This is a genomic window from Wolbachia endosymbiont of Protocalliphora sialia (assembly GCF_053891855.1).
In genome coordinates this window covers 99,849-215,191 of record NZ_JAIUJX010000003.1, presented here as the reverse complement: position 1 = coordinate 215,191, position 115,343 = coordinate 99,849, and the positions used below count along the sequence as shown (strand labels likewise).

The following is a 115,343-nucleotide window of genomic DNA, read 5'->3' as shown; positions in this document are numbered from 1 at the left end:
CTGAATTTCCTAGCTTTATAGCTTTGATCAGAGAATCAAGATTTTTTTTATAATCCTCACTTTTAAATGGATCATGCATACTCATTGCAGCTTTTCATTAAAATATAAGGTATAAGTATTAAGATCTAGTAAATATTAGCTTTTTAGTTCATATATAGCTATAGTTATACAGCGATAATGCGTAGCAGAATAACGATTTCGTCATTCTAGTATCTGCTGTTACCCCTTATCTAGGTGTGTAAAAGTGAAATCTAGTTTCGCTATATTAAAGTGTAATGAAAGTGTAATAGTTTAGACTTGATCTGACAGGCATGAATTAACTGACAGAAGAATCGACGAAGTCAAAACCGATATCAGAATCTATTTTAATGTTATCAATATTTTTTTGGTAAGCAATATGCATACTATCAAAAAAGGTCTGCATAGCAGTACTTACCGGAATGAGGTCTAGTTCTGTTGTAAGAATGCAGCCAATCTAACTGAAGCTCCTCCAAAGTACTATAAATCTTTTTCCTGAAGATAATATTGTAACATTCATCTTGCATAGTTCTATGAAACCTTTCACATATACCATTAGTCTGTGGAGAATAAGCTTTGGTTCTAGAATGATCAATATTTTCTACTCCCAAATATGCATGATTCCCTGGTTTGCCACAATACTCTGTACCCCTATCAGTTAAAATGCGTAGCAATGGAACTTTCTGTTCATCAAAAAATGGTATATTGAGAAGATCTGCAGCTGTGATAGCAGTTTTCTCCGTATAAAGCTTAGCGAAAGCCACTCTAGAGTAGGTGTCAATAAAAGTTTGTTGATACAATACCTTTGATATTGCCTACATAATAGGTATCTTGACTACCTAAGTATCCAGGGTGTTGTGTCTCAATTTCGCCATTGGCTTCTTTTTGTTCCTTAGTTTTTTCTAAAGCAGCAACTTGCTCCTCTGTTAAAATTATACCGTCTTGGACCACCTTTGCTTCCAGGGCTTTCAATCTCTTTTTAAAATTTTCGAGTTTGCCATATTGACCTTATCCCACTAGCAGATATTAGAATTCCTTTTTTCTTTAATTCATTAGCTGCTCTTTCTTGTCCATATGCTGGAAACTCTACTAACTACTGCTTCTTCTGTATCCTTTGGTACTCTATTGGCAAGTAATGGTTTGCTTTTGTTTATCTCGTATAATCCCTCCTGTTTCATACAGCTCTTTGAAGCGGTAAAATGTATCCCTTCATTACTTTACACGCCTGTGATACATTTCCTAATTGCTTTGCAAGTTCTAGCAACCCCAACTTTGGTTTTAGTATTTTTTCTTGTGTTTTACTCATATCTGACACTCCTTTAAAATTTATTTATATTTTTATCTTACTTTGTTAATCTGTCAGATCAAGTCTAAACTATTACAAAAAATTAACACATCTCTTCCAAGGGCTCTATATTGAAAATAGAAAGTCCAGAAGCAATGACGTATGCTAAGGCTTGGACAAGAAATATTCTTGCAGCGGTGAGGTTTAAGTTATTCTCCAGTATAAACCGCATATTTAAATCACTTTTGCCATATCCCCATAAAACGTGAAACGCTTCTGCAACTTCAAGTAAGTAGAAAGTGATTCTGTGTGGCTCATAGAGCCTTGCCGCTATTTCTACCACATCTGGCCACTTTGCTAAGATTTTTATGAGGAAGAGCTCCCCATCGGTCTTTAAAAGTGAAGGATCTGCTGTTGGGAGCTCTTTTGGAGCATTACGCATTAACGAATGAGCACGGGCGTGCGCATATTGCACATAAAAAATAGGGTTGTCTTTTGATTGTTCTTTAACTTTAGCAAAATCAAAGTCCAAGACCATATCATTCTTGCGTGTCAGCATTATAAAACGAGTGATATCCCTGCCAACTTCCTCCACTACATCTCTTGCTGTTAGGAAGTTTCCTGATCTTTTGGACATCTTAACAGGTTTTTCATTCTCGAAAAAATTCACAATATTATGCAGTTTTACCTCTATTTTTGCTTGATCATCACTGAGCGCAGAGACGACTGCTTTTAGCCTTTTGACATAACCACCGTGGTCACTCCCAAGCTCTACGATCATATTGTTAAAACCACGCGATATCTTATCAAAATGGTAAGCGATATCTGAGGCAAAATAAGTCCAGCTACCATCCTCTTTTTTTAGTGCGCGGTCAACATCATCACCAAATGTTGTAGAGCGAAATAACATTTCTTTTCTAGAAGTCCAACTTTCACTTTCTTTGCCTTTTGGTTTCTCCAAGTATCCTTCATACACAAGACCCTTATCAGATAATATCTTTATACTCTCTTCGATTTTGCCACTTTTTTGTAGCTCATACTCTGAAGTAAAAACATCATGATTTACTCCTAGCAAGCTCATGTCTTCCTTTATGATTTCCAAGATAGAATTTAAAGTATATTCTCTAATTATTTGATTATCCTCCTCTTCTCTAAGCTCCTTGCCATATTTTTTAGCTAGCCCCTCCCCTATTGGTTTTAAATATTCACCTGGGTATAAACCTTTTTCGATGCTAATTTTTTCTCCCAGAGCTTCCTTATACCGCAAATATACTGACCGAATTAGCGTATCTATCTGCGCTCCAGCGTCATTGATATAGTACTCCTTAGTAACTTTATAACCAACTTTTTTCAATAAATTTGCCAGAACGTCACCAAATACTGCCCCTCTTGCATGACCAATATGTAGTGGCCCAGTTGGATTTGCAGATACAAATTCAACATTGACAGCTTGGTTATTTCCAATATTTAGAGTGCCAAACTCTGTTTTTAGCTCATTTATTTGTTTTAAAATTCCATGCCACACTTCTATTTTTAAGTGCATGTTGATGAAACCAGGGCCTGCTATTTCCACTTTTTCAACTTCATCAAAAAGTTCAAACTCTTTAGCTAAAACCTCTGCGATTTCAATGGGATTCTTCTTTTCATGTTTTGCAAGCACCATAGCAACATTTGTATAGATATCACCATGCGCTCTATTGCTTGGAGGCTCTACAATAAAATTTGCCGCACTTGTATTTATGACACCCCTTTGCTTCAACTTATTTAATTTGCTGGAAATTAGAGAGGAAACCTGCTTGAAAATGTTCATTCACCACACTGCTATAGAATCTATATCAGTATAACGGATAAGTTGGGGAAGTTGAAGGGCTATCTTAACTATTTCACCTTCCTGGATCAGAGTTTATATTAAGTCGTTGCCATAACCATGGTGAGAGAAAGCCATACCTTCGCTGTAACCAAGATCATTATTATCAGTCTCAGGTTTCCCTAGTTCATTCTCAGTCTCAGGTTTCCCTAGTTCATTCTCAGTCTCAGGTTTCCCTAGTTCATTCTCAGTCTCAGGTTTCTCTAGTTCATTCTCAGTCTCAGGTTTCTCTAGTTCATTCTCAGGATCAGGTTTCTCTAGTTCATTCTTAGTATCAGGTTTCTCTAGTTTATTCTTAGTATCAAGCTCTTTCCTCAGTTCATCCTTAATAGTTTGTTTTAGATCATCCTTAGTATCATCACTAATCTTAAACTTAAGACTTTTCTCTAGTTCATTCTTAATACTTTCTTTTATCTCATTCTTAGTCTTATCACTAATCTCAAACTTAAGACCTTTTTCTAGTTCATTCTTAATATTTTCTATCAGTTCATTTTTAGTCTTATCATTAATCTCAAACTTAAAACATTTTTTCAGTTCATTCATAGTCCTGTCATCAATCTTACACTTAAGATCTTTACCACATTTATCATGAATCAACTTACTCTTATTGACTTTACAATCATCCAACTTTGTAAACAAATTAACTCTTACCATATCATTTACAGAACATATATTAGTTGGCATTGGATGAGGATAGGCACTTTTAAACATAAAATAACTCCATCAGTAAATAAATTTATCAAACAATTAAAAATAGAATAATGTGCGTACTAACAATACACACATTGTATTACTTTTATAGAAAATAAATATTTCCTTCTGCTGGTGTATTGTAGGTAGAAAGAAAGGCTGCAGCACTTTGAGAATCTACTATAGAACCGTTTATTACTTCTACACATTTATCACATTCAGAATTGTCTTCACAGCTACCCGCAAGTTTACCATCTACAACCTTAAGATTATTTTTAGAATTCTGAATAATCTTTGCACACTCTTTAAACTTGTAGCCTGTTGGATCTTTGGTCTTAACATCAAGGATATCATCAGTTATTGGGTTAACCGTTATTGCAAGCTTTGAAAAATCAACGACTGTTTTAGATTCAGGTTCAGGTTTAACTTGTGGACAAGGTGGACAAGCAGGAGCAGGTGGACAAGATGGTATATTTATATCGGGAAGCTGTATATTTAACTCAAGTCCATTATCGTACGGGTTAAATCGATTATAGTCAGATGGATCAAAGTTATGACACCATGGATTGAATTTATGATGATGCCGTGGATCAATCATCAAGCTCTTACGTGCGGAAGTACAAGGGTCTATACATGAAGAAAAATTGTAAGTCATAAAAATCCTAAAAAAATAACTATCTTACTATTATAAGATACAAAAGTTAAAGATTTCATAACTTCAAGGTTAAAATTAGCATATACAAATACAATACATTTAAAATACGACTTTAACATAGGAGATATTGAAACTAAAAAGCTTTGCCACAGCAAATAATGCTAAGATTTCAAGAAAAAGCTGTCAGTAGTCAAATTAGTTGTGTTAATTTTGGTAGAACTGCTATAGCCACTGCAAATGACAAGCAAGCATCTGTTTATTATATTTTTAAGCAAAATGTGAAGCACATGGTTTCCCATGTGCTATTCGAAGTACGTGTAGCAAGAGTGGCAGCACATATATTTGTAAGTGATCCAAACTTAGCAAAAATAATCAAATGTTTCACAATAAGGGTTATGATATATGTCATAATGGCTATTATATGAGTTAAAATGATTATGGCACGAATTAGTAGCACAAGGTACAAATGTAGGTGGACAAGATTGTGCACAATTCGATACTGGTGCTTGTAAAGCTGTTGGTAAATTATAAGGCATATTTAATATCGGTGCTTGTAAGCCTGATACTGGCAAATTATAAGCTGTGTTCGATACTGGTACTGGCAAACTATTAACCATAGATTGTAGTTTTGGTAGACTATTGTAAAACATAACGATCCTTAAAAAATACTATGATATTATTATAAGCTAAAATAATTAATAAAATAATAATTTAGATACTAAATTCAGCATAACAACCAACAAGTATGACTCAAATTTTCCTTCAGTTTTTACTATATCTTCGCCAATTTTGCATACAGCCCATCTTTACTCATTAGAGAATCATGAGTACCGACTTCTTCCACTTTCCCGCAATTAATCACTATAATCTTGTCAGTTTTGAGTGCGGTTGATAGCCTGTGTGTAATTATAATTGTTGTTCTATTTTGCATTAATTTACTCAGTGCTTTTTGCACTAGGTTCTCACTTTTATAATCAAGAGCAGAAGTTGCTTCATCAAGTATTAAAACCTGAGGGTTTTTGAGTATGGCCCTTGCTATTATAATACGTTGTTTTTGTCCTTCAGAAAGTTTCAGTCCTCTTTTTCCTACAAATGTATCAAATTTATCCGGCAGCTTATCAATAAATTCCATTGCATACGCACTGATAGCTGCTTGCCTGACTTCCTCATATTCAGCACCCGGTTTGCCGTATAGTATATTTTCCATTATTGAGCAAGAAAATATCATGTGATCTTGTGGCACTAAGCCAAACAACGATCTGAGGTCATTTAGCGCAATTGATTTAATGTTGTGCCCATCAATAGTAATGCTACCTTTATTTGGATCATGAAAACGGAGCAGAAGTTTTAAAATGGTGCTCTTGCCGCTGCCAGATGGTCCAACAATTGATACTGATTGGCCTGCCTCTATAGAAAATGATACGTTATTTAATGCTGGCTTATCAGCATAAAAAAATGTTACATCGTTAAACGCAATTTCTTTTTGAATACTATTAATTCTTATAAGATTATCACTATCTAATATAGAGCTTTTCATATTTTTAAATTCAAATAAACGCTCTACTATTCCAAGACCTCGTTGTAAATCACTGATATTATCGCTCAAATTATTTATAGCTCCTGCCGCAAGCGCTGAATAAAACACAAATGAGGAGAGTTCTCCAATGGTCATATTATTACTTAAGACTTCTTTTATTCCAAAAAAAAGCAAAATAACTAGCGAACCTATCACACACGTGATAACTAGAGTTACTAAAATAGCACGCAAGAGTACTAATTTTACGTATGATTTTGATACTGAGTTTAGATGTTTCTGAAAACGAATTTTTTCACTTTCTTCTAGTACAAATGATTTAATGGTTACTATAGATCTAAAATTTTCCTCACTAAATGATGCAAGCTCACTTAATTTATCCTGAGCAAAGCGTGCATAATTGCGAACTTTTTTTCCAAGTGAAGTCATGATAATGAGCAGTATGGGTATTATTGCAGCTGCATATGCGGTTAAATGTAGATTTGTGTATAACAGCATTGCAACACTACCAGTCAGTACCACAAAATTCCTCAATATTGTCAATAAGCTGCTGTTTATTATCGATTGCAATGCAGAGGTATCAGTAATGAGTGCTGAGATAACATCTTGCACACCTGTATTCTCAAAGAAACTTGGTTGTAAATCAGTAATACTGCTATATAAGTCATATCTGATTCTTGCGACAACTTTTTCGCTGCCAATGCCAATGAAATATAGCCGAATAAATGCAGTGAAAGAAATGCCTAAAACTATCAGTATTGCAACTACAAGCTTGGTAGTAAAGTTATGCTCTGCGCCAGAATCAATTATGTTGCTTAAGCCCCTACCAAAAAGAAGAATCGTTAAAGCTGAAAATAGAACTGCAATAAAAGCTACGGTAAAATAATGTAGACTAGGTTTTATATAGTAAAATAGCTGCTTAATGTTAGATCGCATTTTATTTTAAAGTTAAGTATTTAGCTTCAGGAAAAAGTTACAATATTAGTCTACAGTGTACTTCGTTAGAACAATACGTTCAAGAAACTTTAGCTTGATTTCTACTCAAGGAAAAACGCTGCGAAATTACAGAAAGTTAGCAAAAAAACTACTGAATAGACCAGAGTTTATTTTGTTCCAATGTGTAACGCCACTATTCCATAGCTCATATTATAGAACTCAACATTCTTAAAGCCTACCTCTTCAATTTCCATTTTAAAATTAGTTTGAGTTGGAAATTCTCTTATGCTTCTTACTAGGTATTCATAAGAACCCTTATCTTTAGCAACTATGCTACCAATTTTAGGAATTACTTTAAATGAGTATAAGTCATAAAATTTGGTGAATATCTCATTTTGATAATGCATAGGGGCAAATTCCAAGCAGACAAATTGTCCATTTGGCTTTAGTACCCTATATGCTTCACTTAAAGCCCTCTTACGGTCGGAAAAGTTTCGAATACCAAAAGCTACTGTATAATAATCAAATTCGGAATCTTCAAATGGTAAACTCTCTGCATTTGCACATACCCAATTGAAATTTAGCTGATTTGAATTTATAGCTTTATCACGCCCTTTGTCCAGCATGTTTTGATTTATATCACATACTGTAACTTGAGCACTTGGCTCCCCTCTTGCTATTCTTATAGCTATATCTCCTGTTCCTCCAGCAATATCCAAAACCTTGGAGTGCTTTTTAAAATTCACACTACTTACCATCTTCTCTTTCCATAGCCTGTGCATTCCAAGGCTCATTATATCATTCATGATGTCGTAGCAATTTGCTACAGAATCGAAAACCTCTTTAACTAGTTGTGATTTATCCATATTTTATATAGAGATTGCTTACATAATTATTTTAAACTTTAGCAGTTAAATTAATATACTAATGAGAAAAATATACTACAATTAAACATATTTAATCCAGTAAATCATTAGTGTCGACAGCTTTTTCACAAAATATCATCTCCCTTATTATGATATTATCTGTAGCAGTTGTTGATATGGCAACAGACTTATACTCAGTTGCATTGCCAAGTATTGCCAACTATTTTAAGGTGAAAGGTAATATAGCGCAGCTTACGATCAGTTTAAATTTAGTAGGAATTGCAATATCTGGATTAATTTATGGCCCATTGTCAGACTATTATGGCAGGCGCCTAATAATGCTGATTGGTATGACAATTTTTACTTTAGCAAGTATTGTATGTTGTATAGCTGATAATATTATACTTTTAATATTAATCCGGTTTATACAAGGGGCTGGAGCTGGTGTTGCAGGCGTTGTCGGATATGCAGCAATCAGGGATATGTACTCAGGTAGTGAATACTCAAGAGTAATCTCAAAGTTAAATATGATAGTAGCACTTTCACCTGGAATAGCTCCAGTGGTAGGCAGTTATATAATTTCACATGGTTATAGTTGGAAGTTTTTGTTTTTTATCATATCACTTGCCGCAATTATTATGCTCATTTTTATTTACTTGAAGCTACAAGAAACGCTGACCGTAAATAAAAGTAAAGCCAGTATTAATATCTTCAAGCAGTATATATTAATATTTAAGAATTATCGTTTCCTTGGGTTTTCAGCCATTCATGGATTAACTTTCATGTGGCTTTGGGCATACATTGCTAACTACCCGTTCATATTTGAATCAATGGGCGTTGAAGTACAATATTTTGGCTATCTCATATCAATCATAGTTATATTTTACATAATTGGAACTTTAATTAATAGAAGGTACGTACCAAAAATAGGAGTGAGCAAGATGTTAATAATAGGTTTGGTATTACCGATGATATCGGATGGTTTATTGGTATATTTTTATCTCACAAACAAGTTAAGTGTACTTATTCTTCAAGTTCTTTGGATTCCGAGCAATATCGGGCTTGCACTCGTAATCAGCAATAACGTAACTTCTGCTTTAGAAACAATCAAGGGTATAGGGCTTGGTAGTGCAGTCCTCTCATTCTGCAATATGATGTTTGGAGCTATTGGAATATATATAGTAGGGAAATTTTTTCGTTATGGTATTTTACCGAATTTACTGTTAACAGTTGCATGTTCTATAATTGCAATTCTTATATATAGTTTACTTAAATATACTGAAAAACACAGAGAAGGCTGATTACAATAGATTTCTTATATAACCTTATGAAGGTGTAATTTCGGTATGTGGCGCTGGCATCCAGAGAACTTTATCTGCAGAGTTCATTGATTATTAGCAACTGTACCATGATAATACAATTTCTATAGAAAAGTGCAGATGAGTGGCAATTTTATTGATTACACACATTTTAACAGCTCCCTAAATCAGGGTGAGAAAGTTCGATTAGCTGAAAAGACTCACAAAGTTAGGGAAATCTTCTTAAAATATATCAGCAATGATGTTCATAATATGTCAGTTGAGGTTCTTAACACCTATGATTTTGGAAAAGAATATAATGATATATTCAAACAACCAAACAGTATTCATGTACAATTTGGAGATGTTGGAGATAAAGTATTAATTTACTCATGGCCTCGTTACAACGAGTTTGATGAAAGTAAATGGAAAAATTTTCTATCACAACTAACAAAGGATCATAATCTAAAATTTATTGGAACTGGGCCACTTGAGTTTAAATATGAAGGTTTTAATTACAGTGTGTATCCTCCAGCTTTCAACTTTTCACAAAAAGAAATATCTTCAAGACAAATCAATAAAGTTTATACCCTTTTCAAAGCGACAATTTCTGATGATTATAAAGATTATGAACCTTTAGCTTTCAGCTTTTCACAAGAAGAAGTAAATAAAATTATAGAAAATATTAAAAGATCTCATAAGTCAATAAAAAAGCAAGTCATTGACCATTACCAATCATCAGGAAAAGATTTTGTTAAAAATGATTTAGACTTCATAAAGATTGGTACCGATATAAATAATAAAACAAGATTTAGTTCTGTAATATATTTTAACAAACCCAATGGTGTTAATGAAATTAAATTAGAATTATATAAAGCGACTCCCTTACACTTATTTGCTAAGCTTGGGGACAGTTTTTTTCAGCAGCTAGAAAATGATCTAGATAAGGGGGCAGATGTTAATGCAATAGATGAAAGTGAAAAGACCCCTTTACATTATGCTGCTAAAAATGGTCATATAGAAATAGTAAAAATTCTATTAGCAGTAGACGGAATCGATATCAATGTAAAAGACAAGGATGAAAAAACTCCTTTTGATTTAGCTAAAACAGAAGAAATAAAAGCTCTATTATTACAAATCATAGAAAAAACTGATGACAGTTCAGCATCGACAGATAGTGAAGGAGATCAAGAGGAAGATACTGAGCAAGAAGGTAATGTGCAACCAGTGATACAAGTAGAGGAAAAATCACAGGAAATCATTGTAGAAGAAGTCAGTGATGTACAAATTGAAGATGCTGATAATGGACATTCTATTGACATAGCACTTACACAAAATGGTGTTAATCCACGAAGTGAATCATCAACAAATGAAGAACAGCCGAGCTCTTTTTTTGATAATTTGCTTAATATAATTATGAAGCCCTTTTCTTTAATTGCATCATTTTTTGGTGGTTTTTTTTCATGGTTGTTTGGATCTGATGAATCATCAACTGAATCTGATCAAATAATTGCACCGAGTAACTCAGGAGGAGAGGAGCTAAAAAACTATCAAGAGAGTGACAATAATATTATATAATAGATTTCTTGCATAACTGAAGTGCAAAGAAAAATCAGCTTCAAGTGAACCCCTTATTGTCATTCAAATAGCTGACACTGGAATGGCTTTATTGCATCACTCTTCGGATAATAGGTAACGTGGAATGAAGCTATCTCAAATTTAGCCATGCCTATATCAGTAATTTTGTTAAGCAAATAACACTTGAGCTCTCTCACGATTAACCTCAGATTTGTTTCTAAAACTAAACCAAAATGTTTGCTTCAGTCGCGAGAAAAAACTTTCTATATAAGATCTCTTCCCATAATTTATCTCTTTTTTCCACCTCTTCATACCATCTTCATCATATGACTTTATGAGCTTGATTGTAGAATTTCTCTCATCCATATAATCCAACTTTGGATGCTCTACTGCATTATTTTGCGGAGGAATCCTTGTCTTTATGTCAAGCTCATCGCACAGTTTGTATAACTTCTTTCGATCTGTCTGCATATAGTGTGCTTATATTATATTAACATCAATCCTTGCAATAAGATCACATGCTCCATAGTGGTCAGAATAAACTCCACCACTGTATTTTGCTGCTATAACTTTTTTGCTACCTATCTCTAGCATTACATCTTGTTTGCTCATAGCGGCGATACTTTCTATCTGTACCATTTGCCTTGCTATGACCTGGAATATTATTGTACTATCTATGGCAATCTCAATATCTTCTGTATTATTTTTATCATGTCTTCAATTTTGATGTTAAGTTTTTTAAGCCTTCTTGAGGCCTGTAATAACTTGCAAGTTTTGCTCAAGGTACCCTGCTATAAATCCCGCTGTTTGTCTCAGACCTATTCTAAATAAATAAGTTATTATGTGAACCAGAATCACGACCTTATCGCTATAAATATAGTTGCCAACAGCCATTTTTGGACCTTTTTCGTACCAATTTTCTATGGCATCATTGACGTAATAAAAAATATTTCCCCTCTCTTGGAGAAATTTGTTATATTCATGGCAGTTACTGACTCTCATTTTTTGTGGCATATTTTTCTTTAGTAGGTTAAATGCTTGTCTTATAGTGAATTTTGTCAGTAACTGCCAGCTCTTTTTATTTGACCTATGCAACCACTGGAATCTAGGAATTTTAGGTACAAAAGTAATCCTAAGTTGATGAGATTAACGAAAAGAGTGGATTACAGCGTCACACGCTGGAATGACACCTACTTTTTTCAGTGATCCATTTCTTATCATCCAAGTGGCCCTTGTCATTCAAGTAGCCGCGCTGTAGAATAAAATTTTTTATTTTAATGAAAAAATTGCTTCCGCATACTCAAGATGCCATTATAATGATAGTAGAGATATTTAGAGAGCTCAAAATCTATCTCGGTCTGCAGACCTTTTAACCAATTTTTCAATAAAAATTCAGCCACATCTGTTGTGTGTACATTCTGAATCTTTTTTATACAGGAGGATTTTATGTCCAGAATTCCAGATATTTGACCTTTACTTTAGCTAATAACAGGCGCCTGTAGTTTTTAGAATTAGTGTTAACACGGTTTTTCTACTTTTTTTTTTCTTAATGTTTTAACTCAATACACACCATCATCATTTACTGCTTCTAAATATATCATTGCTAAACACACGCCGCTGTGTATTTCTATAGATAACTCATTGCCTAAACTTCGATTAAAGCAAGAATTCTTTCCTGGAAAAGCAAGGTTACTAAGGTACAGTTCCCATTGTAATCCTTTAGTTGATATTTGAGCTTTCGGTATACCAAGTAAGGACATTTTAGTATTTTTTAGCAAAGAGGAAAAATAGGTAATACCCTTTTGTAAGGCGTACCCCACCATGGAAGGCGAAGGCATATAAAAGATACTATCTGTACTTGAAAAAAAGTTAATATTTTGTAGTATATGATCAATTGCTCCTCCAGTAATACCCGTTACTATTGATGGCAATAACTTTACTGTTTTTAAGTGAGCCATTGCTTTAGAAAAGTCGCAATAATCTTGATCAGGTAGATATACTGTATTTAAATTAGCACGTAAATTCGGATTTATACTATCCAAATCTCCTATTACAAGATCAGGTTTTACGCCAATTGATAGAAGCTTATTTGCCCCTCCATCTACAGCAATAACAGGTATATCTTGTTTAAAAAACGATGAATCAGGTATTTCTCCATTTAATATTACAATAGAACGATATTCTTGCTCCACGCTACAATGTAGCATATGGTTATAAAACGCTTCGTGCAGTTTTTGCATCGTAGTAACATTTTTGAACAATTGATATTATACTGATCACTAATCCAGCAATATTACTGAGTATCACAAAAGTTAAACCCTGACAAATACCGTAAATAAGCCAAGATGATGAACAAATAAGATAATTCACCAACATTAGCATCGATACGTCACGAGTAAGTTTTGTGATATATGCTCTATATACTTGAGGCAATAACCCAATAAGAGATGTAATGAACGCGATGAAGCCAAAGCATTCTTCAATATTTATATACATACATTTTCCTACGTTTGTTTTAACAAGATCAGGTTCAAAGGGTTGTACTTTATGTACTCTCAGCTTTTTTAGAGCACCCCTAATGCGTGTAATTTATAACATCATTTAGTCTATTAATCAAGAAATTAACAGTGACTTGCATTCATGAAACCCAATCGGCTTCTATGCTAATTATTATCCAAACTAATAGTCGGCTGTGCATCCTGCTCAGAGATCAGAGCAACTAGCAAATTGTTTATCAATTGAACCTTTTGTTTTCCATCCAATTGTAAGCTTTTATTTTTTTCAAAATGGGCTATTACTTCTTCGATAATTCCTATTGCATTTTGCACTATATGCTTTCTTGCAGAGGTGATGGCATGCGCTTGTTGACGCCTCAGCATTGCTTGTGCAATCTCAGATGAATAGGCCAAATGCGATATTCTTGCTTCTGCAATTTCAATTCCAGCAATATTCAATCTTTGTTGTAGCATTGATCTCAATTCATTTGAAATTTTATCAGAATTTTTACGCAAAGATTCCTCATCGTTTTCGCTATCATACGGATAATTACTTGCCAGTTCTCTAATTACCGAGTCACTTTGCACAAAAACAAAATCATGATAATTATTAACATTATAATATGCCTTCGCAGGACTGCTCACTCTCCAAACAATTACTACTGAAATCTCTATCGGACTTCCATTAGCATCATTAACTTTAATTTTTTCTGTGTTAATATTCTGAAATTTCAGAGACACTCTATATTTACTCGAAAACGGAAGCGTTACGCATATTCCAGACTTAAAATAAGTTCCAATATAATGACCAAAAAACTCTATCACTCTTGCTTCATTAGGGTCATTAACGAAAAGTGCCTGAAGAAAAGTCAAAATTGAAACAGCAGCAACTCCAAGTGCAATTGTGCTGTCATACACAAAAAGTACCAATAAAATTAACCCTAGCGCTATTAGTACAGGAAAAGCCTGAATTTTACTTAGATTTCTATCACTTATCGTATTTTTATCTGTGCTGTCTTTATCAGATTGCTTTTTCACTTGCACCCTCTCTGCTGATTATTTCATCTACCTTACTTACAAATAATTTAAACTCTCTTAATTCACGATCAGGCAACTTTATCTCATTGCCATGAGCTATCGTAAGCGGATCAATATGTTTACCATTATATATAACTTCATAATGTAAATGAGGTCCTGTTGCAACACCAGTGCTGCCGACATAAGCAATGATCTGCCCCTGCTTTACTTTAGAGCCTAACTTTATATCGCTACTAAATTTGCTTATATGTGCGTAACAAGTTGAATATTCATTTTTGTGTTTTATTTTGATGTAATTTCCATAGCCACCATTCTTTCCTATATATTCTACCACACCCTCTGCAGCAGCATATATGGGACTGCCAAGCTTAGCTGCATAATCTACTCCTTTGTGAAAAGCAATTTTACCGCGAACAGGATGCTTTCTATTACCAAATTTCGAAGATATACGAAAATCTCCGTTTAAAGGATTTACAAAAATTTCGCTACTCTTCAAGCTTACCCCCTCTTTATTAAAATACACTTCTTTTGCTTCTTGTGACTCATAATGATACAAGCTAATGACCTTTTTATCTGTTGTCAGTGAAGTATATAAAATTTTTTCTTCGGCCTTCTGATTACTGAGTGATTTTTCACACAGCACCTCCAATTTGCTTTTGGGCACAATGTCTTTTTTAAAATCTACACCATAACCTTTATATATGTCGATTAATCTCATTACTGTATTTGGCGCCAAACCTTCTGCGTCAAAAAAAGAGGATTTTATGTCACTGGATATGAATAACAACTTTCTATCACTTTCTGTCACCAAAGCAGCTTTTTTTTTCCTGATCCCGTGCTGAAGTAACGCTGGAAAGTGGTTTAGGTTGCTTTCTGTTATTCCAGTGCTTGAACAGTTTTTTAATCGAAAATGTTGTATAGCGTGCTGTTTACAATCAATTTCCAGTGTCTGGGCACTGGAATGACAATAGTCTTTCTGCGCAAATGTTTCAGTTGCATATGCTGGTAAAATACAAAGCAGTGGAAGTATTACCAGCCTCATAGTTTATCAGCAAAAATAAAATTACCTTCAACATACTGCACATCATCATTATCTTCTAGCTCTTCAACTAATATAGATAATTTATCAATTAATTCTTTGTCGCTAACTTCAATCAGGTCCTTTGGTTGCCATGAAAGACGAGCAAGTTCTGGTTCTCCAAATTTTGTATAGAAAGCATCACGCACTCTACCAAAATCTTTCACTTCACAAGTTATAACATATAATTCTTCCTTGTTATTTTCCTCAACATTCAATACTTCTAATTCAATTCCATAGTTAAATAAATCTTCAAAATTTATACCCTCTGCTTTATAGACAATTAAGCCTACATGATCGAAAAGGTAACTCACACATCCTGTTTCTCCCAAATTACCGCCTTTGCGAGAAAAGATATAACGTATCTCAGAAGCAGTTCGGTTGCGATTATTTGTCAGAGCATGGACAATAAGTGCAGCACCAGAAGGTCCGCAGCCTTCATATTGTATTTCTTCATAACTTTCTCCAACAACGTTACCAGCTGCATTTTTTATTGCTGTTTCTATTTTATCTTTTGGTAGATTTTCCTTTCGCGCAGCAAAGATAGCAGAGCGAAGACGTGGATTGAGTTCGGGATCAGGCAGCCCTTGTTTTGCAGCAACTGTTATTTCCCTAATGAGCTTCGTAAATTTTTGCGAGCGCTTTGCATCCTGAGCACCTTTTCGATGTTTTATATTTGAAAACTGTGAATGACCAGCCATAAGAAAACTAATTCACCCCTTCTGCTAACATATTTTCATACTGCTCAGCTTCTAAGTCAAGGCCAAGAGCTAAGTGAGCTGTTATTAAATAACTAATAACTCTAGAAGAATATTTATCGCTTATCATATTTTGAAAACGCTTAATTGCTGCTAAATATTCACCACGCTTTAGGTAAAATTCACCAATAGAATACTCTTTTTTTGATATATGTTCTGTGATTAATTTTTCTTTTTCTTTGATCTCTTCTATATATTCGCTATTCGGAAAAAGATTAATATACTCAGTAGCTAGCTCTAAAGTTTTATATGCAATTTGTTGCCCAAGCTGCACTTTATTAATTTGCATGTAATAAGATAATACTCTTAAGTAATATACATATGGCAAATCTTCACCATTTGGATAAACGTATATATAATCATCCATATCACTTGCAGCACTGCTGTAGTTACCCATATTATAGTAAGAAACTCCAGATAATAATTTTGCTTTCATTGCCCAATAAGATAAAGGATACAAATCCTCTATCTTTTGAAATGCTCTAATAGCTTGCTTATATTTTTTCTGATCATAAAGCTTAACTGCCTCCTCATATAGTTCAGTTTCAGTGTGTTCCAGATCATTCCCATACGACTGCACAAAGGAGCAAATAAGGAGAAAAAAGCATATGATTAAAGTCTTATACATAAGATTTTTTTTGATCAAAATAAAGTATAGACTAAATATTACCTAAATAAACAAATTTTTGGCATTATCATCGAGCAAAAACCTGCCCTTTCCCTATATTACCTATACCAGCACCTGTTGGAACACCTTTTCCACTCACTTCTACGTTCTCTAGCTTTCTAATATAAGAATGTATGATCAATCCACTTCCGACCATCAAAAGAGCAATACCTACCAGACCTAAAGCAGGCCCAACAGCAGATGATGCTAATGCTACTTCAGAAATCAACATTATCCTCCTAATTAGTAATAAAGAAGAACCAGCAAGCATTAACTTAGCTGTAGACATATTGCTTGTCTTTTTTTCAAATTTCTCATCAAAGCCTTGCTCTTTTTCTAATTCAGAATTTTTATTTTTCTTGTACTCACAATAGCAAAAAGTAGCACTCGCTACAAAGTAGAATATACTAGAAATTGAAAAAGCTACGTCTTCTATTATTCCTTGTGCCAATGCTTCGCTTACTATGCTAGCCACAATAACTAATGTAACTAAAGCAGCATCAGCATAGTTACAGTAATCATCAACTGTATAAGGAATGTCTCTCTTTTCTTTTTCTCCATCTTCAATATTCTCCAACTCTCGTTCTTTTTCTGCTATTTTTCTATTATTATAAATTAAATATAGCGTGCAAATAAGAGATAAGACTGTGAAAGGTAATATAGTATGGCCTAATGAGCTGCTTATAAGGCCAAGTAATACCTGATCGCTACATGTTTTTTCGAGCTCAATTGCCATCAATAATGCAAATGGAACCATTGTTACCAATGATACACATTTCCTATGTAGCTCTCTTTTTTTTAGTGTTAATAGTTCTTGTTCGAGCTTTTTGCTTTTTTCTTCCTCTCTTTCTTTTCTGACTTCTTCATCAACTGTTGGCCAAAAATCCCAGAAAAAATCTTCCATTTTAGCACCTTTTTTACCTTTGGATCTTTTTAAAAAAAACTTAGTGCCTGTAATACTAGTCATATGAACAGACCAACTTATGAACTAATACATTATATAGGATTTTAATTACTAAGTCAATGTTATGAAATTATTAACTTTCTTTGTATACTCTTAAGCAATTTAGTCAATCTGTTTGATGCCAGCTAGAACGTAATTATAGCCTGACCACATAGTCATAACAGCCGCAGCCCATAAGCAAACCACACCTATATATTTAGTTGCTTCATAATCACTCATTATTAATGCCACTATAGCAACCATCTGAAAAAATGTTTTAATTTTCCCAGCTTTGCTCACAGGTAGACTAACGTTTGTAGCTATCAAAAACTCTCGTAAACCCGAAACTAATATCTCCCTACAAACAATTATAACTGACGGTATAATTGTAACATCATCTATTTTTTGCTTATAAACTAGCATGATTATTGTTGAAACTACTACTAACTTATCAGCAATTGGGTCAAATAATTTGCCAAAATTCGATTGGACTTTCCATGCACGTGCTAAATAACCATCAAAAAAATCTGTAATGCACGCAAACATAAAGATCAATATTGTTATTAGACTTGCATATTTACTTTCTATATAAAAGCTTGATATTATTGCCGGTATCGCGAGCGCACGAGAAATTGTTAGCAAATTAGGCACGTTTTTCTTAAGCATGTAAGTCACACTATTGGTAGATAAACTTATACAGAAGTACAACAGAATTCACAAGCTAATAGTTGAACATTCATAAAAACCCCATATACTTAAAAAATTACTAACAATAAGCTCAAAGCATGAATAATGATTTAGATAACACCACAAAACAAGAAGCACTTAAGTACCATAATAAAAGTGGTAAACCTGGTAAGGTATCGGTTATACCAACAAAACCCTTATCCACACAGCATGACCTATCACTTGCTTATTCCCCTGGTGTTGCAGCCCCATGCCTTGCAATAGCTAAAAATCCTAAAGCTGTTTATGATTACACGGCAAAAAGCAATTATGTGGCTGTCATTTCAAATGGCACCGCAGTCCTGGGACTTGGCAATATCGGTCCTCTTGCTTCAAAACCCGTCATGGAAGGCAAAGCTGTTTTATTTAAGCGTTTTGCTGACATTGATGCAATTGATATAGAAGTTGACACAGAAAACATAGAAGATTTCATCAATGCAGTAAGGTATCTTGGTCCAAGTTGGGGGGGAATAAATCTAGAAGATATAAGATCTCCTGATTGTTTTATAATAGAGAAACGTCTAAATGAGTTGATGGATATTCCAGTGTTCCACGATGATCAACATGGCACTGCAGTAGTTGTTGCAGCTGGTATAGAAAATGCCCTCGATATTGTTGGAAAGAAATTAGGAAATGTAAAGATCATCATGAATGGTGCTGGAGCAGCTGGTATTGCGTGTTTGGAAATACTGAAGTCTATGGGTGCTAAGAACATAGTACTATGCGATAAACAAGGAGTAATACACAAAGACAGAAAAGAGGATATGAATGAGTGGAAAGAAAAATATGCAATTGACACTAAAGAACGTTCTCTACTCGATGCCATAAAAGATGCTGATGTATTCATCGGACTCTCTGCAAAGGATGTGCTTAGCGAAGAGATGTTAAAAAGCATGGGTAAAGACCCAATCATTTTTGCTCTTGCTAACCCTGATCCAGAAGTAAGGCCTGAATTTGCAAAATCTGTAAGGCCAGATGCAATAATTGCAACTGGTAGGTCAGATTATAACAACCAAGTCAATAATGTAATGGGATTTCCTTACATATTCAGAGGGGCACTTGATGTATATGCAACGACAATAAATGATGAAATGAAAATTGCCGCTGCAGATGCAATAGCAAAGCTTGCTCGCGAGCCAGTGCCGCACGAGATATCTGCAGCCTATGGTGGTCGTAAAATGAGCTATGGACGTGAATATATAATACCTACTCCATTTGACCCAAGATTAATTTCTATAGTATCTCCTGCTGTTGCAAAAGCTGCAGTTACCTCAGGTGTAGCAAGAAAGGAAATAAAGGACTGGAATGAGTATGCAAGTCAATTAAAATCTCGTCTTGCTAGTGCTCTCAGCACGCTGAATCTATTGTCTTCACAATAATCAATTGCATATTTTAGACTTATAATTAAAATAAACTGATGACTATTACAATTCACGAGTTAGAAAAAATTATCAAACAATCATTTCCTGATGCTGATATAAAGATCAAGGATCTTGCTGGAGATGATGATCATTACCATTTAAAAATAACTTCCAAGTCTTTTTCCGAAAAGACAAAAATAGAACAACACAGAATGGTATATAAGGCTCTTGAAGGTCAGTCTATACATGCATTGCAACTAGAAACTGGAGCTTAAAATTAAGGTAATATTTATGAACAACTTTGAACAAATAAAAAAAGACATAGCAGAAAACGATGTAGTGCTGTACATGAAAGGCACCTCTGACTTTCCTCAATGTGGATTCTCTGGACTCGTTGTATCAATTCTCAAAAAATTGAATGTAAAGTTTAAATGCATCAACGTACTTGAGAATGATGAAATACGTCAGTCCATAAAAAGTTTTTCTGATTGGCCAACAATTCCACAATTATATATAAAGGGAGAGTTTATTGGTGGCTGTGATATCGCTCGTGAGATGTATGAAAATGGTGAATTACAAAATTTACTGAAGGAAAAAAAGGTTACACAAATACATCAAGAGATGGGCTAATGTACACCCATCTCGGTTGCACTTATCTCCTTTACATCACATTTTCAACTTATTGTCTTTGTGCTTTTCTTGATTTAGCATAAGATTCTACTTTTGCCTCTTTTACAGTCGTACCTGGAGCAGTATCTCCGTCACTTTCTAAGCTATCATTAGAAGAAGCTCTCCTGTCGCTTTTTAAATTGTCATTGGAAATATCCATATCTTTAGCTTCTACATTAACATTAAGATTTTTAACTGCTTCGAGATTTCCTAATGCAGCTGCAGTCAGCTTTTGGTCTAATTTTGCTTGGATCAAATTTACTATTTCTGTGTGACCCTTTTCACGAGCTAAGTCTAAAGGTGTTATCATCCTTGTTTTTAGCTTCTACGTTAGCATGTTGACCCAAGAGAAATTCACAAAGCTCTAAGTGATTATAACGAGCAGCATAGTGTAAAGGTGTCCATTTATCATTATCAGCATCATCAACCCCTATTCCTTTATTAAGAAAAAATTCCACTATATCTTTATAACCTTTTTTAGCAACAGCATGTATAGGCTTTTTATTATCACCATTAACTTTAGCATTAATATTAGCTCCTTGATCAACAAGAAATTTAACAACCATTATATGGTTTCTCACAGCAGCAAGGTGTAAAGGTGTCCATCCATCATCGTTTTTAGCTTCTATGTTACCACCTTGCTCAATAAAATTTTTAACTGCTTGGAGATTTCCTTGATCTACCTCTTCAATTAATTCAGAACTTAAACTCATTTTACACTCCTAATATACTTAAATTGATATTTAGTCATATAAAAGTACTTAAGTCAATGTGTTTTTTGACATATGATAAAAAGTTTTTCATAAAATGTAAATTTGCTATGACAAACACGTTTCTCATCTTAATCTCTGTATATTCTCTTAAACTTCAACTCACGTAATTGACTTTCCTTTTTTATCAGCCAAGTTAGTGAATGTGGGACCCAGTCCTTTTGCACAAAAACATTGTAAAGCGCTTTCGTGTTTACCAATTTAGTGCCCAATCGAATCCTAGATTCCAGCGTCACGCATTAGAATGACAGATTAAACTAACTGAAACTGGAGTTATACCTTATCACCAGGCTTAACAAATAGATGGCCCAATGTTATTAACTTTATAGGCTTATCTTCGTTATTTGCCACTACCCAAACACCATCATCTTCATGATCAACAATTTCTATTGCTGTAAATACTACATAATTATTGTCATCAACAATCTTTATTCCAAGAACGCCATCATCACTTAAACTTAAGGCCGAAGAAGGAATTTTATATGCAAATCTTTCACCTGAAGGGAGGCTTACACTAGCAGTCAGTCCTTGCAAGGATATAATCTCATTATCAGTTACCTTTACCTCCACTCTATAAGATCCAGTTTTAGGCTCAGCAATTTTACTAATAAAACTCACTTCACCTACTAATTCCCTTCCGTCTAGCAAATTAATTTGCGCTGCACTACCCAGTTTTATTTTATTTACTTCATTTTCTGAAACATACAACACTACAAGAACTTGATCAAAATTAACTATGTCAGTTATCTTCTGTCCAGAATTAACAAAATCCCCTTCATTTACGTTGATCTTATCTACATAACCATCAATAGGGGATTTAATCGCAGTATTTTCCAAATCCAACTCTAGCCTTTTTAGGTCAGCTCTTGCACTCTGCAACGCAGTAAAAGCTGATTCCACTTTTATTTGCGCTCCATACCCTTTTGTATTCAATTTTCGAGAGGAATCATACTCAATTTCACGCTGATTTAATAAAGCTTTGGCTTTTTCAACTTGCTCAACTCTGTCATAATCTTCTATCTTTAAAATTACATCGCCTCTCTTTACCTTTTCACCATCAGACAAATAAACGGCAATAACTTGACCACTTGTTCTTGAGACAAGGCTTGCTCTATGCAAGGGATTTACTGTACCAGAAAAATTTAAATATACAGCGCGATTTTGTGGAGTATAATCCTGAGTTTTTACTGAAAAATTACTAATTGGATTATCACTATGAACCGCCTGATCTTTTTTTAAAAATGTACTGTTGATAAAAAACAGTAGAATAAGAGCAATACCGGAAACGATGATTACTTTGTTTCTCATCCTTAAACAGTAAAATTTATTGACCAATCTTGTTAGAAACAACTGCATAAAATTTCAAATCAGAATCTAAGTATAATACATCTATTGTCACTTTATAAATAGTTTTATATGAGCAAATTTTCCTATAATAAGTAAGTTTTTTATTGCTAAAATGGAATTTTTAATCAAGAAACCGTATCTGAAAAGTTATTATGCTAATATAAGTATTAACATTATATTAGCATATAAGTACTAACGTGGTATTAGTTCTATAATTAAGGAATATATTATGACAAATCTTATACTCAATCCTCCATTTGAATGGAAGGCACTTCATGATTGCTATAGAGAATGTGAAGAAAAATCACCAGGTAATAGTTGGCAGGTAACAGCAGAGCGAAATAACTGCAAGTGGTACTGTCGTCTGAAAGATACTCATGGCTTATTTAAATCTGATTCACAAGAAGAGTCGACACCTATTGATATAAGTAGTACATTCAGAGAGATTGGAAATAAATTCTATGATCTCGCAGATTCACTGTATGTTCTATAGTAAAATAAAGGTATCTATTCAGCAGAGTGGTAAAATAAGGTAGACAACAGGAACAAATGGTATCCGTTCAGTAGTTTAGCAAAAAAGTCCATTGATCTACTCGGATGACATCGAATCCTGTCATTCCAGAGCGTGACGCTGGAATCCATTATACTCCGTAAATTTAACTGGATGCCAGTGTCTGAGCACTGGCATGACAACAAAGGAGCTACTTTCATGACAACCATTTTGTTTCTATGGTTGTATTTCTCTCATCTACCTATTTTGCCACTCTGATGAGTAGATATATTAGCATATATTTAATAGAGTTTAGCTCTTCACTAAACGGATACCCAATTGTTCAACACTATCAATTTCAATTTGTAAAGTGCCCTTTATAAATTTATTAGCCTGGTCTGTACTCATAAAAACTGTATGTTTATTGGGCATTAATTTTTCCATATCTGCTCTATTTTTTTTATCTTGCAAATGAGGTTCGCAAATATAGCTATACTTTTTAAAATCTAGAAGTTTAGCAAGCCATCACGATCATTCTCATGGTGAAAAGCAACATTTATACCTACTATTTCGTCCGTTTCTTGCAGCTTTCCATCTTTATCTATTACCTGTGCCTTAGCAAGCGCAACTGTAGGCTTATGGCCATAATTTGCTCCAATAACCCTTCTTATTGAATGTTCTATTGCTATTTTTTGCACTTCAGGACTTTCATCAAACTCTTCTAACAAACTCCTAAGAACCTTTTTCATCTATCGGCTCCTCTTTCATTAGTATATAACCAAATTCCTTTGCTTTTTTAAGCAAATTTTTGACTACTCTCTCTTTGTAAAGTGTTTCATAATAGTTCATTCCTTTCTCTACATATTCTTGTCCATATTTCAACATTTGATAAAAGATACATGCTAATTTCCTTGCTGTCGCAGTTATTGCTTTTGGTGCTCCTAGCCTTTTTTTCAGCCTTCTACTATATGCACCTATTGCACTTTTGCTTCTCAACACACAATGGGCAGCCATTCGAAATGCATTCGCAGCGCGGTTAATAACTTTACGAGTTCCTGTTCCAACAATTTTTCCTCCTGTAATTTTATTAGCAGGGCTTAATCCAAGCCAGGAAGAAAAATGTTTTTCTGTTGGCCATTTATTATGATTTATACCTGTTTCCGAAATGATAGTTTGTACACTTAATACATCAAATCCCGGGACTTTAGTAAAATCTATCCCGGTTATTCGATTTAAATCCTCATCCGCAGCAAAATCTGGACCATTCTTCTGCTTCCGCTTTCGTATTTTATTCAACATCCTGTTCTCATTTGACTTTGCCTCAAATGTTTTATAGTAACTCTCTATACTTTTATCACATTCCGTTATTTGCTCTTGAAAAAAAGTATATGCTGCATATTCTTGTTTTAGTGCAAACAAGTGTTCTTCTCTATAGTCTTCTGTTAATGCTTTTGCTATAGTAGGCTTGTCATTCTTCATGTTTGAATTTCTAAATTCAGCTAGTTTTTGGGGGTCTTTCTCTCCTTCAATTATTGCTTTAATAATTTTCATGCCTGTTAAACCGTTGATATCACTAATAACCTTATGCAATTGAATATTCATTTGAATTAGCGCTTTTTGCATACGTTGAGTATGTTTAGCTGCATTTTCAATTAGATTAGCACGTTGTCTAACGTAACTACGCAATACACACATTTGATTATCCGGTCTAAATGATCCTTGAAGCAGTCCATAGCTGTGCAATTGTTGCAGCCATTGACAATCCTGAACATCAGACTTTCTACCAGGCACATTTTTGACATGTCGCGCATTTACTAGTTTTACCTCAAATTTATATGATTCTAATATTTGAAATAAGGGAATCCAATATACTCCAGTTGACTCCATGGCCACAGTTCTAACCTGACACTTTTTTAACCACTTTGCTAAGTTGTGTAGATCTACTGTAAAGCACCCAAATTTTTGGATACGTTGTTCATCTCTTCCTTCAGGTACACATACATAATGTACAGTCGAGCCAATATCAATCCCTGATGCGTCAGGGTTTATTATTTTTAATTTACTTTTTGCTTCTGCCATATAAAATTCCTCCTATACTATTATGATAAGAAGCACTTCAGCTTGGGACGGTTAGGTTATACAATCTTCTAAACGAGGTAGTCCAGAAAGAACTCCATCAATGGCTTTACCGTTTCCCCCAAAACCATGCTTTCAAACGGGCATTTATAGCACCATTGATTGTTTCGGTTATAGCTGCAGAAGCGCTTCTTCGTAAAACTATATCCAAAAAACATAAAGTAAAGAGAAAGAGTTTCTTTTTGGTTTTACAGATTTCGTCTGTTCAGGCTTTCAACAACACTTTTGAGAGACTTAACTTTATAATGCTCTAATCCCACTTAATATCTTCAAAATCGACTGTTTCTGCACCTTCAACATCACGCTCATCAGAAATTTTAGACACTAAAAAGTCTTCAATTTCAAGCTTGATTGCTTCTTTAAGTAGTTTTTCTGCTAATGCTTGAGCAGGTTGCTTAGTAAGTTCAGATAATTCAGCAAGATGCTGTAAAGTTTCTTTACTGAAAGCTAAATTAGCGTTTGCCATAAGTTTTACCAGGTTCTACTACTGCATAATTATACAATATTTTCCTAAAATTTTCAATAAAGAAAGCGAAATAGTTATACTATTATTAACATAATATTAATGCTAATATGTTAATATTATGTTAGTTTTTTAATTAAGGAGTATGTTATGCCAGATATTATGAGAGGAGTGCGTTGGGAGCATAGGGAAGTTGATAATTAATGCAAAGGTCTTTGTACAAAAACTTTTCTTGAAAGTAGGATAGGTCATTCAAAATTTGATCCATCTCTTGGAAAGTATCCAGAAGTAAGTCTATCGGAGCTAGAGGCACGATGCAAAGCAAGATGTGATAACCCCAATATTCAGTTTGATTCATCAAGCCCACTTCTCGAATCCGATATACTCGGATTTTAAGCTAATTGTGAGGCTTCTTTTGTCTTCCAAAATTTTCAATAAAGAATTATATCGACAGATTATGTCAGGATAAGTATATAGGAGCATTGGCTTTTGCTGGTGCTCGGGAGAAATGACACAGAAGTTAATACTAAGTATAGTATTGCAAGACATTATTAGGAATAGAGAGGGTATGCCAGCCGCTGGCTACTGGATGTATTTCTATGACAAGAAGAGTCCTACAACTCTTCGTCATGCCTATTACAAAAACCAAGATAGATTTCACCTCATCTTGATCATTAGAAGATAAAATCTTTCCATTTACAACTTCTTCAAGAAGACCCTGCTTTTGCGCTTCACTCAAAACTGCTTTAAATTTATCTACACCAACTACTTCGAAAGTGTTAAGCAGTATATAACCTTTATCATCAATTGTTGTAAGAACAGGCAGGAAATCATTTTCGCTAAATTTTGCAATAACAGTACTAATATCAACATCTTCGCTTACTGGATCTTTCAACTCATCATATAATCCTTTTTGTGTTTCATTTAACTCTTCATACTTTGGCATATCAAACTCTCCTATAAATAATATACTTTAATTACGATATATTTAAATAATAAAGTCAAGAACTTAACTAAAGATCACAAACACTCAAGCAAGAAAAAGGGGCTTTTGCTCGAGTATTTACAGCGCCCTTCTTTAAAACTGCATAATTATACATATCGTCAGGATAAGGTATTCCAAGACGATTTCTTTCAGGAAACCACATGATAAATTCACTGAGCACATCAGCTATATCACCGGTAAATTCAGTTTCAGTATGAATCTTTTCAAACTCATCAAATATCAAAGTGTCGACACCAATTTTGATCATTCTCTCTTTAAATCTGTTGAAAAGGAGTTTGAACCGCCGCTGTAGCTCTTTCATATAATTAACTTAAACAGCAATCATATAAAGGCACAAATGAGCTCTAGGAAGCAAATAAAAGCGCGAGAGAAGTCAGTTGAGCGCAAGCTTCCGTTGAAATGATAAAAAAGGTTGAAGTTACTGCTCTTCACTTTTTGTATCGTTTTTAGCAAAAGCTTCCTCCCAAGTGCCTTGAGTTGCTGCGCGGCTATACTCTGTTACTCTATTTTCAAAGAAATTTGTATGTTCTACGCCATTTAGTATTTCATCAAGCCACGGAATAGGGTTATCTTTAACATTATATATAGATTGAAGACCCAGTTGCGTTAACCGTCTGTTTGCTATGTAGCGTATATAATTGCGCACTTCTTCTGCAGATAGTCCTTCAACATCTCCGAAATCAAAAGCAAGCTTTATAAACTCATCCTCAAGCTCAACAATAGTGCGACATGCAGAACATAATTCCTCTTTAAATTCGTCGTCCCAGATTTCATTATTCTCTTTAATAAACGTATTAAATAACATGATAATTGAATTGGTGTGCAAAGTTTCATCACGAGCTGACCAAGCGATTATTTGTCCCATGCCTTTCATTTTTCCAAAGCGTTGAAAATTGAGCAAAATTGCAAATGATGCAAATAACTGCAACCCTTCAGTGAAGGCACCAAATACTGCTAAAGTTTTAGCAACATGTTTTTTATCGTGCTTTTTACTTTCCTCAAATTCTAACATGTATTCATACTTCTTTCTCATAGAATCATATTTTAAGAATGCTTGATATTCACTTTCTGGCATGCCAATCGTATCTAGAAGGTATGAATAGGCTGCAATGTGTATAGTCTCCATATTAGAAAAGCTTGCAAGCATCATACATATTTCTGTTGGTTTAAATATATTTGAATAATGTCTCATATAGCAGTTATTTACTTCAATATCTGCTTGAGTAAAAAACCTAAAAATCTGGGTCAATAAATTTTTCTCCACATTTGAAAGTTTAGTTTTCCAATCTTTTACATCATCAGCAAGCGGAACTTCTTCAGGTATCCAGTGTATCCTTTGTTGCTGCAACCATGCATCATATGCCCAAGGATAATTAAAAGGCTTGTATATTGGATCTGCTTCTAGCAATGACATAAGATACCTAATTATTTTGAAGTAAATACTATACTAAATAATATTGGGAATTAGTCAATTTAACTTTTTTAAAATTTGACGGCAGATAGTTTATTAGTTTATTATGATCTCAAATAATTAATTGATAAAAATGCGAGTATTAATATTTTTTGCTTTATTGTTTTTAGTGAGCTGCACTCACACTATTCACAATCACGGAGCTCCTGGCATTAGTGTTGAATTGTGGAGCAAGATAAAAGTAGGTGACGATAAAGAAAAAGTGGTTCACACTTTAGGATCACCAACATTAGTATCAAAGTTCGATGACAATGTTTGGTACTATATCTCATATAAAATTAAACAAGCTAACTTCTTGGGAAAAAGGAAGTACAGTAGTAAGTCTTTGCAAATTTCGTTTAATCAGAATGACGAAGTTACAGATATAAGAGAAATCAACTTTGCAGAAAGGTCTTTAGCTGTTGTTGATTGAAAATTTGCTGATCTATTTTTCATCACAAGTAACTAATTTAGGTAACGTAAATTCACCTATTTAGAATAAAATCTAACGTGACTTCGCGCCAAATGTGATGCTGCTCAGCAGGTAAGCCAATTAACGGGCTACATTTATACACTGCACGCATTGCATTATCTGCTGCTGATCTAAAAAGAGGATTATTTTGATAAGAACTACTATCTGCTACGTTGGCTACAACGATCTCGCCTTTACTGGATAATAATAAGTTAATTTTTATACTAAAATTTTCTTTATAAACTATGCCCTCAGGAATGCTCCAACACTCTGTCAATTTATCCCTTATAGAATTAATAATTTCTGTTACAGCCAATTCATCATCTTTGTTCTCAATATTTTTCTTATCTCTTATTTCATTTTTCACCTCTTTGATGTCTTCTTTTAGCTTTCTTTCTACAACCTTTTTTCTTTTTGGAATTGGAATATCCTCATCAATTTCCTGCATTTCAATAATTTGCCTCGGTTGTACTACTTCAACTAATTCTTTTTTTCTTTGTGGTATAGGAATAACTGACGAATCATCCGGTTGGGCTTTCATTGAAAAAAGCAAAAAACAACATAGAGATAAAAGAAGAATATAATTAAAATAGAGAGGGCGCATATGTTGAGCAGCTTGTTTTACTGGTTTAAAGCTAATATTGCACATAAAGTCAATATATTTCAGTTGACTTAAACCCAAATTTGCTACACTAATTTTATTATCTCTATAATATCATACGGTTAATATACTCTAAATGAGATGGAAAGATGAAGGTGTTATTATAGCTGCTAAAAAATACGGTGATAAAAATTTAATTCTTTCTCTATTTACAAAAAATCATGGAAAGTGCAGAGGATTAACTAGGTTAACAAATAATAGTAATTATAAGTTTCAAATAAGCAATCTATTACATGCAGAATGGAGTGCTAAATTACCTGAAAATCTAGGTTTTTTAAAGTGCGAATTGATTGAATCTCCACTTCATCATTTCTTTCAAGATAGGTTAAAAAGCATTGCTATTGTTTCTTTCTCGTCTATATTAGAAAAAGTGCTTCCAGAAAGTGAATCCTGTACCAAGTTGTATGATAATTTTAAACACTTCATCGATGTAATAAAACACAATAGCCAATTTTGGCAAAGTTATTACCTTAACTTAGAGCTTCTGCTTCTTACGCAACTTGGATTTAAGTTAGACCTATCAAAATGTGCTGTAACAGGTGTGAAAGAAAATCTACAGTTTATTTCTCCAAAAACTGGTAGAGCAGTGTCAAAAAAAGTAGGTGACTGTTATGCAGATAAATTACTACCTTTTCCACAGATGTTGCATGATGTATACAATAACAACCTACAAAATAGCTACTCATATCAAGAATTCAGACTAGGGCTAAAAATTACAGGGTATTTTTTAAATAAATATCTATTTCTGCAGTTAAATGCGAAATTTCCAGAGTTGAGAAATTTTATGCTATCATTTGAATCTTAGTTACTACCTATTTGAAAGAACTTCAACCAGTAACCACTCTATTTCTACCACTGTTTTTTGCTTTATATAAATATTTGTCAGCACGTACTATAAATTTTTTAACATCATCAAGGTCAGATCTTTGCATTGCTGAAATTCCAATGCTCACAGTTACATTATGGGTTGTATTTTTACCCACAAGTATAAAAGGTTCTTTGGCAATAATTTTTCTTATTCTCTCTGCAATAGTATACGCATCTGATACATTGGTATCTGGCATTACAACAACAAATTCCTCACCACCAAACCTAGCTAATAAATCTGTCACTCTGATATTTTCAGAAATTCTTTTCTGTATTTCCTTTAAAAGTTCATCTCCAGCATTATGCCCAAAGTTATCATTCACCATCTTAAAATAATCTATATCAAGTATCATAATAGATAAACTTCTATCTTTTTCCACAGAATCCTTAACAATATTTCTTAAGTGTGCATCAAAATATCTTCTATTATAACAGTTAGTTAATGGATCCTTTATAGACATTTCCATATTATTAAATAAATTCATTCTCAAGGCATCTTGATACCTTTTGCGTTTCACTTGCAAATTAACCCTAGCTATTAATTCACTCTCATCTAAAGGTACTGTTAAATAATCATTAGCACCTACATCAAGTGCCTTTACTAAATTGCTTTTATCATAATCTTCAGAAAGGATCAGAATTGGTGTATAACGTGTTTCTACTTTACTACGAAACTTAGAACACAACCGTAGGCCGTCAGTTTTTGAAAACTGCATGTCAGAAATAATCAGGTCGTAATTATCCTTAATACCAACCTTTAATGCTTCTTTTGGATCGTGCAGTATTTTAATTGATCTGAAGCGTTGCTTTAGAACATTGTGTATCTGCTCTGCTTGAAAGGTGTCCTCATCTACAACAAGTATGTTAGCATCAAAAATCTGATTAGAATAATCCATAATACTGCTTTCTGCTACCCCACCAATCTCAGCATTAGTTTCTCCTCTCAAGCACAACTCGTCTATTATCATCTTTAAGCGCACAAGAGACTTAATTCTTGCAGATAAAGCAGTTTCATCTATCGGCTTAGTTAGAAAGTCATCCGCACCAGCATTAATTCCTTGCACTCTATCATGAGTGTCATGCAGCGCAGTTACCATAATTATTGGAATATAAGTCGTTAAGGGATCATTCTTTAGCTGCTTACAAACCTCAAAACCACTCATTTTTGGCATCATGACATCAAGTAAGATAATATCTGGCTGCTGTTTCTTTACTAAATCTATCGCCTCCTCGCCATCATGAGCTACTATAACTGTATAGTACTCTGCTTTTAGCTGAGCTTCTAAAAGTTTAACATTAGAAGGTATATCATCTACTACTAGGATCTTTGCTGTCATCTTTTGTATTATCTACATTATAAGCAGGATAAAGCTTGCCATCTTCACCAATTATGTAATTGACTTTTTCAACGTTATGCTCTTCATATAATTCTTTAATTCCGGTATCCTTCAACAATTTCCTAACTCTTGATTTTACAACCCAGAAATACCTATATATATTTTTAATAAGATTAAGAAATACAGATACTTTACTTTTATCAAGAACAATTATACTCACTAAAGCTACAACTAAAACTTCTGACAGACCTATATTAAACATTTTTCCTATGAAGCAAGTATTTTAACTCTTCTGATTATGAGTATTAATTTACTTAAATCAAGTTTATAAGCGACCATCTCATCTAAAAAGCTATTGTAGCGCTCTATATAATCCTTATCATTAATAGCCCAAGTTTGAACCTTGTCTACATGATTATCAGTAGCTTTTATAACTTTAACAGCTAGCTTATGTTGATAATTGCTTAAATCATCTAATAAATCATTAATTAAGCTGCGATCCCAATAGGAAGAATGGCTTTTCATCTTGCCAGCAACTGTTCTAATCATATCAAATCTTAGCAGCGACTTTAATTCAAAGTATATTCTACCAGCCTCAAGGATGGACAAAGATGTCTGCTCAGCAACAGATATAACGTCCAGCGCATAAATAAGAATACGTAGATCAGCAACCCTTTTTGCTAGATCTTTATTTATGTTAAGCTCTAACAAAGAAGCTAATCCATGATTATAGACCTCTAATAGGTGCTCATCTAAAATATCATGGCCTAAAGTTTCAATTGCACCCCTAAATTTTGTAACACCATCTAGTTCTACAAGATTAAGCTTACCAAGATTTTTTACTAACCAAAATGATACCCTACCAATAAATTTTTGCACACTTCTCACTACTTGCAAATATGAATCAACATCAATTTTTCCATCCAATTCATCAATTTTCTGCCAAAGGCTACTTAAATTATATAGGTGATTAACAACGATATATATGTTAACTGCTTCATGTACTTTAATTCCAGTACTCTCAACCAAATTATTAATAAATATACAGCCCATCCTATTTACTACATCGTTTGTAATGCAAGTAGAAATAATTTCCCTACAAAGTTGGTGTTTCAATATGGAATCCTTGAACTCTGTTACCATCCTTTGTGGAAAGTAATTTAGTAAGTAATCACGGCACAAAAAATCTTTTTCAGGTAGCTCAGAGTGTATAACTTCATTTTTTATTGCTGTTCTTGCATAAGACATCAGAACAGAAAGCTGAGGAGAACAGAAACCTTCTCCATCAGTTAACATTCTTGCTACCTCTTCTTCAGCTGGAAGAAATTCTACATCTCGGTTTAGCAGCCCAAATTTCTCTAAACTGAGTAATAATTTATGGTGCTGCTCCAACTTTTCTTTAGCTTGCAAGCACTCAAGAAGCAATGCTTTTGTTTCAATCCTGTTATGGTTTTCAAGTACCTTAGATGCAACTTCATCTATCATGCTAGCCAGTATTTCATTCCTTTTTTCCAAGGAAATTCCCCCTTCTTTCATAATTGCAACAAAAGCAATCTTGATGTTAACTTCAAGATCAGAACATATTACTCCTGCTGAATTATCAATAAAATCTGCATTGATATACCCACCTATTTTAGCGTATTCTACCCTTCCAAGCTGCGTGCAACCAAGGTTGCCACCCTCTATAAACATAGAAGCTCTAATATCATGACCGTTTACTCTTAATTCATCATTTGCTTTATCGCCAACCATGCCATGGCTTTCACTTTTTGCCTTAACAAAGGTGCCAATTCCTCCATTCCATATGAAATCCACTTTTGCCTTGAGCAAATATCGAATCAAATCATTTGGAGATAATGTATCTTCCGTTATATCAAAGCACTTTTTCATTTCTTGAGAAATTTCTACTTGTTTGCTACTACGTTCAAATACCCCGCCACCATGAGAAATCAAATCTCTATTGTAATCCATCCAAGTGGAAAACGGTAATTCAAAGAGCCGTTTACGCTCCACGAAACTCTTTTCCGCATCAGGATTTGGATCAACAAAAATATGCATATGATTAAATGCTCCAATTAAACTCATATTTCTTGAAAGCAGCATGCCGTTCCCAAATAGATCGCCAGCCATATCTCCAATTCCAATAACAGTTGTATCCTGGTAAATATCCTTATTCATTCTCCAAAAATGGCGTTGTGCTGCAATCCATGCACCTCTTGCTGTAATACCCATCTTTTTGTGGTCATAACCTGCTGATCCACCAGATGCAAATGCATCTTCGAGCCAAAAGTTACATTCAGAGGATATTTCATTTGCATAATCAGAAAATGAAGCAGTGCCTTTATCTGCTGCAACTACCAAATATGGATCATCTTCGTCATACCTAATCACATTTTCTGGTGGAGTTATTTTGCCATCAACTACATTATCAGTAATATCAAGCATTCCTCTGATGAAATTCTTATAGCATTCAACACCTTTCTCCCTTAAAATGTTTTTGTCTTTATAAACTTGCTTTATTACAAACCCACCCTTTGCGCCAACAGGTACAATGACCGCATTTTTTGTCATCTGGGCTTTCATGAGTCCCAAAACTTCAGTGCGAAAATCTTCCGTTCTATCCGACCATCTCAAACCACCACGAGCCAACTTCCCTCCTCTTATATGTATTCCCTCAAAAAGGTTCGAATAGACATATAATTCACGATACGGGCGAGGATCAGGTAACCCATTTATTTTACTTGAATCAAATTTTATAGATAAGTATGGCTTGTCATCTTGATAATAACTGGTCCTCAAAATTGCCATTATCAAGTTAAATATCGAACGTAAAACGTAATCATGTGAAACATTACTGATTTCTTTTAGTAGTTCTTCAATTTTTTCTCTAAAAATATCAGTAGTTTCCGCTCTATCAACATCTATACTTGGATTAAATCTTGAATGAAACAGCTGTATTAGATGTTTCATTATTTTTGGATACTCTGATACTACTTTCTGGATATATTCTGGGTTATAGCTAAATGATGTCTGCTTTAGGTAGGCGCTTAGCGCTCTAATCAGAAGCACTTCCTTCCACTCGAGCCCAGCAATAATGATCAAGCTGTTAAAATAGTCATTTTTTATTTCCTTGCTGAACACTTTTACAAGTGTTACCTCAAACTGCTCTTTTAAAGTAATGTTGTCTATTAATTCATCAACTCTTGACAACACAAAATGATGTATCCATATTCCACCGTTGATTTCTATATAATAACCATTATGAGATAGAATCTTAGCCCCTAAATTCTTAGTAACCTTTAATATCTTTGACAATTCAAGACCACCGCTATTTGGAGTGTAAACCTTCAATTGATAGTTGAGATTGTCACGAGTAAGCCTCAAATCAACTTCACTGACTTTTTTCTTTCTCACTATCTCCAATTTTTTCATATCATAATACGCATCATGAGGTTCAAAATTCTCTTGATAACTTATCGGAAATGCCTTGCAATAGCGGATAAATATATCCTCAACAGTGCTAAAAGTATTATATAAATTGTCTATAAAACGATCTTCCCACTTTTCTGTAATGTTTCTTAACTTGTTTTCGATACGCAAAACTTCATCATCAAAAACGCTAGCGCTTTTGGTTCTTAGCACCACGTGTAATTTCATCAAATCATATTCATTGATAATGTGATTGTTATAAATATCTGAACTTTCTGCATTCGTTTCATCTTTCAATATATCGCGTATCTTAAACATTAGTCTTGCACTAGCATAACGCATCGGTATCAATACTATGCAACTAATAAAGTTCCCTACCTTTCTCAAAAATAATTTGACTCTTGGTCTAATCGCAAGAGACATGATCGAGGTGCAAATTTCAAATAACTCGTCTTCATTTGATTGGAATAATTCGTCACAAGAAAATGCCTGTAAAATGGAAATTAAAGCTTTATTGTTATGGCCACCAGGAACAAATCCTGCCTTTTTTTCTATTGTTGTAACCTTATCCTTTATTACCGGAATAGTTCGAATATCTTGCACTTCTGCTATAGAAGTAAATAGCCCAAAAAAATGCTGTTCCCTTATTACATCACCCTGATCATTAAATTCTTTCACTCCTATACAATTCATATAGGTACGCCGATGAACTATTGAGATTAGGTCTGATCTTAGTATGTATAAAGAATTCAAGCTTTCAGAAAAAATTGATGAATTTTGGTACTCTTCACTTGCTCTCATTAACCCGAGGCTCTCCTTACCACTTAGAGCAAGCTTTCCTTCTTTATTAGTAATGTATTCTTGATAACCTAAAAATACAAAATTGTTATTTTTCAACCAAGCTAAAAAATCTCTGCCTCCAGCATCCAATGCCGGATGCTCAAGAAGCTTTTTGAGCATCAATTGCCAGTCTTGTACAACGCAGTTAACTGCTTTTAGCGTCTTTCGTAGAGATTCTTCTAATGTATTAACAAAATTATCACTTATACCTTTAATAATTACATATATTACTGACTCTTTGATTCCATTACTTTCTTCCAAAAGATGAATTTTATCTATTAGGCTATTTTTTCTTTGAATATTAATTATGCTGTTACTATAATAGCATATAGTTAAACCGTGTGACTTAATAGTGGAAATGACAGAATCCACTAAAAAGGGCATGTCATCATTTGTGATTTTAATTATAGTGAAATTACCTTCTATTCCTGAAATATCATTTACATTACTTACTGCCAATTTACTTTCTTCTTTTTCTTTTTTAAGAATGAAGTTGTATGCATCTTCTGCAATGTATAAAAGAAATTTATCGTTGACTTTTAGGTCGCTATTATAAACAAAATTATAAAAGTATTTTATAAACTCTTTAATTTTTTCTTTCTCTTTTTTATTCCCTTGATCAACTAGCTTAAATAAAGACTCAACATTAACATTATGATTTATACACATTTTTCAAAACAAAAATACACAGCGAATCTAGATCTTTTTAACTAAGATTTCGTTACCAGAAGTATACACTATTAGCTCATCTCCTTCTACTACTTCCCCCGATAAAACTAACTTAGCTAGATTATTTTGAATGCATTCTTGTATTACCCTTTTCAGAGGCCTCGCTCCATATTCAGGGTCATAGCCAGTTTGTGCTATTAGCTCCTTAGCTTCTTGCGATAAACTAATACTCAGTTTACGCTTAGCAAGCATCTTTTGTAAATAAGAGAATTGAACATCTATAATTTTATAAATGTCATCTTTGGTTAAACCGTGGAATATAATAATTTCATCCAGTCTATTTAAAAATTCTGGACGAAACGCTAACTTAACTATTTTCATCACCTCATCTTTTACAGATTCAGCAGTTCCTCTGAGCATCATCTCAGCGCCAAGGTTAGAAGTTAAAATCAGTATGGTATTGCGAAAATCAATTAATTTGCCATGGCTATCGGTGAGTCTACCTTCATCCAAAATCTGCAGTAATATATTAAATATATCTGGATTTGCCTTTTCTATCTCATCAAACAAAATTACCTGATATGGTCTTCTCCTCACTGCCTCAGTTAATCTTCCACCTTGTTCATAGCCAACATACCCTGGAGGTGCACCAATCAGTTTTGAAACGGAGTGTTTTTCCATATACTCTGACATATCAAAGCGCAGAAGTGCTCCTTGGTCATCAAATAAAAATTCGGCAAGGGATTTTGCCAACTCCGTTTTCCCAACTCCAGTTGGACCTAAAAATAAGAATGAACCAAAAGGTCGATTAGTATCCTGAACACCAGAACGGGAGCGCCTTACTGCATTACTTATCGCTTCAATTGCATCTTTCTGTCCTATTACTCTTTTCCCTATTTCATTCTCCATGTTAAGAAGTTTTTCTTTTTCACTGTGCATCATGCTATCAACAGGAATGCCTGTCCATTTCGAAACAATATTTGCAATATCACTCTCAGTAACTTCTTTCTTTAGGAAACTATCAGTAACTTTTTCCTGATTTTTTAACTCATTTTCAAGTTGAGGAATCACACCATACATCAACTCCCCTGCCCTTCCTAAATTTCCATTGCGCTGAGCCAATTCTAGCTCTTTCCTCGCGTTATCCAATTTTTCAGCAGTTTCTTGTATTTTAGCTATTTTATTCTTTTCCATCTGCCATTTACTGCTTAAGTCAGCAAATTTACTGTTTAGACTCTCAATTTCCTCATTTATCTTTTTTAAACGTTGCCTAGAGTTTTCATCACTTTCTTTTTTCAAAGCCTCTGACTCAATTTTCAGCTGTATAATCTTTCTTTCAAGCTCATCAACAACCTCAGGCTTGCTGTCCATTTCAATTCTAACCCTACTTGCTGCTTCATCAATTAAATCGATCGCTTTATCAGGTAAAAATCTATCTGTTATATATCTATTAGAAAGCGTTGCAGCAGCGATTATTGCACTATCTGTAATCCTAATACCATGATGTACCTCATACCTTTCCTTCAAGCCCCTCAGTATTGAAATAGTATCAGTTTCAGTGGGTTGAGAAATAAACACAGGCTGGAAACGCCTCGCAAGCGCAGGGTCTTTCTCTATATGCTGACGATACTCATCTAAAGTTGTAGCTCCTATACAGCGAATTTCTCCGCGTGCAAGAGCAGGTTTCAGTAGATTTGAAGCATCCATTGCACCACTTGTTGCCCCTGCTCCAACTAAAGTATGAAGCTCATCTATAAATAAGATAACTTTCCCCTCTGCTTTTGAAATATCATTGATCACTGCTTTTAGCCTTTCTTCAAATTCTCCTCTGAATTTTGTTCCAGCAATTAACGCACCAAGATCCAAAGCTAAAACTTTTGCATCACGCAAACCAAGTGGTACATCATTTGCAACAATTCTGTTTGCTAAACCTTCAACTATTGCAGTTTTTCCAACACCAGGTTCACCTATCAGCACGGGATTATTTTTTGTTCGCCTAAGCGATACCTGCATAGCTCTTCTGATTTCTTCATCACGACCAATTACAGGATCAAGCTTACCTTGCATCGCAAGCTCTGTAATATCTTTTGTATATTTCTTCGCCGCATTTAATTTTTCTTCACTATTTGGCGAATCTGCACTGCTACCTTTTCTCATTTCTGCAATAACTGAATTTAATTTTTGCGGTGTTACACCACCTTCTGCTAAAATTTTACCATCTTTTTGTGCAGCAAGGCCCTGCAGTAACCGCTCAACTGTAACAAATGTATCTTTATTCCTCCTCGCAATACCGATTGAATCCTCAAAAACTTTTGCTACCTCTCTTGAAAGCTGAAGGCCGCCACTTCCTGGCCCTTCAATCACTGGAAATTTTTTAATTGCACTATCAACAGCATTAGAAATATTCTGCACATTTCCACCACAGGCACCTATCAAGTCCTGAACTAAACTCGATTCATCTTCAAGCATTACTTTAAGTAAATGTTCAGGCATAAAAATCTGATGCCCGGCTCCCAATGCTTTCATTTGAGCACTCTGAATTAAGCTTTTTGCTTTTTCTGTAAATTTATTCAAGTCCATAATATAAATTCAACTCATACTTGCTGATATATATAGCAACCACTTCCTCAATTTTAAACCTAAAGTCATTTATCAATAAAAATTTTCTAAGTTCATATAAAACAAGAAAAAGCAGATTCTCTACAAAAAATAAAATTTATATTAAAATATTAATTTACTTTAAAACTAAATTAATGTTAAGATATAAAGCATATAGCTTAATTTTTTTTATAAAAGAGCAATGAATATCAATGACTTTAACATAAAGAACTTAACAACAATTTCTATAGTACAAGAAATAAAGAATAGCGTTAGGCTTGTTCCAGACATAATCAAACCTGGAATACAGGGTATATTTTACACTGCAGGAGGAGCATTATTTACATACGCTTATGGGTTTTTTGCACAACAAAAAAGTTATGAAGATGGTTATATGGAGAGCTACAAAAAAGGCTACAGTGAAGGATTTAACCAAGGTTATAACAAAGACTTTAATCAAATTGCCTTAATTGCTGGAGCTGCTTGTGTTGGAGCTGCTATTGGAGCTGCATCTATTATGTATTGTACTAAATGTAAACAACAAGATACTCATATTGCTAACGCTCAAATAAACCAGGTAATTTCTAATAACTTAGCTTTAGTTGAGTAAAACCAAGCTAAAAAGCAATCTCATAATCATTATGCTGAGAAAAAATTCAGTGTGTAACCAGAAAAAATAGAGATAATGTTTTCTGATATGTTGTAGTGGATTAGGTTTAGGTCCCAGTAGGAGCAAGTTTAAATACTACATAGATTTGTAGCTTTTTTTTTGCTACCTTTACTGTAAAAAAGGGGTAGTACTTTAGCTATAGCAATTTTGTTAGCATCAGGAGTGTTTGCTGCAGCTCCTTATGTTAGTTTCTTAGCTCCAGTTGCAGCGTTAAGTGTTGGCCTTCCATTTATTATTGGTGGTGCTGTATTTTCTGCTCTAGTTTTTGCGCTTTCAGCTGCAGTGCAAAGAGCTAACAATTACTTCTTCTTGTCTAGATGCTCAAAATGCCAAAGAAAAAGCTAAAATGCAAAAACAACTAGATACAAAGGTAGAATACATTATTAATTCTGATGAAGATGCTAAGAAAATGCATCAAGAGCGTAAAAAAAGAAATCAAGAAGAAGTTTTAGATTCTGAAGCTCTTAGCAATTTATTTAAAGAAGAAGGTAATCAACCAAAATTGCATGCAGTAGCAAAAGAAACAGGTGATCAACCAAAACTAAAAGATAGAACAACTCAGATTGTAAAATTTAGTAGTATTGCAACGTACGCATCAGTTATAGTAGCAGCTTTAGCATCAAAGTTGTTTCCAACTCCCGTATGTACTTTAGATCCTGCTTCTGGATTATCTGAGCAGCAGGCACATCTAGGCCAAGCTGATGGTAATTCTACTGTAAATTTACCATCTGCTCACCATGTACCTACTCCACAGACTATGTTGAAAAGTAAAGTTGATGAGTCTCACGAAATGTTAAATTCTTCTTTTAAGAGTGCTAAAAATAATTTCGGTGCATCTCAATCATTTCTTCCAAAGTAGATAACGGTATAGATACATCAAAACGCCAAGGCACTTTTTTTGACTCTGTTGAATTAAAAAGGCTAACTACAGAACGGCCAACTCAGTCTAGTCTTGTAACGGCTTACTAAGGATTCTTTAAATATCGATCCTCAAAAAAATCGGCGTAGGTTTAGGCAGTGTAATGCCTAAGCTTACGCACGCATTGCACAGAGATTGTAAGTTGCGTTGTTCTTTTGGAATTTGCAATTGATCTAGCATCATTTCTGCTGATTTTGGAATAATTGGCTGCAATAAAATACCAATTATTCTGATGTATTCGAGTAGTTTGTAAATTACTAAATCCATGCGCTTTCTATCGGTTTTACTTAACGTCCAGGGTGCACTTTTATCTATGTAAGCATTGGCCTTGGAAGAGATATTGATAATCAGTAGTATAATCTGGTTAAATTCATACTTTGATAGATGATCCATCACTTGATCAATTATGGCTTTACAATTTGGTAAACTCTCATCATCTTTAAGCAAATTTCGATCAATTGTTGGTACGATTCCATCGCATTGCTTATGCAGAAATGAAATTGTTCTTTGCACTAAATTGCCTATATTGTTTGCCAGCTCTGAGTTTATGCGGCTGATCATGTTTTTCTTACTGAAATTACCATCTTGACCAAAATTTGCTTCCCGAAGGAGAAAGTAGCGTAGTTGATCAACACCAAACTCTTCTGCCAGACCAATTGGATCTATAACATTACCAAGGGATTTGGATATTTTTTCTCCCTCGTTTAGCCACCAACCATGAACTGCTATTTGCTTTGGCAGTGGTAAATCTGCTGCAAGAAGAATAGCTGGCCAGTATACAGCGTGAAAACGCAATATGTCTTTACCGATCACATGAACGTTGAAGGAGTTTGTCCAAAACTTCTTATATTCCTCATCTTCTATATTAGGAAAGCCTATTGATGTGAGATAGTTAGTAAGTGCATCTATCCAAACGTAAATTATGTGCTTGTTATTTCCTGGTACTTTTATTCCCCAATTGAAACTAGTACGAGAAATCGAAAGGTCAGTCAGTCCTGATTTTACAAACGACACCACTTCGTTTTTTCTGCTCTCAGGAAAGATGAAATTCGGCTGATTTTCATATAACTCTAGCAGTTTGTTTTGCCAATTCGACAAACGAAAAAAGTAGCTCTCTTCTTTTATCCACTGAACTTCAGCGCCTGTTGGCGCTTTGCCATCTATCAGCTCTGATTCCTGATAAAATGCTTCATCACGAACTGAATACCAACCTGAGTAAGAATCCAGATATATTTGTCCTCTCTCTTCAAGCCTATTCCATAGAGCTATAACTGCTTGTTCATGACGTTCTTCTGTGGTGCGGATAAAATCATCAGAATCAAAGTTCATTAGCTCAGCCAATTTTCTGAACGTAACACTTATTTCATCTGTAAATTCTTTTGGCTCTATTCCCTTTACCTTAGCTGCTTTTTCTATTTTTTGCCCATGCTCATCTGTACCAGTAGTAAATTTGACGTTCTTTCCAGCTAATTTCATAAATCTAGCTGTAACATCACAGATAAGGGAAGTATATGCGTGGCCGATGTGTGGCTTGTCGTTTACGTAATATATTGGCGTAGTGACGTAAAAGCTCTCAAATTGCTCCATTTTGTACTATTTAAAGCTTAATCGTATCTGCACTAGTAATAAAAATCAATATATATCCTATCATACAAGCAATCTGAAAATCCATTATACCGCTGCGTTTTGCAGCGGTATCCTGTAAGTAATTTATGCTCTAGGGTAAGCAGTTTGCTGTCCATAACCTCCAGAATGTTGTTCTGGATAAGAATTATCAAATGCATCTTGAGGAGGAACAGTTGGAAAATTGTGAGAAAAGTAAGAAGGTGGTGCATCATGAAAAGAATCTCCCAAACCATATCCAGGTCCTGATTTATGATAGTTAACTACCGCCTCTTTAGCTTTCTCAATATTTTCTGACTCTTTCTCATGCTTCATATGAAAAGCCACACCACCAGCAAGACACACAAGAGAATTAATGCCAAGAATGACTAAACCCCAAACTGGTAAGACTGGGTTAATAGCGCAACCTATCAAAGCTGCTAAAGAAATTGCACCAACTGCAAATTCTATATTTCTGAACATTTTAAGCTTATTATCCAGGTAATCTACCTTTTCTGATTTTCTAGCCGTTTTTTCGCTGCTGTTGTACCAAACACACATTAAAGCATGGAAAGCAACACACGCAACTACAGCTACTATCCCTAAAGCTAATAATTTCCTGTTGTCTTCTGCGTCTTTTTTCTTATCTTCTCTGCTTGGCTGGTTACTGCTACCGGAACCAAGGTTATTTATTACTGTAGTATGACCAGTATTACCACTAAACAGGCTACGAAGTAGAAAATAATCCCAAAAATCTAAACCTCTATTATTGTGTACATGTACGTGTGTAACCTGAGGGCTTGTAGGTTGTTGCCTACTATCACGTCGATCACTTCCTATATTGTGTTCATTAGTTGGGTTATAGCGCCTAAATTCCTTATACGCATTTTCAAAATTTTTATCACTCCAGTTCTCAATATTTTGCATACCACGAGAACGTAAAAATTCTTGAACATTCTTATCACTGCCATTTTCTTTTATATAGGCAAGTGCATACCTTCTTAAAACACCATTATTCATAAAAATTCCCCTAAAATTAAGATTAAATTAATAAACAGTTATTACTATAAATTATATAGAATAATGTCTTCTTGTCAAGTTAGTCATAAACCAACCAATATTCTATCTACCAATTCTTTTACTGTCGGTATGCAACCATTTTTATAAAATGGGTCTTGCTTAAATTTGTACACATTGTGCCCAGAAAACATGAGTTCATTTTCAACATTGCCGTCATGTACAATGTTTTGCAGTGTCTTTTGTATACAGAAACTCCGTGGATCTGGCTTTCGCCCTGTTGAATGGTCACCATGATCTTTCCAATTGCTAAACAGACAATGGCTCAAACATCCCATGCAATTAATTTGATCTTGTCTTATTTCCGCAAATTTGCCTGGCGTCACAAAAATAACAGTTGTATCTGGAGTTTTCATTACCTCTGTATACCCTGCTTTAATCCATGCATTTGCTAGCTCTTTGTCTTTTGCAGTGAGGTAAATCTTTCTACCTCTGCTACCCATTGCAAATTCATTATTAAACTCTCCACTCACACTTTCTGAAAATTTCATTTGACGTGAATTTCGTTCCTGTAGCTCATATATGAAGCTATTTCTTACTGCAGATGAGTAAAATCCTGTTGGACTAAATTTGTTTAAAAATACATCACCTTCTTCTAAAGTAAGTAACTTCTTTTTCCATTCTGTAGAAATCGGACTTTCTTTTGTTAAAAGTGGACGAGTGCCAAACTGAAAAGCTATTGGTCCGATTTGTAAATTGTCAAACCAATGTTCCCAATCCTTCAAATTCCACACTCCCCCCGCCATAACAATTGGCGTTTCAGAAAGACCGACCTCATTCATGAAAGATCTAAGCTCTGCAACTCTTTCAAATGGAGCCTGCGGTAATTCTGGGTCTTCACTATTACTGAGTCCATTGTGACCACCAGCAAGCCACGGATCCTCATATACTACTCCACCAAGTAAAAAAGAAGATATTTTTTGGTAAGCACGTTTCCACAACGCTTTAAAAGCGCGCGCCGATGAGATAATAGGGTAGTAATAAACTTGATATTTAGCTGCAATTTCTCCAAGCCTGTAAGGCATACCAGCACCGCAAGTGATGCCATGAACTAAGCCTTTTGCTTTTTCTAATATGCCATGAAGGACTTGTTCTGCTGCTCCCATTTCCCAAAGCACATTCATATGTATTCTTCCACGGCCCTTTGATATTTCATTCGCTATTTTTGCTTGACTAACTCCAGCCTCAATACTATACTTAATTAATTCCTCATGCTTTTCATTTCTTGTTTTACCTCTATAAATCAGCGGCACCAACTCACCATTGTCATCAATAAGTTTAGCATTTGCACCAGAAAACGTACCAACAGCATCTGCTGCAGCAAATGCCCCACTTGATCTTCCATCACTGATTGCAATGCCTTTACCGCCCTCGACGATTGGCCAGACTTTTTTCCCTGAAATCACTATCTTTTTTATCTTATCTTTCAAAATTTCCTCTTAATCTTTCACTCTATTTTACTGAATTACTAAAAAAATAATAGCTTTTCTTTTTTATACCTATGCATTCAGTTTTAAATAGGCATAGGAGATGCTATAAATATAGTTTTATAAGAAATTTGCTATATGATCATAGGTTTAACAGGTGGGATTGCAGTTGGAAAGAGCTTTGTAGCCAATTGCTTTAAAGAATTTGGTGCCGCTTTGTTTGATGCCGACTCTGTCGTGCACCAGCTTTATAAAGTAAACAAAAACATAATAAGTTACGCAGAAGAAAAATTTCCTGGGGTGATAGTAAATGGTGAAATAGACAGAGCAGTATTGTCTAAATATTTTTTGGCCTACGATGAAAATTGGAAGCAATTTCAATCTTTAGTGCATTCTGCTGTGCAGAGTGAATTAGCAATTTTTATTGCTCAGGAGAAAGAAAACGACAGAAAACTCCTAGTCCTAGACATTCCACTCCTACTGGAAACGAGATTCCGTTTATATTGCGATTTTATTGTTTTTATCCATGCAGATAGCACTGTACAAGCTCAAAGGCTTAGTGAGCGTAATATGGATAAAAAAAAGCTGGATCTAATGTCTAGTATTCAGCTACCTATTGAAGAAAAAAAGCAAATGAGCGACTTTATCATCGATACCAGTGCAAATGTTCTTTCTCAAGTGAAAGATATAATAAACTCGTTAGACCTTAACACGTGATACGGTTATTCTCCACAAGATTACTCCGAATCTTAGCTATACTATCAGCAGATTTTACCATTAAAATTTCAAACCTTGAGCCTGCATTCAAAAACGATTCTACTGATCTGCCGAAAAAATCATATCTCCATCCCTTGAATAGTTTATCTATCTGCCCAGATATTGAACCAGCTAACTCATCTTTTGATGAAACTAACTTTCTTGATATGTTATTTTCCTTACATTTGCTCTCTAAAATAATCGAGAGTATATCAAATACAGATTTATCATAATTATCTGACAGAGTATAATTTTGCTGCACAAACTCCTTCTCATTCTCATTGAAAATATTCATAAATTCTAATAAATCTTCCTCTTTTATATTTTTTGTGTTCCTCTCAAGATCATCTAAAACCTCGTCAATACGCTCCACATTTTTTTCAATAAGACCAATTATTACAGCATTATTAATTACTTTATTACGATTGATGTTATAGCGTTGTGCTAAAGTCTCTTGCCACTCACTCACTGCTTTAACAGCTAACATTAGCCTCGGATTTGCTTCATAGTTAAATTTAATCCTCCTCCATGCATCTTTTGGACTATGCAAATACTTATTTATATCAACCAATAATTCCATCTCTTCTTGAAACCAACTCATCCTATTACTTTCTTCAAGTTTATTGCACAATATTTGGTATAGATCATATAGATATACCACGTCGTTTATTGCATAGTCTAGTTGATCCTCAGACAATGGACGCCTTAACCAGTCTGAATTTTTAGCTTTAATTTTATCCAGTGCTATTCCTTGATATTGCTCTACTACTTTTGAATAACCAATAAAGTCATGATAATAATGGCAAAACATAGCAGCAACTTGGGTATCAAAAATAGGAGTGGGAACACATTTAAACATAGTGAGTAAGGATTCTATATCCTGCCGGCAGCTATGAAACACTTTGATTATTCCCTGATTTAGCATCATTTTCTTAATGAATGATAAATCAATTTCTGGCACTAATGCATCTACAATAAAACTCTTCTCTCCGTAAGAAATTTGAATTAACGATAATTTTGGGTAGTAGGTTAAATTATTTCTAATGAACTCCGTGTCAATTGCTATAAATTTTGGATCTTTTGCCATCAATTCTTCACATGCATTCTCCAGCTCCGATGTCGTACTAATTAGCATATATTTTTTATTCAGTGGCTATATTTTACCACTTATATTGAATATTTACAATTGAGAACGCAACTGTATGATAACTAATTCTTCTGTAAATATACAGTTTTGCCAGACACAACGGTACGTATTACGCGCCCTTTCACTTTGCGTCCATCGAAAGGGGAATTTTTTGATTTACTAGCAAAGTTGTCAACTTTAATTTTCCATTCATGATCCAAATCAACTAAAATTAAGTCCGCTGCAAGGTTTTTCTGTATGCGGCCACGTGGCACATGTATGATATCTGCAGGCTTATATGTCAATTTTGCAAGCACATCAAGTAGACCCATTTGTCCACTGTGATATAGTTCAAGTGAAATGGGCAGCATTGTTTCAAGGCCAACAATACCAAATGCAGCATTTTCAAGTGGCAAATCTTTAGAACTAAGATCATGCGGAGCATGATCGGTTGCAATACAATCAATCACACCTGTCTTTAAACCTTCAATCATAGCTAAACGATCTTCCTCTGTACGAAGTGGCGGATTCATTTTTGCGATTGCTCCATGTTGCTTTACTATATCTTCAGTTAAAGTAAAGTGATGAGGAGTTACTTCGCATGTAACATTTAACCCTAAATCTTTTGCACGCTTAATAGCATCAAGTGAATCTTTTGAAGAAACATGTAAAATATGATAGTGTACATTTTCTATGTCCTTCATTAGCAGTATATCACGAGTTACCATAACCGACTCTGACGCACTCAAGATTCCCTTTATTCCCAATTCTTCAGAAATTTTACCTGCATTGATTGCGCCACCAGCAGATAGATTTAAATCCTCTGCGTGTTGAGCAATAGGAACACCAAGCATACTTGAATAAAGCAGTGCCTGTCTCATAATCATTGGATTCATAACTGGCATACCATCATCGGTGAAACCAACTGCACCTGCTTCCTTTAAGAGTGCCATTTCAGTTAATTTTTCTTCCGAAGTGGTGATTTTAGCGTAAAATTCCACATTCACATGCGAAGTTTCAAATGCTCTATATTTCAAATACTGAGCCAAGACAACACTATCAATCGCTGGAATAGTGTTTGGCTGACAAACTACAGTTGTAACGCCTCCTGCAGCTGCAGATTTACTACCCGTATGTATATTTTCTTTATGCTCTTGACCTGGTTCACGAAAATGCACGTGAATATCAATAAGGCCTGGCATTAGAACAAGCCCTTTACAGTCTATTGTTTCATCAACCCCACTTGTTGAAAATAACGATTCGCCAAAATCAACAATTTTATCCCCTTCAGTTAACAATGAACCTTTTATATCAAGTTTAGTTTCCGGGTCAATAATACGAGCATTGGTATACGCAATTTTATAGCCTTCCTTTTGGCCTGTCTGCAATAAACTCCAAATCATATTTTAGTATCAATTATAAAGTATAATCTAAAGTTTTTTTAGTAAAACACAAACAAATTAAAGCGATGGCATAATAACTAGCAATAAAGAGTATTTAAATTACTAACTTAATATCTAAGCAGCTATTCTATAACTACAATTTTCGATTTCTACATTGTTAAATGTGGTATTTGCCTTATAAGAACAGTAACACCCTACTGTAAGAAAAGCTAATGCAGCTACAGCAAGCGAAATACACATTGCTAAATGAAGAATTGTTAGACTTGTACCAACAGCAAGTGCTCCAGATAATACAAAAGAAACAGAAGCATAATTACCTTGCCTTTTACTGTAAGTTCTTGCTTTCAAGAATTTTTCACTTAGCTCTTCATTCTTGCTTTCAAATTGCTTCTGTAGACTCTTCTCTAGTACTTCACTTTTGTTTTCAATTTCTTGCAGCTTTGTCTTTAAGTCGTTATTTTCATTTTCGCGTTGCATTATTTGATCAGCGAACGATTGTCTTGCATCATTCAGCTGCCCTTCCAACTGATCATTTTGTGTAGTCAATTGAGCTACCCGACCATTTAGCGTATCAGCAACCTGTGTTAATCGGGTTACTTCATCAGTTTTATCAATTAGACCTTGCTTTGCATCATCCAGCCGCCCTTCCAATTGATTGTTTTGTATAGTCATTTGATCTACTTGATCTTTTAGCCTTCCAATCTCTTTTTTCTTCTTTTCAAGCTGAGCTCTTGCTTCATTAGATTCTTTGCTAAGTTGCATGACTTTACTAGTTTCTTCAGCTAATTTTTGCTTTGATGCTACAAGTTGAACTTCTGTTTGCTCACATTTCCTTTCAAGCTCCCTTGCTTGACTAGACAAATTACTATTTTCCTGTTCAAGTTGAGCTTTTACTTCCCTTAGCCCTCCCTCACTCTCTCTGAATTGAGCTCTAGCATCCTTTAGCTCTTTTTCTGCACATTCTACCTTTTCTTCTAGCTTAGTTTTTGCTTTCTCAAGCTTCTTCAGTTGATTAGTCAGATTACTATTCTTTCTTTCTAATCCAGTATTTGTTTCTTCAAGTTTTTCTACAGTACCGTTAAGCCTAGTTACTTTGCTAATTTGCTCATCCAACTCTGCTTTGTTTTCTGCAAGCTGATCTTTTGTCCCTTTAAATTCTGCAGTAAGTTTATCTACTTGATCATTGAGTTGATTAGTCTTCTGTTGTTCTTGTGTTAATTTTCCTTTTTCATCATCTAACTCTTTAGTTTTTCCAACCAAACTTTGTTGTATACTATTTAACCTTCCCTCTAATTGAATTTTTTCATTAGTAAGCTGAGCTACTTTTTGTTTTCCTTGTCTAAATTCCTCTTCTAAATTTGGAGCACGTTGAATTGGTATCTCAGAAAGCTTAATGCCTTCATTTTCTTCTCTGACTTCTTCAAAGAATTCCTTATCATCCACATCAACATATGACAAAACTGCATGGTAAAATAGGCCACAAATATAAGCAATATGACGATACTTAGATGCTTCGCTATCCGATTTAAATTTTTCCTGCTCTATTTTCTCAATAAGGTTATAATAGGTATCGATTTTATGATAGTGTAGTTCTAAATACTCCAGAGTTTTACCTGTTTCTAATTTTAATGGTTTACCTACATGTTTATAGTGCATACCAGCATTACCATGTGGCAAACATGGTACCGGATCTGATTGACAAGCTACTCTAATAGTATTATGTCCAAGACACTCATTGTAAACTTCAGCAGCACCATTGTAGAACACTCTTGGAGAGCCAAAAGTTGCAACATGAACATCTTCAGCACCTTCTGTTTTATTAAGACATAAAGCAGTTATACTAGCAAGAGCACCTCCCATGCTATGGCCTGTAACATTGATTTTTAAATCTTTGATTGCTAATCCTTTATCATTAGCATGCCCTTGTAATATTTTATGTACGCTGGGCCAAGAACGTTTGAATAGAGAGTAAAAACCAGAGTGAACATAATTATCTCCAGACAAAAATGGCAACTTAGTTAAAGAAGCACGCAGATCTTCCTTCACATCATTTAAATCACGAGTGCCATGGTAAGCTATATCTACTTCGTTATCTTTAATAAAAATATAACCAGCATCTCGATTATATGAATTTTTACCAGTTAAAGCATAGCCAACATCGTGTTGCTCTAATTTATAATCAACATCTGAGCAATATTTATCTTCAATAAGTTCATTATCGTAAAATCTTATAATCTGATAACCTTCTTCTTCAAACTTCCTTTTAGTTTTGTATTTACCTTTCTCTAATTTTCTATCCACATCACCATAGGAAATTTTGCTAAAGGTACACATTTTCCATAATTTTTCTTCATCAAATTCTGCAATTTGCCCTTTTATCAGATCAGCAAGGTCAGAAGCATCCTTTAACTCAGCACCTTTAAAATCTTCTATCTTCTTCCATGCTTTAACTAGGTCAGAAGTTCCTAGCCCATTAAGGTCAAAACTTTGAGCTTCTAATTCGTTCTTAAATGGTTCTAGTGCCTCAATTACGCATTCTTTTATTTCATTATCATCAATATGTACAATACTATCGCTAATAGAATCCATACTTTGATCATGAGTAATACTTGGCATATTTTTTACCTACTATTTTAGTATATCATTAATTAAGCATTTGATCAAATTTATCAATAAAACTATTAAAATTTTCTTATTTTAAACGAATTTAGTTCATTTTATCACACTTAAGACTTTTGTTTGTGACAACTGCTGTATTTGCAATCTTATCGTGCCAAATTTGGCAGCGTTTATCGAAACTTGCCCATATGAAACCCAAGAATAATGGTGCAGTTGACAATATGAAGGAAAAAAACCTCTTTGTTGCTTGTTTCAGAGTCAATTTTTCAAAAGTTTGTGCATTCACAACTCTAAGTCCAAGTAAGAATTTTCCAGGTGTAGCGCCAAATCTTATCCACATATATGCTACATAACTAAAAAGCATAATAAATTGAACTATCTGATTTAGAACTAGTAACTTTATTAGTTTACTCTGCATTGCTGTTTCCTCTGCAGATAGTGGCACCTGCATTTGATATTTTGCAGCAATTTGGCCTAATATTTTACTGCTCTCCGAGCTCATAAAGAGTTGATTTAAGGCCTGACCGCAAAACTGTAAAAATAAAACGATGATGATTAAATCAAGCAGCACTGACAAATAGCGTCTAAGTCCCGTTACGTAACATATTCCATTTTCATCTTTCTTTATCCTTTGAATAGCATTTATAGAAGAAAGAATGGCAAATGAACGATTAAAAAACTTGTGTAACATAAAACACTTTCCAATGTTTGAGTGCCCCTGGCCGGACTTGAACCAGCATGCTCTTGCAAGCAACAGATTTTGAGTCTGCCGTGTCTACCATTCCACCACAGGGGCCTATTTTAATGCTATAAGCAACACAGGATTAGTCAAATTTTTTCTCTTTTAAGTCGAGATTGAATATTCTACAATAATCAATCATTACTCTAAAAACTTAAAATGAATGAATTAGTTAACCTTATTAATTCAAGAGAAGAAATATGTAAATTGCCACATAATTTAGAAGCAGAGCAAATGCTCATTGGTGCAATGATTCGTGATAATAGAATTTGTGATGCAGTTGAAGATATAATTGCAGCAGACAATTTCTACGATCCACTACATCAAAGCATTTTTACCCAGATATCTAAAACCAGAAAACACGGCATAGTTGCCAATGAACTAAGCCTTAAGATGTTTTTTGAAAATGATAAAGCATTTGCCGAATGTGGTGGAGTTGAGTACCTAGCAAAGCTTGCAGCGAAGGCAAGTATTGCTCTTGATATCTATAGCTTGACCAGAATAATCCGTGATACTTATTTAAGAAGATGCTTAATCAAGCTCGGACAAGAGACAATTGACGATAGTTATAACTATGACATCGAAAATCCTGCACAGGTACAAATTGAGCAAGCAATGACAAAATTGTTCAATTTAGCAGTAAAAAAGCAAGGTGAGAAAACATACATAAAGCTTGCAAGTTCAATTAAAGATGTGGTTGAGAAGATTAGCAAGCTAAAAAATAATCCAGAGGCTCTAGGTATTACAACCGGACTTCAAGATCTAAACCAGCTTCTTGGTGGTTTGCAGAAATCTGATCTGTTAATTATAGCTGCAAGGCCCTCAATGGGGAAGACAGCATTGGCACTGAACATCGCACTTAATGCTTGTAAGATTTTGCAAAAAAGAACAGACAAACAACACTACATAGCGTTTTTCTCACTTGAAATGTCAGCAGAGCAATTGACTGCAAGATTGATTACCATAGATTCAGGTATTGGTTATTATAAGGCAATGACTGGGAGAATTAGTGATTTTGAATTACATGAATTCATTAATGCTAGTACAGGACTATCTGAATTACCTTTCATTATAGATGACACTCCTGCTCTATCAATTAGTGCCCTTCGTACCAGAATACGACTGCTATATCAGCTATACAATGTAGAGGTGGTATTTATCGATTATCTGCAATTAATTCGAGGAACAACAAAAAGGAGTAGTGAAAATAGAGTGCAAGAAATTTCAGAAGTGACGCAGGGTTTGAAAGCAATTGCAAAGGAACTAAATATTCCCATTGTTGCACTATCGCAGCTCTCTCGTTCTGTTGAGCAGAGGGATGATAAAAAACCACAACTTTCTGATTTACGTGATTCAGGAAGCATAGAACAGGATGCGGATATAGTAATGTTCCTCTATAGAGAAGAATATTATGAATTAAGAAAGCAACCAAATGAAGGAAGTAATAAACATCGAGAGTGGCAAGAGAAAATGGAGAAAATTAGAAATATTGCAGAGCTGATCATTGCAAAACAAAGAAACGGGCCAATTGGCAGTGTGAAACTACATTTTGACTCCAATAGAGGTGCATTTAAAGACTATACAGAAAGATATAGTCTTTAGCGGTGAGTAATTCTGGAAGTGTTTAACAAACCATACGTGCCAAATTAATTAGCTATCGTAAAATATAGCAATATTTAAGATTGGCATTTTACTTGTTACATTTATTTTTTTAGAAAAATCTATAAATTACTAACTTAAAGGGAACGTTCAAAAAACTGCGTCAAAGCGAGAAGTAAAAATAAAATAGAAACAAAAAATGGAGATTTGACATGAGTCAAGTAAATGGAACTACTGGATTGGTAGACTATAAAGAATTAGAAACAAATATTCTATCATCTATACGGGACCATTGATGGGGAGAGATGGTAACAAGGCTACTGGAAGCGAGTCTGGAAGGTACCATTTACCCACTGAAAGAGAAGAGACGGAAAAAACTTTGAGGACAAATATTTGAACTTTTGACACCAAGAGATAGAGAGCGAACCACAGATAGTGAAAAAAAAGGTAAACAACTGAACTTGAGGCAAAAAATATCTGCAGCAGAGATATCTGGAATTACAGATAAATTACTACCTATAATCAATGAATGGTGTAGTCGTCCACTACAATCAATATATCCGATAGTATTCATGATTTTTTAAGGTGAAAGAAGACGGTTGTTGTGTAAGTAAGTGCATGTATAACATATTGGGTATAGATCAAGAAGGCAAAAAGGATGTATTGGGTTTTTATTTGGCTGAAAGAGAAGTTCTGGTTGGGGGTATTAAATGAGCTAAAAGAAAGAGGAGTAGAGGATATTCTAATAGCTTGTATTAAAAAGTTTTCCTGCTGCTATAAATAGCTAAAGCAGAAATGTATAGTACATCAGATAAGAAATTTACTGAAGCAGCAAAAACTTTCATAAGTGATCTGAAGAAAGTATATCAGGCTTCAAGCAGAGAAATTGCTGAAAATTATTTACTCGAGCTGATGGAGCGAAAAATATCCTTTGGTCATAAAATCGTGGCAAAACAATTGGGAAAATTTATTTTAAGTATTTCGGGCCAGTTAGGCGGCTCCACTAATCCTATCGAGGAGACATTTACTAAAACCAAAGGTTCATTTACCAGCTTGTACAAGTTGGTATATTGTGCTATAAGGAAGGTGGAGGAAAAGTGCTGTACATATTAACTATATCTCAGCTCAACATTTTCTTTCTCCACAGATTGAAAATTGAGTTGAACTAAAAATTCGCTTTGACGCAGTTTTTTGAACATTACCTAGCTATTTGAATCTGTCTTAAATCAAAACACTATACAAGATACCATACAACGAAATCATCCCAGTGTTAAACGCTGGGATGACAGAGAGCAGCTCAATTGCTCCACTCAATCAGTAAAAATCAGATATATGTAGACATTGGCTAAAACCATTCCAACAACATTTTAGTGAAACTTAACAAGCTTATCTATAGTTTTAGTGATGATTCTTGGAGTATTTGGAGAGACTTCTGAGCCCAGTTTATTTAACCGCTCTATAGCAAACCCGCTGTTCTCATTTATTATGAAATCACATAAAATATTTTCTATATCTTTAATAACACTTTCATGCTTTCTCAGAGGATGGTTATTCGGATATCTATGAATGGTTTTAATGCTAGAATACTCAACGAAAGCTTGATCTTTAAAAGCAAGTTGTCTCAATTTCTCTTTGAATTTTTCTTCTTCATCTCTTGCTAAAAGGCAAGACTTTATCAGTGATTTTATAATCGAGTTTATAGCCTGATGTATTTCAGAATGCACTATAACTTTGATGATATTTTCTTCCACTATGCAATCATAAGTGCTTTTTTCGCTCTTTAATGACTCTATAAGCATTTTGCTATTTTGCGAATTCAATTCCAGATTCTCTTCACTTATAGGAGTCATTATAAAGGTATTCTTATTTACCCTGATGTAAAATTGTGGCAACCCTTTAGAACAGGCAAATGCTACATCCTTAGACTCAAGTGCGTGATTGTATGAAGAAGAAAGGGTGCTTGCTATAACGCTACTTGGTACTTTCATTCCATGATTACTTAGGTGATTTAACACATTCTCAACATCATGATATGTAAAACCTGTATCTTTTATCAATTCAACAACTTCTATGCAATTGTGTTGTTTATACTCTATTGTCACTTCTTCTGTAAAAAGAGTTTTAGCTGCTATATGCTTATCAAGCACTGTGAAAATCTTGATGAAACTCTCTAAATCCTGTTTGTTAATTAATTCAATACTAATTAAGTTTTTGCTAACAATTATAATATTTTTTATCATTTTTCCCACTAAAAAAACTCACTAGATGAATTGTATTTTTAATTCATTAAAAATTGTTTAAAGTGGGTATGCCAGCAACAGTAAGACAAAAAAATCACATAAAATCTTCATTATGTATTATATTACATCCCTCGTGTTCATCACTGCCGCTTGTGTAAGCTGTTGCATTAATGCTATCTTCATTGTTATTTAACATATTATCCAACTTTCCTTCTTTTTCAAGATCCATCAATTTGTCACATCCAGCAATATGATGTACATAATCACCATTTTCATCAGTAATAAAAATTTGTGGAACTGTCCTGACGTTATATTTTGATTTTATACCATCAAACAAATCCGAGTTTCTAAGTACATCAATTTCTTCGTATTTCACACCTTTTTCATCCAATAACTCTTTTGCTTTCTTGCAGAATGGGCAGTACTTCTTCACATATATTACAACTTTTCCTTTAGTGTTTTTCACGATTTATCTCCATAGTTCATAAAATACAACTATTATATATAAAAAATATATATATAAAATATCAAATTGTATGAAAATTATTTACAACTGTGAGCAAGGGATAAAAGATAATGTGGCACTAACTTTCGGAAATTTTGATGGCGTTCATTTAGGACATAAGTTTGCAATTTCCAATCTAAAGGAGGTAGCACAAGAAAGAGGATTACCCTCTGCAGTTTTAACTTTTGAGCCTCACCCATCAACTGTTTTATTTAGTAGGAACAATTTTAGGTTAATAGACCAAGAACAAAAAAAGGAACTAATCAGCAGCTATGGTATAGATTACTTGTATATTATTAATTTTAGTAGAGGTTTTTCTGAGGTTAGCTGCGATGACTTTATTGGTAAGATTTTGGTAAAGAAGTATGGTGCTAAACATATCACTGTTGGAGAAAGTTGTACTTTTGGTCACAAACGATTGGGTAACATATTAACTCTAGAAAAATATTCTCAGATGTATGAATATTCTTTAACTAAATTAGAGCCATTGATAATCGATAGAAAAATTTGCTCTTCTTCCTCAATCAGGGAGTGTTTACAAAAAGGCGAAATAGAAATTGCTAATAAATTGCTTGGTAGGTCTTATCAAGTTTCTGGTATTGTAACAAAAGGTGCATGTAGAGGTAGAGAAATAGGGTTTCCAACCATAAACATTCCGATAGAAGATTACATGATAAAACCTAAGCTTGGTACATATTACGCCAAAGTTGCATTTTCTGAAAATAGTTCAAGTTGGCTATATGGAGTAGTCAACATTGGTATGAGACCTACATTTAAGGACTTAAAAAAACCTATAGTAGAAATGCATATATTTGACTTCAACGAAAATGTATACAATTTTAAGGTTGACATACAACTTTTAAAATTTATTAGGGCAGAAAAAAAATTCCATAGTATTAACGAGTTAACAAAACAGATAGACCGTGATATAATGAAGGCTTACCAGTTAAAGATAAACTTATGAAAAGGATATGTTTAGTTATTATATTGATTATAGTATCATTCGATCAAACAAGTAAATTGTATATAAACTCATTGATTGATGAGGGGGAGTCAATCGAGATTACTAGTTTTATGAAATTAGTTGAAGTTTGGAATTCAGGAATTAGCTTTGGAATGTGTAGTACTCTGCCGCATGGCAGCTTCTTTTTTTCGGCATGTTCAATATTAATAATTGGTATACTTGCATACTTGATATATAAATCTAATGATAAGTCAATTTACCTTAGTTTTTCTCTGATGATTGGTGGAGCGATCGGAAATGTAATTGATAGAATCTATTGGGGCGCTGTATATGATTTCATATATTTTCATATCAATGATTGGTATTGGCCAGCCTTTAATTTAGCTGATCTATCTATAGTTTGTGGAATGTGTACATTGTTATATAAGTGGTATATATATGATAGGTCTATCTCTAAGCAAAATGAGGAATGAAATAATGCTTCGCAAATTCTTTAGTTTTTTTATACTATCTGTGTTTTTTTTCATTTGTCCGATTTCTTTGGAAGCTGAAATCATAAAGCATGCTAAGCTCAGTAACGGATTGGATGTTTATGTAGTACCTAATCACCGAATTCCAGCTGTTTTTCATGCAATAATATATAAAGTTGGGGGAATGGATGACCCAATTGGCAAAGCAGGATTGGCTCACTACTTTGAACACTTAATGTTTGAAACTACAGGAAAATTTAAAGACATAGAATCCACTTTGGGCAGCATTGGGGCCCAATTTAATGCTTTTACCACTAAAGAATACACCTGCTACTACGAATTAGTTCTCAAAAAAGATTTACCACTAGCAATGGAAATTGAAGCAGACAGAATGGGCAATTTTGATGTTACTCAAGACAAAATAGATAGAGAAAAAAATATCGTATTAGAAGAAAGAAAGATGAGATTTGATAATAATCCTGAAGCTTTACTATGGGAGGAAATGAACAGTGCATTTTATCGTAATGGTTATGGTAGGTCTGTTATTGGTTGGGAGAGCGATATTAAAACTTACAATCAAGATGACATAACAAGGTTTCATGATAACTATTATCATCCAGGTAATGCTATACTGCTCGTTGTTGGTGATGTAGAATTTGAAGAAGTAGCGGAATTAGCAAAGGAAAAATATGGTGTAATTAAAGCTGAGCCTGTAGTTAAGCATTATCCGAACCAAGATTCAATACATAATGCAGATATATCGGTAATTTTAGAAAGCACTGAAGTGAAAGAGCCAGTTTTATACTTTCGCTATAGTGTTCCTTTATTTGAGCAAATAAGTGAAACTTTTCCTGTTGATTTGGCAGTTGATGTTTTGGGGAATGGCAAGTCTAGTAAGCTATATAAAGATTTAGTTCTAGATAAGAATGTAGCAGTAGAAGTGTTTGCTTATTATAATAGCTTAGCTTTTAGTAATGGTTACATTGAGATTCGGGTAACTCCAAAAAGCGGGGTGAATTTGGATGATGTTGCAAGAGAGTTAGATAATTCTATTAATCACTTTACCTCTGAAGGAATAACAAGTGAAGAGTTGCAAAGTACAAAGTCTAAATACAAAGCAGCACAGTTTGATAATCTATCTGATTTAACTAATATAGCAATGTTTTATATACCACGTCTAGCACTAGGTATTCCACTTGATGAAATAGACATTTCATATAGCAAAATTAATGATATCAATCTAGAGAACGTAAATAACAAAATTTATACTATCTTTTCTACTAATAAATTAGTCGGTCGTTTGCTACCAAAAGGAGGTAATAATGAAGATAAGTAAATATGTATTTCTATTTTTTTTCTGTCTAGGCTTTAATTTGCAAGCAAGCGGTCACCTAAATGTAGAGGAGGTTACTACTAATAAAGGACTTAAGTTTTTATTTGTTGAAAACCATGATCTACCAAAAGTTTCACTTAATATATCATTCAAAGATGCAGGTTGTGTGTATGAAAATATAAAAAAGCAGGGGCTTGCTTGGTTTACTTCTCTTGTAATTCAAGAAGGAGCAGGAAAAAATGATGCCAAAGATTTTGTAAAAAAGCTTGAGGATAAAGGAATTAGTTTAAATTTTATTGCTGGTTTAGAAGCATTTAGGATTTCATTAAATACTTTATCTGAAAATCTAGAGGATGCAATTTCACTACTGAGTGATGCTATAATGCGTCCTAAAGTTGATCCTGAAGGATTGAATAGAGTTTTTGAAAAAGCCAAAGTAAACTTTAATAATTTTGAAAAAGATCCTTATTTTATTGCTGCAAAAGAGTTGGATACGTTGTTGTTCAAAAAACATCCTTACTCAAGAAATCCATATGGAATTCTAGACACTATAATGAGCATTACTAGAGACGATGTTTTAACATACATAAAGCGTAGTTTTACTAAGGATAATATCGTTATTAGTGTTGTTGGTTGTGCAACAAAAGAAGAAGTTAGTACGCTGCTTGATAAATATTTATCTAAGTTACCATCAAAAAGATCGAAAGTTAGGAAGATATCTGTAAAAAATGAATTTGGGCCTGCAGAAAGTAAGAGCGTTTTTATGGATATACCACAGAGTGTAATACTTTTTGCTCAAAAAGGCATAGCATATGAAGACCCTAATTACTATAATGCTAGTGTTTTGATTAATGCGCTTGGTGGTATGGGGCTGAATTCAATATTAATGAAGGAATTGAGACAAAATCTAGGTATTACTTATGGTATTAGTGCAAGTAATATTACAAATAAACATGGGAATGTTATATCTGGATTTATAAGTACTGACAGTTCCACTGCTGATAAAGCTATATTAGCATTAAAAGATACCTTTAGCAGAATAAAAAATGAAGGAATGGACGAGCAATTGTTCAAGGATACAAAAATCAGTTTAGTAAATAACTTTACCTTCTCTTTTCTATCCAATAATGTAAGTATAGCAATGCTATTGGATAATATGCAGATAAATGATCGTGATGTTAACAATATAAATAATTATACGAATATCATTAATGATGTTCAATTGGAGGAAGTAAATAAGCTGGCAAATTCTTTGCTTGATCCCGAAAATTTATTTTTTGTTAAGGTTGGAAGAAAGTAAATCATTACTACAGCATAGTTGAAATTTTAACCATATTTCTTTATAATTTAGATATATGATTGACTTTTATGTTCAGGTGAAAAACGATACTGCAAGAGAAAGCAAAAAAACTCCAATTGCTTTGTTAAATCCTTTAATAACGATATTTTCTGTTATCAACACAGGTGTGTTGATAATCATCAAGTTGATACATATTACAAGTCAACAGATAGGTATGGCGGGCATAATGCTTGGTAATATTGGCACAGGTGTTTTTTTTAGCTCAATATCCCTAATTTCAAGCATGTACTCTTTTTTTGACTATTTTAGAGAAAAAAGCTTATATAAAAAATGTAATTACAAGAGAACATTAGAACAAAAAAGAAGGGATAAATATAGAATTCAAGGTATTTGTTGGGATATTCTGTGCGATATATTATTTTTAACAGGCGCTGCAGTTTCTATTGCTTTATTTAGTAGTCCTATAGTTCTTTTTGTTACTGCACCTCTTGTTACATTGGGCTGTATAGTAATGACTGGTAACATAACTAACTCTATTTATCATCAAGTTAAAAACTTTAAAATTCATCTTTCACAATTTTCAAAAGAGGAGCAGAAAGAGCTGTATATAGAGATGAAAAAAGAAATAAATTTATCACGCCTTCATAGAATTATAGCAAAAGTACTACCTGATGTATTAGTATTAGCAAAATTGCACGCTAATCATGAGAATAAAGAAAGGCGAAAAGAGGTTCAGCATTTAAAAGAAATGCTGAAAGAAGGCAATCGAAAACCAATCGACGATGATACATCTGATAAGGTTATTGAAATGAAAAAAGAAAAACATATCGAGCAAAAAAGCTCCAACCCTAAAGTTGGGAGTGTTAAATAAACTGTGTCAAACCGAAAAAAAAGTAATAAGTTGATATAAAAAAATGGAGGTTTGACAATGAGTCAGAAAGTAGTAAACAGAACTACCGGTTTGGTAGATTATAAAGAATTAGAAACAAATATCCTGTCGTCTATACGAGAAGGAAGACCGTTGACAGGAAGAGATGGAGCATTAACACCGTTTATAAAAAAGTTGCTGGAGGTAAGCTTGGAAGGTGAAATAGAAAACCACTTATCGGCTGAAAGCGAAGAGAATAATCGAAGAAATGGGAGGAATGCAAAGACTTTACGTACAAGCGCAGGGTCATTTGAGCTTTTGACGCCAAGAGATAGGGAAGGAAGTTTCGAACCACAAATAGTCAAAAAAAGGCAAACAAACTTACATCCAGAGCTTGAAACGAAGATTTTGAGCACATTTGCCAGTGGTATGGGCTATAGAGATATAGTGTCACATGTTGAGGAAATTTATGATCACAAAATATCGGCGGCAGAGATATCAAGTATTACTGACAAATTGCTACCAGTAATCAACGAATGGCGTAGTCGCCCGCTGCAGTCTGTATATCCGATAGTTTTCATGGATGGCATGTTTTTTAAAGTCAAAGAGGACGGGCATTGCGTAAGTAAATGCATGTATAACATATTAGGCATAGATCAAAATGGCAAAAAAGAAGTATTAGGTTTTTATTTGGCTGAAAGTGAAGGAGCTAACTTCTGGTTGGGAGTGCTAAATGACCTCAAAGAAAGAGGAGTAGAGATATCCTTATTGCCTGCGTTGATGGGCTAAAAAGCTTTTCTGCAGCTATAAACAGTGTCTTTCCTAATGCGGAAGTGCAGATGTGTATAGTGCATCAGATACGCAACTCACTGAAGTATGTGGCCGGTAAAGATGCGAAGAGTTTTTTGAGCGATTTAAAGAAGGTATATCAAGCTTCAAGCAAGGAAATTGCCGAGAATTATCTGTTAGAATTGGATGAAAAATGGGGCACAAAGTACCCTATGGTTATAAAATCTTGGCAGAATAATTGGGAAAACTTGTCTGGTTATTTTAAGTATTCTGGTCCAGTTAGGAGGATAATCTACACCACCAATCCCATAGAGGGGCTACATAGGCAAATTAGGAAATTCACTAAGACCAAAGGCTCATTTACCAGCATAAATGCCTTGTATAAGCAGGTATATTGTGCTATAAAGAAGGCAGAGGAAAAGTGCTGTACATGATTGGGCATTAACTATCTCTCAACTTGATGTTTTCTTTCCTGGCAGATTGAAAATTGAGTTGAACTAAAAATGCGGTTTGACACAGTTTATTTAACACTCCCAATTAATCTATGTAGAAATCGTCATCGCCAACATCTAAATGAAATTGTCTACCAACAAACGCAAAGCCTTCTCCTAGCTCAAGTAAAAACTTCTCTACATGGCCTACAAGTCCTTTTTCTACTTTTCTTTCATGAGCACCCTTTCCTATACTTAAAAAGTCAAAAATATATGGATCTTTTAATGTATAGTGTGCTAGATCTGATTGAGGTGAAGGTAACTTCTCTTTAAAATTAGTGATAGCCTTTCCCTGACGCTTATGCAGCCCAAGTTCAATCTGCATTACCATGATGTTTCTTGACCAGCCATGTTCAATTGCTTCTTTTATATAAAACAACCTTGTTTCTCGACTCTCTATCTTTTCTAAAAGAGTAACATTATGGTACCAAGTTAATTGTGCAAGAGGCTCCTGCACAAATTCAATATCAGAATACTCCTCAGCAAACTTACGCATATACTTCAAATTTCTAGGACTAAAACCTTTCATTTCTGGAAATGCGCTTCTTAAATCCTTACTTAGCTGATCTATAGACCTGCTGCGGATCAAGCGATAAAAAGAAGGAAAGGAGGGTGACTAAAATGAAGGTTAACTAAAAGGCGTGCTTAAGATTTACAATACCAGCAATAATATTGAACCTCAGGTTATATTTTTTCTGAAAATTGCGATAAACATTCGACATAATCTTAAATATCTTTATCTCTCGGATCTTGTTTTCTACTCTCATTCTAAATGATTTCTATTATGCTCTTTCTGCTCTGGAGTTAATGGCTTTTTACGATACTTTTTATATGACATTGCTTTGCAATTTTTGCTAACCTTGATATCCAGAATCGGTATGTTTTATGCTATCAAGTGGTAAATATTTTTCTTGTTTCCTTATGCGAAAATCACTAATTCTACCACGGTATGACTTTGACACTGATAAAATTCTTCCTCCTTCTTCGATAATAATCTCAGTTTTCATAGTGTTGGTTCTTTCTTTTCCTGAATATGATTTCTTCCGTTTTTTACTATCTTCTGGTCTCTGTATTTGCTGTTCTGTAACATCAGCCAAAATCTTCAGTATTTTTTCTGGCGTCATACTTCTATCTTTTGTTATAGTCACTTTTTTGGCGAGTAATGGCTCTATTCTCTTAAGTAACCTACATACATTTGCATTGTGTACATTGAATAGGCATCCTAAAAATCTATGCGTTATGTAAGTGCGATAGTACAAAATTATGCAAAACAACTTATCTTCCAGAGTTGGTAGTTTTGATCTTCTACCATGACACTTTTTCTGTTTTTCAAGTTTTTCCCATCCAGACCTCACTTTTTCCACTACTTTTTTGAACTCCTCTATAGTTAAACCTGTTATATTACGAAAGTTTCTTGGGTGTTTTTTCATATTATAGTAACTAAAGCTCATTTTTTTCCTTACTTGATCTGCTTATTCTTCTTCTACCTCTCTCACATCATTTTTTCAATCACCTTTTGCAGCAGGTCTTTTGATGCAATTTGTAACCCCTATATCACCCCAAATTATAGCTTTTATGAATCATCAATTACTCAATTTTCTCTTCCTTTTCTGTTTCAATTATTTGCCATTTCATTGAAAAATTTGTTGAGGTAATTTGATAAGCAAGTTATTTTATTCATCATTAGTTCTCTCACTAAAATATATCCGAGAGAATTTTATATCTTCTTATCCTATCTTCTTCATACCTTTATTTCCTTAACTTGACCCTTATGCTTTTTTGAACGTTCCCTTTTTAGATTTAGAAAAATATTAGAGCATTAAACTGTATTAAACAAGATTCTGATAGTTAGTTTTGACTACGTCGATTCTTCTGTAAGATTAAGTCTTGTCTTTTACAACTGTGGGGGTATAATTTTGACAGGATACAAAGCTTAATGGAGAAAGTTACGAATATCAGTGAAAAACATGGCAATTTTATTCTCATTTGCAGCTGCTATCACGTCTTGATCTTTCAATGAGCCACCTGGCTGAATTATAGCTGTAATTCCATGCTTTGCACTTTCTACTATACTATCTGGAAATGGAAAAAATGCATCTGAAGCAAGCGCTGCGCCTTTACATTTTTCACCTGCTTTTTTTACTGCAATATTCACACTATCTATTCTGCTTGTTTGTCCTGCACCGATGCCAATAGCACAACCGTCTTTTGCTATCACTATTGCATTGGATTTTACATGTTTACATATTTTCCAAGCAAAAATAAGATCTTCCTTCTCTTTTTTTGTCGTAGTGCATTCTGTCACTCGGTTTATTTCTTCTACTTTTACTGTATGGTTATTATTTTCTTGCACTAAGAACCCGCCAACAACATTTTTGATTTGATATTTTGCATTTTGCTGAAGAGATTGATGAATAATCACTCTTAAATTTTTCTTTTTTTGTAAAATTTTTAGTGCCTCATTGTTTACCGATGGTGCTATCACCACTTCCAAAAATATCTCGTTTAATTTCTCTGCTAGCTTTAAATCTATCTCCCGATTGAAAGCAACTATTCCACCAAAACTGCTTATTTCATCACATGATAGAGCTTTTTCATATGCTTTTAAAGCACTATCACTAACAGCAGCGCCACATGGATTATTGTGCTTTATTATCACTGCTGCAGGTTCTTGAAACTCAGAAATTATGTTAAGTGCAGACTCTATGTCGACTATATTATTATAGCTCAACTCTTTTCCATGTATTTTCTCCAGTGGATACTTGCTAAATTGATTGCTATAAAATGCAGCTTTTTGATGAGGATTTTCACCATATCTGAGTCCTTGTGCTTTACATCCATATAAAGTAAAAAACTCTGGTAACTCATTGCTTTTACCCTGTGATAAAAACCAATTGTAAATATTAGAATCATACTGTGCAGTCAGAGCAAATGCTTTAGTTGCTAGATGTTTTCTATATTCTAATGTTGTCTGATTGTTATTTTTGATCATCTCAGCTTTCAGTGTTTCGTAATCTTGAATGCTAGAAATCACTGAAGTGAAATGAAAGTTTTTTGCTGTAGCTCTAATTAATGCTACTCCACCTATATCTATTTGTTCTATGATTTGCTTCTCACTTGAGTTGCTATTAACCGTTTTCCAAAATGGATATAAGTTAGTTATAAGCAGATCTATCGGCTTAATTTCTAGATTCTGCATTTCCTTTTCGTGCCTTTTTCGATCACAGAGTATTCCTCCATGAATTTTAGGATGTAAAGTTTTCACTCTACCACCCAGTATTTCTGGAAATTGTGTGTAATCTGAAACTTCTTGCGTTTTTATTCCCGCACCTGATAGCACTTTATAAGTATTCCCTGTTGAGAGAATTTCTATTTGTTGCTGCATCAAAAACGATGCAAGTTCAATTATATTTGTCTTATCGTATACTGATATTAAAGCTCTTTTAATTTTCATATGGAAGGTTTCTTAAGATTATATCTAAGAAAAGAAAATTTGTCTATATATAGCTACTACGTCATACCACTGCGGTATCTCGTTGTAGATTCCGCTAACAAGCACATAGCTGTACGAACATTGTGATACAAGAGACCAAGAAAGATGTCATCCCAGTCCCCAGACACTGGGATCCAGAAAACTTCACTTTAAATGAGCACACCAGGTGGCTGTACAATAGAAACTGGATTCCAGTGTCAAGCACTGGAATGACACCATCTACTACTCAAATTACCTGCAAATTGCAATGTTCGTACACCAAAACGCGGTATCTTGTTGTAGATTCCGCTAACAAGCAGCGGAATACCAAATTGTAGAAGTTGCTTTAGCTCTCCTCACCCTCCTTTCAAAGTAGTCTATTCTATAAATTTTTTTGTTAAACTTGATTTTAAGCCACGAACAAAATCTTTAATATCGCAAGGATTTCTTCCTTCCATTTGTACAACTTTAGGAATTAAAGTACCACCTTTTAAACTTATATGCATATTATCATTAATGATCTCACCTTGTCCTGAAGTGAAGGCTTCAAATTCAGCATCAAGTATCTTGATACGTTTGTTCTCTACCTTAATGAATGCTTTTGGATAAAATGCTTTAACCTTTCTATAAGCAATTTCACAGGCGTCACTTGCGTAAATTTTATAGTCTTTTACTTTGTCAGCATAGCACGCATCGTTATCGCTCTGTTTTAAGGGAACTTGCTTTTCAATTTCGTTTAGTACTTTCAGCAGTAAATCACTACCTAATTCAGACAATTTATCATACAACGTCTTATAATTATCGCTTTTTTCAATAAGAAATTTTTTCTGTTTTAAAATAGGGCCAGAATCTAATCCTTCATCTAGCTGCATAATGCTAACTCCGGTTTCTTGATCTCCGGCTAAAATTGTGTGCTGTATCGGAGCTGCACCGCGCCACCTAGGCAGCAATGATGGATGAATATTAATACAACCATATTTGGGAATATTTAAAATTTCTTTTGGAAGTATCAATCCATACGCAGCAACAACTGCAACGTCTGGCTTAAAATTTCCAAACTTTTCTTGCTCTATCGAAGATTTTAAAGAGGCAGGAGTGCATACCTCTATGTCACTTTTTTCAGCAACGATGTGTACTGGGGATTTTGTTAACCTCTGCCCACGTCCAGAAGGTTTTGGAGCTTTGGTATATACTGCTACTATTTCACTCTGTAATTTCAATAGTAAGTTTAACGCACCAACAGCAAACTTCGGTGACCCCATGAAAATAATTCTCATGGTGTTTTTGCTTTAAGCTAACTTACTATTTACAATTTCTATTAATTTAGCAAAATCATCCTTATGATTAACAGCCATCTCAGCAAGAATTTTCCTATTTAAATCAATTTCAGCAAGTTTAAGACCATGCATAAATCTACCGTAAGTAAGTCCATGTTCTCTTACTGCTGCATTAATACGTATTATCCACAAACCACGAAAATCACGTTTACAGGTTCTTCTGTCTCTGTAAGCATATTGGAGTGCTTTTTCAACTCTTTGTAATGCAATTCTATAACAATTTTTTGCCCGTCCTCTATAACCCTTTGCTAGTTTCAATATTTTTTTATGACGAGCATGAGTAGTGACTCCACGTTTTACTCGAGCCATTTTTATTTTACCTCCATTTTGTTAAATACCATAAGGCATATAAAGCTTAACTATACGCGAGTCAGATTTATTAAGAATCGTCGTACCACGCTGATTACGAATATTAGATTTACTTCTCTTTACCATACCATGTCTTTTACCTGACTGAGTAGAGATGACTTTACCCTTAGCTGTAAGGCGAAAGCGCTTTTTAACAGGAGATTTGGTTTTTAATTTTATTCTCTTCATATTCCAAATAAATTTACAAACACTACTATTGAGTTCTTTAATAGTAATTAAGTATGAGTATAGATAATTTTATTAAAGAATCAAATTAAAATTGTATATTAAAGGAGTTTAAAAGTAATTACGCCCAATATGTGTGTTATACCTTCTTTATTCCCAAGTGGCAACAATACTTGCCTCATTTTAACACTTTCACTTTCTTCCTCTTCATTGATTGGGCATTTACTCTCTATTACAGTCTCAAGTTTATCAATAACTGCATCTATTTTATATAGCCGCAAAAATGGTGCATCAATTGCATACTTATCATCGATGTACATCTTTTTTTCAAAACCATAGAATTCAATAGCTTTTTCTCCTGCATTTTCACAAATATAACCTCGATCTTTAACTTCAATGATAAAACAATGCTGCCATGACTCCATGATTTCTGCAGTGTCTATTTCATGTCTTTCTGGCCATTCTCTATCTGATCCTTTTATATCACTCCAATGTTGAGTAACTATATTCACTATTCTTCTTTCTTTGCCTGCATAATTTTCCATTCGAAATTCCACATATAAAACACAGATATGAGGTAAATTTATCGTGAATGTATTGATTTTTTCTTACTAAAGGATGTAGATTATTGAAAATTCTCATCCTGTTTACACAACAGGTAATGATAAATTAAGTATAATAATTAGAGCATAAAAATTATTAAATGAGGAAACTGTAAAAAAATAATAAAAAAATTCTATTTTTGCAATATTTTGGCTAACGAATAGAATTAGTTCCACTTTCTAAAGTTATTGCACTTAATAAATAACTAGATGGAGTTTCTTCCTTAGCACTACTATGGCTTTTATTTTTTCTATTATAAAACCAACATTTAAATGGTACAGCTGCTGCGATAGCTGCTACCAAAGCTACTGTTACTGCTAACATACCTACTGTGAACACTATATTATTTTTCTCGTTTGAAGGTGTTTCCAATAATTTAAACTCTCTCAAGTTTGTATCATGAATCATAGGATTACCCAAAATATTCGTCGTATTTTGAACACTTTCTATATTTCGCATTGTAATTCCATTGCTAGCGTTTGATTTTTTCATTTCTTCCATTACTTGTTTTAAGTTTGGTAGTTCTGCTGTTGTATTTTCAATATCACCAGCTTCCAGCTTTTGCAAGTTCTCATTACTCAAAAACTCTTTGAGATACTTTTCATAAAACTCTTTGGCATTATATCTTTTATAACTTCGTATTTTTCCACTCTTGAAATCAGAAACAATATCATCAATCATCACTTTTGGATTTTCTGCATGCACTATTTCTCCTTCAGCAACAAGAATACGATAAGATGTATCGTCAAGCATACATACATACTTAAGTTTTAAATCACCTCCTCCCAATAGAAAATATATTGTTCTGTTTTGTTCTACATCTCGCAATTCTGATTCAATACTAATCCATCTATTCCTTTTTTCCTTATTGATTGATCTTTTTTTTCCTACAGTATTTTTAAATCTTCTTGACATATATGACCCCCAAGCTGACCAATATTTCCTTATGTATAAAAGATAAATTATTTAAGTCCACATCTTTTCACTAAGATTTTTATATTTTTATTATACTAAATAATACATATATTAATATCTGAATTTCTCATTGCAATTTATTATACCTTAGTAAAAACGATATAAAATTAGAGAAAGAGTTATAAAATTTTTTGTAAGACAGGAAAATTTCTTCTCCTTTGGTTCCAGAGCATATAAGTGCTGTAAGAGCTAAGTTGATGGCACTGTTGTGCCATCAAACTCTGGAATCTTACTCGACACTAATCTGAGAAGATAGATGTGCTACCGATGTAGCATTGCTGAGCAAAGATTCTATTTCTGATGTAGATCCGGAATGCTCAAATTGAGCTTGTTCAGGAAGGTTTTTCATCGCTTTTTCAACATCGTAGCTACCTTCCCTATTTTTTCTATGCCATACAAAGTATCCTAATCCTGCAAAAGCTACTGCTAGCACTCCACCCAATATACCACCAGCAATCCCTGCTATTCCTATATACTGTCCTCCATTTATTTCGGGTAATTTAGGCCCTTCCACATCTGTGCTATTAAATATAGAATGATCTAACACTTCTTGTGAATTACTATCAAAACGGGAAACACTACTTATATCTTCAGGAGTAATTCCATAACTAGCATTTGATTCTTCTATTTCATTTATTACGTCATTAATCTCTTTAGTAGTTACTTTGCTTGATGCAAAATCGAATTCTTGTTTTGTTAAAGAAGCTGATTCGATAGTTACATCTTCCTGCATCTGATAATCAATTTCTTCAGTAGTAGATTCTCTCAATTGGCTATTTTCATCAGTTCTTTCTTTTAGCTTTTTTGAACTATCCTTACCCAATTCATCTACAAGGTTTTTTAGATATATTTTCTTAAATTCTCTATAATTATATTCTTTACCTTTTTCTATTTCTCCACTCTTAAGACCTAAAATAATTCCATCTATTGTCGATTCACGAATTGCTTGAGGAATGTCTATTGAATTTACTATTCCTGTAACCAAGCCTATCTCAGCTGCTCTAGAAGATATAGAGAGGTCTTTTACTGTTAAATTCTCTCCTTTAATTAAAAATTCTACTCTTCTGTTTTGTTTTATACTTTCCAAGTCAGATACAATTCTAATTGTTGGACCATCCATCTCCTGCTTATTTGTTGTTTCTCTCTTTCGCATGCTATTCTTAGTGTTTTGGAATTTTTTTGGCATTTCACACTCCTTAAATTAATTAACAAAAATATTATTTGAATTAACAAATACTTCTCTATGTTAGTGGATAAAATATTTAAACCTATATCTTTTTATTAAAATTTTTATGTAAAAGTTACCTTTATTATACTAAGTAATGTATATATTAATATTTAGATTGATAAATTGATTTTACTTCTGTTACAACTTATTATGCATAGATAACCTCAGTAAAAACGATGAAGCTAAACGAAATTAGAGAAAGATTTATAAAATTTTTTGTAAATAATAATCATGAGCAAGTTCCTTCTTCTCCTTTGATTCCAGAGCATGATCCAACACTCATGTTTACAAATGCTGGTATGGTACAGTTCAAAAACATCTTTACCGGCACGCAAAAAACTGAAATGAAACGTGCCGTCTCAAGTCAAAAGTGTCTCAGAGCAGGTGGTAAACACAATGATCTTGAAAATGTTGGCTATACATCTCGGCATCACACATTTTTTGAAATGCTCGGAAATTTTAGCTTTGGTGATTACTTTAAAGAAACTGCGATAGAATTTGCGTGGAAATTTATTACTGAAGAATTGTCTCTTGATAAAAACAGACTATCCATAACTGTTTACCACACTGATGATGAAGCATATGAAATTTGGCGTAAGATAAGTGGCTTTTCAGATGATAAAATCATAAGAATTACAACAGATGATAACTTTTGGAGCATGGGCAATACTGGTCCATGTGGCCCATGTTCTGAAATCTTTTACGATCATGGAAATTCCGCTTTACATGAAGACGACAGAATTGTTGAAATTTGGAATCTGGTATTCATGGAATTTAATAAAGATGAAGAAGGTAATTTACAAAAATTACCAAAAAAATGCATCGATACCGGAATGGGTCTTGAAAGAATAGCAGCTGTTATGCAAAACGTCCATGATAACTATGATATCGACCTATTTTCTGCTCTGGTAAGTAAATCGCAAGAGTACTGTGGAAATACGGAAAACAAAGTAGCTCATAAGATTATCGCAGATCACCTTCGTGCAGCTGCATTTCTCATCGCAGAAGGAGTGCTTCCTGGAAACGAAGGCAGGAATTACGTATTACGCAGATTAATTAGGAGAGCAGCACGTTATATCCACCTACTTGGATATAATGATTCTTTATTGCATCTTGTTTTTCCTGCACTCATAGATGGCACAAATTTGGCTTATATGGGAGATGTTTATCCAGAGCTAATCAGAGCTAAAAGCTTAATAGAAACGACGTTAAAATCAGAGGAAGAAAACTTTAAAGACACTTTAATGAAAGTCATTAATCTCTTGGACAAATTTACTGCAGATTTAAAATCAGGTGACACTCTATCTGGAGAATCAGCATTCAAACTATATGACACTTATGGATTTCCTTTGGATATCACACTTGATATTTTGAAAGAAAGGAAAATAAATTTTGACCAAAAAGGTTTTGATAATGCAATGAAAGAGCAAAAAGAAAGAGCACGTGCTAATTGGACTGGATCTGGTGAAAAGTCTGTTGAACAAGTATGGTTTAATTTAATCGATCAGTTTGGCAAAACGGAATTTGTTGGTTATGAACGTGATGAAGTAAAGGATGCAACAGTACTCGCAATAATTTCCTCTAAAAATGAATTAATTGATTCTGCAAAAGAAGGAGAAAAGATAACTATTATACTTGATAAAACACCTTTTTATGGAGAGTCAGGTGGACAAGTGGGAGATATTGGAAAGTTCCTTCTTGTCATCCCAGTACTTGATACTGGGATCCAGATTCCAGCGTCACGCGCTGGAATGACACCAGATTTAGGCGTAATCATAGTGGAAAATACCAACAAGATTAATGACCTATATTTACACAGATGTATAGTGGAGTCTGGTTCAGTTCGTAAAGGTGATACAGTTACAGCTAGTATTAACAAAAAAAGAAGACAAGACTTAAGCAGAAATCATTCAGCTACACATCTTCTACACTTTGCACTCAGAAAAATCTTAGGTGATCACGTTACTCAAAAAGGTTCTCTAGTCGCACCAAATAGACTAAGATTTGACTTTAGTCACAATAAGCCAGTCACTCAGGATCAGCTGTCTTCAGTAGAAGATATAGTAAACTCTCTAATCAGAGAAAACCTTTCTAGGTCTACAAAAGTTCAAGGTATGGATCAGGCAATAGACGAAGGAGCGATGGCCTTATTTGGTGAAAAATATGGTGATAAGGTTAGGGTTATAAAAATTGGAGACTCAAAAGAATTATGTGGCGGTACACACGTGGAACGTACTGGAGAAATTGGTTTGTTTAAGATAGCAGCAGAATGTTCCGTTGCATCTGGAGTAAGAAGAATTGAAGCGTTAACCAGTCAAGAAGCAATTAATTATGTACGCAATAACGAAATTAGCTTAAAAAAAGTTGCAGAATTCGTAAAAGCACCAGTAAATGAAATAACAAGTCGACTCAGTATTTTAAGCCAAGAGCGCAAAGAATTTGAAGTCAAAATAAAAAATCTTTATAAAAAGCTTATCAGTGTAGAAAATATAAAAAGCACCGAAATAAATGGAATAAATTTCGTAAGCCACACTTTCAATAACGTTCCAGGAAGTATAATAAGGGAATTTGCTCTACAGCAACAAAAACCGAAAACTGTAATAGCCTTCACGGTAACAGAAAAGGATAAAACAGTTTTGATTGTCAAAGTAAGTAAAGATTTAACTAATAAGATCAATGCAAAAGAGCTAGTATCTACTGTAACCAGAAGGGATTGCGGTGGAAATGCCGAACTTGCCCAAACAGGCTGTGATAACAATAAAATAGATGATGCCATTACAGCAATCCATAGCAAAATAACAGCTTGCAAAAACTAATACACTCTACTGCCTCGGTATCTTTTAACCATGAGCGAAGGTGTTATGCAAATCGGGGTAGAGAAGACTTAACTGTCAAATGAGCATATCAGGTAATAAGAACTGGATTACAGCTCCATGCTCTGGAATGATATCTAGGTTTAAAGTCCACATAAAAACCATTTACAATCTACGTTCAATATGATAAGTTGAAAACAGTTTATTCCTCGGTAGCTCAGTGGTAGAGCAGTTGGCTGTTAACCAATTGGTCGCTGGTTCGAATCCGGCCCGGGGAGCACTATTTTATACAATCTGTACATTTCACTTTTAGCCCAAAATTCACTACCTTTTTTTTGTCTCTTAAACAGACAAAACGTGTGAAGTTATATAGTTTTAAAGCCTTTACTGTCAAAATGCAAAGATGTCTGCGCTTCACTTAGCTTGCTATCTGGCTCCTCTCCTATTTTTCTTTTATTACATTTCCTTTTTAATTGAGGAAGGACATTTTTTGGCAATGTTTCATCAATACTGCAATAATTGTAAATGAGCGAAGTAAGACGCACCAAATTTCCACTCGCCAAAGTCTGTGCACCTCTGTAATTAATGCTGTTATCATATACTTTAAGCGTAATAAGATTTGTAAGATTCCCACTCGCTAAAGCCTCTGCACCTTTGTCACTGATTTCATTCCATCCTAAACTCAGTAAAGTAAGCTTTTGAAGGTTTCCACTTGCTAAAGCTTTTGCCCCCCTATCGCCAATTTTATTATCATATAATTTAAGCTCAGTAAGACTTGTAAGATTTCCACTGGCTAAAGCCTCTACACCTTCATCACCAATTTCGTTTCCTCCTAAATCAAGCGAAGTAAGATTTATAAGATTCCCGCTTGCTAAAATCTTCGCACCTTCTGTACCAATACAACAGCAACTTAGATCAAGTGAAGTAAGATGAGAAAGCTGAGCTAATTCTTTTATAACTTCACAATCAATGCTTGAATATCGTAAAATAAGCTTTCTAATGTGTGTACTATTTTTAAAAAATTTACGAACTTGTTTGCATTAACCATAGCGCTTGATGTTACTAAAGTATTACCTTTTATATATTGGCTAGAGCTCATTTAACCTCACTATTAAAGCTATGCAAGTGTTTTAATAAACACTTCAGCAACTGTCAATCACTTTAATAAAATATTTTATGAAAAATCTCATACCTCTAAGGAGCTTTTTATATCTCTTATTTTAACACAAAAGTTGTGAGAAGAGTTTGTTTTTGGTACCATTGGGGGTTTCGATGTTAACTTTTATATGAACTTTAAATCAGTCGTTTTATGTATACTAGATGGCTGGGGCAATGGAATAGAAAATAGTAAATACAATGCTATTAGCAATTCAAATCCACCTTGTTGGCAACATATTAGCTCTAATTATCCAAAGTGCAGTTTATCTGCCTGTGGAACTGATGTTGGATTACCAGAAGGCCAAATAGGCAATTCAGAAGTTGGCCATATGAATATTGGCAGTGGTAGAGTGGTAATGCAAAGCCTTCAGCGTATTAATCAAGAAATCGAAACGATAGAAAATAATGCAAATCTACAGAATTTTATTAATGATCTAAAAAGTAAGAATGGCATATGCCATATAATGGGATTGATATCAGATGGCGGTGTTCATTCGCATCAAAAGCACATTTCATCTTTAGCAAACAAAATATCACAGCGCGGAATTAAAGTTGTAATACACGCATTTTTAGATGGCAGAGACACACTGCCAAATTCAGGGAAAAGATGCATTCAAGAATTTACAGAAAGCATAAAGGAAAATGATATAAGAATCTCCACTATCTCTGGGCGTTATTATGCTATGGACCGTGATAATAGGTGGGAAAGAACAATTGAAGCTTATGAAGCCATCGCATTTGCAAAGGCGCCTCGTTATGATGATGCAGTATCGCTTATTGATGAAAATTACCAAAATAATATAACCGATGAATTTATCAGGCCCGCAATAATAGGAGATTATCAAGGTATAAAACCAGAAGATGGATTGCTATTGGCTAACTTTCGTGCTGATCGAATGATACAATTGGCAAGTATTTTGCTAGGCAAAACAGATTACGCTAAGGTAGCAAAATTTTCTTCAATTCTAAGTATGATGCAATACAAAGCGGATTTAAAAATCCCTTATCTCTTTCCTCCTGAATCTTTTGCCAACACTTTGGGACAGATAATAGAAGACAATAAATTACGGCAACTGCGCATTGCTGAAACTGAGAAATACGCGCATGTGACTTTCTTTTTTAATTGCGGAAGAGAAGAACCTTTTTCCGGTGAAGAAAGAATACTAATTCCTTCACCAAAAGTTAAAACTTATGATTTGCAGCCTAAAATGTCAGCCTTTGAGCTCACAGAAGAGCTTGTAAAAAAAATTCATTCTCAAGAATTTGCGCTGATAGTTGTAAACTACGCTAACCCTGATATGGTGGGACACACAGGTAATATAAAAGCAGCCGAGCAAGCTGTGCTCGCTGTAGATGATTGCCTTGCAAAAGTACTCAGCGTTGTCAAAGAAGTGGGTAATACTGCACTCATTGTTACAGCAGACCATGGTAATGTGGAATGTATGTTCGATGAAGAAAATAACACACCTCACACAGCGCACACTCTAAATAAAGTTCCATTTATTATATCTTGTGAAAATTTAAAACTGAGAGATGGAAAATTATCTGATATTGCTCCTACTATTTTACAGCTACTTGGACTCAAAAAGCCAAACGAGATGACAGGTAGTTCGTTAGTGCGTTCCATGTTGCTATAACTCTATTGTTAAGGGTTGAGGAAATAAAACACTGTGTATAGAATATAGCATATCTATTTGCTGCTCTAAATGATCATGCTCAGCTTCCACATTAGAGTACCGAATATTATTCTTCCCTACATATACAGATAAAGAACCATCATCTTCAACTGCTTTGTTATTTTGCAATACTATATTAAAAATTTCTTTCTGTTTTAAAGCATCGAACCAATCTTCAACTGTCGTATAGAAAAACTCACCCGTTCCACTTTCCGGACACACTTCTGGAGAAATCTTTAGCACATCATGAGAAAGTGGTGGAGAAAAATAGCTCTTGAATGAGTAGCTGGGAGAATTGTAGTTATTGTGCAGAGCGATAACGTGATCTTGACCAGGAAGTAAAAAATCTAAAATTCTTTCTGCAAAGTTTCTAACAGCTCTCAAAGCATCTTCTGAAACACTGCCAAACTCTCTTAAGCTAGCTTCTGCACCTACATCATCAAACATGCGATTGGGATCGAATTCATACCGCTCACCATTTAAGTAAAATTCTACATTACGCGGAGTACCATCACCATGAGTAATGTATAGCATTCTTCCACCAAACTGCTGGAGTATATGCTCACCAGCCCCTTTTGAAGTTACTTCATTTTGATGCACATTAATAAAATTGATCCCACTTGTATCGCTACTTTTAATAAAAAGCTTAACCGTGGTATCACCCAACGCTAGATCATATTCTTTAGTGTCGATGTTTGACATTCCGCTGCTATCAATAATCAAAGCAAAAAATAGTACAAATTTTACTTTATGTTAGTTATAAGCTTTTATTTTTAAATTTTTTGCTGTCAACATTAATGATTCATTAAAGAAGTTATCAGCATCACTAATGCTACCTATGCTTTTTGTATTGATAGATTGGTCAATTCTTTTAACTAGATTAGATAAAACTTTGTTAGGGCCAACTTCAACAAACTTATTAGTGCCATGGCTTGTCATATATAAAACCATCTCTCTCCATCTTACTCTACTTACAACTTGCTTAGCGAGCAAAGCTCTTATGATCTCTGGATCACTTTCTTCCTTAGCTGTAACGTTTGATACAAAAGGAATCGAAGGGCGAGTTATGTTGATGCTTTTTAAAAATTCCAGAAGTTTTTCATCAGCAGGTTTCATAAAAGATGAATGAAAAGGCCCACTAACTTGTAATTTTATCATTTTCTTGACACTTGAGTTTTTGAATAAATCAGGTAAGACCTCAAGAGCCTCTGCAGTACCACTCACCACTACCTGCCCACCACCATTATCGTTTGCAATTTCACAATCAATTTGAGCTGATTTTAATATACCTTCTACTTCACTTATTTCTGCTCCAAGTAGCGCAACCATTCCACCTTTACATTTCAGTGAAGCTTCATGCATTGCTTCGCTACGAACTTTTAGCAATTTGACTGCAGACTCAAGCGTCAATGCCCCTGCAGCACACAGCGCTGTATACTCGCCAACTGAATGCCCACAAACATACTGAACATTGTGAAGAGATTTACCAAGCACATGCTCCATAACACGTAGCGTTGCAATTGACACTGCCATTATAGCTGGCTGAGCGTTTTCCGTGATAGTTAATTTCTCAATAGGGCCATTGAAAATCAAATGAGACAGCTTTCTACCCAATATGTCATCTACTTCATCAAATACGTTCCTTGCAACTGAAAATTCATCATATAAGCTCTTTCCCATTCCTACAAATTGGGAGCCCTGACCAGGAAAAGCAAAAATCATAAAAAGTTTTTCATTCTTCATTGAGAATACTACTTTATTTATTTTTTGTCAATATTTCACAATAATGATTGACCAAATGAACCAGATTCACTAAAATCTTAGCTGGTAAGAAATTTGTAAGAACAATGGCAGAAATCGATTATCACAAAGTTACTATAGTTATGACAGATGGTCAAGAGTTTGAAACTTATTCCACTTATGGAAAAGAAGGTCAAAGAATAAAGCTTGATAGAGATCCTCTTACTCATCCTGCATGGACTGGAAGTTTGACAAGCGGTTCAGGGGAGAAGGATAGTAAAATAGCTAAGTTTAATGATAAATACGGGAGTCTTTTTTAGTTCCTCCCCTCTTTATTTAACATGTATAAATATAAAAATGTAGGCTATATTGCTTCTTCGCTACCCAAGTCTCAGGAAGTATCTAAACTACTACAGAAACTCAATTTTATCAATATAGCAGAAGCAGGTAAGCATGAAGTTGATTTGCTGATAGTTGTTGGCGGTGATGGTTTTATGCTACGCACTCTGCACAACTACGTCATAGGAAATAAAGATATACATGTATATGGAATAAATACCGGTAACGTCGGATTTTTAATGAATAAATGTTTTAAAGATCTAATTGATCATATAGAACATGCAGTTCCTACTCAGCTAACTTTACTAAAAATGGAAGCCACAGACATAAGTGGCAAAAAACACCATTACATCGCAGTAAATGAAGTGTATGTCTTTAGAAATGCAAATCAAATAGTGGAGATGAATATTACCATTAATGATAAGCTAAAAGTAGAAAAATTCAGAGGAGATGGAATTATATTGTCTACCCCAACAGGCAGCACTGCATATAACTTCTCTGCCGGTGGGCCAATCTTACCACTTAATTCAAATTTACTTGCACTGACTTCCATCAATAGCTACTACCCAAGGCGTTGGAATGGAGCGCTAATCTCAAATGATACAATAGTGCAAATTGATATCAATGATTTGAAAAATCGTCCAGCACTTGTAGTATCAGATTACAAGGAATTTCACGACATATCGCAGGTAAAAATACAGAAAGATCACGAAAATACAGTCACTCTACTTTTTGACAAAGATTGCCCTTTGAATGAAAGGATCTTTGATCAGCAGTTCTTATACTAATATTTATTCTTAAATTAGTATTCACTATATCTTAATAACTATAGCGTAATTAAAAGAGCATTGTAATTAACTTTGGAGCAAATATGCCTGGATCAGCAAACGTAGGAAACGTCAGAACAACTGAAAGAGGTGGAATAGAACAAACAATTCCACCACAACCACAACCTCGCAAAACAACGAAACAAACAAATGGTGAAAATGAAATTTTACAACATACAAGTTCGGCTAGCGAATCAAGTTCTTATGAAGAAAGGCAAGAAGGATCGAATGTGAACAGTTCAGAACCTCTTTATGCATCAATAGATATAAGTAAAAAAACTTTGAAAAAGAGTTCAGATAGTGAAGTAGATAATACAAACCTAAGCAAATCATCTTCTCAAGAAACAGTATACAGCGAACCTTGGAATAGTCAAAAAACATCAGAAAATTTAAAAGAAAGAGTGAAGGAAAATCCAACTCCTCCACCATCATATCAAACAGATGGCTCTGAAAAATCTTTGCTTGGAGATAATAAAAAGACAAACAGATTTTTACAGAAAGTAAAATATACGATGCAAAAGAAGAAAGTTACAATGCCTTTTGTAGGCCTTGTTACGGCGTGTTGTATTACAGCAATCGTTTTAGCTGTGAAGCAAAGAGAATTCATTGGATTCATCGGCAGCGTAAATCCTGTTACTATATTCGGCGGGGTATTAGCGTCTTGTTTAGTCTTGGGAATTACGTGGGAACTTATGCAAGCAGTCCGTACTAAGGAGCACAAGATTACAGAAAGAGATACCAAAAAAGTTTTAGATGAAATATTAGATACACTTAAGCAAGATGAGAAATGCATCAAGTCTTTGGTATTAAAATATAGCAACGGTAATCGTGTTTACTTTACGTTTCACTCTCTTCCAGAAAAAGCAAAAAGTAATTCAAACATCGTAGAACTTACAGGCCAGCCAATCTATTACAAGAGTAAAGTAAATTCATTAATCAATGATAGAATATGGCTTCCTATCTTAGGAACAGTTCTTATTACTGGAAACATAACCTTCCCTTTAGCACTTTATTCAACAGGTGGTTTGAGCAATATAGTAAGTTCATACACAAATCCTACTATTTACTGGCCAATCGTTGCAATTTCAGGCACTCTACTGCTTTTCACTTTAGCTTGCACAATTAATCATTGGAGCAAAACTGATTTTAAAGATTATTTGTTATTACATAAACAAAATGCTAATAGTGAAAATCCTAATGAAACAGCTATTAAAACTGTAAAAAGCAGTCAAGAAAAGATTAGTTCAAAATTGTTACAAGTAGTTGCTGAACGATGTGGCCATCCAGATATTACTTATATTATTAATTAAATCTGGCTCGTACTTCTTTTTATCGCTATTCCAGTACTGTAACTGCAACGTTTTGAAGATTTACACTTGCTAAGACCTTGCTATTTTGATAGCTTGAGATGATGAAAAGGAAGGGATTTGTTTATGAAAAAAGGTTTAATATTTATATCTTTAGTAGCGGCTTTATTGATAGTCGTTAATTTTTTATATAAAAATAGCGGAATTGATGATTCACAAGTAGTAAACGTTTATTCATCTCGTAAAGAAGAATTAGTACATAGTTTGTTTGATGATTTTACAAAAACCACTGGTATCAAGGTACGTTATATCATTGACGATTATTCTCAATTGCTTTCACGCATGGAAAATGGTGGTGAAGCTGATTTGTTTTTAACTGCAGATGCGGTGAATTTGATTTTAGCCAAAAAAAGAGGGCTCTTATCTCGAGTGGATTCAGAGACTCTAAAAAATGCCATACCTGCAAAATTTAGAGATAATGAAGATTATTGGTTTGGTCTCACAAAAAGAGCTAGAATATTGGTTTATAATAAAGAATCAGTAGATCCTAAGGAATTAAGTACCTATGAAGATTTAGCGGATGAAAAATGGAAAGGGAAAATATTAGTACGCTCTTCCACAAGTCCATATAACCGATCATTGATCGCTTTTATGATTGCAAAAAATGGTTTTGAAAAAACAAAAGAATGGGTTAGTGGAATTGTAAGCAACATGGCAAGAAAACCAAGCGGTGGTGACACAGATCAAATTTATGCTGTAGCCGCTGGTGAAGGCAATGTTGCAATAGTAAACAGCTACTACTTTGCAAGAATCCTTTCATCAGAAAATAAAAAGAATATCACAGAAAAGTTAGGAGCTTTCTTCCCGAGTGATGGTGTAATGGTGAATCTTAGTGGTGCAGCAGTAACAAAAAACGCAAAACACAGAGAAAATGCTATAGCTTTATTGGAGTTTTTTGTAAGCAGGCAGGCTCAAGAATTATATGCTAAAAAAAATCAAGAATATCCCATTGTTGAAGGTATTGAAACTTCTGATACATTAAAATCTTGGGGAAATTATCCACAAAGTGATCTACCTATAAGTGAGCTTGAGAAGCACCTTTTTGAGGCTGTGATGATAGCAGATGAATGTAAGTGGAAATAAAATTTTATAGCTTCCTTCTACTTTACTTTACAGTTGTGTAATTGAAATTAAGAAAGTAGAATAAGCTCAAAAAAGGAGCTATGGACAAGAGAAGGAATTTATTAAATATCTCAGACCTCACAATCGGTGATGTAGAAAATATAACTAAATTAGCCAACCAATACCTTGAAGAAAAAGTTGAAAATAGTCATGTTCTGAAAAATAAAATAGTCATAAACCTATTCTTTGAAGATTCAACACGTACGCTCGCATCTTTTGAAATAGCAGCAAAAAGCCTTGGAGCAAATGTTATAACTTTACCAATAAAATCTTCTTCTATTAACAAAGGGGAAGATCTAAAAGATATGATAAAAACACTAAATGCAATGAATCCTGACTATATGATAATCAGGCATAAAAGTAGTGGTATTATTAATACATTGGCAAAGCATGTCAACTGCTCGCTAATCAACGCAGGCGATGGAAGCAGTGAACATCCAACTCAAGCTCTTGCAGATTATCTTGTAATTATCAATCATAAAAAGCAAATAAAAAACCTCAAAATTGTTATATGTGGAGATATTTTGCACAGTAGAGTTGCAAGATCAAATATAAGATTGCTAAAAATGTTTGGAGCAAAAATAAGCTTAGTTGCACCACCAGCTTTGATGTGTAAGCATTTTTCTGAAGTAGATTCACTTCATTATTCATTAATCGAAGGTATAAAGGATGCTGATGTAATTATGCTCTTGAGGTTGCAGAAAGAGCGTATGAATAATAATTCTTCAGAAAAAGAATATTTTCATTTGTATGGACTTGATGCACAAAAACTATCGCACGCAAAACCCGATGCAATTGTTATGCACCCAGGACCAATAAATAGAGGTATCGAAACTAGCAATGATATAGCAGATTGTGTTATTTTACAGCAAGTAAAGTTTGGATTAGCAACGCGTAAGGCAGTACTGCACTATTTAATTAATGTTTAACTTTAATTAATTTTAAGGAATTTTAGACATAATGATCCTCCTATAAAAAACGATTTAGAAAAATATAACACACCTCATGACAGAAATTAAGTATGCACTGAAGTAGATTGTGCTATATTTTCTTATTGAGAGATTAATTGAAAAGTCTGCAGACTTGAATAAGGTGAATTTCGAGCCCTAAAACACCCTCATTTTTACTGATAATAATCAACTTACCAAATGTGTCAAGTATTTTTTTGCATTTAATTTACAACTACGAACGTTTATTTGCAAAAAATACTATAAACATAAAATGATAGATGTCATAAAAGTAGCCAGCACTGGCATCCAGTTAAATTTGTGAGTTAAAAGTTATGCTAAAATATAACGTTTCTAATGATGATGGAAAATGGATCCCAGTGTCGGAGCACTGGGATGACATTGTTTAGTACGCAAATTACCACAATGTTCATACAGCTGTATACTGATTTCTTTAATGTCCGTACAGTTGTATGTCAGCTACTCGAATGACAATTTCAGATAAAACCTAGATAAAAGAGAAAAATAAATTTTTACATAATCATACTTGTACAATAACTAAAGCACTTTTTACTGTAGATTAATCATTTGATTATAGTATCATTTTAATTAAGCCTATATTTGCAATGTTTATGAAATATAAAGCATTCTTCATACTATTAATTGTTATATCTAACCTGCTTGCTGCAGAACAGCCTGAAGAAAATAAAAATGAAAGCAGTATAAATCAAGAAGACGTATCGAAAAGCAACACTGATGCTGAAAAAACTTCTCCGCTTCTGAGCGAACTCAAAGAAAGCACAGACCCAACAAATGTAATCAATGAAGAAGTACCTTCAAGTAATCAAACAAACCTACAGTCTGAAGAGGAGACTAATATAAAAGATACCAAAGCTCTAACAAGTCCTTTATCAGAAGAAAAAAAAGAAGAACCTGAAGAGAAGAAAATCAGTCACAATAATCAAACAAACCTACAGCCTGAAGAGGAGATTAGCAAAAAAGACACCGAACTTTCAACAAGCCAATTAACAGAGAAAAAGAAAGAAGAACAGCCTGACAATATAACACCTGTGAACAAAAAAAATGAAGAAAGCGAAAAATGGACAAAGCTAAACAAAGAAATAAAAAAACATAAAAGCAAGTCTATATATAAAAGACAATATGATAGCCTAAACGAGCACCTTCCTAAAACTATATTTACTGATGATTACAGTAAGCAATTTTTTTACTGCATCAAGAAGGGCAACTTAATTTGTCTAAGAGGAGTAATAAATAAGCTAGAAAAAATTGGATTAACAATTCAAGAAATACTAAGATTTAGAAATAAATTGGGTGATACTCCTCTAATTTATGCAGTGAAACAAGGTGAAATAGACACAGTTCGCTTTCTCTTATTACAAGGTGCTGATCCTAGAGTAGTTGATAATAATTTTAAGTCCCCTATTGAAATAGCAATCGAAAGGAATCAGATCAACATAATAAACGCAATTGCCGAAATGATGCCATACCTTTTAGAGGATAAAGAAATAAACAATGAAGAAGACTCAGAGATGTATAACTTTGCTATAAAAACAAAAGAAAGTACCTGCGATGCAAAAGATAATTAGACTTTTGATATTAATTTTAGTTGGTCATTTATGCTATGGAGATGATGCAATCAATGATTTTTTAAGTGCTCTGCACGATGTAAAATACGTATCTTACAATACAAAAGATTTTGCTAAATTTTTAGTACAGTGCAACAAAGCAGGCATACCACAAGATTTTAAGAAAGGTTTTGGTCCTAATTTAAATGGTGCTAATTTTAGTCAATTGTATTTAAGCAAATCTATTTTTGATGGAGTAAGTTTAATTGGTGCCGATTTTTCTAACACCGATTTATCAGATGTGTCTTTTATCGATGTTGATTTGCGTGGTGCTAATTTTTCCAATGCTAATTTACATGGCGTTAAAATAAAAGGCACAAATTTAAGTTTTTCAAAATTTGCTTCTACAAATTTAACAGATATCATATTTGATCAGTCTAATATCAGTTATGCTGATTTTATCAATTCTAATCTCAACAAAGTAAGTATGCGTAATATAATTGGTTTGCATACCAAGTTTTTGAATGTAAAAATGAATTTCTCCAATTTATCAAACTCAAGTGCCAGCTACATCAATTTTAGTGATAGTGAAATAAACGACACTGTTATGCAGAAAAATAATTTCGACAACGCAAGTTTCTTTGGAGTGGATGCACATAAGCTCAAGGTACAATTTTCTTCATTAAAAAATGCTAACATATATGGTGCAGAAATAAAAAAATCGGATTTTACAGGTAGCAATCTTTCAAACGCCTATTTTAATTCTTCCATTATAGTCAACAGTAATTTCGAAAAAGCCAATTTAAGCAATTCACAAATTTCCTATGTGAAAGGGGATAATTCAAACTTCATTAAATCTATACTAAATGGTTCCAAGATAAAACATGCATATGTTTTCGAATCAGACCTTCAGGATGCTGACTTATCTAATATTGATTTTAGTTTTAGTGAATTGTATAAAGTTAACGCCTATGATGCTAACATTTGTCACGGAAAGTTTCATAATACTAAAGTTGTGAATTCTGACATGAATGGTTCGTTCTTTGACCATTCATTGTTTACCTCTGCAAAAATAGAAGATTCAGATCTTTCCACAACTTCAATGTATAAGACAAAAATTAAAGACTCTCAAATTTATAATAGTACTCTTTCCCACCATAATATGGATTCGAGTGAGATAGAAAATTCAATATTCTTCAAATTATTAGCTGATAATTCGAGCTGGTCTAAGTCAAAAGTCACTAATTCAAACTTTATTGAAAGTGATTTCAAATCCTCCGTGTTTTATGATAATGCCTTTAGAAAGACTAGTTTTTTTCTTAGCAATTTGAGTAATTCAACAGTGAGTGATGTCTCTTTCCTCTCTTCAAGCATATATAAAAGTTCAATTGCTGATATTCATTTAACAGATTGCAAATTTGATAATTCAATTTTGATTGACAATCAGGGACAGAGCAAAATTACAGGTCTAGAGAGTGCTATAACTTCAATTAAAGATCTGCAAGAGAAAATATCGCAGGGTGAAAAATTTGATGTAAATTATTCTTACTTTGAGTTTAAAGACATGAATTTAGAAAATGCTAATTTTTCTAATTCAATATTAAGCAGAGCAAAGTTTGTAAACGTTAATTTGAATAAGGCAAATCTTGAAAGAGCTGATTTACGTTATACTATTTTTGATAATTCCTCTCTTGTTGATGCCAATTTATCAAATTCTAATTTAGAAGGCTCTAGTCTTTTAAACTTTGACTCAAAAAATACAAAGTCTTAAAAAACTCTATAATGTACTTGTTAAATAAAGAAAAATGACCGTAAAAAATGAGGGCATACTACTGATTCTATCCTCTCCTTCTGGAGCTGGAAAAACTACTATATCAGAAAAATTACTTGAGCAATCAACTGATTTAGTTATGTCTGTTTCTATGACTACACGCAAACCTCGTCCCGGTGAAGTAAATGGAAAAGACTATTTTTTCGTTACTGAAGAAAAGTTTCATGAACTATGTAAGGCTGGTCAAATGCTTGAATATGCTAAAGTTTTTGAGAATTTTTACGGTATACCAAAAGATTTTATAGAACAAAACCTGAGCAGTGGCATAAGTGTTTTACTGAATATAGATTGGCAAGGAGCATTTCACTTATTTGAAATCTTAAGAGAAAAAGTTGTAAGTGTTTTTATACTACCTCCCTCAATGGAAGAGCTTAGACTGCGTCTACAAAGGCGTAATAGTGATGATGAAATTGAAATAGAGCGGAGATTAGCCGAAGCGCAAAAAGAGATAAGTAAAAGTAATAAATATGATTACGTCATAGTTAATGATGATCTTGATAAAAGCGTAGAAGAGATAAAATCAATACTAAGTAAAGGAATGCTTAAAAAATTAGAAGAAAAATCAAGTTTGAAAGATCTATAAAAATATTTGTTTATCTCTTTTAGCAGCATTCACGCTTCACAGTTTAGCCACATTTATTATTTTTTAAGATAAAATAGTTAAAATAGTAGACAAGTGCTAAAGTGGGGATTTAATTATGACAACAGATTTTCTAATAGAAACTAGCTTTCCACCTATATTTCGATAACATCTAGCTCAATTTAAAAGTCCAATTCAATAGGCTGTTAGTTGAAGCGCTAACGCCAAATAGCTTTAATATTGAGGTTTTAATATGAGTATAGATTCAAGTGTATTAGTTAGTAATGCAAATAAACTAGACAAATGTATAAACAAAAATGAAAAACAAGATAAAAAAGACAAGCAATTATATAATATTATAGAGAGAAAGGTAAAAAAAGAAAAACATAAGCATGAAAAACCAAGAAGTCGAGATGGAACACTCAAGGAATGTAAAAGGTTATTTAAGGAAGGCGCTAGTCCTGAAGTATTAACTAAATTAGAAGAATCGCTTAGAGAACAGAAAAAATATCACAGATATTATGTCCAATGTTTCCTTCCAGTGCTAGGTGAAGTAATAGAACGATCGAAAAGAATATCAAATGAAACAAAAAAACAAGTAATTTCTGAAGTCACTAAAAGTTGTTTTAGTAGGTACAGCGAACAAGACAGTGGCTACGGTAGCGATTTTGAAGATGAAATGAACGGAATATCAGATTCTGATAGCGATTTTGAAGATAGAATAAACGGAATATCGGATTCTGATAATGACGTTCAATTACTAAATGCAATCCAAAATGGAAACAACAGGAAATTTAGAAAATACCTAAAAGATTGCACAAACGTCAGTGGCATAACAGATAAAAAAGGAAATAATATTTTACACCTTATTGCATCGCTCAAAAAGAAACAAAAGCTTAAGTTTCTAGATACCTTGATAAAAATAGCTAACGAGAAAAATTTAGTACAACTTGTTGATAGTGAAAATCAAGAAGGAAAGACTCCTTTTCAGGTAGCACTAATTAACAAGATAATAAAAGGGAAACATGATTCTCACACAATCCAAGATAACGATAACACACTTAAGTTTCTTGCAAAATTGTTAAAGTATGGAGCCAAGCTAAGCTTACCTACAGAGGATTTAGAAAAATTATCTAAAAAGCAAAATGAATACTATCTTAAATTTTTAGAAAAATTGGCTGAGCGAAAACCAGAAATAAAAACAAAAGTTGAAGAAGTTATAGCCCATACCATAAATACTCCAGATAGTAATGATAATTATCAACTACATTTAGCAATTAAAGATAATGATAAAGAACGTTTTGAAGAGTTATTGCAAAAAGGGGCAGATATTAGCCTGAAAGATACAGATGGTAATAATGCTTTACATCTAATAGTTTTAGAATTAAAGCAAAAACGAAAGTTTGAATTTTCAAATATAATATTAAATGTAAGTAAGGAGGAAGAAAAAGAGTATCTTAAAGCACAGTTTAAAAAAGCTATAAATGCTGAAAATACAGCAAAACAAACACCTCTACATCAGTTATTCCAGCATATAAAAGAAAAAAATGAGAATCGATCATGTACAGATAAAAAATTTGAAAAAACAAATAGATATAAAGCCTTAGAGTTATTTCTCCAAAATGGCGCTGATATCACTGCTCAAGATAAAGAGGGTAATAATATTCTGCATCACATTGCTTCGCTAAAAGGAGAACAAAAGGTTGCATGTTTGGAGTTGATTTCCAGTTTAGTAAAAGAAAGAAAAATATCTGAAGATAAATTAGATGAAGCTATAAAAGCAACTAACAGGCAAGGCAATACACCTCTAGAATTAGCACTAAAGAAAAAAGCAGAAAAAAAAAGTATCGAATACCTATCGCAAGAAACAATTTTTGATTTAGCAACTAATTATGATAATACAACAAAGTTTTGTGCAGCATTATTACAAAACGGTGCTAACCCTGATTCTTTATGGTTAGAAGATCCAGAATTCCATACTAAAAAGTACTATTTAACTTTACGCGATCTAAAAGATTGTTCAAATACTCCACAGAAAGCACAGGAGAAAGCTAAAGAACTAAAAGAGAAGCTTGAGGAAAAATACCACTGTGGAACTGCTTCGAAAAAATGTCAATCAGGCATTAAAAAGCTAGGTTCTGGTGTAAAAAAAGGAGCATCTGCTGCATGGAAATGCATTGATCCTGGCAGAAGAGCTAGTGTATTGTTAGCAATCACAGTAGCAACTACTATTATTACAATGGTAACACTTTCTTGCTTTCAAGGACAAATTGCAATTGGAGCAGCGTTACCCATCATAGCTATAACAGGAGTGGTCTGTCTGATATTCACTTTGGGACTTAGCGGCATTAGGAAGTCTGTTAAGGAATTAACCAACAATAAGCAAAGCCGTAAAGATGATCACCTAGCTGCAAAACAACCTGAAAATATTACTGAACAACAAAATTTAGCTAACAACTCAGCAGAGCAAGAAGTACAAAGATCGTCAAATCAATCGGAGCATAAAGAAAGCCCAGCTACTCAAATGAGCTATGTATCAATACTACGTCAATTTATAAATAAACCAGATGGGTTAACTAATAAATTCTCTTTTCCGGGGCGATGAAATCAATCTCATCGCTCAGAGTTTTTTCAGCAACTTTTTTATAGTCAATTTCTACACTAACTTGGCTTTTCTCTTCTTTAAGCCATGCTATAGTATGCTTCATCCAGTTTTTATCATCACGTTCAGGGAAATCTTCACGAGCATGAGCACCCCTGCTTTCCTCGCGATTAGCTGCGCATTCCATGGTAATAACTGCTTGTGGAATCATATTGGCAAGCTCCAGAGCTTCAACCAAATCACTATTCCATATCATACTACGATCTTCAACTGCAATGTTAGGCATCATTTTTGCTACTTCTTTTATAGCTTTTTTACCTTCCTCTAAAACTTCAGCAACACGGAATACCGATGCATATTTCTGCATAGTGTTCTGCATTTCACTTCGTATTTTTGCTACTTTGAACTCTCCGGAAGCAAATCTCATTTTATTAAATCTATCTACTATCAAGTCTGTGCAGTCTGAATGCAATTTTTTATGTGGTGTATCAGGTTTCAATTTTTCTTTTGCCCTAAGCGCGGCAGCTCTACCAAAAACCACAAGATCAAGAAGCGAGTTGGAACCTAGTCGATTTGCACCATGTACAGAAACACATGCTGCCTCTCCTATTGCAAATAATCCTTCTACCACTTCTTCTTTACCTTTTTGCAACGTGATCACTTCCCCATGATAGTTGGTTGGAATACCGCCCATGTTGTAGTGAACAGTTGGAATAACAGGTATCGGATCTTTAGTAACATCAACTCCTGCAAAGGTTTTTGCTGTTTCACTAATACCTGGCAATCTGAGTTTGATCACTTCCGGATCAAGATGCGATATATTCAAGTACATGTGATCTTTCTTTGGCCCAACTCCCCTTCCCTCTCTAATTTCAATTGTCATTGCTCGACTTACTACATCACGAGAAGCCAAATCTTTTGCCTTTGGCGCATAACGTTCCATAAACTTCTCACCCTGAGAATTAACGAGGTACCCACCTTCACCGCGGCATCCTTCCGTCATCAAGCACCCTGAGCCATATATTCCTGTTGGATGAAATTGCACAAATTCCATATCTTCAAGTGGCAACCCAGCTCTCACCACCATGCCATTACCATCACCTGTGCAGGTGTGTGCACTTGTTGCAGAGAAATAAACACGTCCATAACCACCTGTTGCTATTACCACAGAATGTGCACGAAATCTATGCAACGTACCATCACACAGCGACCAAGCTATCACCCCACAGCATGTCCCTTTGTCCATAATCAAATCGATTACAAAATATTCGACAAAAAATTCAGCGTTAAATTTAAGACATTGCTGATATAGAGTATGAAGAATTGCATGCCCAGTTTTATCTGCTGCTGCACAAGTACGCTGAGCCGATTTTCCCTTACCAAAGTGAGTTGTCATTCCACCAAAGGCACGCTGATATATTTTTCCATCTTCCGTACGAGAAAAGGGTACACCAAAATTTTCAAGTTCAATCACAGCTTTGGCAGCATTTTTACACATATACTCTATTGCATCTTGATCGCCAAGCCAGTCTGAACCTTTTATTGTGTCATACGCATGCCAGCGCCAATCATCTTCAGCAATGTTGCTCAAGGCTGCACTAATTCCGCCTTGTGCTGCAACTGTATGACTCCGTGTAGGGAAAATCTTAGAAATACAGGCAACTGAAAAATTAGTTGCAGCCATTCCAAGTGTTGCTCTAAGCCCTGCTCCACCTGCACCCACTATCACCACATCATACTCATGCTCTATGATTTCATACGCTGACTTATCCATATCCACTTATTTTATCATCACAGGCTTATAATATCACAGAAGTAGAAAAAATCTATACAAGTTTTCTGGATGTAAGCTTCTGAAACAAATCTATAGTAAACGATGTAATAACAATCATAGGGCGTCATGAAAGTAGCTGAAATTGGAATGACACTATCATAAAGGAATAAGTGTAGTTATTTGCATAACATTGATGACTTATGCCTATTTAATTAGATCTAAAATTAGATAGAAAAAGGTAATCTTGATAAAACTCATTTACAACAAGTTCTCTCGCACTTGAATTTTCCGTTTGCACTTTTTTGTATCCTAATTTATGGCTTATTGAATCTTTATATGCACTAACTGCTTTATATATCTTACTTACCTCTCCTGGAAAGATACCACCAACAATTATAACGCATAACCCTGCAACTGTTGCAAAAGCTAGAGTTAAACTTTGCCTCCAGTTAGCTTTTTTTTCTTGTATACCAGCAGGGCACAATTCACTTGACATTTCTTTTAGATACTCATGCCACATGTGATTGCAGTTTGTACATTTCACTTTTCTTCCAGATTCACCTATTTGCCCACGAGATACTAAGTAAGTTTTAGTACAATTATGACATTGTATTTTCATAGTGCTTACGTATAAAATAATATAAATTTGATATCAATATGTATATAATAAATGAAAAATTTGCAACTAAAAAATTACAAGATGAGATAGAAAATATTTGGAAAGATAAAGAAAAACTTAACGACTATAATCTAAAACACGAAGCAAGATTAATAATCAAAGAGGTAATTGAGTTACTTGACAGTGGTAAAATTAGAGTAGCAGAAAAGCTATCAAGTGGAGAATGGATAGTACATAAGTGGATAAAGCAGTCAATATTATTACATTTCCTCACTGAGGAAAGCAAAATAATAGACAACACCAATTGCTGGTTTGACAAAATCGGTAGTAAGTTTAGTGAATGGAATGAAGAAAAATTTTACCATTCAAAAATTAGAGCAGTTCCTGGGTGTTTTGTCCGCCAATCTGCTTACATAGGTAAAAATGTTGTTCTAATGCCAAGCTTTATCAACGTTGGTGCATACATTGATTCTGGCACAATGATAGACACTTGGTCAACAGTTGGTAGTTGTGCACAAATAGGGAAAAACTGCCATATTTCCGGTGGAGTGGGAATAGGCGGAGTTCTTGAGCCCATTCAAGCTTCTCCAGTCATTATAGAAGATAATTGCTTCATTGGAGCGCGTAGTGAGGTAGCCGAAGGTGTTATAATAAGAGAAGGATCAGTCCTTGGCATGGGTGTGTTTATTGGAGCATCAACAAAAATTATTGACAGAGAAACAAGCAAGATATTTTATGGTGAAGTACCACCTTACTCTGTAGTTGTACCAGGATCTACTCCACCTAAAAACAACATTTCAACCTATTGCGCAGTTATAGTAAAAAAAGTGGACGAGAAGACGAGATCAAAAACTTCTATAAATGAAATATTGAGAATCTAACTACTTACCGTCACTTTTTTTATCATTATTACTAACTACAGTAATAGCATATGCACATAATTCTGAGAAAGAGATTCCATTTTCTTTAGATAACTTATATAATTTTTGCAGACTTTCTTTGACTCTATTAGGTATGTTTCCTCCACGCTCCTTTGCAAGCCAGGAATCTTGATAGTGAATTGGATGAGTATCACTCTTTGGATCTCCTATGTATATTGCAAAAGGTGAACTTTGCCCTTTGAAATCACACTGTACAGTAAATTTTTTTATAGACTCAGCCATTTAAAGACCTCTACTTTTCTTTTTAACCGATTTTATAGAAGATACAAGAGGTGGTTTTTTGATAAAATCTTGCCTATTAAACACACTTTCTTTGCCTTCTAAAGCTCGACGAACATCGGCTCTGCTTAGCTGTGACTCTTTTGCTAACCTCATTCCATGCTTTACCATAATATTAGCATATGCTAACACTTTTTTTACTAACTCTAGGTCACCATTCAGCATTTTAACTAATGCTTGAAATACCTCCGCTAAAGTTAATCCATCAGCACCTACAACCTTATTTTCTACAAAATTGACAACTTCTTCAAATTTATATTCAACACCATCATCTTGAGGTATAAGGGTAACATAATCCGTATCTTGACTATTCATAACCAAAGCACTATCGCCTTTAAACTTATATTATATATATAAATACTCCACTATTTTATAGTATGGCACGCTATAGTTAAACATTTATTAATAATATGCTTACTTATATACACGAATTAATTGATAAAAGCCAAGGATCAATATCCATCAGTAATTTTATGAATGCTGCTCTATATCATAAAGAGTACGGCTATTACATGAATAAATTACCACTTGGCAAAGATGGTGACTTCATTACTGCACCTGAAATTAGTCAGCTATTTGGTGAAACAATTGCAGTGTGGATAATGAATACATGGGAAAAATTAGGAAAGCCATCAAAATTTTCTCTAGTTGAACTTGGACCAGGTAAAGGAACACTCATTCATGATGTAATAAGAGTCACCAAAAAATATAGCTGTTTTTTTAGCTCAATGGACATTCATCTAGTTGAGATAAGCCCTATTTTACAGAAAATACAAAAGGAAAAATTAAAGGGATTAGATATTAATTGGCACACAGATGTCGACAACTTACCAAATCAGCCAACTATTTTTTTTGCAAATGAGTTATTTGACGCCCTTCCAATTGACCAATTTATTTATCGTGATAAGCAGTGGTATGAAAATAGAGTAATAAAACAAGATGATGGCAGTCTTTCATTGTCACTCCAGTGCTTAACCAGACCAAAAACTGGATTCCAGACTGGAATGACAGGGGGTTTCAATGGTGCAGTAGTGGAAGTATGCCTAGCCGGAATCGAAATATTAAAGAAACTTGAGAATAAGATAGTCAATAACGGAGGAGCTGCCCTGATTATAGATTATGGTTATGTATATCCTTCATACAAGAGCACTTTGCAATCGATAAGGCAGCATAAATATACTAATTTTCTTGAAAACGTCGGTAATAGTGACATCACTGCACTTGTGAACTTTCAATCATTAAAAGATTCATTAAGGCACGTAAATTGTGAGATTTTGACTCAAAGAGAATTTTTACACCTTTTTGGTATAAAGGAAAGAGCACAAGCTTTAATGAAAAATGCAAGTAATGAACAGAAGAATAAGATCTTCAGTGAATTTTTAAGGTTAACTGAAAATATGGGTACTCTCTTTAAGGTAATGCTGATTCACCATTTGTAGTCTTGTGTAGTTCTTATGTTAAATGTTTTGATTATAAACATTAAAAAATTTACTAAATAAAAAGAAGGCAGAAGAAACGTATCTGTGTGGCAAAATAAGGTAGAAGAGAAAAGACACCTATAGAAAAAATGGTTTCACATAAACCTGATAGTTTATATATCTCCCAAAAGATGATCACCAACACCTTCACTTTTTGCATCACTAAATTTACTTGCCACTTTATCAATAGTCCAAACGAGTGGTGTAACAACGAGCGCAGCAGCCCAGATAACAGCACTAACAGCATAATTCAAAACTGCATTAACAAATTTAGATAATGCACTACTATGGTCCCATGCCTTACATGACAACATGGATGAATAATCTATTAACGATTTTGTGTTACGCTTAAGATCAAAACTATCTACTACTTTCGCTAATCCTTTTGCCGGCCAGTATGACAAATACGCCAATGCTAGATATAAAGGTTGCAGAATTACACTAGCTAACGCAAAAGTAATAATCCCAATCATAGAAGGATTTTTTTTGTAACTACCAAGAGCTACATTTTTCACTGGCCCAACAACACTGTTGATAAGGTAAACGGATTTATAGAAACTATTTTGTGGAATTTTGTTACATCCAACACTTTTGGTAGGAACATCTCCGAATTTAACATATTTCTTAAAATTACTATATGAACTTGGCATATTAACCCTCTAAAAATAAAAAAATAGTTACCTTATCAGTATAGATTATTATAGTTACCTTATCAGTATAGATTATTTTAGAATAACTGCAACAAACATCACTAAATTATGTGTTGCGCAAAAGCACATATTACCATACCATCGAAAATAAAGAGGTCAGCATGAGTTTTACTTTACCTGAGCTGCCATATGATAAAGCAGCTTTAGAACCTTACATATCTGCAAATACATTGAATTTTCATTATGACAAGCACCATAAGGGATATTTAAATAAACTCAACGAACTGGTTGAAAACACAGATTATCAACATATGGAAATTGAGGAATTAGTAACGAAAGTTCATGGAAATAATAATACAGTTCCTATTTTTAACAATGCAGCACAAGTTTGGAATCACACTTTTTATTGGAATTCAATGAAAAAAAATGGTGGTGGTGAGCCTAAAGATGATGGTCTTCTAGCAAAAAAAATTCAAGATGATATTGGTGGCTTTGACAAATTTTGTGAAGAATTTTCAAATTATGGAGTAAGCCAATTTGGCAGTGGATGGGTGTGGTTAGTACTTGAAAAAGGAAAACTCAAAATCACTAAAACTCCAAATGCGGATCTACCGCTAATTTATGGCCAGGTGCCACTACTTACTATGGATGTATGGGAGCATGCATACTATTTGGATTGCCAAAATCGCAGAATTGACTACATAAAAGTTTTTCTTGATCATTTGATCAATTGGGATTTTGTAGAAGAGAATTTAAAGAAGAATATATAAGATGAATATACCACAAGTAACAAAACTAGATAATGGTCTGCGCATAATAACTGAGCGAGTGCATGAAGTTGATTCCGTAGCTTTAAATATACGAGTTGGTGTTGGCAGTAGAGCTGAAAGTGCAAGTCAAAATGGAATATCTCATTTCCTAGAGCACATGGCTTTCAAAGGAACAAAGACAAGAACTGCTTTTGAAATTGCAAAAGCTTTTGACGACATAGGTGGAGCTTTCAATGCTTGCACCGGTAGAGAAAGTACAAGTTATTACGCAAAGGTTCTTAAAAAAGATATAAAGACTGGCATTGATATATTAATAGATATATTAATGAATTCTACATTTCCAGAGGATGAATTGGAACGCGAAAAGGGTGTTGTAATACAAGAGATTTTTCAAACTAATGATTCACCGAGCGATATCATTTTTGATAAGTATTTTGAAGCAGCTTATAAAGATCAACCATTTGGTAGATCAATCCTGGGCACGCAAGATACTGTCAAATCTTTTACTCGAGAAGATCTGAATAACTACATAAATGAGCATTACTTTGGCGGAAATATGATATTTGCTGCTGCAGGAAATGTTGAGCATGAGGAAGTTGTTCAATTAATCAAAGACTTTCTCTCAAAGATTCATTCAAAAGAGCTGAAAAAAAGCGAGAATGCAGGTTATACCAGTGGTGAGTATCGAGAGCATCGTAAATTAGATCAAGTACATTTATTAATTGGTCTACCTAGTGTTTCTCGTGATGATAATAGATATCACACATTCAAAGTTCTTGATGCCATACTGGGAAGTGGCATGTCATCACGCCTGTTTCAGGAAGTAAGAGAAAAGCAGGGTCTTGCTTACTCCATTTACTCATTCAACTCTAGTTATGCTGATACAGGAATGCTCTCCATTTTTGCCGGTACAGATAGTAGTAATCTAGATAAGCTTTTAAAATCCATAACGACAGAGCTAAAGAAATTGTCCACAGACAATCTGAAGGAAGAAGAAGTAAATAGAGTAAAAGAGCGAGTAAAATCCCAAATTTTAATGTCACGCGAAAGTGTTAGCTCGCGTGCTGAAACGTTAGGACACTACTACGGCAACTATAATAAATACATCAGTAAAAACGAATTAATAGAAAAAATTAGTGCTGTTACTATTTACGATATAAAAAAAGCAGCAGAAGAATTGCTATCTCAGCATGAAAAAATTACTTTAGCTGCGATTGGAGAAATTAATTCACTGCCAAGTTACGATAAAGTGGTTTCTATGCTTAGTGTACTTTAGTTATGTTGCTTATGCTCACTAAAAAGTTCAATGAATGGTTGCAAAATCCTTTCTATAAAAAGTTTGCTTTCTGGTTCATCGCGTATACCACTAATCATTTTATTGTAAGCCTGAACAGACGAAATCTGTAAAACCAAAAAGAAACTCTTTCTCTTTACTTTATGTTTTTTGGATATAGTTTTACGAAGAAGCGCTTCTGCAGCTATAACCGAAACAATCAATGGTGCTATAAATGCCCGTTTGAAAGCATGGTTTTGGGGGAAACGGTAAAGCCATTGATGGAGTTCTTTCTGGACTACCTCGTTTAGAAGATTGTATAACCTAACCGTCCCAAGCTGAAGTGCTTCTTATCATAATAGTATAGGAGGAATTTTATATGGCAGAAGCAAAAAGTAAATTAAAAATAATAAACCCTGACGCATCAGGGATTGATATTGGCTCGACTGTACATTATGTATGTGTACCTGAAGGAAGAGATGAACAACGTATCCAAAAATTTGGGTGCTTTACAGTAGATCTACACAACTTAGCAAAGTGGTTAAAAAAGTGTCAGGTTAGAACTGTGGCCATGGAGTCAACTGGAGTATATTGGATTCCCTTATTTCAAATATTAGAATCATATAAATTTGAGGTAAAACTAGTAAATGCGCGACATGTCAAAAATGTGCCTGGTAGAAAGTCTGATGTTCAGGATTGTCAATGGCTGCAACAATTGCACAGCTATGGACTGCTTCAAGGATCATTTAGACCGGATAATCAAATGTGTGTATTGCGTAGTTACGTTAGACAACGTGCTAATCTAATTGAAAATGCAGCTAAACATACTCAACGTATGCAAAAAGCGCTAATTCAAATGAATATTCAATTGCATAAGGTTATTAGTGATATCAACGGTTTAACAGGCATGAAAATTATTAAAGCAATAATTGAAGGAGAGAAAGACCCCCAAAAACTAGCTGAATTTAGAAATTCAAACATGAAGAATGACAAGCCTACTATAGCAAAAGCATTAACAGAAGACTATAGAGAAGAACACTTGTTTGCACTAAAACAAGAATATGCAGCATATACTTTTTTTCAAGAGCAAATAACGGAATGTGATAAAAGTATAGAGAGTTACTATAAAACATTTGAGGCAAAGTCAAATGAGAACAGGATGTTGAATAAAATACGAAAGCGGAAGCAGAAGAATGGTCCAGATTTTGCTGCGGATGAGGATTTAAATCGAATAACCGGGATAGATTTTACTAAAGTCCCGGGATTTGATGTATTAAGTGTACAAACTATCATTTCGGAAACAGGTATAAATCATAATAAATGGCCAACAGAAAAACATTTTTCTTCCTGGCTTGGATTAAGCCCTGCTAATAAAATTACAGGAGGAAAAATTGTTGGAACAGGAACTCGTAAAGTTATTAACCACGCTGCGAATGCATTTCGAATGGCTGCCCATTGTGTGTTGAGAAGCAAAAGTGCAATAGGTGCATATAGTAGAAGGCTGAAAAAAAGGCTAGGAGCACCAAAAGCAATAACTGCGACAGCAAGGAAATTAGCATGTATCTTTTATCAAATGTTGAAATATGGACAAGAATATGTAGAGAAAGGAATGAACTATTATGAAACACTTTACAAAGAGAGAGTAGTCAAAAATTTGCTTAAAAAAGCAAAGGAATTTGGTTATATACTAATGAAAGAGGAGCCGATAGATGAAAAAGGTTCTTAGGAGTTTGTTAGAAGATTGTAAAAAAACATTTAGTATTTTATTTTCCTTGACTCTATTCTAGTATAGAGGAATTATTAGTACTAGAATTAAAATTACACACTGTATTTTAAATTTATGGAGGTTTAGTAATGTGGAGTAGACTGATTATAATGTGTTGTTTTTGTTTGCTTCTTACTGGTGTAAGTTCTTGCCCTAAAAAAGGAGTAAATACGACAAATAAAATGAATGCTGTTGTTAAGCAGATAGGTGATAAAAGAGTTTTCTTTGGTTATGATGAATCTAGTATCAGTGAAGTGAGTGCAGATGTATTACTTGACGTGATGGAAGTGTTACAAAATAATCCTGACGCAAAGGTCACTTTAACTGGTCATACTGACAATCGTGGTTCTCACGAGTATAATCTTGCACTAGGAGCTAGAAGAGCAGATGCAGCTAAAAAATTTATGGTCAGCTGTACACCTTATCTAGAAAATAGAATAAAAACTGCTTCTAAAGGTGAAACTGAGCCTTTGGTTAATGTAAAAGATGATTCTAGAAATTCTAAATATGAAAAAGAGCATGCTAAAAATCGTAGAGTGGAATTTTCATTTTTTGGGATAAAGAAGTAGTTTCTTGCATTAAAACCTGGGTCCCAGTGTCAAGCACTGGGATGACAAAAGAGAGCAATTCTGGCTTGTTAGCGGCGATATACCACAAATAAGTCGCTGTATGACGTAGAGACTATCTGGCGATCAAGAAACATAATGAAATTAGAGTTATTATTTCAAAATATAGCTAATAGCTTTGCTTTCCATAATCAAATCGCAGTTGCAGTATCAGGTGGTGTAGATAGTATAGTCTTACTGCACTTAATGACTAACTGGGCAAAAAAAAACAAGCTTTCACTTCCTATAGCATTAACAGTAAATCATGGGTTACGTTCAGAGTCTCAAAAAGAAGCTGATTTTGCTGTAAGCTATGCAAAAGAACTTGGGGCAAAGGAATCGTTCATGTTAAATTGGGAGAAGAAAAATATTAAAGGCAATATTCAGTTGCAGGCACGAAAAGCACGGTATAACTTATTAACAAAATGGTGTAAAAATAATAATGTTAAATATTTATTTGTTGCTCACCACAAAAATGATCAAGCAGAAACGTTCTTGTTGAGATTAGAGCGGGGTAGTGGCGTAGATGGATTATCATCAATGGATTACAAATCTTTCTTAAATGGTGTTTATATATTTAGGCCGTTGTTAAATTTTAGTCGTAGTGAAATAGAAAGGTATGCTAAGCTTCATCAGTTAAGATGGATCGAAGATAGAAGCAATTATGACTTAAAATACAGACGAACTTTATACCGTAACTTACTTAAAGCAAGTGATAATCAAGATGTTCTAACAGAGCGAATATGCCTTACAGCACTTCATATGAAAAGAGCTGCAAAAGCGTTGATGCACTACACACGCCTTGCATTTGATGATTGTGTTAATGTTCATGATTTTGGTTATATTGAAATTAAACTAAGTGAATTTTATCAATTGCCAGAGGAAATAGCCTTGAGGCTTCTTCTTTACTCTATAATGGCAATTGCCAGCAAACATTATAAACCAAGGTACAACAGCCTTATCGTAATATTTAATAAAATATTGCAAAAGGGTAGTAATGTTAACTGTACACTTTCTGGGTGCAAAATAAGAAAATATGGAGAAAATATCTTAATAATTAGAGAATCGTCAAAGATACAAGAAATTACTGTAAATTTGCCTATGTGCGAACCCATTACATGGGACAATAGATTTGGCTGTACAATACTTAGCAATCAGAAGTGTTCAGTAACTATTGCTCCGCTAAAGAAAACACAAAAAATTCCTGAATTTCTAAAAGATTACAACTGCTGCCCTGAAGTTTTTTACTCTTTACCTGTAGTCCTAAAAGATGGAAAGATGTTTGCTTATCCATGTATGAAACATAATAGTAAGAGCACTAGTGATGGCGAGATTAAATATTTTATCGCTAGTATAATAAAGGAAAATTTGCTAAAGTTAACTAATATTTAATTAAGGGTTAGAATGAGTGGGACAAGATTTTTTAAATTTGTTTTATTATGTCTAACAATCGCTGCTTTTATTTATCTTATGTATGTTCTTTTTTTAAAAATTAAAGCTGCTGCGGCCACTATATCCTTCATGCCTATTATTATAACATCTGCTGTAGTGACATGTTCAGTAATATGCACTGCGGTTGTATTAGGTCTTGCTATTTGTTTTGCTATTTATTTAATGAAACCATCTAAAGTAATAGAAGGTGAGCAAGGTGAGCAAAAAGTAACACTTAATAATGTCATCTTATCAGATGAAATAAAAGAAGAGCTACGTATGATTTGTAATGATATATCACAAGAGAAGAAGGTAATGTTTGAAAAAGTTGGTTTTAACCACCACAGGGTTACCTTTTATATGGTCCACCAGGAAATGGTAAAACACTTATTGCTCGCGCTGTTGCAGGTGAAGCTAATATCTCATTTGAAAGTATTTCGGCCTCTGAGCTTGTTGGAGAGTATGTTGGTCAAGGTGTATATCATGTACGCAACTTTTTTAAAAGAGCAAAAAAGAATGCTCCTTGTATAATTTTTATAGATGAAATAGATTCCATAGGTGCAAAGCGCAATTCTATTGGTCATCACGTAAGTGAAAATTGCGCTAAAACTTTAAACCAACTATTGACCGAAATGGATGGTTTTAATTTTAACAAAGGTGTAATAGTAATTGCTGCAACTAATCGTCGTGAAGTTTTAGATGAAGCGCTTCTTAGGCCTGGCCGTTTTTCTAAGCATATCTATATTTCCCTACCAGAATTGGGCTCACGAGAAAAGATATTAGATCTTTATATGAAGAATGTGCCAGTTGGATCAGATCTAAACCTTAAAGAAATTGCAGAAAAAACTGAAGGCTATTCAGGCGCTGAGTTATCTAATTTAGTAAATGAGGCCAAGCATAATGCCGTAAGGCGTACTCAAGAGCAAAAAATAGAAGAACCTGTTGTTAGCATGGGTGATTTTACAAAAGCACTTGAAGAGTTTAATAGTACACATAAAAAATTCAAGAATAGAAAAGCGAGCAATACAGGTAATAATGTAATAAGTGCATTACTACAACCTGCTGTAGAAAATTATATGCAGCAGCATCTTACCAGTACATAACACATATACTTATTGCAGTGAAAAACAACTTTTTAAATTTGTAATTATTTTTCTAAAGTTTACTACTCTTTTCCAACAGTGAAAAAATGGAAAGGTGGTTGCTTATCCTGATGTAAATTATAACGAAAAAATACGGTGATGATAAGATTCGATTCATTATTAATAGCACGATAAAACAAAATTTGGTAAGCTTGATTAGTATTTAATTAGAAATGTAAATGAAAAAATTTTTAGAAGGCTTATTGATCTGGTTAGTGATTATTGTTCTTATTTCAGTTGCTTATATTCAATTTAGCGGAAGTATAGGTAAGAGTAAAACAACCATACCTTTTTCAGAATTTTTAACTAGACTAGAAGATAATGATATAGAAAATATTACAATAAGAAACCAAAGCATCGAAGGGAAGTTTAGGGATGGGTCAGCCTTTAACTCAAGTGGTGTTATATATAGTGACTTAATAAAAAGTTTGCATGATAGGAAAGTGAAGTTCTCCTTTTCAATTGGAGACTCTGCAATAGGTATAATTGGTGGATTACTTATTCAATGGGTTCCGACGCTTATCTTTATCGGTTTATTACTTTTCCTTTTTAAACAAACGCAAGCAGGAGGTAATAGAACTATAAGCTTTGGCAAATCAAAAGCTAGGCTTATGACTACTGGAAAAAAAGTGACATTTGATGATGTTGCTGGGATTGATGAAGCAAAAGAAGAGTTGGTTGAAATTGTTGATTTTCTTAAACAAAGGCAAAAATTTCAAGTGTTAGGTGGGAAGATACCAAAAGGATGTCTTTTAATTGGTTCCCCTGGAACTGGTAAAACTCTACTTGCTCGTGCAATTGCAGGTGAAGCTAATGTACCGTTTTTTAGTATTTCTGGATCTGATTTCGTTGAAATGTTTGTCGGTGTTGGTGCAAGCCGTGTCCGGGATATGTTTGATCAAGGCAAGAAAAATGCTCCTTGTATAATTTTCATAGACGAAATAGATGCAGTAGGTAGGCATCGCGGCATTGGTCTTGGTGGCGGTAACGACGAAAGGGAACAAACATTAAACCAGTTACTGGTTGAGATGGATGGTTTCGAGTCTAATGAAGGTGTGATAATAGTTGCTGCAACTAACCGTCCAGACGTCCTAGATCCAGCACTACTTAGACCTGGTCGTTTTGACCGACAGATTACTATTTCTTTACCTGATATAAATGGGCGTGAGAGAATATTAAATACGCATATAAAGAAAATATCGATAGCACCAGATGTAAACGTAAAAACAGTTGCGAGGGGAACGCCAGGTTTTTCAGGGGCTGATCTAGCAAATTTAGTGAATGAGTCTGCGCTTATTGCTGCAAGAAGAAATAAGAAAATTGTTACCATGGATGATTTTGAGTATGCACGTGATAAAGTGATGATGGGCATGGAAAGAAGGTCCTTAGTCATTACAGAAGAAGAAAAAAAGCTTACTGCTTACCATGAAGCTGGTCATGCAATAGTTGCAGTTAATATGTCTGCTTCTGATCCTATACACAAAGCAACAATTATTCCACGTGGTAGAGCACTTGGTTTAGTTATGAGACTACCAGAAACAGATAGAGTGTCCCTCACAAGAGAAAAGATGCTAGCAGATATAACTGTTGCAATGGGTGGACGTGTGGCAGAAGAGCTAGTTTTTGGCTATGATAAAGTCACAAGCGGCGCATCTTCAGATATAAAACTAGCATCAGATTTATCACGTGCTATGGTGACAAAATGGGGAATGAGCGACAAAATAGGGCCAATATATCACAATCGTGAACAAATCACACATGATTCTGAGACAATTTCTGAAGATACGTTAAGACTTATAGATGAGGAAATAAAGAAAGTTGTATTTTCTTGCTATGAAAAAGCAAAAGACATTTTAACCAAGCGTAGGAAAGACTTGGAGCTCATTGCTGAAAATCTACTGGAGTTTGAAACTTTAACAGGAGATGAAATAAAAGACATATTAAGTGGAAAAAAAATTGTTAGAAATGAAAATGAAGGTAAAGAAGAGATAAGAAGATCCTCTCTCTAATTAGATCTGACTTTGATTTAACTGCTAAAATAAAAATCTTTAACCAGAATCTAAACTACAAAGCTATAATTAAACCTCTGCATTTTACCAATGAACTTCCTTGAACATTTTTCCAATTTTTTTCTAAATAACTCTTTGCCTATTTAAATAAGTATGTTCAGTATTAGAGCTTTCCAGACCGCTATTAGGAGAAAGCTTGACCTTTAAACATCTCTATTAGCTTTAATAAAGGAGCAGTTCTTGCTACAATGGCTCCTATAACAGCAGTAGCACCCATGATGAGAAGAATCGGTTCTGCAGTGGTGATTACACAAAGCTCAATACATAAACCAGCAATGACCATACCAACCATTGTACCAATGAAAGCACCTACAATTATGGACGAAACTACAACAATTAATTGTCCTATTTTTGAACTAAGTGGTACTTCTCTTTTACCTCCAACACAACCTTTGAATTTCGCTTCGATCTTCCTCCAACATCCTTAATTGTCTTTTCAAATTTTAATAGCGACTTGTTGTTTAGTCTATAGCTAACCGAAGTAAGATTTTCTCAAAGGGTGGGGTAAAAAGGTATAATACTGCTTTAATGAAGGTAGAATGATGCCAAAGCCATATAGTGAGGACCTGAGGGAACGAGTTTTAAAAGTGGTAGACGAGAAAAAATGACAATAGAAGAATTCGAAAAGGTTGTAGAAAAAATGCGCCCAGAGTGGGAAAAAGTTCAAGAACAGAAGAAATACCATGGAAGAACGTCAAGACTGCCTGTATTGGAAGACAAAATACTCTGTATAATTCTATATTATCGAACTTACATAACGCACCGATTCTTGAGCTAACTATTCAACTTTCATAACTCAAGCATCTACCGATTACTCAAGAAAATGGAACCACTTTTGGCTAAGAAAGTCTCAATAAAAAAGGATAGAACTATGACGCCAGAAAGAATTTTGAAAATATTAGCAGATGTTACAGAACAACCAATACAACGATCAAAAGATAGGAAGAAAAGAAAATTGTCTTATTCCGGAAAGAAAAGAGTAAATACAATAAAAACAGAAATTGTTATAAAAGAAGATGGGCAAATTCTATCAGTGTCAAAGTCACACAGAGGTCGAATTCATGATTTTAAGATACGAAAACAGGAAAAAATGTTGTCAAAAGAGAATATCAAGTATGTTGATTCTGGGTATCAGGGGTGGCAAAAATTGCAGAGTAACGTTGTAATTCCATATAAAAGGTTATAATGCACCCATTTGTCTAGACCATTTTTTTCAAAGTGATCCGATTTTTAAAATGAATATGTTGATAAATACGTCGACACACATTTAAAGTATTTATCAATATATTCATTTACTGTTTATGATAATAAAGATCAGCAGGAACTTTATAATGTAGAGTCTGATGTCGCCTTCTATAGTTATACCAAGCAACAAAATCATTTATTATAAGATTTAAATCTCTGATACTATTTGGTCTATAATAATATATAGCTTCTTGCTTTAAAGTTCTCCATAAGCGCTCAACAAATATATTGTCGAAGCAACGTCCTTTATGGTCCATACTGATTTTAATATTAGCACGCTCTAATTCCATAATAAAGTTGTAGCTAGTAAACTGCACCCCCTGATCACTATTAAAAATCTCAGGTTTACCTTGTTTTAGAGCTTCTTTGAGAGTATAAAGGCAAAATCCAGCATCGAGATATGGTGATAATGAATGAGCAATAATATAGCGACTATACAAGTCCATTATTGCCACAAAATAGATAAACTTACCTTCTACCATAATATATGTTATATCAGTAGCCCATACCTGATTAACTCTACAAATAATCAAATCTTTGAGTAAATAAGGATATATTTTATGCTTTTTTTCTTTAATACTTGTATTACATCTTTTTCTACAATACAGCCCACTAATCTTCATTTTTTTCATAATTCTTAAGATTTTTTTGTGATTGACTACTACTCCACTCGCTATGATTTCAGCAGTAATTTTACGATATCCATAACGGCAATCAGAAGCCAAATATACTTCTTGAATCAAATTTGCTACTTCACTTTCGTTATTAATTATAGGCCTATAATATAGGCTAGATCTGCAAATCCCCAATAAATCAGCCTGTTTCCTAATTGACAGATCAGAATCTTTTTCTATAAACCTTACTCTATCTTTTTTGCTTATTTCAGTAATTTTTTTTTCAAATAGCTATTTTCCACTGTCAATTCTCCTATTACTTTATGTAAACTTTCTATTTCTTGCGCTAAGATTCTTTGTTTTCTCGCACTTTCACTTTCTTCAACAAATAGGTCTTTTAACCTTGCCAATACTCTATCACGCCAATCATATAGATTTGTTGATGGTATTTTATATTCACTACATATCTCAGCTGTGCTTTTTTGATTTTTTATTGCTTCCAAAGCTATCTTTGCTTTTAACTCTGGTTCATATTTTTTTGTTGCCATACTTTTACCCCTTTACCTTCCTACTCGGATCAACCATTTTTTTTTGGTCTAGTTTATGGGGTGCATTATAATCCTTTTCACCACTTCTTGATGCTGCGGACAATCGAGCAAAATTCTAAAATCTTCTTCATCAGGGTGTGTTCCCCAATCTCCACAAACTCTTAATACTCCTCTATCAAAATCAGTCAGCTCCGGAAGTGGTGGAATATAGTCTGGATCTGAAGAATCTGTTTTGAAAAACGGCTCAAAGCCAATTTGTGAATTTGCATCATTGAGATAATGCTCCTTAATGTAAAAAACAAATCCTATTACTGGTATTATCAAGCACAAGATTAACCTAGCTATTTTCGACATAATCATATTCATAAAGAAGCTAGGGTATAAGCAACAACTTAAAAAAGTTTTAATCTAATGTTGATCGCAGTCCTGGCATCTCATCACCACTTAGCCAACTTAAAAACGCTCCCCCACCAGTTGAAATATATGTAAAATCTTTATCGGCAAGACCTGCAGCATTTACTGCAGATAGGCTATCTCCTCCCCCTATTACACTGGTTAATTTTCCTTCGTGTGTCAAATCACTTACTACTCTCATCACCTCTACTGTACCATTTGCAAAAGCTGAATGTTCAAAAACACCAATAGGTCCGTTCCACAGCAGAGTTTTACTGCTTGCTATTATACCGCTTATTGTGCTTAAAGTTTGAGGTCCGATATCTAAAATTATATCACCGTCCAAAATGGATTCAATTTTTCTTAAAACGCCAGTGCTATAATCAGAATTTACTGCAACCAAAACGTCTTCTGGCACAACTATTTTGCAATTGTTTTTATTTGCCGTCTCAACAATATCGTGCAGAAGATCATCAACGCCATTTTGAAAAAAAGACTTGCCTATATTAACTTTATTAAATAACAAAAAATTATTAGCAATTGCGCCGCCCAGAATAAGGTAATCAACCTTTTCTGCTAGCTTTATAAGCATTTTTATTTTAGTTGATATTTTAGCTCCACCAACTATCGCAGTAATAGGTTTAGCGTCAAACGATATAGCTTGCTCAAGATACTTTAGCTCATCTTGCAAGCAAAATCCTGCATAAGAAGGTAAAAATTCCGTAATGCGTGAAATAGAAGCGTGAGCTCTGTGAGAGCAAGAAAACGCATCATTTATATATATATCTGCTAGAGATGCTAATTGTTTAGCAAAATTTGAATCATTCTGCTCTTCTTCTTTATAAAACCTCAGATTCTCTAGTAATATTATATCTCCTCCATCCATCGCATTTATTGCTCTTTGTACTCTCTCACCAATACAATCATCAATAAATTTCACTTCTTTGCTTAGCAGCCGCGATAAAGTTTCAACTACGTTTTTTAGCGATAAGTTACTGTCTTTGGCTTTTGGACGCCCAAAATGTGAGATAACAATAACTTTTGCACCCGCATTTGCCAAATACTGAATGGTAGGTAGAGCTCTCAAAATACGAGTGGCATCACAAATTCTTTCATTTTTTATAGGAACATTGAAGTCGACCCTGAGTAGAACATTTTTATTGTGAAAATCACAACTCTCTATGCTAGGTACATTTATCATAAAATTAAAGAGCTATAAAGTTACTATATAATAGTTTAACCTAAAGCAAAGTATACAAATGAAGAGATCTTAAATGCCAAATAAATTAATAAATAGGAAAATTACTACAAATACTTTCAACTTTATTTTTTACTGCTCTTTCAATATCAGGGCTATTTCCATCAATTAATCCCTGAATTACTTCATTTATTAGATTAGCTACTTCTCTAAAATCTTCTTTCTCAAGTCCGCGTGTTGTCTCAGCAGCGGTACCAAAACGGAGCCCTGAAGTAATGGTTGGTTTTTCTGTGTCAAACGGCACGGAGTTTTTATTGCAGGTAATGCCAGCTCTTTCAAGGCTATTCACAACGTCCTTTCCAGTCAATTTCCGTGATCTTAAATCAACTAGCACTATATGAGAGTCAGTGCCGCCAGTTATAATGTCAAGTCCATGTTCTTGCAGCGCTTGAGCTAACACTTTTGCATTTTCTACAACTTTTTTACTATAAGTTTTAAACTCTGGCGCTAATGCTTCCTTAAATGCAACAGCTTTTGCAGCTATCACATGCATAAGCGGTCCACCTTGCAACCCTGGAAAAACTGCAGACTGAATTTTTTTATGTAACGCTTCATCATTTGTCATTACCACTCCGCCACGAGGACCTCGTAGAGTCTTGTGAGTTGTTGAAGTTATAACATGCGCATATTTGGCAGGTGATGGGTAACAACCTGCAGCAATAAGCCCTGAATAGTGAGCAATATCTGCAAGCAGATATGCACCAACTTTATTCGCAATTTCACGAAAGCGCTCGAAATCTATTTTTCTTGGATAAGCAGAAGCACCAGCAATGATTAGCTTCGGTTTATGCTCCAGCGCTAGCCTTTCCACCTCATCCATATCAAGCAGGTAAGTGTCTCTATTAACTGTATACTGAATCGACTTAAACCACTTACCAGAAAGGTTTGGTGCTGCACCATGAGTTAAATGTCCACCGCAGTTCAGTGACAATCCAAGTATTGTATCACCCGGAGCAAGCAGTGAAGCAAACACTGCTTGATTTGCCTGAGAACCAGAGTGAGGTTGAACGTTTGCAAATTTAACACCAAACAGCTTACAAAGCCTTTCTATAGCCAGATTTTCAACTTCATCTACATACTCACAGCCACAGTAATATCTTTTACCAGGATAACCTTCTGCATATTTATTAGTCAGAAAAGAACCCTGTGCTTCCATCACTGCTTTACTTGCAAAATTCTCCGATGCAATCAATTGCAACTGCGATCTTTGACGCTGCAGTTCCTTCTCTATAGAGAGATAAACTTCATTATCACAAGACTTTAAATTATTTTCAGAGTTACAAATCCTTTCTGAAGCAATTGTCATAAGACCTTTTCCTTAACCACATAAATCCAAAAACAGCCAAAAGCAGACATACAGGAATAATTGATATTGCTTTTACCAGCAAATCAGTACCATACAAAGGATTTCCTTGTATTACCGTTCCATTCCAACATAAGTCTATTATTTTTGCAATTCCAGTATGAAAAAAATAGCCAAAAACCATAACTATCATGTTTGATACAGCTGTGGCCAAGCCTACCAAGTTATTGTTTACATAACTTATTGCCTTGTAAATAGTAATTACCTGATACCCAGATGCAAAGCCGATAACAAGAAGTGTAGGTAATGCAATATATAAACCGCCAACTTGTGTAAAAAGCAAAAGAAAGCTAGCGATCATTGCAAAAGAACACGCAATAATCACCTCGTAATGTTTGTCTGGATACTTCTCCAGTAAATAAGCGAGAAAGAATGATCCAGCCCCCATGCCTATGAACATGAGAGAGGAAAGTGAAGATGCCAAATCTCCGGTCATTTGATATGCTTCACATAAGAACGCTTTTGCCCAACCATCAGCAAAACCTTCTAGTGGCCCAACCATCAAGCCCCCAAAAAAGCTGATTAGAATGATATGTTTATTGAAAAGTACAGTTTTTAAATCTTGAAGTATGTTGTCATTTCTACTCTCCTCTATGTTACTGTTTGGCGTTATTAAAAGCAATAGCAGAGCAAGTAAACAACCAAATGCTGAGAAAGTGTATATAACATAATTCCAACCAAATTTATTGAGCAAAAAGTCTAGAGGTAATCCACCATAAATAGCTCCCAGTAACCCTATTATTATAGATAAACTAGCCATCCTTGCTGATTTTTCTTGTGAGAAATACATACTTGCAACTTTAAAGAGCCCAATTGCCGAAGCAGATGACCCAACTCCAACAATCATTCTACCAAGTATTGAGTAATACCACTCATCAAAGCATATTAGTGGTAATGTCCCAGCAAACGTTAAGACAATACATGCAGGCAAAACAAACTTTGGCCCAAATCTATCAAGGGCAAGACCAACAGGTATGTGAGCAAGCGTATAGCCTATATAATATAGCCCACCAAATTGACCAACATCTGTAATACTTATGTTAAATTTCGTTATTAATTCAGGCGCGATTATATTTGGAATTACACGTAATATATACTGGTATGCATAAAATAGTGATGCTAGCAACCATATGAAAAAGTTTCTCTGCAATCCTAATATTACCTAAAAAACAGAATTATAGGTATTTTATCAGCAAGGAGCAACACTTTTGTAAATAGCTACTCTAATCCGAGTATCTTTCTTAAAAGAGACCTTTTAGCATATCTATAACTGGTTCATGGATAAGGTATATGAAAAAAATTATACCACAGATGATAAGGATTTTTATAATTTTACCTTTATTCGCCTTTACCATAAGTTTTATTTTTTTTATAAAGTTCATTTTATTTACGCTTTTATTTCATGACAGTGACTATATCTTAAATAATATAATTTTCAATGAAATTCAGTATCAGAAACGCTGCAGTTAACTAAATATTAACCTTTTCGTGTGTAAAATATAACATAAAAGCAAGGTGAGTGAATGAACATAAACACAGCAGACAACACACTACAAAACTACACAACAAAATACATTGAACAAACATTTACCGCACACACAGGCAATAGATACGACAAGTTGTATAGGGAACTCTTAAGCAGCGTAGAAGAAATAATAAAGCTTACTATAAACGAAGCAAAACAATATGATAAAAGCCTAGAAGAATTACATAACGATTCAAGATTTAATAAGAAATTTGTTCAAGCCTTCGCCAAATATCAGCTGATGGAATTCTTAAACACTCATCCAAAGAAGAAAGAGATCGTTGCAGAATTTAACGATGAACATCACATCAACAAAAGCGATTTAAAAATTTTAAAGGCAGGAAAAGATTTAGTTAATAAAATAAACGACATTAACTTAACTCAACAAAATGAGAAAAATGAAATATTGAACATTAGAAAGGTACTTGCTAAATCAATAGGAATGCCCTCTTCGAGAACTGAAAAATCCAAAGCAACTTTAGTAGAAAGTCCTGAGATGGTAAAAAATAGACGCACTTAACTTTTCCTAATTGGAAAATACTTTTAATCCTATGATACCCAGCACTACCAAAGCAAGGGAAAATAAACGCCCAAAATTTACTGGGTCATTAAAAAACATTATTCCTATTATCGCTGCACCTATAGAGCCTATACCAGTCCAAACTGCATAAGATGTTCCAAGAGGAATAGACTTCATTGCTAACGATAGCCAGTAAAGACTCACAGAACCGCTAACTAAAATAATTACTACAGGTATAAAACGAGTAAAGCCATTGCTATATTTCAGTGCTGTGGTCCATATTATTTCAACGAAACCAGCTAATAGCAAATACACCCAAGCCATAAATCAACTCTATCTTACTGAAATATTATACATAGGAATATTAAAAAGTTACCTTAGCATTTCGCATGCTTTAGTAATACTATCACATCCAATTTCTAATTGTTCCTGAGAGGTTGCATAAGAAATTCTGATAAAATTTTTCAGACCAAATGCAATTCCTGGAACAACAGCAACTAAATGATCTTCTAATAAATATTCGGCGAAATCAAGATCACTATTTATTACTTTACCACTTTTCGTGCTCTTATTCAACAAACCTTCACATGAGACAAACAAATAGAATGCACCTTGTGGAATAGATGCTGACAAGCCTGAAGCAGAATTTAGCTTTTTTACTACAAAATCTCTACGATCCTTAAAGATTTTTGTTCTTTCTTTCAAAAAACTATGATCACCGTTTAACGCTTCAACTGCTGCTGCTTGTGCTATTGAATTTGGGTTAGAGGTACTTTGAGACTGCAGTGTAGAAATAGCTTTTACTATATCACTCCTACCTGCAATATAGCCTATTCTCCAGCCCGTCATTGCATAGGCTTTTGATACTCCATTGACCACAAAAACTCTATCATAAAGTTTTGGCTCAACCTGAGCAATGGTAAAAAACTTTTCGTCGTATACTATGTGCTCATAAATATCATCTGTAACAACATTCACATGTGGATGTTTAAGCAATACTTGCGCTATGCTTTTCAATTCATCATATGTATAGACAGTTCCTGCCGGATTATTTGGTGAGTTAAGAATTAACCACTTAGTTTTCTCAGTTATATTGCTTTCCAGTAACTCCGGTGTCAGCTTAAAGTTTTGTTTGCACTCTAAAACAATTGGCAGACCGCCAAAAAGGCTTACCATATCAACATATGAAACCCAATAAGGAGCTGGAATTATAGCTTCATCGCCAGAGTTAATTGTTGCCATAAATAAGTTGAATAACACCTGCTTAGCACCAGCACCAACACAGATTTGACTAAGTGTATATTCTAGATTGTTATCCCTTTTTAACTTATTGATTATCGCCTCTTTAAGCTCACGCGTTCCATCAACAGCAGTATATTTAGTTTTACCTTCATTTATCGCTTGAATAGCTGCTTTCTTTATGTGATCTGGAGTGTCAAAATCCGGCTCTCCCGCAGCTAAAACGTAAATTTTCTTTCCTTCGCTTTTTAATCTGTTTGCCTTATCAGTCACAGCAATTGTAGGCGACGGTTTTATCAGAGACATCCTCTTTGCAAGGTCTGACATAATCTCACTAAAGTTAAATAAAAATGATAAACTCTACACAACAAAAAAGCTAGAAGTTTTATTATTTTACATAAAGGTTGGTATATTTATATTCTTAAATATAAATATTAAAAAACTTAATAAATTTAAAAAGGCAAATAAACCCCCGTATAGAGAGTTTTGACTCTATAATAATGTAAATTGGCATTGTAATAATGTGCTAACGCTTAAAATAAGCGCGATTTAGCTGAATGTAGAAAAAATAAAAAAGACATGCAGCCGCTATAATTTTATGTAATTTGCCAATAAATACTTGAGTTTTTTTACTGAATTTTGTTATTGAGCCCAAAAACAAGGATAAATACTCTTACTGATATGATAGGGAAAGTGGGAAGGTTTGTCAAGTAAGGTTTTCATTCCACCCTCATAAAGGCTTTTCATACAAGAGTTTTAGTAGTTTCTTACCAGGTCCACTAATGCAGCAATATTTTCAACCGGAGTATCAGGAAGCACTCCATGTCCGAGATTAAATATAAAAGGTAACCCTCTAAAACAATCTATTATACGCTTTGCTTCTTCAATTGCTTCTGACTTATTGTAGGCCAAAAGACTAGGATTAAGGTTCCCTTGCAGAGGAATTTTTAGATTTTCTTTCGCCCATTCTATTGGAACATTATAATCTATACTTACTGCAGATATACCTGTTTGCTCGCAGTAATCTGTATAAAGATTTTCAGCAGAGCGCGGAAAACCTATTATAGGAAAATCAGGAAACTTATTCTTTATTGCTGAAACAATTTTCTTTGTTGGCTTGATTACATACCTTTCAAACAGTTCTCCCTGCAATATACCAGCATTGCTGTCAAATAACTGAATAACATCTGCTCCAAACTCTATCTGTTTGATTAGATAAATAATTGTCGCTTCTGTTATTTTTTTAATTACTTCTTCTAGTTCTAGGGAACAGAAATGTAATACTTTAGAAAAAGTTTTACTACTACCACCCTCTATGATGTAGGAAGCTACCGTCCACGGCCCTCCAGCAAAGCCTATAAGGGACTTTTCCTCTGATAATTGGCTTCTTACTTTCCTGATGGCATTTAAGATTGGAAAGGTTTTAGTTTCAAATTCTTGTGAATTTTTTAACTCCTCAGAGCTTTTCACAGGTTTTATTATTGGACCCACACCGCGAACAAAATTCACATCACAACCTAAAACGTCAGCTATTATTAAAATGTCTGAAAAAATTATGGCTGCGTCCATATCAAATCTTTTTATTGGCTGTAGCGTCAGCTCTACCACTAAATCTATGCTATAGCATATCTCCATGAAATTACTCGTTTTTTCTACGGCTTTGCGATACTCAGGAAGAGATCTACCAGCCTGGCGCATTAACCAAATAGGTACTTTTTCATTTGGCTTATTCTGCTTAATAATTCTTACTATCGCTGGTTTGTTGCTTTCCAATCTATTTTATCTACTTTTTTCTATACTAAAGTATAGTAGTAATAATAGTTCTATCAATAAATTGTTATTAACTTAAAATTCAGTAAAAATTAGTGTTACTTAACTTGTGGATAAATATGTTAATAACTTCTATATACTATTGATTTTGCCTTATAATTTATGTGTATAAGTAAGATATTTATAATGTTAGTAATTTTCTTTTACGGAAAATACTTTACTATCATGTATTGTTACACAATTATGTATATGTCGTTGAGAAAGTTGTTGATCAATTGTTAGTATTTTATATTAACAAATAATTCACAAATTAATTTGACATTATTCACATGCTTATTAAACATTTAATAACAGTTTTCTTGATAGATCTGATCTAAAGACATTTTCACCATTAAAGGGAATAAATTGAATAAGAAAAGAACCTTAGTAGAAAAAATAGTATACAGAACTTTTCTCTTCCTCTTCAATAAAACTTCAATAAAACTTCTGTGTTAAAAAAGTGTGCGACTGAGGCATTAATGGGTGATCTGTCAGATCTTGACATACTTAATAGTCTATTAAAATTCCGTGATTGTAGTATCATGGATATAATGACTCCACGTAAGGAAATATGCTCAGTAGACATTAAATCAAGTAAGGATGAGTTAATAAAGAAGGTGAAAAACACTTGCTACACTAAAATACCAATTTATATAAATGACTTTGACAACGTAACAGGCTTTTTTTACGTAAAAGATGTTATTTTCAATAGGAATAAAAATTTTAACCTGGAAGATATTAAACAAAATATACTGTTTGTTCCAGCTTCGATGAAAACAACAGATCTTTTTGTTATGATGAAATCTTCTAAATTATATTTAGCTATTGTGTTGGATGAACATGGTGGAACTGATGGTTTAATTTCAATGACTGATCTTATAGAAGAATTAATACCAAACATTGATAACGGGAATGAGGTAAATTCAGAATACACCATTACTGAATTATCTCAAAGTAAGTTTGAAATGTCGGCAAGGACCCTTATAAAGGATATAGAAGAAAGTCTAAAAATAGAGTTGCGTGACTCTGAAGAAGATTACGCCACACTTAGTGGTTTGATTCTTTCAATTGCTGGTAAAATACCTTCTGTGGATGAAGTCATAAGTTATAAAAATGGTATAAAGTTTATCATCAAGGATGCAAATGAACGATATATTAACAAAATAATACTAGACTTAAGTGATTACAAAAATTAAATTTAATTTTTTTGGTAATAAGGTACTTTATCTTGGAAGTGAGAGATTGCAGTAGCCAGATGTGCAACTTAAATACGCGCTTAAGAGATTTCTTAATATGCAAAAATTTGTAGTTCTATACATTACTGTTTGATAATTAAAGGTAGGAATAGTTTTATTGGGGAGTGTTAAATAAACTGTGTCAAACCGCATTTTTAGTTCAACTC

At 34.1% G+C, this 115,343-nt stretch carries 102 protein-coding genes, 2 tRNA genes, 11 pseudogenes and 1 riboswitch (1 of these 116 only partly in view); of the genes and pseudogenes, 47 read left to right on the top strand and 68 right to left on the bottom strand.

Features of this window, described 5'->3' with window-relative positions:
• The 5 genes and pseudogenes from LB100_RS03020 to LB100_RS03000 all read right to left on the bottom strand — a co-directional run.
• Positions 1–79: the 5' end (the start) of a hypothetical protein gene (locus LB100_RS03020; RefSeq protein ID WP_456201392.1), read on the bottom strand. It extends 1,106 nt beyond the left edge of the window; the window shows 79 of its 1,185 coding nt (coding positions 1–79); it begins with the start codon at positions 77–79; its stop codon lies off the left edge, out of view.
• Between the two features lie 237 nt (positions 80–316).
• A pseudogene (locus LB100_RS03015) lies at positions 317–1,324 on the bottom strand (integrase core domain-containing protein).
• A gap of 82 nt (positions 1,325–1,406) precedes the next feature.
• Complete coding sequence (argS, locus tag LB100_RS03010) at positions 1,407–3,113, bottom strand: arginine--tRNA ligase (RefSeq protein WP_456201390.1); 1,707 nt, start codon at positions 3,111–3,113, stop codon at positions 1,407–1,409.
• Positions 3,114–3,206: 93 nt separating this feature from the next.
• The gene (locus LB100_RS03005; protein ID WP_456201388.1) at positions 3,207–3,881 is read right to left on the bottom strand and encodes a hypothetical protein; all 675 of its coding nucleotides are present in this window, start codon (positions 3,879–3,881) and stop codon (positions 3,207–3,209) included.
• A gap of 85 nt (positions 3,882–3,966) precedes the next feature.
• On the bottom strand, positions 3,967–4,515 hold the full coding sequence (locus tag LB100_RS03000) for a hypothetical protein (RefSeq protein WP_456201386.1): 549 nt from the start codon (positions 4,513–4,515) through the stop codon (positions 3,967–3,969).
• 158 nt (positions 4,516–4,673) lie between these two features.
• Here LB100_RS03000 and LB100_RS02995 point away from each other — a divergent pair, with 158 nt between their 5' ends.
• The gene (locus LB100_RS02995) at positions 4,674–4,940 is read left to right on the top strand and encodes a hypothetical protein (protein ID WP_019236943.1); all 267 of its coding nucleotides are present in this window, start codon (positions 4,674–4,676) and stop codon (positions 4,938–4,940) included.
• Positions 4,941–5,287: 347 nt separating this feature from the next.
• Here LB100_RS02995 and LB100_RS02990 read toward each other — a convergent pair whose 3' ends face one another.
• Positions 5,288–6,985 (bottom strand): ABC transporter ATP-binding protein, encoded by a 1,698-nt coding sequence (locus tag LB100_RS02990; protein ID WP_456201384.1) that lies wholly within the window; start codon positions 6,983–6,985, stop codon positions 5,288–5,290.
• A gap of 167 nt (positions 6,986–7,152) precedes the next feature.
• Positions 7,153–7,851, bottom strand: a complete 699-nt coding sequence (gene ubiE / locus LB100_RS02985; RefSeq protein WP_264330550.1) for a bifunctional demethylmenaquinone methyltransferase/2-methoxy-6-polyprenyl-1,4-benzoquinol methylase UbiE — start codon at positions 7,849–7,851, stop codon at positions 7,153–7,155.
• A gap of 110 nt (positions 7,852–7,961) precedes the next feature.
• On the opposite strand from ubiE, the gene LB100_RS02980 reads away from it, so the two are divergent.
• Complete coding sequence (locus tag LB100_RS02980) at positions 7,962–9,152, top strand: Bcr/CflA family efflux MFS transporter (protein ID WP_456201382.1); 1,191 nt, start codon at positions 7,962–7,964, stop codon at positions 9,150–9,152.
• A 138-nt stretch (positions 9,153–9,290) separates the two neighbouring features.
• The gene (locus tag LB100_RS02975; RefSeq protein WP_456201380.1) at positions 9,291–10,727 is read left to right on the top strand and encodes an ankyrin repeat domain-containing protein; all 1,437 of its coding nucleotides are present in this window, start codon (positions 9,291–9,293) and stop codon (positions 10,725–10,727) included.
• A gap of 125 nt (positions 10,728–10,852) precedes the next feature.
• Here LB100_RS02975 and LB100_RS02970 read toward each other — a convergent pair.
• From LB100_RS02970 to pgsA, 9 genes and pseudogenes are all read right to left on the bottom strand, one after another.
• Positions 10,853–11,741: pseudogene (locus LB100_RS02970) on the bottom strand (transposase); the annotation flags it as partial.
• 545 nt (positions 11,742–12,286) lie between these two features.
• Positions 12,287–12,967: a thiamine diphosphokinase gene (locus LB100_RS02965; protein WP_456201379.1), complete on the bottom strand. Its 681-nt coding sequence runs from the start codon at positions 12,965–12,967 to the stop codon at positions 12,287–12,289.
• Positions 12,939–13,223, bottom strand: coding sequence for a SemiSWEET family sugar transporter (locus tag LB100_RS02960; protein WP_017532519.1), 285 nt, complete (start codon positions 13,221–13,223; stop codon positions 12,939–12,941). The genes LB100_RS02965 and LB100_RS02960 overlap by 29 nt, the downstream gene beginning before the upstream one ends.
• A riboswitch (TPP riboswitch) is annotated at positions 13,212–13,314 on the bottom strand. (Overlaps the previous gene by 12 nt.)
• A 76-nt stretch (positions 13,315–13,390) precedes the next feature.
• Positions 13,391–14,260: an SPFH domain-containing protein gene (locus tag LB100_RS02955; protein WP_010404803.1), complete on the bottom strand. Its 870-nt coding sequence runs from the start codon at positions 14,258–14,260 to the stop codon at positions 13,391–13,393.
• The gene (locus LB100_RS02950) at positions 14,244–15,302 is read right to left on the bottom strand and encodes a M23 family metallopeptidase (RefSeq protein WP_456201376.1); all 1,059 of its coding nucleotides are present in this window, start codon (positions 15,300–15,302) and stop codon (positions 14,244–14,246) included. Before LB100_RS02950 ends, LB100_RS02955 begins: the two co-directional genes overlap by 17 nt.
• Positions 15,299–16,039 carry a YebC/PmpR family DNA-binding transcriptional regulator gene (locus tag LB100_RS02945; protein WP_456201374.1) on the bottom strand — a complete coding sequence of 247 codons (741 nt, stop codon included), beginning with the start codon at positions 16,037–16,039 and terminating at the stop codon, positions 15,299–15,301. Before LB100_RS02945 ends, LB100_RS02950 begins: the two co-directional genes overlap by 4 nt.
• A gap of 7 nt (positions 16,040–16,046) precedes the next feature.
• Positions 16,047–16,724 carry an outer membrane protein assembly factor BamD gene (gene bamD / locus LB100_RS02940; protein WP_264330555.1) on the bottom strand — a complete coding sequence of 226 codons (678 nt, stop codon included), beginning with the start codon at positions 16,722–16,724 and terminating at the stop codon, positions 16,047–16,049.
• Positions 16,725–16,791: 67 nt separating this feature from the next.
• Positions 16,792–17,730: a hypothetical protein gene (locus LB100_RS02935; RefSeq protein WP_456201372.1), complete on the bottom strand. Its 939-nt coding sequence runs from the start codon at positions 17,728–17,730 to the stop codon at positions 16,792–16,794.
• 99 nt (positions 17,731–17,829) lie between these two features.
• The gene (gene pgsA / locus LB100_RS02930) at positions 17,830–18,372 is read right to left on the bottom strand and encodes a CDP-diacylglycerol--glycerol-3-phosphate 3-phosphatidyltransferase (protein WP_456201414.1); all 543 of its coding nucleotides are present in this window, start codon (positions 18,370–18,372) and stop codon (positions 17,830–17,832) included.
• 119 nt (positions 18,373–18,491) lie between these two features.
• Between pgsA and LB100_RS02925 the strand changes: the two genes are divergently transcribed.
• From LB100_RS02925 to grxD, 3 genes are read left to right on the top strand one after another with little or no spacing between them, the layout of a single operon-like run.
• Entirely contained in the window at positions 18,492–19,811 is a 1,320-nt protein-coding gene (locus LB100_RS02925) for a malic enzyme-like NAD(P)-binding protein (protein ID WP_456201371.1), read from the top strand.
• 38 nt (positions 19,812–19,849) lie between these two features.
• Entirely contained in the window at positions 19,850–20,068 is a 219-nt protein-coding gene (locus LB100_RS02920; RefSeq protein WP_456201369.1) for a BolA/IbaG family iron-sulfur metabolism protein, read from the top strand.
• Positions 20,069–20,084: 16 nt separating this feature from the next.
• On the top strand, positions 20,085–20,423 hold the full coding sequence (grxD, locus tag LB100_RS02915) for a Grx4 family monothiol glutaredoxin (protein WP_456201367.1): 339 nt from the start codon (positions 20,085–20,087) through the stop codon (positions 20,421–20,423).
• Between the two features lie 49 nt (positions 20,424–20,472).
• On the opposite strand, the gene LB100_RS02910 is transcribed toward grxD, so the two are convergent.
• The 3 genes from LB100_RS02910 to LB100_RS02900 all read right to left on the bottom strand — a co-directional run bounded on the left by LB100_RS02910 (position 20,473) and on the right by LB100_RS02900 (position 22,540).
• Entirely contained in the window at positions 20,473–20,772 is a 300-nt protein-coding gene (locus tag LB100_RS02910; protein ID WP_456201365.1) for a hypothetical protein, read from the bottom strand.
• Positions 20,744–21,175, bottom strand: coding sequence for an ankyrin repeat domain-containing protein (locus LB100_RS02905; RefSeq protein ID WP_456201363.1), 432 nt, complete (start codon positions 21,173–21,175; stop codon positions 20,744–20,746). The genes LB100_RS02910 and LB100_RS02905 overlap by 29 nt, the downstream gene beginning before the upstream one ends.
• A gap of 330 nt (positions 21,176–21,505) precedes the next feature.
• Complete coding sequence (locus tag LB100_RS02900; protein ID WP_456201361.1) at positions 21,506–22,540, bottom strand: efflux RND transporter periplasmic adaptor subunit; 1,035 nt, start codon at positions 22,538–22,540, stop codon at positions 21,506–21,508.
• A gap of 268 nt (positions 22,541–22,808) precedes the next feature.
• On the opposite strand from LB100_RS02900, the gene LB100_RS02895 reads away from it, so the two are divergent.
• Positions 22,809–23,072, top strand: a complete 264-nt coding sequence (locus LB100_RS02895) for a hypothetical protein (protein ID WP_456201359.1) — start codon at positions 22,809–22,811, stop codon at positions 23,070–23,072.
• Positions 23,073–23,575: 503 nt separating this feature from the next.
• Here the strand turns inward: LB100_RS02895 and LB100_RS02890 are convergent.
• From LB100_RS02890 to LB100_RS02865, 6 genes are all read right to left on the bottom strand, one after another.
• Entirely contained in the window at positions 23,576–23,818 is a 243-nt protein-coding gene (locus tag LB100_RS02890) for a hypothetical protein (protein ID WP_456201357.1), read from the bottom strand.
• On the bottom strand, positions 23,802–25,148 hold the full coding sequence (locus LB100_RS02885) for an IS110 family RNA-guided transposase (RefSeq protein ID WP_456201253.1): 1,347 nt from the start codon (positions 25,146–25,148) through the stop codon (positions 23,802–23,804). The genes LB100_RS02890 and LB100_RS02885 overlap by 17 nt, the downstream gene beginning before the upstream one ends.
• A gap of 307 nt (positions 25,149–25,455) precedes the next feature.
• Complete coding sequence (locus LB100_RS02880) at positions 25,456–25,671, bottom strand: hypothetical protein (RefSeq protein WP_226079582.1); 216 nt, start codon at positions 25,669–25,671, stop codon at positions 25,456–25,458.
• A 523-nt stretch (positions 25,672–26,194) separates the two neighbouring features.
• Positions 26,195–26,614, bottom strand: a complete 420-nt coding sequence (locus LB100_RS02875) for a hypothetical protein (protein WP_264719498.1) — start codon at positions 26,612–26,614, stop codon at positions 26,195–26,197.
• Positions 26,615–26,681: 67 nt separating this feature from the next.
• Complete coding sequence (locus tag LB100_RS02870; protein ID WP_264719499.1) at positions 26,682–26,975, bottom strand: hypothetical protein; 294 nt, start codon at positions 26,973–26,975, stop codon at positions 26,682–26,684.
• A gap of 117 nt (positions 26,976–27,092) precedes the next feature.
• Positions 27,093–28,088, bottom strand: a complete 996-nt coding sequence (locus tag LB100_RS02865; protein WP_264719501.1) for a ribonucleotide-diphosphate reductase subunit beta — start codon at positions 28,086–28,088, stop codon at positions 27,093–27,095.
• Between the two features lie 130 nt (positions 28,089–28,218).
• On the opposite strand from LB100_RS02865, the gene LB100_RS02860 reads away from it, so the two are divergent.
• Positions 28,219–28,557, top strand: coding sequence for an outer membrane protein assembly factor BamE (locus LB100_RS02860; RefSeq protein WP_456201354.1), 339 nt, complete (start codon positions 28,219–28,221; stop codon positions 28,555–28,557).
• A 52-nt stretch (positions 28,558–28,609) separates the two neighbouring features.
• Here LB100_RS02860 and LB100_RS02855 read toward each other — a convergent pair whose 3' ends face one another.
• Complete coding sequence (locus tag LB100_RS02855; RefSeq protein WP_264720241.1) at positions 28,610–29,137, bottom strand: hypothetical protein; 528 nt, start codon at positions 29,135–29,137, stop codon at positions 28,610–28,612.
• A gap of 196 nt (positions 29,138–29,333) precedes the next feature.
• Between LB100_RS02855 and recO the strand changes: the two genes are divergently transcribed.
• Positions 29,334–30,062 (top strand): DNA repair protein RecO, encoded by a 729-nt coding sequence (gene recO / locus LB100_RS02850; RefSeq protein ID WP_264337162.1) that lies wholly within the window; start codon positions 29,334–29,336, stop codon positions 30,060–30,062.
• Between the two features lie 22 nt (positions 30,063–30,084).
• Here the strand turns inward: recO and LB100_RS02845 are convergent, their stop codons facing one another.
• From LB100_RS02845 to clpB, 4 genes are read right to left on the bottom strand one after another with little or no spacing between them, the layout of a single operon-like run.
• Positions 30,085–31,461, bottom strand: coding sequence for a PleD family two-component system response regulator (locus LB100_RS02845; RefSeq protein ID WP_456201351.1), 1,377 nt, complete (start codon positions 31,459–31,461; stop codon positions 30,085–30,087).
• Positions 31,433–31,723 carry a Sec-independent protein translocase subunit TatB gene (gene tatB / locus LB100_RS02840; RefSeq protein ID WP_456201349.1) on the bottom strand — a complete coding sequence of 97 codons (291 nt, stop codon included), beginning with the start codon at positions 31,721–31,723 and terminating at the stop codon, positions 31,433–31,435. Before tatB ends, LB100_RS02845 begins: the two co-directional genes overlap by 29 nt.
• A gap of 5 nt (positions 31,724–31,728) precedes the next feature.
• Positions 31,729–36,399, bottom strand: coding sequence for an NAD-glutamate dehydrogenase (locus LB100_RS02835; RefSeq protein ID WP_456201348.1), 4,671 nt, complete (start codon positions 36,397–36,399; stop codon positions 31,729–31,731).
• Positions 36,400–36,426: 27 nt separating this feature from the next.
• Positions 36,427–38,979, bottom strand: coding sequence for an ATP-dependent chaperone ClpB (gene clpB, locus LB100_RS02830; protein WP_264337158.1), 2,553 nt, complete (start codon positions 38,977–38,979; stop codon positions 36,427–36,429).
• A 220-nt stretch (positions 38,980–39,199) separates the two neighbouring features.
• Between clpB and LB100_RS02825 the strand changes: the two genes are divergently transcribed.
• The 3 genes from LB100_RS02825 to LB100_RS02815 all read left to right on the top strand — a co-directional run bounded on the left by LB100_RS02825 (position 39,200) and on the right by LB100_RS02815 (position 40,526).
• On the top strand, positions 39,200–39,607 hold the full coding sequence (locus LB100_RS02825; RefSeq protein ID WP_264337157.1) for a hypothetical protein: 408 nt from the start codon (positions 39,200–39,202) through the stop codon (positions 39,605–39,607).
• A 207-nt stretch (positions 39,608–39,814) separates the two neighbouring features.
• Entirely contained in the window at positions 39,815–40,012 is a 198-nt protein-coding gene (locus LB100_RS02820) for a hypothetical protein (protein ID WP_456201346.1), read from the top strand.
• A gap of 1 nt (position 40,013) precedes the next feature.
• Entirely contained in the window at positions 40,014–40,526 is a 513-nt protein-coding gene (locus LB100_RS02815; protein ID WP_456201344.1) for a hypothetical protein, read from the top strand.
• Between the two features lie 117 nt (positions 40,527–40,643).
• Here the strand turns inward: LB100_RS02815 and metG are convergent, their stop codons facing one another.
• From metG to LB100_RS02800, 3 genes are all read right to left on the bottom strand, one after another.
• Positions 40,644–42,173, bottom strand: a complete 1,530-nt coding sequence (gene metG, locus LB100_RS02810; RefSeq protein ID WP_456201342.1) for a methionine--tRNA ligase — start codon at positions 42,171–42,173, stop codon at positions 40,644–40,646.
• Between the two features lie 123 nt (positions 42,174–42,296).
• Entirely contained in the window at positions 42,297–43,208 is a 912-nt protein-coding gene (locus LB100_RS02805; protein WP_456201340.1) for a hypothetical protein, read from the bottom strand.
• Positions 43,209–43,291: 83 nt separating this feature from the next.
• On the bottom strand, positions 43,292–44,695 hold the full coding sequence (locus LB100_RS02800) for an NAD(P)H-dependent flavin oxidoreductase (RefSeq protein WP_264719514.1): 1,404 nt from the start codon (positions 44,693–44,695) through the stop codon (positions 43,292–43,294).
• A gap of 135 nt (positions 44,696–44,830) precedes the next feature.
• Here LB100_RS02800 and coaE point away from each other — a divergent pair, with 135 nt between their 5' ends.
• A complete protein-coding gene (coaE, locus tag LB100_RS02795; protein WP_264331113.1) occupies positions 44,831–45,409 on the top strand; it encodes a dephospho-CoA kinase in 579 nt (192 codons plus the stop codon).
• On the opposite strand, the gene LB100_RS02790 is transcribed toward coaE, so the two are convergent.
• The 5 genes from LB100_RS02790 to LB100_RS02770 form a co-directional block, all read right to left on the bottom strand.
• The gene (locus LB100_RS02790) at positions 45,399–46,583 is read right to left on the bottom strand and encodes a ribonuclease D (RefSeq protein ID WP_456201339.1); all 1,185 of its coding nucleotides are present in this window, start codon (positions 46,581–46,583) and stop codon (positions 45,399–45,401) included. The two genes, coaE and LB100_RS02790, sit on opposite strands and share 11 nt — an antisense overlap.
• 74 nt (positions 46,584–46,657) lie before the next feature.
• Positions 46,658–47,977: a dihydroorotase gene (locus LB100_RS02785; protein WP_456201337.1), complete on the bottom strand. Its 1,320-nt coding sequence runs from the start codon at positions 47,975–47,977 to the stop codon at positions 46,658–46,660.
• A 114-nt stretch (positions 47,978–48,091) separates the two neighbouring features.
• The gene (locus LB100_RS02780; RefSeq protein ID WP_456201336.1) at positions 48,092–50,593 is read right to left on the bottom strand and encodes a lipase family protein; all 2,502 of its coding nucleotides are present in this window, start codon (positions 50,591–50,593) and stop codon (positions 48,092–48,094) included.
• A 91-nt stretch (positions 50,594–50,684) separates the two neighbouring features.
• Positions 50,685–51,287: an RDD family protein gene (locus LB100_RS02775; protein WP_456201335.1), complete on the bottom strand. Its 603-nt coding sequence runs from the start codon at positions 51,285–51,287 to the stop codon at positions 50,685–50,687.
• Positions 51,288–51,309: 22 nt separating this feature from the next.
• A tRNA-Leu gene (locus LB100_RS02770) sits at positions 51,310–51,392 on the bottom strand.
• A gap of 102 nt (positions 51,393–51,494) precedes the next feature.
• Here LB100_RS02770 and LB100_RS02765 point away from each other — a divergent pair.
• Together LB100_RS02765 and LB100_RS02760 are read left to right on the top strand one after the other, a co-directional pair.
• Complete coding sequence (locus LB100_RS02765) at positions 51,495–52,937, top strand: replicative DNA helicase (protein ID WP_213863715.1); 1,443 nt, start codon at positions 51,495–51,497, stop codon at positions 52,935–52,937.
• A 209-nt stretch (positions 52,938–53,146) separates the two neighbouring features.
• A pseudogene (locus tag LB100_RS02760) lies at positions 53,147–54,103 on the top strand (IS256 family transposase).
• A gap of 198 nt (positions 54,104–54,301) precedes the next feature.
• Here the strand turns inward: LB100_RS02760 and LB100_RS02755 are convergent.
• A complete protein-coding gene (locus LB100_RS02755; RefSeq protein ID WP_264719520.1) occupies positions 54,302–55,174 on the bottom strand; it encodes a hypothetical protein in 873 nt (290 codons plus the stop codon).
• Between the two features lie 94 nt (positions 55,175–55,268).
• The gene (locus LB100_RS02750; RefSeq protein WP_006015443.1) at positions 55,269–55,640 is read right to left on the bottom strand and encodes a glutaredoxin; all 372 of its coding nucleotides are present in this window, start codon (positions 55,638–55,640) and stop codon (positions 55,269–55,271) included.
• A 70-nt stretch (positions 55,641–55,710) separates the two neighbouring features.
• Here LB100_RS02750 and ribF point away from each other — a divergent pair, with 70 nt between their 5' ends.
• From ribF to LB100_RS02720, 6 genes and pseudogenes are all read left to right on the top strand, one after another.
• Positions 55,711–56,643 carry a riboflavin biosynthesis protein RibF gene (ribF, locus tag LB100_RS02745; protein WP_264337145.1) on the top strand — a complete coding sequence of 311 codons (933 nt, stop codon included), beginning with the start codon at positions 55,711–55,713 and terminating at the stop codon, positions 56,641–56,643.
• Complete coding sequence (gene lspA / locus LB100_RS02740; protein WP_007301940.1) at positions 56,640–57,116, top strand: signal peptidase II; 477 nt, start codon at positions 56,640–56,642, stop codon at positions 57,114–57,116. The genes ribF and lspA overlap by 4 nt, the downstream gene beginning before the upstream one ends.
• A 4-nt stretch (positions 57,117–57,120) precedes the next feature.
• Positions 57,121–58,449, top strand: a complete 1,329-nt coding sequence (locus LB100_RS02735) for a M16 family metallopeptidase (protein WP_456201334.1) — start codon at positions 57,121–57,123, stop codon at positions 58,447–58,449.
• Complete coding sequence (locus LB100_RS02730; RefSeq protein ID WP_264719524.1) at positions 58,436–59,746, top strand: M16 family metallopeptidase; 1,311 nt, start codon at positions 58,436–58,438, stop codon at positions 59,744–59,746. The genes LB100_RS02735 and LB100_RS02730 overlap by 14 nt, the downstream gene beginning before the upstream one ends.
• Before the next feature lie 55 nt (positions 59,747–59,801).
• On the top strand, positions 59,802–60,617 hold the full coding sequence (locus LB100_RS02725) for a hypothetical protein (RefSeq protein WP_456201333.1): 816 nt from the start codon (positions 59,802–59,804) through the stop codon (positions 60,615–60,617).
• 57 nt (positions 60,618–60,674) lie between these two features.
• A pseudogene (locus LB100_RS02720) lies at positions 60,675–61,904 on the top strand (IS256-like element ISWpi15 family transposase).
• Positions 61,905–61,943: 39 nt separating this feature from the next.
• On the opposite strand, the pseudogene LB100_RS02715 reads toward LB100_RS02720, so the two are convergent.
• The 3 genes and pseudogenes from LB100_RS02715 to purH form a co-directional block, all read right to left on the bottom strand.
• Positions 61,944–62,474, bottom strand: a pseudogene (locus LB100_RS02715) (PDDEXK nuclease domain-containing protein); the annotation flags it as partial.
• A 52-nt stretch (positions 62,475–62,526) separates the two neighbouring features.
• A pseudogene (locus LB100_RS02710) lies at positions 62,527–63,345 on the bottom strand (transposase family protein).
• Positions 63,346–63,827: 482 nt separating this feature from the next.
• Positions 63,828–65,348 (bottom strand): bifunctional phosphoribosylaminoimidazolecarboxamide formyltransferase/IMP cyclohydrolase, encoded by a 1,521-nt coding sequence (gene purH / locus LB100_RS02705; RefSeq protein WP_456201331.1) that lies wholly within the window; start codon positions 65,346–65,348, stop codon positions 63,828–63,830.
• Between the two features lie 152 nt (positions 65,349–65,500).
• Here purH and LB100_RS02700 point away from each other — a divergent pair.
• A pseudogene (locus LB100_RS02700) lies at positions 65,501–65,656 on the top strand (WPE palindromic element domain-containing protein); the annotation flags it as partial.
• 87 nt (positions 65,657–65,743) lie between these two features.
• On the opposite strand, the gene fmt reads toward LB100_RS02700, so the two are convergent.
• From fmt to LB100_RS02670, 6 genes are all read right to left on the bottom strand, one after another.
• Entirely contained in the window at positions 65,744–66,643 is a 900-nt protein-coding gene (gene fmt, locus LB100_RS02695) for a methionyl-tRNA formyltransferase (RefSeq protein ID WP_456201330.1), read from the bottom strand.
• Positions 66,644–66,655: 12 nt separating this feature from the next.
• Complete coding sequence (rplT, locus tag LB100_RS02690) at positions 66,656–67,012, bottom strand: 50S ribosomal protein L20 (protein WP_063630562.1); 357 nt, start codon at positions 67,010–67,012, stop codon at positions 66,656–66,658.
• 21 nt (positions 67,013–67,033) lie between these two features.
• Positions 67,034–67,240, bottom strand: a complete 207-nt coding sequence (rpmI, locus tag LB100_RS02685) for a 50S ribosomal protein L35 (protein WP_456201328.1) — start codon at positions 67,238–67,240, stop codon at positions 67,034–67,036.
• A gap of 98 nt (positions 67,241–67,338) precedes the next feature.
• Complete coding sequence (locus LB100_RS02680) at positions 67,339–67,782, bottom strand: PAS domain-containing protein (RefSeq protein WP_264719546.1); 444 nt, start codon at positions 67,780–67,782, stop codon at positions 67,339–67,341.
• A gap of 211 nt (positions 67,783–67,993) precedes the next feature.
• Positions 67,994–68,755, bottom strand: a complete 762-nt coding sequence (locus LB100_RS02675) for a hypothetical protein (RefSeq protein ID WP_456201326.1) — start codon at positions 68,753–68,755, stop codon at positions 67,994–67,996.
• A gap of 289 nt (positions 68,756–69,044) precedes the next feature.
• Positions 69,045–70,001: a hypothetical protein gene (locus LB100_RS02670; RefSeq protein ID WP_017531827.1), complete on the bottom strand. Its 957-nt coding sequence runs from the start codon at positions 69,999–70,001 to the stop codon at positions 69,045–69,047.
• 218 nt (positions 70,002–70,219) lie between these two features.
• Between LB100_RS02670 and alaS the strand changes: the two genes are divergently transcribed.
• Together alaS and LB100_RS02660 are read left to right on the top strand one after the other, a co-directional pair.
• Positions 70,220–72,859 (top strand): alanine--tRNA ligase, encoded by a 2,640-nt coding sequence (alaS, locus tag LB100_RS02665; RefSeq protein WP_456201325.1) that lies wholly within the window; start codon positions 70,220–70,222, stop codon positions 72,857–72,859.
• Between the two features lie 203 nt (positions 72,860–73,062).
• A tRNA-Asn gene (locus LB100_RS02660) sits at positions 73,063–73,134 on the top strand.
• Positions 73,135–73,221: 87 nt separating this feature from the next.
• Here the strand turns inward: LB100_RS02660 and LB100_RS02655 are convergent.
• Positions 73,222–73,419 (bottom strand): hypothetical protein, encoded by a 198-nt coding sequence (locus LB100_RS02655; RefSeq protein ID WP_456201324.1) that lies wholly within the window; start codon positions 73,417–73,419, stop codon positions 73,222–73,224.
• 102 nt (positions 73,420–73,521) lie between these two features.
• A pseudogene (locus LB100_RS02650) lies at positions 73,522–73,812 on the bottom strand (hypothetical protein); the annotation flags it as partial.
• A gap of 330 nt (positions 73,813–74,142) precedes the next feature.
• On the opposite strand from LB100_RS02650, the gene gpmI reads away from it, so the two are divergent.
• Positions 74,143–75,651, top strand: coding sequence for a 2,3-bisphosphoglycerate-independent phosphoglycerate mutase (gene gpmI / locus LB100_RS02645; protein ID WP_456201323.1), 1,509 nt, complete (start codon positions 74,143–74,145; stop codon positions 75,649–75,651).
• On the opposite strand, the gene LB100_RS02640 is transcribed toward gpmI, so the two are convergent.
• Positions 75,646–76,392, bottom strand: coding sequence for a hypothetical protein (locus LB100_RS02640; protein WP_456201322.1), 747 nt, complete (start codon positions 76,390–76,392; stop codon positions 75,646–75,648). The two genes, gpmI and LB100_RS02640, sit on opposite strands and share 6 nt — an antisense overlap.
• Positions 76,393–76,443: 51 nt before the next feature.
• Positions 76,444–77,412 (bottom strand): ACP S-malonyltransferase, encoded by a 969-nt coding sequence (gene fabD, locus LB100_RS02635; protein ID WP_456201412.1) that lies wholly within the window; start codon positions 77,410–77,412, stop codon positions 76,444–76,446.
• Between the two features lie 125 nt (positions 77,413–77,537).
• Here fabD and rpmE point away from each other — a divergent pair, with 125 nt between their 5' ends.
• The 9 genes from rpmE (at position 77,538) to LB100_RS02590 (ending at position 88,634) form a co-directional block, all read left to right on the top strand.
• Entirely contained in the window at positions 77,538–77,750 is a 213-nt protein-coding gene (gene rpmE, locus LB100_RS02630) for a 50S ribosomal protein L31 (RefSeq protein WP_006013575.1), read from the top strand.
• Between the two features lie 21 nt (positions 77,751–77,771).
• Positions 77,772–78,557: an NAD kinase gene (locus LB100_RS02625; RefSeq protein ID WP_456201321.1), complete on the top strand. Its 786-nt coding sequence runs from the start codon at positions 77,772–77,774 to the stop codon at positions 78,555–78,557.
• 83 nt (positions 78,558–78,640) lie between these two features.
• Positions 78,641–79,906 (top strand): hypothetical protein, encoded by a 1,266-nt coding sequence (locus LB100_RS02620; protein ID WP_456201319.1) that lies wholly within the window; start codon positions 78,641–78,643, stop codon positions 79,904–79,906.
• A 123-nt stretch (positions 79,907–80,029) separates the two neighbouring features.
• The gene (locus LB100_RS02615; protein ID WP_456201318.1) at positions 80,030–81,046 is read left to right on the top strand and encodes an extracellular solute-binding protein; all 1,017 of its coding nucleotides are present in this window, start codon (positions 80,030–80,032) and stop codon (positions 81,044–81,046) included.
• A gap of 80 nt (positions 81,047–81,126) precedes the next feature.
• The gene (locus LB100_RS02610; protein ID WP_264331303.1) at positions 81,127–82,014 is read left to right on the top strand and encodes an aspartate carbamoyltransferase catalytic subunit; all 888 of its coding nucleotides are present in this window, start codon (positions 81,127–81,129) and stop codon (positions 82,012–82,014) included.
• Positions 82,015–82,664: 650 nt separating this feature from the next.
• Complete coding sequence (locus LB100_RS02605) at positions 82,665–83,639, top strand: ankyrin repeat domain-containing protein (protein ID WP_264719555.1); 975 nt, start codon at positions 82,665–82,667, stop codon at positions 83,637–83,639.
• A complete protein-coding gene (locus tag LB100_RS02600) occupies positions 83,623–85,389 on the top strand; it encodes a pentapeptide repeat-containing protein (protein WP_456201316.1) in 1,767 nt (588 codons plus the stop codon). Before LB100_RS02605 ends, LB100_RS02600 begins: the two co-directional genes overlap by 17 nt.
• 34 nt (positions 85,390–85,423) lie before the next feature.
• On the top strand, positions 85,424–86,032 hold the full coding sequence (gmk, locus tag LB100_RS02595) for a guanylate kinase (protein ID WP_264336860.1): 609 nt from the start codon (positions 85,424–85,426) through the stop codon (positions 86,030–86,032).
• Positions 86,033–86,282: 250 nt separating this feature from the next.
• The gene (locus LB100_RS02590) at positions 86,283–88,634 is read left to right on the top strand and encodes an ankyrin repeat domain-containing protein (protein WP_456201314.1); all 2,352 of its coding nucleotides are present in this window, start codon (positions 86,283–86,285) and stop codon (positions 88,632–88,634) included.
• On the opposite strand, the gene sdhA is transcribed toward LB100_RS02590, so the two are convergent.
• A complete protein-coding gene (sdhA, locus tag LB100_RS02585; protein WP_264336878.1) occupies positions 88,606–90,405 on the bottom strand; it encodes a succinate dehydrogenase flavoprotein subunit in 1,800 nt (599 codons plus the stop codon). The two genes, LB100_RS02590 and sdhA, sit on opposite strands and share 29 nt — an antisense overlap.
• A 208-nt stretch (positions 90,406–90,613) precedes the next feature.
• Positions 90,614–91,024 (bottom strand): zinc-ribbon domain-containing protein, encoded by a 411-nt coding sequence (locus LB100_RS02580; RefSeq protein ID WP_010406912.1) that lies wholly within the window; start codon positions 91,022–91,024, stop codon positions 90,614–90,616.
• 38 nt (positions 91,025–91,062) lie between these two features.
• Here LB100_RS02580 and dapD point away from each other — a divergent pair, with 38 nt between their 5' ends.
• A complete protein-coding gene (gene dapD / locus LB100_RS02575) occupies positions 91,063–91,905 on the top strand; it encodes a 2,3,4,5-tetrahydropyridine-2,6-dicarboxylate N-succinyltransferase (protein ID WP_410543056.1) in 843 nt (280 codons plus the stop codon).
• Here dapD and LB100_RS02570 read toward each other — a convergent pair whose 3' ends face one another.
• Positions 91,906–92,187, bottom strand: a complete 282-nt coding sequence (locus tag LB100_RS02570; protein WP_456201311.1) for a DUF2610 domain-containing protein — start codon at positions 92,185–92,187, stop codon at positions 91,906–91,908.
• Positions 92,188–92,559: a hypothetical protein gene (locus LB100_RS02565; protein ID WP_264336858.1), complete on the bottom strand. Its 372-nt coding sequence runs from the start codon at positions 92,557–92,559 to the stop codon at positions 92,188–92,190.
• A 95-nt stretch (positions 92,560–92,654) separates the two neighbouring features.
• On the opposite strand from LB100_RS02565, the gene LB100_RS02560 reads away from it, so the two are divergent.
• The gene (locus tag LB100_RS02560; RefSeq protein WP_456201310.1) at positions 92,655–93,683 is read left to right on the top strand and encodes a class I SAM-dependent methyltransferase; all 1,029 of its coding nucleotides are present in this window, start codon (positions 92,655–92,657) and stop codon (positions 93,681–93,683) included.
• Positions 93,684–93,835: 152 nt separating this feature from the next.
• On the opposite strand, the gene LB100_RS02555 is transcribed toward LB100_RS02560, so the two are convergent.
• Positions 93,836–94,372: a hypothetical protein gene (locus LB100_RS02555; protein WP_456201308.1), complete on the bottom strand. Its 537-nt coding sequence runs from the start codon at positions 94,370–94,372 to the stop codon at positions 93,836–93,838.
• Between the two features lie 161 nt (positions 94,373–94,533).
• On the opposite strand from LB100_RS02555, the gene LB100_RS02550 reads away from it, so the two are divergent.
• Together LB100_RS02550 and LB100_RS02545 are read left to right on the top strand one after the other, a co-directional pair.
• A complete protein-coding gene (locus tag LB100_RS02550; protein WP_264375731.1) occupies positions 94,534–95,142 on the top strand; it encodes a superoxide dismutase in 609 nt (202 codons plus the stop codon).
• A 1-nt stretch (position 95,143) separates the two neighbouring features.
• Complete coding sequence (locus tag LB100_RS02545) at positions 95,144–96,418, top strand: M16 family metallopeptidase (RefSeq protein ID WP_264719563.1); 1,275 nt, start codon at positions 95,144–95,146, stop codon at positions 96,416–96,418.
• Here LB100_RS02545 and LB100_RS02540 read toward each other — a convergent pair.
• Positions 96,415–96,639: a hypothetical protein gene (locus LB100_RS02540; protein ID WP_456201306.1), complete on the bottom strand. Its 225-nt coding sequence runs from the start codon at positions 96,637–96,639 to the stop codon at positions 96,415–96,417. The two genes, LB100_RS02545 and LB100_RS02540, sit on opposite strands and share 4 nt — an antisense overlap.
• A gap of 155 nt (positions 96,640–96,794) precedes the next feature.
• On the opposite strand from LB100_RS02540, the gene LB100_RS02535 reads away from it, so the two are divergent.
• From LB100_RS02535 to ftsH, 6 genes and pseudogenes are all read left to right on the top strand, one after another.
• Positions 96,795–98,141, top strand: coding sequence for an IS110 family RNA-guided transposase (locus LB100_RS02535; RefSeq protein WP_456201305.1), 1,347 nt, complete (start codon positions 96,795–96,797; stop codon positions 98,139–98,141).
• Positions 98,142–98,269: 128 nt separating this feature from the next.
• A complete protein-coding gene (locus tag LB100_RS02530; RefSeq protein ID WP_264336382.1) occupies positions 98,270–98,749 on the top strand; it encodes an OmpA family protein in 480 nt (159 codons plus the stop codon).
• 135 nt (positions 98,750–98,884) lie between these two features.
• Complete coding sequence (gene tilS, locus LB100_RS02525) at positions 98,885–100,177, top strand: tRNA lysidine(34) synthetase TilS (RefSeq protein ID WP_456201304.1); 1,293 nt, start codon at positions 98,885–98,887, stop codon at positions 100,175–100,177.
• 428 nt (positions 100,178–100,605) lie between these two features.
• Positions 100,606–101,319, top strand: coding sequence for an AAA family ATPase (locus LB100_RS02520; RefSeq protein ID WP_456201411.1), 714 nt, complete (start codon positions 100,606–100,608; stop codon positions 101,317–101,319).
• Between the two features lie 57 nt (positions 101,320–101,376).
• Positions 101,377–101,525 (top strand): annotated as a pseudogene (locus tag LB100_RS02515) (tRNA lysidine(34) synthetase TilS); the annotation flags it as partial.
• A 12-nt stretch (positions 101,526–101,537) separates the two neighbouring features.
• Entirely contained in the window at positions 101,538–103,367 is a 1,830-nt protein-coding gene (ftsH, locus tag LB100_RS02510; RefSeq protein WP_456201303.1) for an ATP-dependent zinc metalloprotease FtsH, read from the top strand.
• A 184-nt stretch (positions 103,368–103,551) separates the two neighbouring features.
• Here the strand turns inward: ftsH and LB100_RS02505 are convergent, their stop codons facing one another.
• Entirely contained in the window at positions 103,552–103,719 is a 168-nt protein-coding gene (locus LB100_RS02505; RefSeq protein WP_456201302.1) for a hypothetical protein, read from the bottom strand.
• A gap of 312 nt (positions 103,720–104,031) precedes the next feature.
• Here LB100_RS02505 and LB100_RS02500 point away from each other — a divergent pair.
• Positions 104,032–104,607, top strand: a pseudogene (locus LB100_RS02500) (transposase family protein); the annotation flags it as partial.
• A 112-nt stretch (positions 104,608–104,719) separates the two neighbouring features.
• Here LB100_RS02500 and LB100_RS02495 read toward each other — a convergent pair.
• The 5 genes and pseudogenes from LB100_RS02495 to LB100_RS02475 all read right to left on the bottom strand — a co-directional run bounded on the left by LB100_RS02495 (position 104,720) and on the right by LB100_RS02475 (position 109,998).
• Positions 104,720–105,834 (bottom strand): IS3-like element ISWpi17 family transposase gene (locus LB100_RS02495; RefSeq protein ID WP_214303219.1). Its coding sequence is split into 2 segments (ribosomal slippage): positions 104,720–105,561 and positions 105,561–105,834, totalling 1,116 coding nucleotides; the frame shifts between segments, so codons are not numbered across the junction.
• A gap of 69 nt (positions 105,835–105,903) precedes the next feature.
• Positions 105,904–106,188: pseudogene (locus tag LB100_RS02490) on the bottom strand (EndoU domain-containing protein); the annotation flags it as partial.
• A gap of 49 nt (positions 106,189–106,237) precedes the next feature.
• A complete protein-coding gene (locus tag LB100_RS02485; RefSeq protein WP_456201409.1) occupies positions 106,238–107,425 on the bottom strand; it encodes a phosphoglycerate kinase in 1,188 nt (395 codons plus the stop codon).
• Positions 107,426–107,513: 88 nt separating this feature from the next.
• On the bottom strand, positions 107,514–108,791 hold the full coding sequence (gene glyA, locus LB100_RS02480; RefSeq protein WP_456201300.1) for a serine hydroxymethyltransferase: 1,278 nt from the start codon (positions 108,789–108,791) through the stop codon (positions 107,514–107,516).
• On the bottom strand, positions 108,763–109,998 hold the full coding sequence (locus LB100_RS02475; protein WP_010403498.1) for an MFS transporter: 1,236 nt from the start codon (positions 109,996–109,998) through the stop codon (positions 108,763–108,765). The genes glyA and LB100_RS02475 overlap by 29 nt, the downstream gene beginning before the upstream one ends.
• A gap of 373 nt (positions 109,999–110,371) precedes the next feature.
• Here LB100_RS02475 and LB100_RS02470 point away from each other — a divergent pair, with 373 nt between their 5' ends.
• Complete coding sequence (locus LB100_RS02470) at positions 110,372–110,893, top strand: hypothetical protein (protein ID WP_456201299.1); 522 nt, start codon at positions 110,372–110,374, stop codon at positions 110,891–110,893.
• A 6-nt stretch (positions 110,894–110,899) separates the two neighbouring features.
• Here LB100_RS02470 and LB100_RS02465 read toward each other — a convergent pair whose 3' ends face one another.
• The 3 genes from LB100_RS02465 to hemE all read right to left on the bottom strand — a co-directional run bounded on the left by LB100_RS02465 (position 110,900) and on the right by hemE (position 113,905).
• A complete protein-coding gene (locus tag LB100_RS02465) occupies positions 110,900–111,217 on the bottom strand; it encodes a DMT family transporter (RefSeq protein ID WP_264336444.1) in 318 nt (105 codons plus the stop codon).
• A 48-nt stretch (positions 111,218–111,265) separates the two neighbouring features.
• A complete protein-coding gene (locus tag LB100_RS02460; RefSeq protein WP_264336445.1) occupies positions 111,266–112,459 on the bottom strand; it encodes a pyridoxal phosphate-dependent aminotransferase in 1,194 nt (397 codons plus the stop codon).
• Positions 112,460–112,888: 429 nt separating this feature from the next.
• On the bottom strand, positions 112,889–113,905 hold the full coding sequence (gene hemE / locus LB100_RS02455; RefSeq protein ID WP_264336446.1) for a uroporphyrinogen decarboxylase: 1,017 nt from the start codon (positions 113,903–113,905) through the stop codon (positions 112,889–112,891).
• Positions 113,906–114,420: 515 nt separating this feature from the next.
• Here hemE and LB100_RS02450 point away from each other — a divergent pair.
• A complete protein-coding gene (locus LB100_RS02450) occupies positions 114,421–115,137 on the top strand; it encodes a transporter associated domain-containing protein (protein WP_456201296.1) in 717 nt (238 codons plus the stop codon).
• Positions 115,138–115,343 lie beyond the last annotated feature (206 nt).

Bases quoted from the DNA above. Each gene is read 5' to 3' on its own strand.
- argS (WP_456201390.1), bottom strand. From the start codon at position 3,113: ATGAACATTTTCAAGCAGGTTTCCTCTCTAATTTCCAGCAAATTAAAT.
- LB100_RS03005 (WP_456201388.1), bottom strand. From the start codon at position 3,881: ATGTTTAAAAGTGCCTATCCTCATCCAATGCCAACTAATATATGTTCT.
- LB100_RS03000 (WP_456201386.1), bottom strand. From the start codon at position 4,515: ATGACTTACAATTTTTCTTCATGTATAGACCCTTGTACTTCCGCACGT.
- LB100_RS02995 (WP_019236943.1), top strand. From the start codon at position 4,674: ATGCTAAGATTTCAAGAAAAAGCTGTCAGTAGTCAAATTAGTTGTGTT.
- LB100_RS02990 (WP_456201384.1), bottom strand. From the start codon at position 6,985: ATGCGATCTAACATTAAGCAGCTATTTTACTATATAAAACCTAGTCTA.
- ubiE (WP_264330550.1), bottom strand. From the start codon at position 7,851: ATGGATAAATCACAACTAGTTAAAGAGGTTTTCGATTCTGTAGCAAAT.
- LB100_RS02975 (WP_456201380.1), top strand. From the start codon at position 9,291: ATGAGTGGCAATTTTATTGATTACACACATTTTAACAGCTCCCTAAAT.
- LB100_RS02965 (WP_456201379.1), bottom strand. From the start codon at position 12,967: ATGCAAAAACTGCACGAAGCGTTTTATAACCATATGCTACATTGTAGC.
- LB100_RS02960 (WP_017532519.1), bottom strand. From the start codon at position 13,223: ATGTATATAAATATTGAAGAATGCTTTGGCTTCATCGCGTTCATTACA.
- LB100_RS02950 (WP_456201376.1), bottom strand. From the start codon at position 15,302: ATGAGGCTGGTAATACTTCCACTGCTTTGTATTTTACCAGCATATGCA.
- LB100_RS02945 (WP_456201374.1), bottom strand. From the start codon at position 16,039: ATGGCTGGTCATTCACAGTTTTCAAATATAAAACATCGAAAAGGTGCT.
- bamD (WP_264330555.1), bottom strand. From the start codon at position 16,724: ATGTATAAGACTTTAATCATATGCTTTTTTCTCCTTATTTGCTCCTTT.
- LB100_RS02935 (WP_456201372.1), bottom strand. From the start codon at position 17,730: ATGACTAGTATTACAGGCACTAAGTTTTTTTTAAAAAGATCCAAAGGT.
- pgsA (WP_456201414.1), bottom strand. From the start codon at position 18,372: ATGCTTAAGAAAAACGTGCCTAATTTGCTAACAATTTCTCGTGCGCTC.
- LB100_RS02925 (WP_456201371.1), top strand. From the start codon at position 18,492: ATGAATAATGATTTAGATAACACCACAAAACAAGAAGCACTTAAGTAC.
- LB100_RS02920 (WP_456201369.1), top strand. From the start codon at position 19,850: ATGACTATTACAATTCACGAGTTAGAAAAAATTATCAAACAATCATTT.
- grxD (WP_456201367.1), top strand. From the start codon at position 20,085: ATGAACAACTTTGAACAAATAAAAAAAGACATAGCAGAAAACGATGTA.
- LB100_RS02910 (WP_456201365.1), bottom strand. From the start codon at position 20,772: ATGATAACACCTTTAGACTTAGCTCGTGAAAAGGGTCACACAGAAATA.
- LB100_RS02905 (WP_456201363.1), bottom strand. From the start codon at position 21,175: ATGAGTTTAAGTTCTGAATTAATTGAAGAGGTAGATCAAGGAAATCTC.
- LB100_RS02900 (WP_456201361.1), bottom strand. From the start codon at position 22,540: ATGAGAAACAAAGTAATCATCGTTTCCGGTATTGCTCTTATTCTACTG.
- LB100_RS02895 (WP_456201359.1), top strand. From the start codon at position 22,809: ATGACAAATCTTATACTCAATCCTCCATTTGAATGGAAGGCACTTCAT.
- LB100_RS02890 (WP_456201357.1), bottom strand. From the start codon at position 23,818: ATGAAAAAGGTTCTTAGGAGTTTGTTAGAAGAGTTTGATGAAAGTCCT.
- LB100_RS02885 (WP_456201253.1), bottom strand. From the start codon at position 25,148: ATGGCAGAAGCAAAAAGTAAATTAAAAATAATAAACCCTGACGCATCA.
- LB100_RS02880 (WP_226079582.1), bottom strand. From the start codon at position 25,671: ATGGCAAACGCTAATTTAGCTTTCAGTAAAGAAACTTTACAGCATCTT.
- LB100_RS02875 (WP_264719498.1), bottom strand. From the start codon at position 26,614: ATGCCAAAGTATGAAGAGTTAAATGAAACACAAAAAGGATTATATGAT.
- LB100_RS02870 (WP_264719499.1), bottom strand. From the start codon at position 26,975: ATGAAAGAGCTACAGCGGCGGTTCAAACTCCTTTTCAACAGATTTAAA.
- LB100_RS02865 (WP_264719501.1), bottom strand. From the start codon at position 28,088: ATGTCATTGCTAGAAGCAGATCCAATATACAAGCCTTTTAATTATCCT.
- LB100_RS02860 (WP_456201354.1), top strand. From the start codon at position 28,219: ATGCGAGTATTAATATTTTTTGCTTTATTGTTTTTAGTGAGCTGCACT.
- LB100_RS02855 (WP_264720241.1), bottom strand. From the start codon at position 29,137: ATGAAAGCCCAACCGGATGATTCGTCAGTTATTCCTATACCACAAAGA.
- recO (WP_264337162.1), top strand. From the start codon at position 29,334: ATGAGATGGAAAGATGAAGGTGTTATTATAGCTGCTAAAAAATACGGT.
- LB100_RS02845 (WP_456201351.1), bottom strand. From the start codon at position 31,461: ATGACAGCAAAGATCCTAGTAGTAGATGATATACCTTCTAATGTTAAA.
- tatB (WP_456201349.1), bottom strand. From the start codon at position 31,723: ATGTTTAATATAGGTCTGTCAGAAGTTTTAGTTGTAGCTTTAGTGAGT.
- LB100_RS02835 (WP_456201348.1), bottom strand. From the start codon at position 36,399: ATGTGTATAAATCATAATGTTAATGTTGAGTCTTTATTTAAGCTAGTT.
- clpB (WP_264337158.1), bottom strand. From the start codon at position 38,979: ATGGACTTGAATAAATTTACAGAAAAAGCAAAAAGCTTAATTCAGAGT.
- LB100_RS02825 (WP_264337157.1), top strand. From the start codon at position 39,200: ATGAATATCAATGACTTTAACATAAAGAACTTAACAACAATTTCTATA.
- LB100_RS02815 (WP_456201344.1), top strand. From the start codon at position 40,014: ATGCAAAAACAACTAGATACAAAGGTAGAATACATTATTAATTCTGAT.
- metG (WP_456201342.1), bottom strand. From the start codon at position 42,173: ATGGAGCAATTTGAGAGCTTTTACGTCACTACGCCAATATATTACGTA.
- LB100_RS02805 (WP_456201340.1), bottom strand. From the start codon at position 43,208: ATGAATAATGGTGTTTTAAGAAGGTATGCACTTGCCTATATAAAAGAA.
- coaE (WP_264331113.1), top strand. From the start codon at position 44,831: ATGATCATAGGTTTAACAGGTGGGATTGCAGTTGGAAAGAGCTTTGTA.
- LB100_RS02790 (WP_456201339.1), bottom strand. From the start codon at position 46,583: ATGCTAATTAGTACGACATCGGAGCTGGAGAATGCATGTGAAGAATTG.
- LB100_RS02785 (WP_456201337.1), bottom strand. From the start codon at position 47,977: ATGATTTGGAGTTTATTGCAGACAGGCCAAAAGGAAGGCTATAAAATT.
- LB100_RS02780 (WP_456201336.1), bottom strand. From the start codon at position 50,593: ATGCCAAGTATTACTCATGATCAAAGTATGGATTCTATTAGCGATAGT.
- LB100_RS02775 (WP_456201335.1), bottom strand. From the start codon at position 51,287: ATGTTACACAAGTTTTTTAATCGTTCATTTGCCATTCTTTCTTCTATA.
- LB100_RS02765 (WP_213863715.1), top strand. From the start codon at position 51,495: ATGAATGAATTAGTTAACCTTATTAATTCAAGAGAAGAAATATGTAAA.
- LB100_RS02755 (WP_264719520.1), bottom strand. From the start codon at position 55,174: ATGATAAAAAATATTATAATTGTTAGCAAAAACTTAATTAGTATTGAA.
- ribF (WP_264337145.1), top strand. From the start codon at position 55,711: ATGAAAATTATTTACAACTGTGAGCAAGGGATAAAAGATAATGTGGCA.
- lspA (WP_007301940.1), top strand. From the start codon at position 56,640: ATGAAAAGGATATGTTTAGTTATTATATTGATTATAGTATCATTCGAT.
- LB100_RS02735 (WP_456201334.1), top strand. From the start codon at position 57,121: ATGCTTCGCAAATTCTTTAGTTTTTTTATACTATCTGTGTTTTTTTTC.
- LB100_RS02730 (WP_264719524.1), top strand. From the start codon at position 58,436: ATGAAGATAAGTAAATATGTATTTCTATTTTTTTTCTGTCTAGGCTTT.
- LB100_RS02725 (WP_456201333.1), top strand. From the start codon at position 59,802: ATGATTGACTTTTATGTTCAGGTGAAAAACGATACTGCAAGAGAAAGC.
- purH (WP_456201331.1), bottom strand. From the start codon at position 65,348: ATGAAAATTAAAAGAGCTTTAATATCAGTATACGATAAGACAAATATA.
- fmt (WP_456201330.1), bottom strand. From the start codon at position 66,643: ATGAGAATTATTTTCATGGGGTCACCGAAGTTTGCTGTTGGTGCGTTA.
- rplT (WP_063630562.1), bottom strand. From the start codon at position 67,012: ATGGCTCGAGTAAAACGTGGAGTCACTACTCATGCTCGTCATAAAAAA.
- rpmI (WP_456201328.1), bottom strand. From the start codon at position 67,240: ATGAAGAGAATAAAATTAAAAACCAAATCTCCTGTTAAAAAGCGCTTT.
- LB100_RS02680 (WP_264719546.1), bottom strand. From the start codon at position 67,782: ATGGAAAATTATGCAGGCAAAGAAAGAAGAATAGTGAATATAGTTACT.
- LB100_RS02675 (WP_456201326.1), bottom strand. From the start codon at position 68,755: ATGTCAAGAAGATTTAAAAATACTGTAGGAAAAAAAAGATCAATCAAT.
- LB100_RS02670 (WP_017531827.1), bottom strand. From the start codon at position 70,001: ATGCCAAAAAAATTCCAAAACACTAAGAATAGCATGCGAAAGAGAGAA.
- alaS (WP_456201325.1), top strand. From the start codon at position 70,220: ATGAAGCTAAACGAAATTAGAGAAAGATTTATAAAATTTTTTGTAAAT.
- gpmI (WP_456201323.1), top strand. From the start codon at position 74,143: ATGAACTTTAAATCAGTCGTTTTATGTATACTAGATGGCTGGGGCAAT.
- LB100_RS02640 (WP_456201322.1), bottom strand. From the start codon at position 76,392: ATGTCAAACATCGACACTAAAGAATATGATCTAGCGTTGGGTGATACC.
- fabD (WP_456201412.1), bottom strand. From the start codon at position 77,412: ATGATTTTTGCTTTTCCTGGTCAGGGCTCCCAATTTGTAGGAATGGGA.
- rpmE (WP_006013575.1), top strand. From the start codon at position 77,538: ATGGCAGAAATCGATTATCACAAAGTTACTATAGTTATGACAGATGGT.
- LB100_RS02625 (WP_456201321.1), top strand. From the start codon at position 77,772: ATGTATAAATATAAAAATGTAGGCTATATTGCTTCTTCGCTACCCAAG.
- LB100_RS02620 (WP_456201319.1), top strand. From the start codon at position 78,641: ATGCCTGGATCAGCAAACGTAGGAAACGTCAGAACAACTGAAAGAGGT.
- LB100_RS02615 (WP_456201318.1), top strand. From the start codon at position 80,030: ATGAAAAAAGGTTTAATATTTATATCTTTAGTAGCGGCTTTATTGATA.
- LB100_RS02610 (WP_264331303.1), top strand. From the start codon at position 81,127: ATGGACAAGAGAAGGAATTTATTAAATATCTCAGACCTCACAATCGGT.
- LB100_RS02605 (WP_264719555.1), top strand. From the start codon at position 82,665: ATGAAATATAAAGCATTCTTCATACTATTAATTGTTATATCTAACCTG.
- LB100_RS02600 (WP_456201316.1), top strand. From the start codon at position 83,623: ATGCAAAAGATAATTAGACTTTTGATATTAATTTTAGTTGGTCATTTA.
- gmk (WP_264336860.1), top strand. From the start codon at position 85,424: ATGACCGTAAAAAATGAGGGCATACTACTGATTCTATCCTCTCCTTCT.
- LB100_RS02590 (WP_456201314.1), top strand. From the start codon at position 86,283: ATGAGTATAGATTCAAGTGTATTAGTTAGTAATGCAAATAAACTAGAC.
- sdhA (WP_264336878.1), bottom strand. From the start codon at position 90,405: ATGGATAAGTCAGCGTATGAAATCATAGAGCATGAGTATGATGTGGTG.
- LB100_RS02580 (WP_010406912.1), bottom strand. From the start codon at position 91,024: ATGAAAATACAATGTCATAATTGTACTAAAACTTACTTAGTATCTCGT.
- dapD (WP_410543056.1), top strand. From the start codon at position 91,063: ATGTATATAATAAATGAAAAATTTGCAACTAAAAAATTACAAGATGAG.
- LB100_RS02570 (WP_456201311.1), bottom strand. From the start codon at position 92,187: ATGGCTGAGTCTATAAAAAAATTTACTGTACAGTGTGATTTCAAAGGG.
- LB100_RS02565 (WP_264336858.1), bottom strand. From the start codon at position 92,559: ATGAATAGTCAAGATACGGATTATGTTACCCTTATACCTCAAGATGAT.
- LB100_RS02560 (WP_456201310.1), top strand. From the start codon at position 92,655: ATGCTTACTTATATACACGAATTAATTGATAAAAGCCAAGGATCAATA.
- LB100_RS02555 (WP_456201308.1), bottom strand. From the start codon at position 94,372: ATGCCAAGTTCATATAGTAATTTTAAGAAATATGTTAAATTCGGAGAT.
- LB100_RS02550 (WP_264375731.1), top strand. From the start codon at position 94,534: ATGAGTTTTACTTTACCTGAGCTGCCATATGATAAAGCAGCTTTAGAA.
- LB100_RS02545 (WP_264719563.1), top strand. From the start codon at position 95,144: ATGAATATACCACAAGTAACAAAACTAGATAATGGTCTGCGCATAATA.
- LB100_RS02535 (WP_456201305.1), top strand. From the start codon at position 96,795: ATGGCAGAAGCAAAAAGTAAATTAAAAATAATAAACCCTGACGCATCA.
- LB100_RS02530 (WP_264336382.1), top strand. From the start codon at position 98,270: ATGTGGAGTAGACTGATTATAATGTGTTGTTTTTGTTTGCTTCTTACT.
- tilS (WP_456201304.1), top strand. From the start codon at position 98,885: ATGAAATTAGAGTTATTATTTCAAAATATAGCTAATAGCTTTGCTTTC.
- ftsH (WP_456201303.1), top strand. From the start codon at position 101,538: ATGAAAAAATTTTTAGAAGGCTTATTGATCTGGTTAGTGATTATTGTT.
- LB100_RS02505 (WP_456201302.1), bottom strand. From the start codon at position 103,719: ATGGTTGGTATGGTCATTGCTGGTTTATGTATTGAGCTTTGTGTAATC.
- glyA (WP_456201300.1), bottom strand. From the start codon at position 108,791: ATGACAATTGCTTCAGAAAGGATTTGTAACTCTGAAAATAATTTAAAG.
- LB100_RS02470 (WP_456201299.1), top strand. From the start codon at position 110,372: ATGAACATAAACACAGCAGACAACACACTACAAAACTACACAACAAAA.
- LB100_RS02465 (WP_264336444.1), bottom strand. From the start codon at position 111,217: ATGGCTTGGGTGTATTTGCTATTAGCTGGTTTCGTTGAAATAATATGG.
- LB100_RS02460 (WP_264336445.1), bottom strand. From the start codon at position 112,459: ATGTCAGACCTTGCAAAGAGGATGTCTCTGATAAAACCGTCGCCTACA.
- LB100_RS02450 (WP_456201296.1), top strand. From the start codon at position 114,421: ATGGGTGATCTGTCAGATCTTGACATACTTAATAGTCTATTAAAATTC.